The organism is Chryseobacillus diguaensis, from assembly GCF_049220665.1.
Classification (GTDB): Bacteria; Bacillota; Bacilli; order Bacillales; family Bacillaceae; genus Metabacillus_B.
In genome coordinates this window covers 230,687-346,029 of the sequence record NZ_JBMKNV010000001.1, presented here as the reverse complement: position 1 = coordinate 346,029, position 115,343 = coordinate 230,687, and the positions used below count along the sequence as shown (strand labels likewise).

General features: G+C 40.7%; 110 protein-coding genes, 1 pseudogene, 1 riboswitch and 1 other annotated feature (2 of these 113 running past the window's edge). Of the genes and pseudogenes, 12 read left to right on the top strand and 99 right to left on the bottom strand.

Features of this window, described 5'->3' with window-relative positions:
* The 13 genes from pknB to ACOT8F_RS01635 all read right to left on the bottom strand — a co-directional run.
* Nucleotides 1–1,960, bottom strand: the 5' portion of a protein-coding gene (gene pknB / locus ACOT8F_RS01695) for a Stk1 family PASTA domain-containing Ser/Thr kinase (protein WP_421649816.1). Its footprint begins 11 nt before the window's first position; only the first 1,960 of its 1,971 coding nucleotides appear in the window; its start codon is at nucleotides 1,958–1,960; the stop codon falls past the left edge of the window.
* Complete coding sequence (locus ACOT8F_RS01690) at nucleotides 1,954–2,715, bottom strand: Stp1/IreP family PP2C-type Ser/Thr phosphatase (RefSeq protein ID WP_421649815.1); 762 nt, start codon at nucleotides 2,713–2,715, stop codon at nucleotides 1,954–1,956. The genes pknB and ACOT8F_RS01690 overlap by 7 nt, the downstream gene beginning before the upstream one ends.
* 5 nt (nucleotides 2,716–2,720) lie before the next feature.
* Complete coding sequence (rlmN, locus tag ACOT8F_RS01685) at nucleotides 2,721–3,812, bottom strand: dual-specificity RNA methyltransferase RlmN (protein WP_421649814.1); 1,092 nt, start codon at nucleotides 3,810–3,812, stop codon at nucleotides 2,721–2,723.
* Between the two features lie 2 nt (nucleotides 3,813–3,814).
* Nucleotides 3,815–5,161: a 16S rRNA (cytosine(967)-C(5))-methyltransferase RsmB gene (gene rsmB / locus ACOT8F_RS01680; RefSeq protein ID WP_421649813.1), complete on the bottom strand. Its 1,347-nt coding sequence runs from the start codon at nucleotides 5,159–5,161 to the stop codon at nucleotides 3,815–3,817.
* On the bottom strand, nucleotides 5,162–6,100 hold the full coding sequence (fmt, locus tag ACOT8F_RS01675; RefSeq protein WP_421649812.1) for a methionyl-tRNA formyltransferase: 939 nt from the start codon (nucleotides 6,098–6,100) through the stop codon (nucleotides 5,162–5,164).
* Between the two features lie 5 nt (nucleotides 6,101–6,105).
* Nucleotides 6,106–6,588, bottom strand: coding sequence for a peptide deformylase (gene def, locus ACOT8F_RS01670; RefSeq protein ID WP_421649811.1), 483 nt, complete (start codon nucleotides 6,586–6,588; stop codon nucleotides 6,106–6,108).
* Nucleotides 6,589–6,622: 34 nt separating this feature from the next.
* Nucleotides 6,623–9,040: a primosomal protein N' gene (gene priA / locus ACOT8F_RS01665; RefSeq protein ID WP_421649810.1), complete on the bottom strand. Its 2,418-nt coding sequence runs from the start codon at nucleotides 9,038–9,040 to the stop codon at nucleotides 6,623–6,625.
* 6 nt (nucleotides 9,041–9,046) lie between these two features.
* On the bottom strand, nucleotides 9,047–10,249 hold the full coding sequence (gene coaBC / locus ACOT8F_RS01660) for a bifunctional phosphopantothenoylcysteine decarboxylase/phosphopantothenate--cysteine ligase CoaBC (RefSeq protein ID WP_421649809.1): 1,203 nt from the start codon (nucleotides 10,247–10,249) through the stop codon (nucleotides 9,047–9,049).
* Between the two features lie 246 nt (nucleotides 10,250–10,495).
* Nucleotides 10,496–10,699 (bottom strand): DNA-directed RNA polymerase subunit omega, encoded by a 204-nt coding sequence (gene rpoZ / locus ACOT8F_RS01655; RefSeq protein WP_421649808.1) that lies wholly within the window; start codon nucleotides 10,697–10,699, stop codon nucleotides 10,496–10,498.
* Nucleotides 10,700–10,703: 4 nt separating this feature from the next.
* Nucleotides 10,704–11,318, bottom strand: a complete 615-nt coding sequence (gene gmk / locus ACOT8F_RS01650; protein ID WP_421649807.1) for a guanylate kinase — start codon at nucleotides 11,316–11,318, stop codon at nucleotides 10,704–10,706.
* A 14-nt stretch (nucleotides 11,319–11,332) separates the two neighbouring features.
* A complete protein-coding gene (gene remA / locus ACOT8F_RS01645) occupies nucleotides 11,333–11,596 on the bottom strand; it encodes an extracellular matrix/biofilm regulator RemA (protein WP_231788421.1) in 264 nt (87 codons plus the stop codon).
* 73 nt (nucleotides 11,597–11,669) lie between these two features.
* Nucleotides 11,670–12,545 carry a YicC/YloC family endoribonuclease gene (locus ACOT8F_RS01640; RefSeq protein ID WP_421649806.1) on the bottom strand — a complete coding sequence of 292 codons (876 nt, stop codon included), beginning with the start codon at nucleotides 12,543–12,545 and terminating at the stop codon, nucleotides 11,670–11,672.
* 82 nt (nucleotides 12,546–12,627) lie between these two features.
* Nucleotides 12,628–15,303, bottom strand: a complete 2,676-nt coding sequence (locus ACOT8F_RS01635; RefSeq protein WP_421649805.1) for a cation-translocating P-type ATPase — start codon at nucleotides 15,301–15,303, stop codon at nucleotides 12,628–12,630.
* 159 nt (nucleotides 15,304–15,462) lie between these two features.
* Between ACOT8F_RS01635 and ACOT8F_RS01630 the strand changes: the two genes are divergently transcribed.
* A complete protein-coding gene (locus ACOT8F_RS01630; RefSeq protein WP_421650027.1) occupies nucleotides 15,463–17,175 on the top strand; it encodes an Rqc2 family fibronectin-binding protein in 1,713 nt (570 codons plus the stop codon).
* Nucleotides 17,176–17,447: 272 nt separating this feature from the next.
* Complete coding sequence (locus ACOT8F_RS01625; RefSeq protein WP_421649804.1) at nucleotides 17,448–18,938, top strand: peptide MFS transporter; 1,491 nt, start codon at nucleotides 17,448–17,450, stop codon at nucleotides 18,936–18,938.
* A 93-nt stretch (nucleotides 18,939–19,031) separates the two neighbouring features.
* Here the strand turns inward: ACOT8F_RS01625 and ACOT8F_RS01620 are convergent, their stop codons facing one another.
* Nucleotides 19,032–19,238, bottom strand: a complete 207-nt coding sequence (locus ACOT8F_RS01620; protein ID WP_421649803.1) for an L-histidine N(alpha)-methyltransferase — start codon at nucleotides 19,236–19,238, stop codon at nucleotides 19,032–19,034.
* Between the two features lie 97 nt (nucleotides 19,239–19,335).
* On the bottom strand, nucleotides 19,336–20,604 hold the full coding sequence (gene egtB / locus ACOT8F_RS01615) for an ergothioneine biosynthesis protein EgtB (protein WP_421649802.1): 1,269 nt from the start codon (nucleotides 20,602–20,604) through the stop codon (nucleotides 19,336–19,338).
* A gap of 165 nt (nucleotides 20,605–20,769) precedes the next feature.
* On the opposite strand from egtB, the gene ACOT8F_RS01610 reads away from it, so the two are divergent.
* Complete coding sequence (locus ACOT8F_RS01610) at nucleotides 20,770–21,513, top strand: sulfite exporter TauE/SafE family protein (RefSeq protein WP_421649801.1); 744 nt, start codon at nucleotides 20,770–20,772, stop codon at nucleotides 21,511–21,513.
* 121 nt (nucleotides 21,514–21,634) lie between these two features.
* Here ACOT8F_RS01610 and ACOT8F_RS01605 read toward each other — a convergent pair whose 3' ends face one another.
* Both ACOT8F_RS01605 and ACOT8F_RS01600 read right to left on the bottom strand, forming a co-directional pair.
* A complete protein-coding gene (locus ACOT8F_RS01605) occupies nucleotides 21,635–21,835 on the bottom strand; it encodes a rhomboid family intramembrane serine protease (protein WP_421649800.1) in 201 nt (66 codons plus the stop codon).
* Between the two features lie 20 nt (nucleotides 21,836–21,855).
* Nucleotides 21,856–22,023 (bottom strand): hypothetical protein, encoded by a 168-nt coding sequence (locus ACOT8F_RS01600; protein ID WP_421649799.1) that lies wholly within the window; start codon nucleotides 22,021–22,023, stop codon nucleotides 21,856–21,858.
* 213 nt (nucleotides 22,024–22,236) lie between these two features.
* On the opposite strand from ACOT8F_RS01600, the gene ggt reads away from it, so the two are divergent.
* Nucleotides 22,237–24,009, top strand: a complete 1,773-nt coding sequence (gene ggt / locus ACOT8F_RS01595) for a gamma-glutamyltransferase (protein ID WP_421650026.1) — start codon at nucleotides 22,237–22,239, stop codon at nucleotides 24,007–24,009.
* Between the two features lie 47 nt (nucleotides 24,010–24,056).
* Here the strand turns inward: ggt and ACOT8F_RS01590 are convergent, their stop codons facing one another.
* The 58 genes and pseudogenes from ACOT8F_RS01590 to ACOT8F_RS01305 form a co-directional block, all read right to left on the bottom strand.
* Nucleotides 24,057–25,022 carry a quinone oxidoreductase family protein gene (locus tag ACOT8F_RS01590; RefSeq protein WP_421649798.1) on the bottom strand — a complete coding sequence of 322 codons (966 nt, stop codon included), beginning with the start codon at nucleotides 25,020–25,022 and terminating at the stop codon, nucleotides 24,057–24,059.
* Between the two features lie 267 nt (nucleotides 25,023–25,289).
* Nucleotides 25,290–25,781, bottom strand: a complete 492-nt coding sequence (locus tag ACOT8F_RS01585) for a precorrin-2 dehydrogenase/sirohydrochlorin ferrochelatase family protein (protein ID WP_421649797.1) — start codon at nucleotides 25,779–25,781, stop codon at nucleotides 25,290–25,292.
* Nucleotides 25,778–26,545 (bottom strand): sirohydrochlorin chelatase, encoded by a 768-nt coding sequence (locus ACOT8F_RS01580; RefSeq protein WP_421649796.1) that lies wholly within the window; start codon nucleotides 26,543–26,545, stop codon nucleotides 25,778–25,780. Before ACOT8F_RS01580 ends, ACOT8F_RS01585 begins: the two co-directional genes overlap by 4 nt.
* A gap of 1 nt (nucleotide 26,546) precedes the next feature.
* Nucleotides 26,547–27,320 (bottom strand): uroporphyrinogen-III C-methyltransferase, encoded by a 774-nt coding sequence (cobA, locus tag ACOT8F_RS01575; protein ID WP_421649795.1) that lies wholly within the window; start codon nucleotides 27,318–27,320, stop codon nucleotides 26,547–26,549.
* 104 nt (nucleotides 27,321–27,424) lie between these two features.
* Complete coding sequence (gene cysC, locus ACOT8F_RS01570; protein ID WP_421649794.1) at nucleotides 27,425–28,036, bottom strand: adenylyl-sulfate kinase; 612 nt, start codon at nucleotides 28,034–28,036, stop codon at nucleotides 27,425–27,427.
* A 13-nt stretch (nucleotides 28,037–28,049) separates the two neighbouring features.
* Nucleotides 28,050–29,189: a sulfate adenylyltransferase gene (gene sat / locus ACOT8F_RS01565; RefSeq protein WP_421649793.1), complete on the bottom strand. Its 1,140-nt coding sequence runs from the start codon at nucleotides 29,187–29,189 to the stop codon at nucleotides 28,050–28,052.
* A 114-nt stretch (nucleotides 29,190–29,303) separates the two neighbouring features.
* Entirely contained in the window at nucleotides 29,304–30,365 is a 1,062-nt protein-coding gene (gene cysP, locus ACOT8F_RS01560; RefSeq protein ID WP_421650025.1) for a sulfate permease, read from the bottom strand.
* A gap of 12 nt (nucleotides 30,366–30,377) precedes the next feature.
* On the bottom strand, nucleotides 30,378–31,079 hold the full coding sequence (locus ACOT8F_RS01555) for a phosphoadenylyl-sulfate reductase (RefSeq protein WP_421649792.1): 702 nt from the start codon (nucleotides 31,077–31,079) through the stop codon (nucleotides 30,378–30,380).
* Between the two features lie 114 nt (nucleotides 31,080–31,193).
* A pseudogene (locus ACOT8F_RS01550) lies at nucleotides 31,194–31,238 on the bottom strand (DUF2292 domain-containing protein); the annotation flags it as partial.
* Between the two features lie 169 nt (nucleotides 31,239–31,407).
* Nucleotides 31,408–31,513: riboswitch (SAM riboswitch) on the bottom strand.
* 500 nt (nucleotides 31,514–32,013) lie between these two features.
* Nucleotides 32,014–33,195, bottom strand: a complete 1,182-nt coding sequence (locus ACOT8F_RS01545; RefSeq protein WP_421649791.1) for a two-component system sensor histidine kinase NtrB — start codon at nucleotides 33,193–33,195, stop codon at nucleotides 32,014–32,016.
* A 98-nt stretch (nucleotides 33,196–33,293) separates the two neighbouring features.
* A complete protein-coding gene (locus tag ACOT8F_RS01540; RefSeq protein WP_421649790.1) occupies nucleotides 33,294–33,446 on the bottom strand; it encodes a hypothetical protein in 153 nt (50 codons plus the stop codon).
* A 115-nt stretch (nucleotides 33,447–33,561) separates the two neighbouring features.
* Nucleotides 33,562–34,197, bottom strand: a complete 636-nt coding sequence (pyrE, locus tag ACOT8F_RS01535) for an orotate phosphoribosyltransferase (RefSeq protein WP_421649789.1) — start codon at nucleotides 34,195–34,197, stop codon at nucleotides 33,562–33,564.
* Nucleotides 34,194–34,913, bottom strand: coding sequence for an orotidine-5'-phosphate decarboxylase (pyrF, locus tag ACOT8F_RS01530; protein ID WP_421649788.1), 720 nt, complete (start codon nucleotides 34,911–34,913; stop codon nucleotides 34,194–34,196). The genes pyrE and pyrF overlap by 4 nt, the downstream gene beginning before the upstream one ends.
* Nucleotides 34,882–35,817, bottom strand: a complete 936-nt coding sequence (locus ACOT8F_RS01525; RefSeq protein WP_421649787.1) for a dihydroorotate dehydrogenase — start codon at nucleotides 35,815–35,817, stop codon at nucleotides 34,882–34,884. Before ACOT8F_RS01525 ends, pyrF begins: the two co-directional genes overlap by 32 nt.
* Nucleotides 35,817–36,590, bottom strand: a complete 774-nt coding sequence (locus ACOT8F_RS01520; protein ID WP_421649786.1) for a dihydroorotate dehydrogenase electron transfer subunit — start codon at nucleotides 36,588–36,590, stop codon at nucleotides 35,817–35,819. Before ACOT8F_RS01520 ends, ACOT8F_RS01525 begins: the two co-directional genes overlap by 1 nt.
* The gene (gene carB, locus ACOT8F_RS01515) at nucleotides 36,587–39,796 is read right to left on the bottom strand and encodes a carbamoyl-phosphate synthase large subunit (RefSeq protein WP_421649785.1); all 3,210 of its coding nucleotides are present in this window, start codon (nucleotides 39,794–39,796) and stop codon (nucleotides 36,587–36,589) included. The genes ACOT8F_RS01520 and carB overlap by 4 nt, the downstream gene beginning before the upstream one ends.
* On the bottom strand, nucleotides 39,793–40,878 hold the full coding sequence (locus ACOT8F_RS01510) for a carbamoyl phosphate synthase small subunit (RefSeq protein ID WP_421649784.1): 1,086 nt from the start codon (nucleotides 40,876–40,878) through the stop codon (nucleotides 39,793–39,795). Before ACOT8F_RS01510 ends, carB begins: the two co-directional genes overlap by 4 nt.
* Nucleotides 40,875–42,161: a dihydroorotase gene (gene pyrC / locus ACOT8F_RS01505; protein ID WP_421649783.1), complete on the bottom strand. Its 1,287-nt coding sequence runs from the start codon at nucleotides 42,159–42,161 to the stop codon at nucleotides 40,875–40,877. Before pyrC ends, ACOT8F_RS01510 begins: the two co-directional genes overlap by 4 nt.
* Nucleotides 42,145–43,065: an aspartate carbamoyltransferase catalytic subunit gene (locus tag ACOT8F_RS01500; RefSeq protein ID WP_421649782.1), complete on the bottom strand. Its 921-nt coding sequence runs from the start codon at nucleotides 43,063–43,065 to the stop codon at nucleotides 42,145–42,147. Before ACOT8F_RS01500 ends, pyrC begins: the two co-directional genes overlap by 17 nt.
* 190 nt (nucleotides 43,066–43,255) lie before the next feature.
* A complete protein-coding gene (locus ACOT8F_RS01495; protein ID WP_421649781.1) occupies nucleotides 43,256–44,572 on the bottom strand; it encodes a solute carrier family 23 protein in 1,317 nt (438 codons plus the stop codon).
* A 152-nt stretch (nucleotides 44,573–44,724) separates the two neighbouring features.
* Nucleotides 44,725–45,273, bottom strand: coding sequence for a bifunctional pyr operon transcriptional regulator/uracil phosphoribosyltransferase PyrR (gene pyrR / locus ACOT8F_RS01490; protein ID WP_421649780.1), 549 nt, complete (start codon nucleotides 45,271–45,273; stop codon nucleotides 44,725–44,727).
* A 199-nt stretch (nucleotides 45,274–45,472) separates the two neighbouring features.
* Nucleotides 45,473–46,387, bottom strand: coding sequence for an RluA family pseudouridine synthase (locus ACOT8F_RS01485; protein WP_421649779.1), 915 nt, complete (start codon nucleotides 46,385–46,387; stop codon nucleotides 45,473–45,475).
* Nucleotides 46,387–46,860 carry a signal peptidase II gene (lspA, locus tag ACOT8F_RS01480; RefSeq protein WP_421650024.1) on the bottom strand — a complete coding sequence of 158 codons (474 nt, stop codon included), beginning with the start codon at nucleotides 46,858–46,860 and terminating at the stop codon, nucleotides 46,387–46,389. The genes ACOT8F_RS01485 and lspA overlap by 1 nt, the downstream gene beginning before the upstream one ends.
* Nucleotides 46,861–47,057: 197 nt before the next feature.
* Nucleotides 47,058–47,429: a TraR/DksA family transcriptional regulator gene (locus ACOT8F_RS01475; RefSeq protein ID WP_421649778.1), complete on the bottom strand. Its 372-nt coding sequence runs from the start codon at nucleotides 47,427–47,429 to the stop codon at nucleotides 47,058–47,060.
* 163 nt (nucleotides 47,430–47,592) lie between these two features.
* Complete coding sequence (ileS, locus tag ACOT8F_RS01470; protein ID WP_421649777.1) at nucleotides 47,593–50,364, bottom strand: isoleucine--tRNA ligase; 2,772 nt, start codon at nucleotides 50,362–50,364, stop codon at nucleotides 47,593–47,595.
* 66 nt (nucleotides 50,365–50,430) lie between these two features.
* Nucleotides 50,431–50,656, bottom strand: a binding site (T-box leader).
* 304 nt (nucleotides 50,657–50,960) lie between these two features.
* Nucleotides 50,961–51,464, bottom strand: coding sequence for a DivIVA domain-containing protein (locus tag ACOT8F_RS01465; protein WP_421649776.1), 504 nt, complete (start codon nucleotides 51,462–51,464; stop codon nucleotides 50,961–50,963).
* 137 nt (nucleotides 51,465–51,601) lie between these two features.
* On the bottom strand, nucleotides 51,602–52,378 hold the full coding sequence (locus ACOT8F_RS01460; RefSeq protein ID WP_421649775.1) for a YlmH family RNA-binding protein: 777 nt from the start codon (nucleotides 52,376–52,378) through the stop codon (nucleotides 51,602–51,604).
* A gap of 309 nt (nucleotides 52,379–52,687) precedes the next feature.
* Complete coding sequence (locus tag ACOT8F_RS01455) at nucleotides 52,688–52,951, bottom strand: YggT family protein (RefSeq protein WP_421649774.1); 264 nt, start codon at nucleotides 52,949–52,951, stop codon at nucleotides 52,688–52,690.
* 6 nt (nucleotides 52,952–52,957) lie between these two features.
* On the bottom strand, nucleotides 52,958–53,398 hold the full coding sequence (locus ACOT8F_RS01450) for a cell division protein SepF (RefSeq protein WP_421649773.1): 441 nt from the start codon (nucleotides 53,396–53,398) through the stop codon (nucleotides 52,958–52,960).
* Nucleotide 53,399: 1 nt separating this feature from the next.
* Nucleotides 53,400–54,086: a YggS family pyridoxal phosphate-dependent enzyme gene (locus ACOT8F_RS01445; RefSeq protein WP_421649772.1), complete on the bottom strand. Its 687-nt coding sequence runs from the start codon at nucleotides 54,084–54,086 to the stop codon at nucleotides 53,400–53,402.
* Nucleotides 54,083–54,919, bottom strand: coding sequence for a peptidoglycan editing factor PgeF (gene pgeF, locus ACOT8F_RS01440; RefSeq protein ID WP_421649771.1), 837 nt, complete (start codon nucleotides 54,917–54,919; stop codon nucleotides 54,083–54,085). The genes ACOT8F_RS01445 and pgeF overlap by 4 nt, the downstream gene beginning before the upstream one ends.
* Nucleotides 54,920–55,007: 88 nt before the next feature.
* The gene (locus ACOT8F_RS01435) at nucleotides 55,008–55,265 is read right to left on the bottom strand and encodes a YlmC/YmxH family sporulation protein (RefSeq protein ID WP_421649770.1); all 258 of its coding nucleotides are present in this window, start codon (nucleotides 55,263–55,265) and stop codon (nucleotides 55,008–55,010) included.
* Between the two features lie 163 nt (nucleotides 55,266–55,428).
* Nucleotides 55,429–56,208, bottom strand: coding sequence for an RNA polymerase sporulation sigma factor SigG (gene sigG, locus ACOT8F_RS01430; RefSeq protein ID WP_421649769.1), 780 nt, complete (start codon nucleotides 56,206–56,208; stop codon nucleotides 55,429–55,431).
* Between the two features lie 397 nt (nucleotides 56,209–56,605).
* The gene (sigE, locus tag ACOT8F_RS01425) at nucleotides 56,606–57,325 is read right to left on the bottom strand and encodes an RNA polymerase sporulation sigma factor SigE (protein ID WP_421649768.1); all 720 of its coding nucleotides are present in this window, start codon (nucleotides 57,323–57,325) and stop codon (nucleotides 56,606–56,608) included.
* 81 nt (nucleotides 57,326–57,406) lie between these two features.
* Nucleotides 57,407–58,330 carry a sigma-E processing peptidase SpoIIGA gene (spoIIGA, locus tag ACOT8F_RS01420; RefSeq protein ID WP_421649767.1) on the bottom strand — a complete coding sequence of 308 codons (924 nt, stop codon included), beginning with the start codon at nucleotides 58,328–58,330 and terminating at the stop codon, nucleotides 57,407–57,409.
* A gap of 198 nt (nucleotides 58,331–58,528) precedes the next feature.
* Nucleotides 58,529–59,266: a YwaF family protein gene (locus ACOT8F_RS01415; protein ID WP_421649766.1), complete on the bottom strand. Its 738-nt coding sequence runs from the start codon at nucleotides 59,264–59,266 to the stop codon at nucleotides 58,529–58,531.
* Between the two features lie 126 nt (nucleotides 59,267–59,392).
* A complete protein-coding gene (gene ftsZ, locus ACOT8F_RS01410; RefSeq protein WP_421649765.1) occupies nucleotides 59,393–60,538 on the bottom strand; it encodes a cell division protein FtsZ in 1,146 nt (381 codons plus the stop codon).
* Between the two features lie 192 nt (nucleotides 60,539–60,730).
* Nucleotides 60,731–62,026: a cell division protein FtsA gene (ftsA, locus tag ACOT8F_RS01405; protein WP_421649764.1), complete on the bottom strand. Its 1,296-nt coding sequence runs from the start codon at nucleotides 62,024–62,026 to the stop codon at nucleotides 60,731–60,733.
* Nucleotides 62,027–62,232: 206 nt separating this feature from the next.
* Nucleotides 62,233–62,595, bottom strand: a complete 363-nt coding sequence (locus ACOT8F_RS01400) for a small basic family protein (protein WP_421649763.1) — start codon at nucleotides 62,593–62,595, stop codon at nucleotides 62,233–62,235.
* Nucleotides 62,595–63,326: a DUF881 domain-containing protein gene (locus ACOT8F_RS01395; protein WP_421649762.1), complete on the bottom strand. Its 732-nt coding sequence runs from the start codon at nucleotides 63,324–63,326 to the stop codon at nucleotides 62,595–62,597. The genes ACOT8F_RS01400 and ACOT8F_RS01395 overlap by 1 nt, the downstream gene beginning before the upstream one ends.
* Before the next feature lie 33 nt (nucleotides 63,327–63,359).
* On the bottom strand, nucleotides 63,360–64,064 hold the full coding sequence (locus ACOT8F_RS01390; RefSeq protein ID WP_421649761.1) for a DUF881 domain-containing protein: 705 nt from the start codon (nucleotides 64,062–64,064) through the stop codon (nucleotides 63,360–63,362).
* A 5-nt stretch (nucleotides 64,065–64,069) separates the two neighbouring features.
* Nucleotides 64,070–64,858: a cell division protein FtsQ/DivIB gene (locus tag ACOT8F_RS01385; RefSeq protein WP_421649760.1), complete on the bottom strand. Its 789-nt coding sequence runs from the start codon at nucleotides 64,856–64,858 to the stop codon at nucleotides 64,070–64,072.
* Nucleotides 64,859–65,115: 257 nt separating this feature from the next.
* Entirely contained in the window at nucleotides 65,116–66,027 is a 912-nt protein-coding gene (gene murB / locus ACOT8F_RS01380; RefSeq protein WP_421649759.1) for a UDP-N-acetylmuramate dehydrogenase, read from the bottom strand.
* 39 nt (nucleotides 66,028–66,066) lie between these two features.
* The gene (murG, locus tag ACOT8F_RS01375; RefSeq protein WP_421649758.1) at nucleotides 66,067–67,158 is read right to left on the bottom strand and encodes an undecaprenyldiphospho-muramoylpentapeptide beta-N-acetylglucosaminyltransferase; all 1,092 of its coding nucleotides are present in this window, start codon (nucleotides 67,156–67,158) and stop codon (nucleotides 66,067–66,069) included.
* Between the two features lie 319 nt (nucleotides 67,159–67,477).
* Nucleotides 67,478–68,578, bottom strand: coding sequence for a stage V sporulation protein E (gene spoVE / locus ACOT8F_RS01370; RefSeq protein WP_421649757.1), 1,101 nt, complete (start codon nucleotides 68,576–68,578; stop codon nucleotides 67,478–67,480).
* A 68-nt stretch (nucleotides 68,579–68,646) separates the two neighbouring features.
* The gene (gene murD, locus ACOT8F_RS01365; RefSeq protein ID WP_421649756.1) at nucleotides 68,647–70,002 is read right to left on the bottom strand and encodes a UDP-N-acetylmuramoyl-L-alanine--D-glutamate ligase; all 1,356 of its coding nucleotides are present in this window, start codon (nucleotides 70,000–70,002) and stop codon (nucleotides 68,647–68,649) included.
* Entirely contained in the window at nucleotides 70,003–70,977 is a 975-nt protein-coding gene (gene mraY / locus ACOT8F_RS01360) for a phospho-N-acetylmuramoyl-pentapeptide-transferase (RefSeq protein ID WP_421649755.1), read from the bottom strand.
* A gap of 344 nt (nucleotides 70,978–71,321) precedes the next feature.
* Complete coding sequence (locus ACOT8F_RS01355) at nucleotides 71,322–72,794, bottom strand: UDP-N-acetylmuramoyl-L-alanyl-D-glutamate--2,6-diaminopimelate ligase (RefSeq protein ID WP_421649754.1); 1,473 nt, start codon at nucleotides 72,792–72,794, stop codon at nucleotides 71,322–71,324.
* Nucleotides 72,795–73,047: 253 nt separating this feature from the next.
* On the bottom strand, nucleotides 73,048–74,997 hold the full coding sequence (locus ACOT8F_RS01350) for a stage V sporulation protein D (RefSeq protein ID WP_421649753.1): 1,950 nt from the start codon (nucleotides 74,995–74,997) through the stop codon (nucleotides 73,048–73,050).
* Between the two features lie 111 nt (nucleotides 74,998–75,108).
* On the bottom strand, nucleotides 75,109–77,283 hold the full coding sequence (locus tag ACOT8F_RS01345; RefSeq protein ID WP_421649752.1) for a penicillin-binding protein: 2,175 nt from the start codon (nucleotides 77,281–77,283) through the stop codon (nucleotides 75,109–75,111).
* A gap of 5 nt (nucleotides 77,284–77,288) precedes the next feature.
* The gene (gene ftsL, locus ACOT8F_RS01340) at nucleotides 77,289–77,669 is read right to left on the bottom strand and encodes a cell division protein FtsL (protein ID WP_421649751.1); all 381 of its coding nucleotides are present in this window, start codon (nucleotides 77,667–77,669) and stop codon (nucleotides 77,289–77,291) included.
* Between the two features lie 83 nt (nucleotides 77,670–77,752).
* Entirely contained in the window at nucleotides 77,753–78,685 is a 933-nt protein-coding gene (rsmH, locus tag ACOT8F_RS01335; RefSeq protein WP_421649750.1) for a 16S rRNA (cytosine(1402)-N(4))-methyltransferase RsmH, read from the bottom strand.
* 65 nt (nucleotides 78,686–78,750) lie between these two features.
* The gene (mraZ, locus tag ACOT8F_RS01330) at nucleotides 78,751–79,182 is read right to left on the bottom strand and encodes a division/cell wall cluster transcriptional repressor MraZ (protein ID WP_421649749.1); all 432 of its coding nucleotides are present in this window, start codon (nucleotides 79,180–79,182) and stop codon (nucleotides 78,751–78,753) included.
* A 122-nt stretch (nucleotides 79,183–79,304) separates the two neighbouring features.
* Nucleotides 79,305–80,924, bottom strand: a complete 1,620-nt coding sequence (gene bshC / locus ACOT8F_RS01325; RefSeq protein WP_421649748.1) for a bacillithiol biosynthesis cysteine-adding enzyme BshC — start codon at nucleotides 80,922–80,924, stop codon at nucleotides 79,305–79,307.
* A gap of 334 nt (nucleotides 80,925–81,258) precedes the next feature.
* Nucleotides 81,259–82,137, bottom strand: a complete 879-nt coding sequence (locus tag ACOT8F_RS01320) for a 2-dehydropantoate 2-reductase (protein ID WP_421649747.1) — start codon at nucleotides 82,135–82,137, stop codon at nucleotides 81,259–81,261.
* Nucleotides 82,138–82,462: 325 nt separating this feature from the next.
* On the bottom strand, nucleotides 82,463–84,004 hold the full coding sequence (locus ACOT8F_RS01315; RefSeq protein WP_421649746.1) for an acyl-CoA carboxylase subunit beta: 1,542 nt from the start codon (nucleotides 84,002–84,004) through the stop codon (nucleotides 82,463–82,465).
* Nucleotides 84,005–84,017: 13 nt separating this feature from the next.
* A complete protein-coding gene (locus tag ACOT8F_RS01310; RefSeq protein ID WP_421649745.1) occupies nucleotides 84,018–84,233 on the bottom strand; it encodes an acetyl-CoA carboxylase biotin carboxyl carrier protein subunit in 216 nt (71 codons plus the stop codon).
* 75 nt (nucleotides 84,234–84,308) lie between these two features.
* Nucleotides 84,309–85,649, bottom strand: a complete 1,341-nt coding sequence (locus ACOT8F_RS01305) for an acetyl-CoA carboxylase biotin carboxylase subunit (protein WP_421649744.1) — start codon at nucleotides 85,647–85,649, stop codon at nucleotides 84,309–84,311.
* A gap of 236 nt (nucleotides 85,650–85,885) precedes the next feature.
* Between ACOT8F_RS01305 and ACOT8F_RS01300 the strand changes: the two genes are divergently transcribed.
* Nucleotides 85,886–86,350: an N-acetyltransferase gene (locus tag ACOT8F_RS01300; RefSeq protein ID WP_421649743.1), complete on the top strand. Its 465-nt coding sequence runs from the start codon at nucleotides 85,886–85,888 to the stop codon at nucleotides 86,348–86,350.
* Nucleotides 86,351–86,420: 70 nt separating this feature from the next.
* Here the strand turns inward: ACOT8F_RS01300 and gerR are convergent, their stop codons facing one another.
* From gerR to ACOT8F_RS01280, 4 genes are all read right to left on the bottom strand, one after another.
* Entirely contained in the window at nucleotides 86,421–87,029 is a 609-nt protein-coding gene (gene gerR, locus ACOT8F_RS01295) for a sporulation-specific transcriptional regulator GerR (RefSeq protein ID WP_421649742.1), read from the bottom strand.
* Nucleotides 87,030–87,268: 239 nt separating this feature from the next.
* Entirely contained in the window at nucleotides 87,269–88,030 is a 762-nt protein-coding gene (locus tag ACOT8F_RS01290; RefSeq protein ID WP_421649741.1) for an enoyl-CoA hydratase/isomerase family protein, read from the bottom strand.
* A 69-nt stretch (nucleotides 88,031–88,099) separates the two neighbouring features.
* Nucleotides 88,100–88,273 (bottom strand): 50S ribosomal protein L32, encoded by a 174-nt coding sequence (gene rpmF, locus ACOT8F_RS01285; protein ID WP_421649740.1) that lies wholly within the window; start codon nucleotides 88,271–88,273, stop codon nucleotides 88,100–88,102.
* A 93-nt stretch (nucleotides 88,274–88,366) separates the two neighbouring features.
* Nucleotides 88,367–88,891 (bottom strand): YceD family protein, encoded by a 525-nt coding sequence (locus tag ACOT8F_RS01280; RefSeq protein ID WP_421649739.1) that lies wholly within the window; start codon nucleotides 88,889–88,891, stop codon nucleotides 88,367–88,369.
* 509 nt (nucleotides 88,892–89,400) lie between these two features.
* Here ACOT8F_RS01280 and ACOT8F_RS01275 point away from each other — a divergent pair.
* Complete coding sequence (locus tag ACOT8F_RS01275; protein ID WP_421649738.1) at nucleotides 89,401–90,642, top strand: nucleotidyltransferase; 1,242 nt, start codon at nucleotides 89,401–89,403, stop codon at nucleotides 90,640–90,642.
* Between the two features lie 97 nt (nucleotides 90,643–90,739).
* Here the strand turns inward: ACOT8F_RS01275 and ACOT8F_RS01270 are convergent, their stop codons facing one another.
* Entirely contained in the window at nucleotides 90,740–91,765 is a 1,026-nt protein-coding gene (locus ACOT8F_RS01270) for a SepM family pheromone-processing serine protease (RefSeq protein WP_421649737.1), read from the bottom strand.
* Nucleotides 91,762–92,553 carry a patatin-like phospholipase family protein gene (locus ACOT8F_RS01265; protein ID WP_421650023.1) on the bottom strand — a complete coding sequence of 264 codons (792 nt, stop codon included), beginning with the start codon at nucleotides 92,551–92,553 and terminating at the stop codon, nucleotides 91,762–91,764. The genes ACOT8F_RS01270 and ACOT8F_RS01265 overlap by 4 nt, the downstream gene beginning before the upstream one ends.
* 148 nt (nucleotides 92,554–92,701) lie before the next feature.
* Here ACOT8F_RS01265 and ylbJ point away from each other — a divergent pair, with 148 nt between their 5' ends.
* Complete coding sequence (gene ylbJ, locus ACOT8F_RS01260) at nucleotides 92,702–93,940, top strand: sporulation integral membrane protein YlbJ (protein WP_421649736.1); 1,239 nt, start codon at nucleotides 92,702–92,704, stop codon at nucleotides 93,938–93,940.
* Between the two features lie 232 nt (nucleotides 93,941–94,172).
* Here ylbJ and coaD read toward each other — a convergent pair whose 3' ends face one another.
* Together coaD and rsmD are read right to left on the bottom strand one after the other, a co-directional pair.
* A complete protein-coding gene (gene coaD / locus ACOT8F_RS01255; RefSeq protein WP_421649735.1) occupies nucleotides 94,173–94,658 on the bottom strand; it encodes a pantetheine-phosphate adenylyltransferase in 486 nt (161 codons plus the stop codon).
* Nucleotides 94,659–95,228, bottom strand: a complete 570-nt coding sequence (gene rsmD / locus ACOT8F_RS01250; protein ID WP_421649734.1) for a 16S rRNA (guanine(966)-N(2))-methyltransferase RsmD — start codon at nucleotides 95,226–95,228, stop codon at nucleotides 94,659–94,661. It abuts the gene before it with no gap.
* A gap of 636 nt (nucleotides 95,229–95,864) precedes the next feature.
* Here rsmD and ACOT8F_RS01245 point away from each other — a divergent pair.
* Nucleotides 95,865–96,254: a DUF7147 family protein gene (locus tag ACOT8F_RS01245; RefSeq protein ID WP_421649733.1), complete on the top strand. Its 390-nt coding sequence runs from the start codon at nucleotides 95,865–95,867 to the stop codon at nucleotides 96,252–96,254.
* Nucleotides 96,255–96,312: 58 nt separating this feature from the next.
* Here ACOT8F_RS01245 and ACOT8F_RS01240 read toward each other — a convergent pair whose 3' ends face one another.
* Nucleotides 96,313–96,585: a YlbG family protein gene (locus tag ACOT8F_RS01240; RefSeq protein ID WP_421649732.1), complete on the bottom strand. Its 273-nt coding sequence runs from the start codon at nucleotides 96,583–96,585 to the stop codon at nucleotides 96,313–96,315.
* Between the two features lie 158 nt (nucleotides 96,586–96,743).
* On the opposite strand from ACOT8F_RS01240, the gene ACOT8F_RS01235 reads away from it, so the two are divergent.
* Nucleotides 96,744–97,097, top strand: a complete 354-nt coding sequence (locus ACOT8F_RS01235) for a hypothetical protein (RefSeq protein ID WP_421649731.1) — start codon at nucleotides 96,744–96,746, stop codon at nucleotides 97,095–97,097.
* A 13-nt stretch (nucleotides 97,098–97,110) separates the two neighbouring features.
* Here the strand turns inward: ACOT8F_RS01235 and ACOT8F_RS01230 are convergent, their stop codons facing one another.
* The 4 genes from ACOT8F_RS01230 to ACOT8F_RS01215 all read right to left on the bottom strand — a co-directional run bounded on the left by ACOT8F_RS01230 (nucleotide 97,111) and on the right by ACOT8F_RS01215 (nucleotide 98,816).
* The gene (locus ACOT8F_RS01230) at nucleotides 97,111–97,548 is read right to left on the bottom strand and encodes a YlbF/YmcA family competence regulator (protein ID WP_421650022.1); all 438 of its coding nucleotides are present in this window, start codon (nucleotides 97,546–97,548) and stop codon (nucleotides 97,111–97,113) included.
* Between the two features lie 81 nt (nucleotides 97,549–97,629).
* On the bottom strand, nucleotides 97,630–98,052 hold the full coding sequence (locus ACOT8F_RS01225) for a hypothetical protein (RefSeq protein ID WP_421649730.1): 423 nt from the start codon (nucleotides 98,050–98,052) through the stop codon (nucleotides 97,630–97,632).
* Nucleotides 98,053–98,171: 119 nt separating this feature from the next.
* Nucleotides 98,172–98,411 (bottom strand): YlbE-like family protein, encoded by a 240-nt coding sequence (locus ACOT8F_RS01220; protein WP_421649729.1) that lies wholly within the window; start codon nucleotides 98,409–98,411, stop codon nucleotides 98,172–98,174.
* A gap of 9 nt (nucleotides 98,412–98,420) precedes the next feature.
* Nucleotides 98,421–98,816, bottom strand: coding sequence for a YlbD family protein (locus ACOT8F_RS01215; RefSeq protein ID WP_421650021.1), 396 nt, complete (start codon nucleotides 98,814–98,816; stop codon nucleotides 98,421–98,423).
* A 169-nt stretch (nucleotides 98,817–98,985) separates the two neighbouring features.
* On the opposite strand from ACOT8F_RS01215, the gene ACOT8F_RS01210 reads away from it, so the two are divergent.
* The gene (locus ACOT8F_RS01210; protein WP_421649728.1) at nucleotides 98,986–99,474 is read left to right on the top strand and encodes a PaaI family thioesterase; all 489 of its coding nucleotides are present in this window, start codon (nucleotides 98,986–98,988) and stop codon (nucleotides 99,472–99,474) included.
* A 62-nt stretch (nucleotides 99,475–99,536) separates the two neighbouring features.
* Here the strand turns inward: ACOT8F_RS01210 and ACOT8F_RS01205 are convergent, their stop codons facing one another.
* A complete protein-coding gene (locus tag ACOT8F_RS01205) occupies nucleotides 99,537–100,583 on the bottom strand; it encodes a CAP domain-containing protein (protein ID WP_421649727.1) in 1,047 nt (348 codons plus the stop codon).
* Nucleotides 100,584–101,044: 461 nt separating this feature from the next.
* On the opposite strand from ACOT8F_RS01205, the gene ACOT8F_RS01200 reads away from it, so the two are divergent.
* Nucleotides 101,045–101,410, top strand: coding sequence for a YugN family protein (locus ACOT8F_RS01200; protein WP_421649726.1), 366 nt, complete (start codon nucleotides 101,045–101,047; stop codon nucleotides 101,408–101,410).
* Between the two features lie 35 nt (nucleotides 101,411–101,445).
* Here the strand turns inward: ACOT8F_RS01200 and ACOT8F_RS01195 are convergent, their stop codons facing one another.
* From ACOT8F_RS01195 to cyoE, 7 genes are all read right to left on the bottom strand, one after another.
* Nucleotides 101,446–101,955, bottom strand: a complete 510-nt coding sequence (locus ACOT8F_RS01195; RefSeq protein WP_421649725.1) for a GNAT family N-acetyltransferase — start codon at nucleotides 101,953–101,955, stop codon at nucleotides 101,446–101,448.
* 97 nt (nucleotides 101,956–102,052) lie between these two features.
* The gene (gene ctaG / locus ACOT8F_RS01190) at nucleotides 102,053–102,949 is read right to left on the bottom strand and encodes a cytochrome c oxidase assembly factor CtaG (RefSeq protein WP_421649724.1); all 897 of its coding nucleotides are present in this window, start codon (nucleotides 102,947–102,949) and stop codon (nucleotides 102,053–102,055) included.
* 90 nt (nucleotides 102,950–103,039) lie between these two features.
* On the bottom strand, nucleotides 103,040–103,372 hold the full coding sequence (ctaF, locus tag ACOT8F_RS01185) for a cytochrome c oxidase subunit IVB (protein ID WP_421649723.1): 333 nt from the start codon (nucleotides 103,370–103,372) through the stop codon (nucleotides 103,040–103,042).
* A 3-nt stretch (nucleotides 103,373–103,375) separates the two neighbouring features.
* A complete protein-coding gene (gene ctaE, locus ACOT8F_RS01180; RefSeq protein WP_421649722.1) occupies nucleotides 103,376–103,999 on the bottom strand; it encodes a cytochrome c oxidase subunit III in 624 nt (207 codons plus the stop codon).
* Complete coding sequence (gene ctaD, locus ACOT8F_RS01175) at nucleotides 103,999–105,870, bottom strand: cytochrome c oxidase subunit I (protein ID WP_421650020.1); 1,872 nt, start codon at nucleotides 105,868–105,870, stop codon at nucleotides 103,999–104,001. The genes ctaE and ctaD overlap by 1 nt, the downstream gene beginning before the upstream one ends.
* Nucleotides 105,871–106,109: 239 nt before the next feature.
* Nucleotides 106,110–107,186: a cytochrome c oxidase subunit II gene (gene coxB / locus ACOT8F_RS01170; protein ID WP_421649721.1), complete on the bottom strand. Its 1,077-nt coding sequence runs from the start codon at nucleotides 107,184–107,186 to the stop codon at nucleotides 106,110–106,112.
* Nucleotides 107,187–107,341: 155 nt separating this feature from the next.
* A complete protein-coding gene (cyoE, locus tag ACOT8F_RS01165) occupies nucleotides 107,342–108,271 on the bottom strand; it encodes a heme o synthase (RefSeq protein ID WP_421649720.1) in 930 nt (309 codons plus the stop codon).
* A gap of 546 nt (nucleotides 108,272–108,817) precedes the next feature.
* Here cyoE and ACOT8F_RS01160 point away from each other — a divergent pair.
* Nucleotides 108,818–109,768: a COX15/CtaA family protein gene (locus tag ACOT8F_RS01160; protein ID WP_421649719.1), complete on the top strand. Its 951-nt coding sequence runs from the start codon at nucleotides 108,818–108,820 to the stop codon at nucleotides 109,766–109,768.
* Nucleotides 109,769–110,095: 327 nt separating this feature from the next.
* On the opposite strand, the gene pyc is transcribed toward ACOT8F_RS01160, so the two are convergent.
* From pyc to ACOT8F_RS01145, 3 genes are all read right to left on the bottom strand, one after another.
* Entirely contained in the window at nucleotides 110,096–113,536 is a 3,441-nt protein-coding gene (pyc, locus tag ACOT8F_RS01155; RefSeq protein ID WP_421649718.1) for a pyruvate carboxylase, read from the bottom strand.
* Nucleotides 113,537–113,611: 75 nt separating this feature from the next.
* A complete protein-coding gene (locus tag ACOT8F_RS01150; protein ID WP_421650019.1) occupies nucleotides 113,612–114,826 on the bottom strand; it encodes an FtsW/RodA/SpoVE family cell cycle protein in 1,215 nt (404 codons plus the stop codon).
* A gap of 276 nt (nucleotides 114,827–115,102) precedes the next feature.
* Nucleotides 115,103–115,343 carry the 3' portion of an Fpa/YlaN family protein gene (locus ACOT8F_RS01145; RefSeq protein WP_421649717.1) on the bottom strand. It continues 41 nt past the right edge of the window, so 241 of the gene's 282 nt are visible here — the last part of the coding sequence; the start codon falls outside the window, past its right edge — the gene reads right to left on this strand; it ends in the stop codon at nucleotides 115,103–115,105.

Sequence of the window (115,343 nt, the reverse complement as noted above, 5' to 3'; positions counted from 1 at the left end):
AAGGAATTGATTCGCTCTTCAGCACTTTGTTATTGCTGACAATCTGGTAGTAAGCACTGCTGCCTGGAGCAATTTTAAACTCAATTTTTTTTGTTTCAGGCTGATTGATCACATAAGTTGCATACGTTTGATCGATGGAATGTCCCTCATCATTAATGGCTATTTGCACCGTTACATCTTCGCCCCAATTAACAGGCTCGTAAGGAATTTCAACGTCTTTCTTGACCGTTTTGACAGGTTTTTCTTCAGGGCCAAGAGAAAATACAACTTCAACTTGATCTCCCTGTTCAAGCATGGCTCCCGCCTTTGGACTTTGGGAAATAATTTGATCTTTCGGAACAGTATCTGAATACTTTTCGCTTTCCTTTAGACTGAATTTTGCATCCTCACGGTAAGAGTAAACAGCCTCTCTTGAATAGCCAGCGAGATCCTTCAGTTTAATCTTTTCTGGCCCCTTGCTGACTGTAAATGTAATTTCATCATCTTCAGGTATTACAAGAGTTCCCGAAGAAGGATTTTGCTCGATAATTGTTCCCTCAACCTGATCGTCGTAAACTTCCGTAACTTTAATTTTTTTGAAATCTTTCTTTTCGAGAAGCGCTTGAACGGTATCAATATTCTGGCCGCTGTAATCTTCCATCGGTGTTTTTTGTTTTCCTGTGCTTTGATAGATTGTGATAGCGGCTCCGTCTTTTTCATATTCACCGGATTGCGGGTCGGTTTTTACAACTTTGCCTTCAGGTATATCATCGCTTGAAATGCTCTCGGGATCTTTCACTTTAAATCCAGATTCGAGCAGCAAATTTGCAGCTTCTGCATATTCTTTCCCTTTCACGTCAGGCACCTTTTTATCTCCAGGTGTCATAAGAGACGGAACAACCGTAAATGCTGCAACAGCTGCCAGAACTAGAATAATAAACATAACGACGATAAACGTTGCAAATTTGTTGCGCTTTTTCTTCTTTTTCTCCGGTTTTGCATCCTTTGCTTCCGCTGCTCCATTCTGCGGAAACGGCTGGAATTTATGGACAATGGTATCGCCTTTTTCATTTGTAATCAGCGGGTCGGTAATAATTGGGATAGCTTTTGTCGCTTCTTCGCCATCATTAGGAATACTGTATCTCGGTTCGTTTAATCTTCCGGGATTAAAAGCAGTACGTATATCCTCTTCCATTTCTTCTGCTGATTCAAAACGGTTAAAAGGATCCTTAGCCATTGCTTTGAGGATAATATTTTCCACACTTTGCGGAATATTATGATTCCATCTTCTTGCAGAAGGTGTTTCAGACTGGAGATGCTTTAAAGCGATCGAAACCGCAGATTCCCCATCAAAAGGAACCCTTCCTGTTAATAGCTCAAAAAGGACAATCCCCAGTGAATAAACATCTGATTTTTTTGTAGCAAGACCGCCTCTCGCCTGTTCAGGTGAAAGATAATGAACAGAGCCAAGAACAGAGTTGGTATGCGTAATGGTTGTGGAACTGAGAGCCATGGCTATGCCAAAGTCTGTTACTTTTACGTTTCCATGCGGGTCAATCAGGATATTGTGAGGCTTAATATCCCTGTGAACAATTTGGTTTTCATGGGCACAGGCAATGGCTGAGACCACCTGTTCCATAATGTTTAATGCTTCCCTCGGGTGCAATGGCCCATGCTGCTGTATGTATTGTTTTAATGTTGTACCTTCCACGTACTCCATCACTATGTAATAAATGCTGTCTTCTTCGCCAACATCATAAATGCTGACTATATTGGGATGTGCAAGGCTTGTAGCAGATTGAGCTTCTCTTCTGAAGCGTCTGATAAAATCCTCGTCATTGGCAAAATCAAATCTCAGCACCTTTAATGCAACTTCCCGTTCAAGAATCATATCTTTAGCAAGATAAACGTTGGCCATTCCGCCTCCGCCTACTACTTCAAGGACCCGGTAGCGGCCGTTGATTCTCTTACCGATTAACAAGCCTCATCACCCTCTTTTGGTTCTGGCGGCAATTGAACGAGGGCAACAGAGATATTGTCTTCTCCTCCGTTTTCATTAGCAAGCACAATTAGGTTCTCAGCCATATCTTCAAGTGAATGATTTTCCACTAAAATATTCTGAAGCTCAGGATCGCTTAATTTATTTGACAGTCCGTCTGAACAAAGAAGAATAACATCAGAATTTTCCACGCAAATTGATCTGGCATCCATTTGTACATCACTTTCTGTACCAAGCGCTCTTAGAAGAACATTTTTTCTTGGGTGATTCTCCGCATCCTCTTTTGAAATTTGTCCTGACCTAACGAGTTCATGTACAAGAGAATGATCATTTGTCAGCTGTTTAAAACCATCGCTATTATAGAGGTAGCATCTGCTGTCACCAATATGGCCGATTGTTGCAAAATTCCCCGTGCATATTGCTCCAACAAAAGTAGTTCCCATACCCTGGCATTCCGGGTGTGTGAGAGCGTGTTCAAAAATCATTTTATTCACAGTGCGGATCTGTTCTCTCAGCCAGTTTTCTGCTGTATCAGGTGTTGGGAAATCTCCCGTTTCACTCCAAAGCTTTTTAAAGGCTGAAACGGTCATCTCACTGGCAACATCGCCAGCAAGATGACCTCCCATACCATCTGCAATAATAGCTAAAACTGCACCGGCATTATTGATGAATACACCGACACAGTCTTCATTATGTGATCTAACTTTTCCCCTGTCTGTTAAAAAAGCTGTTTTCACAAGCGTCACCTCGTCTCTTCTTTACGCTCCTTGGCTCTAAGCTGGCCGCATGCAGCGTCAATATCATGGCCTTGTTCACGGCGGATTGTTACATTTATGCCGCGGTCTTTTAAGGTTTTTTCGAAGCGGAAAATTTGCTCTTTGGGTGTACGCACGTAGTCTCTTTCCGGCACATAGTTAACAGGTATTAGATTGACATGGCATTTTAGATCTTTGATTAAGTCAGCCAGCTCTTCAGCATGCTCAACCTGATCATTTACGCCGCCGAACAGACCATATTCAAAGCTGATTCTTCGTCCGGTTTTCTCAATATAGTAGCGGACAGCTTCCATTAAATCAGGCAGCTTGTAAGCTTTATTAATCGGCATTAGCCTGCTTCTGATTTCATTATTTGGCGCATGCAATGAGATAGCAAAATTAATTTGCATTTTTTCATCTGCAAACTGATAGATTTTAGGAATGATTCCGCTGGTTGAAACAGTAATATGGCGTGCTCCGATATTTAGCCCTTTATCATGGTTAATAATCTTAAGGAATGACAGCATTTCATCGAAGTTGTCGAACGGCTCCCCGATTCCCATGATTACGACTGAACTAACCCGCTCATCCGTTTTATCAAGCGCTTGCTGTACTTTTACGACTTGCGATACGATTTCTCCTGCTTCCAGATTCCTTTTTAATCCTCCTAAGGTTGAGGCACAGAAAGTACAGCCGATCCGGCACCCTACCTGAGTAGTGACACAGATAGAATTTCCGTACTCATGACGCATCAAAACGGTTTCGATGGAATAGCCGTCATGAAGCTCAAAGAGGAATTTGATTGTGCCATCACTTGATGTCTGCTGTATGAGCGTCTTCAGTGTTGTCATCACAAACTCTTTATCCAGCAGCTGGCGCAGTTCTTTTGATAGATTTGTCATCTCTTCAAAAGAGGCTGCACGTTTAATATAAAGCCAGTCAAAAATCTGTCCTGCCCTGAAGCCTTTCTCGCCTTTTTGTTCGACCCACTCTTTCAATTCGTGCAGTTCCAGTGAGTAGATGGATGGTTTTTCAGGGGCTATGGCTTTTTTGGTTCTTGTTTTTTCAGTTTGATTCAAGGTTACACCTTCCTTTTAAAGCTAGTAATATAAAATCCGTCCGTTCCAAAATAATGAGGAAGCAGTTGAAGCTGTCCATTTTCAGCATATTTCCTCGCCATTTCCGGCAGCCGTCCGGGCAATGTTTGATCTAATTCAAAATCAGAATGCTGTTCTAAGAATTTCTCAGTGATCTCGCTATTTTCTTCCCAGTCAATTGTACACGTACTATATACCAGTGTACCACCTTTTTTTAATAAAGGCGAAACGGACCGCAGAATTTCTAATTGAATTTCAGCCAGTTTTTGGATATCCTGGAGTGATTTCGCATATTTCAAATCAGGCTTTCTTCGGATGACTCCGAAACCCGAGCATGGAGCATCCACCAAGATCCGGTCAAATGATTCCTCTGAAAATTCATCACCAGCTTTTCTGGCATCAAGCGCCATGACATTCAAATTAGCAAATCGAAGTCTCTCTGCCTGTTCTTTGACAAGATTCACTTTATGTTTATGCAGATCTAGGGAAGTGACTTCTCCTGTATGATTGAGCAATTCCAGAATGTGCGATGTTTTGCCTCCAGGGGCAGAACAAGCATCCAGTACAATGTCACCTTTCTCTACACCTAATGCCCGTCCTACAAGCATGGAGCTTTCATCCTGCACTGTCAGTAATCCTTCTTTATATAGAGAACTTTTTGTAAGTGTCCCTTTTTCCATTCTGATGGCATCAATAGAAAGATCGCCTTTTCTGGCCTGAAAGCCTTCTTCCTCCAATTTGCCGAGCATTTCATCAACTGAAGTTTTGGAAGAGTTGACTCTGGCTGTCTGTTTTGGAGGCTGCAAATTCATTTCGCACATTTTTGCTGTGCTTTCCATGCCATATTGCTCTGTCCATTTCCTAACCATCCAGACAGGGTGGCTTGTTGATAAAGCGAGCTTTTCAATAGGATCAGCAATTTCTTCTATAGAAGGAACGCCTTCTCTTTGAATCGATCGCAGGATCCCGTTAACCAAGGACGAAATTCCCTGGTGGCCTTTCCTTTTTGCAATTTCTACTGCCTCATGCACCACTGCTCTGTCAGGCACTCTGTCAAGATAGACCATCTGGTAAACAGAAAGCCTTAATAAAATCCGCACCCACAGCTCTAACTTACTGGCCTTTTTGATAAATGGAGCAAGGTAGAAGTCCAATGTTTCTTTTCTTTGCAATGTCCCGTATACAAGTTCAGTTAGAAGCGGAATATCTTTTTCTTCGAGCTTGTATTTTTGAATCAATGAGTTTAAAAGCAGATTGCTGTACGCCTGGTTTTTTTCAACTGTCAGGAGGGCTTCTGCTGCGATCTCACGAACATTCGGTTTATTATTCATCTATACTCCCAACTTTGTTCCCGGAGAGAGCTGTGTTCCTCTTAAAAAAACCTCGCCGGTCATTTTTTTCTTCCCTGCAGGCTGAAGCTCTGTTACTTTAATAGCAATCCTTGAGCCTGTTGCTACCACAAATCCGTCACTGTCTGCGCCAATAATGGTTCCAGGTGCTGCAGGATGGGCACTTTCCATTTTTTCTCCGCGCCATATTTTAATATTCTGTCCGTTTAATACAGTGTAAGCGACAGGCCATGGCCTTAAACCCCTGATATGGTTATAGATTTCTTCGCCGGATTTTTTCCAGTCGATTTCCTCTTGCTCCCGCTTTATATTGTATGCAAACGATGCTTTCGACTCATCCTGTTTGACAGGCTTTAATTCCCCTTTAAGTAGCTTTGGCAGGGTTTCTGAAAGAAGATCGGCTCCTGCACTGCTCAATTTATCATGCAAGGAACCAACATCATCGTTTTCTTCAATTTGAACCTCTGTTTGAGTTAAAATATCTCCGGCATCAAGTTTTTCAGCCATGTACATAATCGTAATGCCTGTTTTTGATTTTCCTTGAATGATGGAATAGTGAATGGGAGCTCCCCCTCTTAATTCAGGAAGAAGGGAAGCATGAACATTAACACAGCCGTGTTTAGGCGCATCAAGCAGTGCTTTAGGAAGAATTTGCCCGAATGCAGCCGTCACAATTAAATCGGGTTTAAGAGCGAGCACTTGCTCCAAATCTTTTGGATCCTTCACTTTTTCAGGCTGAATAACAGGGATGCTGTGTTTTTCTGCTTCCACTTTTACAGGTGGAGGTGTCAGCTCTTTTTTTCTTCCTTTTGGTCTGTCAGGCTGTGTTACGACACCAGCTACATTGTATCCTTCATCAATAAGGCGTCTTAAAACAGGCACTGAGAAATCTGGTGTTCCCATAAAAACAATTCTAGTCATCTGATTCACCCTTCCACTTCTTCCAATTCATCATTTTCATAATATCTCAGCACTTTTGAGGTAAAAAGGATCCCATCCAAGTGATCAATTTCGTGCTGAAGCGCTCGCGCCAAGAATTCATCCGCTTCGATTGTAAAAGGCTTTCCTCTTCGATTGTAGGCATGTACCTTCACATAATCCGCTCTTTTGACTTCCCCGTAAAGGCCGGGGAAACTCAGACACCCTTCTGGCCCGGTTTGCTCTCCCCGCTTCTCTATAATTTTCGGATTAATCAGTTCAATTCTTCCAAACTCGTCTCCTATGTCAACAACCGCAACCCTTTTCGATATGCCGACCTGCGGCGCTGCAAGTCCGACTCCATCTGCTTCGAGCATTGTCTCGTGCATGTCTTTTAAAAGCTTAATGAGTTCCTTATCAAATGCTGATACCTTTTCACAAGGCTTTTCCAAAACATCTGCAGGATGCATGACAATTGGTAATTTTGCCATTTTTTATCCCTTCTCTCTACGTTGAATTTAAGCGCTACATCATATTTTGCGGGTTCAGATCGATGGAGATCAGCAGATCATCCTGCTGCATTTCCTGCTGAAACCGGTCAATTATTTGTTTTAATGTACTGTATAAATTTTTTTCCCGTTTGTATTTTATCATGCATTGATACCTGTATCTATTGTTGATCCTTGGAATCGGCGAGGAGACAGGTCCAAGGATCATCGTATCCTTTCCAAGAGACCCGTTCAGGTAATGGACAATTTTTTCGGTAACAGAAACCGTTTTAGTCAGCTCAGGATGAGAAACATTGATCACAGCAAGGTAATAAAACGGCGGGTAGGAATGCAGCTTGCGATTCATCATTTCCGTTTGATAAAAAGCTTGATAATCGTGCTGTTTTGTCAGCTCAATGCTGTAATGGCCTGGCGTATAGGTCTGGATCACAACTTCACCGGATAGCTCGTGCCTTCCCGCTCTCCCGCTTACCTGTGTTAATAGCTGAAAGGTTTTTTCAGCCGCTCTGAAATCAGGAAGATGCAGCATCGTATCTGCAGCCAGCACCCCAACAAGCGTTACATTTGGAAAATCAAGCCCTTTAGCGATCATCTGCGTTCCAAGCAGAATATCTGCTTCTCCATTTCCGAAACTAGTCAGAAGCTTTTCATGCGCTCCTTTTCTGGAAGTAGTGTCCACATCCATCCGAAGCACCCTTGCTTCAGGAAGGACATTTGTCAGTTCCTCTTCCACTCTCTGGGTCCCCGTTCCAAAAAAGCGGATATGTTCACTTTTGCACTCAGGACATGAATTTGGCGCTAATTGATCATATCCGCAATAATGACACTTCATGGCTTGGCCTTTTCTGTGATAGGTAAGGGAAATGTCACAATGCGGACATTGAATAACATATCCGCAATCTCTGCACATGACAAATGAAGAGTACCCCCGTTTGTTTAGGAAAAGAACCGTCTGATGCCCTTTCTCAAGCCTGTTTTTTAGCTTTTCCAGCAGACTTACAGAAAACATGCTTCTATTGCCGCTTCTCAGCTCTTCTCTCATATCAACCAATTCAACATTTGGAAGAGCCCGTTTATTCACGCGCTCTGCCAGTGGCAGAAGGGTATAAACTCCTTTTTGAGCCCTGGCGAATGATTCAAGAGATGGGGTAGCACTCCCTAAAACGACAGGGCATTGATGCTTTTCTGCCCTGTAAATAGCGGCATCTCTTGCATGGTAGCGGGGATTCTCCTCTTGCTTATAGCTCGTTTCATGTTCTTCATCAATAATAATCATACCCAGATTTTCAAATGGAGCAAAAACAGCTGAACGCGCACCAACAACAAGCTTTACTTCTTTTCGCTGAATCTTTCGCCATTCATCATATTTTTCTCCTATGGACAGCCCGCTGTGGAGGACTGCAACCAGTGATCCGAATCTGCCTTTGAAACGGTTTACCATCTGGGGGGTCAGAGAAATTTCCGGAACAAGGACAATAGCTTCCTTCCCTTTGTTAAGCACTTGTTCAATAGACTGGAGGTATACTTCCGTTTTACCGCTGCCAGTAACCCCATACATTAAGAAAACCTCATGCCTGTTCTCCTCAACACTGTTTAAAATCGGCCCGATAGCAGCAGTCTGCTCATCTGTTAATTCCAAAGGAGAAGTTTTCCTGAATTCCCTGTCTGCATATGGATCCCGGTAAATTTCTATGTAGGTTTCCTTGAGTAAACCTTTATTAACAAGAGTCCGTATTACAGCATCAGAGGATCCCGTAAGAAGGACCAGCTCTTTACTCGTATAACGTTTTTCTGTATTTTCTAAAAAACATTCCAGCACGGCTTTTTGCTTGCCCGCATTCGGAGGAATATTTTCGATCGCTTCCTGAAGTTCTGAAGCTGAACCATTCCAAGCAAGGTATCTCGCTTTTTTTTGTTTCCCTTTTTGTGAAACTTGATAGATCAGCTCAAGTGTCCCTTTTTCTATTTCCTTTTGAACAGCTTTAAAAATCCCCCTCTGTTCCGCCTCTTTCCAGTCGATTTGATCATTGCTGACAAAGGTGCTTTTAAGAATTTCAGGCAGATCTTCCTTTATGCAGGATTCTGTCAAACGGATGATTTTCTCGTATTTCGCTTTCAAAGCGGCAGGAAGCATCGCCTGAAAAGCTGATACCTTAAAACACAATGTTTTTTCCGTCAACCAATTTCCCAGGTGAAGAAGTTCAGGAGTCAATGAAGGAGTTAAATCGAATAATTCAGCTATGGATTTCAGGCGGTTATGCTCGGAATGTTCCTTAATTTCGAGAACGAATCCCTGAACCTTTCTAGGTCCAAAAGGCACAACAACTCTCATTCCCGGTTTGACAACCTCCTCCCATTTCTCCGGTATTTTATAATCAAAAGGACGATCCGTCTGCATAGCTGGGACATCAACAATAATACTGGCAATGCTCACGCACAATCACTCCTTTAGAAGATGCTCCGCTTTCAGTAAAATTTCTTTTGCTACTTCTTTTTTTGAAAGCATTGGCAGCTCCATAACAGAGCCATCTTTAAAGTGGAAGGCAACACGGTTTGTATCTGTCCCAAACCCAGAGCCTTCCATATTGACATTATTGGAAACGATCATATCGAGGTTTTTAGCCTGAAGCTTACTCTTTGCATATTCGGCAACATTTTCCGTTTCTGCCGCAAATCCCACTAGCACCTGGTTTGTCTTTCTCTTTCCAAGTTCCTTTAAAATGTCTTTCGTCCGCTCCATTTCAACAGATAATGGCCCGTCCTGTTTTTTTACTTTGTGCCCATATATTTCAGCAGGGCGATAATCTGCTACTGCAGCTGATTTGATTACCAGATCCTGCTCATCATATCGATCAGTTACTGCCTGAAACATCTCTTCAGCTGTCTCTACTTTTATAACCTCAACACCATAAGGAACAGGCAAATGGGAAGGACCTGAAACAAGTGTTACCTTTGCTCCCATATGCACAGCTTCTTCCGCTATTGCATAGCCCATTTTACCAGTAGATTTATTCGAAAAATACCTGACAGGGTCGAGTTTTTCAATCGTTGGACCAGCGGTAACTAAAACGTTTATTCCTTGTAAAGACGCATCTTTCTCCTTTTGAAAAAAAGAAGAAATAAGCTGAACAATCTTTTCAGGTTCTTCCAGTCTGCCTTTGCCCACATAGCCGCAGGCAAGAAAACCTTCACTTGGCTCTATAAATTGATAGCCGTATTCATGGAGAGTCTGAATATTTTTCTTCACTGCAGGATGATCATACATGTGCACATTCATCGCAGGAGCAATCCATACTGGCGCTGTTGCTGCAAGCAGCGTTGTCGTCAGCATGTTATCGGCAATGCCGTTCGCCATTTTGCCGATGATGTTCGCTGTTGCAGGCGCCACCAAAATGAGGTCAGCCCAGTCAGCTAAGTCGATATGGGCAATGACTTTTGAATTTTTTTCATCAAATGTATCAAAATAAACATCATTTCTGGAAAGTGTCTGAAAAGTCAAAGGAGCGACAAATTCCATTGCTGATCTGCTCATAATGACTTTCACTTCATGTCCAGCCTGTGAAAGTTTGCTGGTTAATGCGGCAGCTTTATATACAGCAATTCCGCCAGAAACACATAATAAGATTTTTTTTCCCTGAAGCATGTGAAGTTCCCCCCTGCTTGATTCATAAATTTCCTCAAAAAAACGGCTAATTGATTATATTGAATATGAAAATGCTTACTCTCTCTGAGAAATGGCCATTAATAGTGTTTGCTAAATGCTATTTTGATAGCAGCACGTGTAAAAATTCAAGTAATGAGCTCTTGTTATTTCATAAAAATCACTTTTTTCATCGTGATCGCGGTAAATAAAAAATAACAACCTCTTTTCAGGCTGTTATTTCATCACTTATTCTTCTTCCCCTGATTCAAAAGTAAGCAGACCAGCTTCAATTTCTTCCAGAGCTTTACCGACAAACTTATGTGACTTAGGTTTCACAATTTGTTGGTCATGTTTATTCTGCATCTCACGCGCTCTTTTAGAAGCAACAGATACAAGTGTGTATTTAGAATCTAATTTTTTCATTAATGAATCAATTGATGGATCCAGCATAAAGTTAGTCAACCTCCAGCATTTTTTTATATCTTAAAGCGATGCGCTCTCTTCGGCAATGCTCTGCAACCACAATAGCCTTAATCCGCTCGCAAGCTTTTTCAACATGATCATTTTCAACCACATAATCGTAGGCATCCATCAGAAAAATTTCCTCTTTTGCCGCCTTCATGCGATTTTCAATGATTTCAATGGTTTCCGTTCCCCGTGTTACAATGCGGTTTTTTAGTTCAGATAAACTTGGCGGCATGAGGAAAATGAACAGCCCTTCAGGAAAAGCATTTCTTACCTGCACCGCTCCCTGAACTTCAATTTCGAGAAAAACATCCTTGCCTTCGCTCAGCGTTTTTTCTACATAGTCAACAGGCGTTCCATAGTAGTTTCCTACGAATTCAGCCCATTCAAGGAGCTGATTATTCGCAATCATCTCTTCGAATTCTTCTCTTGTACGGAAAAAATAGTCTATTCCATCTACTTCGCCTGCACGGGGTTTTCTCGTTGTAACGGAAATAGAGTATTCAAAATTTGTATCTTCTTGAGAAAAAATTTCTTTCCTCACAGTTCCTTTGCCAACTCCGGAGGGACCAGAAAGGACAATCAGCAAGCCTCTTTCAATCATAATTGCGTTAAAACCTACCCTTCATCCGTTAACTCTTCTTTATTTGAAAGCCTGTGCGCTACAGTTTCAGGCTGCACAGCAGAAAGTATGATATGATCGCTGTCCATAATCACAACAGCTCTAGTTCTCCGTCCGTATGTAGCATCAATCAGCATTCCTCTATCCCTTGCATCCTGGATAATCCGTTTGATCGGAGCTGATTCAGGACTGACAATCGAGATAATCCGGTTAGCTGAAACAATATTCCCAAAGCCAATATTAATTAATTTAATACTCATGTATGAAGCTCCCCCTAAATAATGAACAACTCTATTTTAGCCTTAAAGAAATGAAGCTAAACAAACATGGCTCTTATTCGATATTTTGAACCTGCTCTTTCAATTTTTCGATAAGGCTTTTTGAATGAACAACGATTGAGGAAATCTTGCTGTCATTTGCTTTGGAGCCAATTGTATTAGCCTCCCTGTTCAATTCCTGAACAAGAAAATCAAGCTTCCTGCCTACTGGCTCTTCATCAAGCATTGCATCGCGGAATTGTGCAATATGGCTTTTTATACGGAGAACTTCTTCAGAAATATCTGCTTTATCAGCAAAAACCGCTGCTTCGGTCAGTATTCTTCCTTCATCATAATTTCCCTCTGTAAATTCTGCGACCCGCTGGCTAAGGCGCCTGCGATAGGCTTCAAGTACTTGAGGAGCATATTCTTCGATGGCCGTCAGCTGTTTTTCAAGCTCTGACAGCCGGTTTGTAAAATCTTCAGACAAATGGCTGCCCTCTTTTCTTCTCATTTCAAGAAGGTTTTCAGCTGCCTGCTTCACTGCCTGTAAGATCAAGCTTTCTTTTTCATCATTTCTGGAAGCTTCTTCTTTTAAGTCGAATGCCTGTTCCAGCCTAAGGAGCTCTGTCAGGCTAATGGAGTCATTAAGGCCGTATCTATCTTTCATCATTTGAATGGATTCAACATATTGATCCATCAGATTCCAATCAATTTTAATGAATTTCGAGCTTAGGGGCTCGCCATCCACAGATATGTATGCTTCTACCCGTCCTCTTTGGACATAGTCAGAAATCACTTTTTTGATTTTATCCTCAATCGGCATCAATTGTCTAGGAATTTTCATGCTGACTTCAAAAAATCGGTGGTTAACCGATTTTAATTCAACCGCTGCCTTATTATTTCCAAGGGTCAGAACAGCTCTTCCATACCCTGTCATGCTTTTAAGCATTCCTCATCACACCCGTTAATGTATGTCAAAAGAATAGAAAAGGTAATAGATGACTCTATTACCTTGTGAATTATATCATATCTTAAGATCTTTTTCTTGTTAAAAGTGAACCTGCCAGTAAAAATGTAGGCAGTGAAGCCATGCCAAGGATCAGCATCCAGTCACGGGGTTCAATCGCAATCGTTTTAAACACCGGCTGGAGCGGCGGGTAATAGATAACAATAAGCATTAAAAAGATTGATGAAAGGACGGCTCCGATCAAATAGATATTCCCAAACGGATTTCTATCAAAAATAGACCTCTCGCTTCTGCAGTCAAATACGTGAATCAGCTGTGCCATAACAAGGGTAGCAAAAGCAATGGTCTGGGCGTAGGCCAGATTTTCAGGATTTTTGTAATAGATGAACATAAACGCTGCAAGGGTAACGGATCCTATTAAAAATCCGCGTGATATAACCTTCCATCCAAGACTTCTTGCAAACACGCCTTCTTTTGGATGTCTTGGCTTTCTGCTCATCAAATCTCCTTCCGGCTGATCCAATCCAAGCGCCATAGCAGGCAATCCATCAGTTACTAGATTTACCCAAAGGATTTGGATAGGTATAAGCGGAAGCGGAAGACCAAGGAGCATAGCAAAAAGCATAACTAATATTTCCCCAACATTTGAAGCAAGCAGGTACCTGATAAACTTCCTTATATTTTCATAAATATTTCTTCCTTCTTTAATAGCCGATTTAATTGTGGCAAAATTATCATCAACAAGGACAAGTGCTGAAGCTTCTTTTGCTACATCTGTACCAGTAATCCCCATAGAAATACCTATGTCTGCAGCTTTTATAGCAGGAGCGTCATTGACTCCATCTCCTGTCATGGCAACGATATGACCTTTCTTTTGAAACGCTTTTACAATTTTCAGCTTGTGCTCAGGTGATACTCTGGCAAATACATAAATGTCATCCACCACTGTCTCAAGCTCTTCGACTGACATGGCAGAGAGTTTTTTGCCATCCATTACTTTTCCATTGGCAGGGAGCAAGTTCAGCTGTTTGGCAATGGCTTTGGCAGTTGCCACGTGATCTCCCGTAATCATGACCGTTTTGATTCCGGCATCCCGGCATTCCTTGATGGCCTGTTTGACTTCCGGCCGCGGCGGATCAATCATACCCTGCAGCCCGACGAAAACTAGATCTTTTTCAGCATCTTGCTGATTTTGAATTTTATGGTTCACGATTGGCTTAAAAGCTACGGCGATCGTTCTCAGAGCTTTAGATGCCATATTCTCAATCGCTTCGTAAATTCTTTTTTCATGAGACGAAGTCAGCTGTTCCTGGCGCTCCTCCCATAATACCTGTTTAGAGATGTTCATCAGAACATCAGGTGCTCCTTTTGTAACAACAAACCTTTTTCCTGCCTTGTCTTCTATAATGACACTCATCATTTTTCGTGTTGAATCAAATGGAAATTCTTCTACAACAGTAAAGCTGTTCCTTAAAGAATCTCTTGTCAGCCCCGCTTTCATAGCGGCAACAAGCAAAGCTCCTTCTGTAGGGTCTCCATCAAGCCTTGTTTCCCCGTCTTTTTCAGTAAATTCCGCTGTATTGCAAAACATTCCGAAAGTAAGGATTTGCTGCAGCGTTTTATCATTTCTGGGAGATACCGCTTTTTCCTTTAGGGAAAATTCCCCTCTAATATCAAATCCTGTTCCGCTTACTTTCCACGCCTTACCCCCAGCCCAAATATCTGTTACAGTCATTTTATTCTGTGTAAGGGTTCCTGTCTTATCGGAACAAATGACTGATGCACAACCGAGAGTTTCTACTGCAGGAAGCTTTCTGACTATAGAATGCTGCTTAATCATACGCTGTACTCCAAGGGATAAAGCCACGGTTACAATGGCCGGCAGACCTTCAGGAATAGCAGCTACAGCAAGGGAAACCCCAGCAAGAAACATGTTGTACAGCTCTTGTCCATGCCAGACTCCAACCGTTACAACAAGAACAGTCAATAGCAGCGCAACAATGATTAATATCTTCCCAAGCTGTTCAAGCCTTCTTTGGAGAGGTGTAATCATTGTCTCAGCCGATTGCAAAAGATCCGCTATTCTGCCCATTGCTGTTTTCATTCCTGTAGCTACGACAATACCAGTTCCTGAACCTCTCGTTACAAGAGTGCCCATAAAGGCCATATTCACAAGATCGCCAAGTCCAGCCCCATCTTTATTAATCTTGTCTGAAGTTTTCTGAACAGGAAGCGATTCTCCTGTTAATGCGGACTCTTCCATTTCAAGGCTTTTGGTTTCAACCAGCCTGAGATCTGCACCGATTCTATCACCGCTCGTAAATTTTATATAATCTCCAGGAACAAGTTCCTTTGAAGGAATGCGGACCCATTCTCCTTCTCTTAGACAAGTCACTTGCGGTGCTGATAATTCCTTTAACGCCTGAAGGGATTTCTCAGCTTTCCTTTCTTGAATAAATCCCATGATTCCGTTCAATAATATGATCGCTACAATAGCTACAGCATCAATATATTCTCCAAGAAATCCGGAGATGAGTGTCGCACCAAGCAGTACCAGAACCATAAAATCCTTAAATTGAGCTAAAAAAATGAGGATGGCCGGCGTTTTTTCCGCTTCTTTTAATTCATTAAAGCCAATTTGGGCTTGTCTGTTTTGTGCCTCCTTTTCAGTCAGCCCTGTCTCATGGCTAGTATTTAATGCGTTTATGACATCCTGGGATCCCATCTCATGCCATTTCATGAAATCATCTACACCCCTTGCCCCGATTTTTGGTTTCTCCCTCTTTCTAAAGTCAACTTATTCAGACTCGTCCAAAAAAATGCTATGATTATTAGTGATGCCTGCTTAATCGGTATCGTACCAATAACGCTCAAAAAGATAGAGAAGGTGTATAACGTCATGTCATTCGATGGTTTGTTCACATATACAATGTCAAAAGAATTAAAAGAAAAGCTTGAGAACGGTAAAATAACAAGGATACATCAGCCATATAAAAATGAATTAATACTATCGATCAGGGCGATGGGGAAAAATCATAAATTGCTCATTTCAGCGCATCCAAGTTATTCCCGTATTCACTTAACGGAGGAAAGCTATGAAAACCCAAGTGAACCGCCGATGTTTTGTATGCTGCTCAGAAAACACATTGAAGGCGGAGTCATTGACAAAATTGAACAATCAGGAATGGAACGGATTATTGTATTTCATATCAGAGGAAGAAACGAATTAGGAGACGTTACGTATAAACAATTAATCGTAGAAATAATGGGAAAACATTCAAATATTATTCTGATAGATAAAGAAAAAAACATCATATTGGACAGCGTCAAACATCTTCCTCCGTCGGTTAACAGCTACAGAACCGTTTTGCCTGGGCACGAATATATTTATCCGCCATCTCAGGAAAAGCTAAATCCTTTTATAAGCACTGAAGAGGATGTGAGCCGCAAGATTGATTTTATGGCAGGCAAGCTTGACCAGCAAATTGTTCAGAATTTCATGGGTTTTTCTCCGCTAGCTGCTAAAGAGGTGATCCATAGGGCTGGAATGGCCAATAGAATATCACTTCCAAAGGCATTTTCAGAATTTGTTTCATCCATTCAATCAGCGGATCTTCAACCGACCATTATTAAAGGTGAAAAAAAAGATTCATTTTACATGATGGACTTAACCCATTTAAAGGGAGAAAGGAAATTCTGCGAGTCCTTAAGTCAATTGCTAGACCGTTTTTATTTTGGAAAAGCTGACCGTGACAGGGTTAAACAGCAGGGAAATGATCTTGAAAGGTTTATCGGGAACGAGCTTAAGAAAAATAAATCAAAAATTAAAAAACTTGAATTATCCCTTAAAGATGCGGAAAACGCAGAAGTATTTAAGCTGTACGGGGAGCTTTTAACAGCAAATCTTTTTACTTTAAAAAAGGGAGATGAAAAAGCAATTGTTCTTAATTACTATGATGAGGAACAGCCAGAAATAGAGATTCCCCTTCATCCTCAAAAGACGCCATCTGAAAATGCCCAAAGTTACTTCAGCAAATATCAAAAAGCAAAAAAATCGGTTGCTTTTGTAGAGGAACAAATTCGCCTTGCCAGTCTCGAAATCGATTATTTTGATGGGCTGCTGCAGCAGCTTGAAACGGCCTCACCAAGAGATATTGAGGAAATAAGAGAAGAATTAACCGATGGAGGCTACCTGAAAAAACGTCAAAGCAAACAGCAAAAGAAGAAAAAGAACCAGCCCCCTCTTTTGGAAAAGTATGAAGCTCGGGACGGAACTGAAATATGGGTAGGGAAAAATAATAAGCAGAACGAATACCTGACAACAAAAGCTGCAGCAAGAGATGATGTTTGGCTTCATACAAAGGATATTCCTGGCTCTCATGTCGTAATCAGGAGCAAAACGCCAAGTGAAAAAACGATCCTTGAGGCTGCCAATCTATCTGCCTATTTTAGCAAAGCCAGAAATTCCGGATCTGTTCCGGTAGATTACACATTAGTACGGCATGTCAAAAAACCTAATGGGTCGAAACCAGGGTATGTGATTTATGACCAGCAGCAGACCGTTTATGTAACTCCTGACGAAGATCTCGTTAAAAGTTTAAAGAAAAATTAAGACAGTGAAAGATGCCGTGAGAAAACGGCATCTTTTTTTGGAGTTTCTAAAAAATAGCACCATAACTTATTTTAAAAAAATAAAAAAGCTGACTATATCGAAAAGAACTGTATTCGCTTGACTGTAAATGCCCTCTTCTATGCTACAGAACCACGAAATGAAATTAGGTTTATTATTTCAAAAAATATTTTTCGAGAAATTTCGCGAAATTTTTTGACAATATTAATATAATAATAGTATGATAAGACATGGAAAAAAGGAGGCGTATGCTAATGGCAAAAAGAGAACCATTGACAAATGAAAGCGTTAACAACAAAGGGTTTTTTGGACACCCTATGGGATTATTCACACTATTTTTCACAGAGTTTTGGGAACGTTTTTCTTACTATGGAATGAAAGCTATTTTAGTTTATTACATGTACACTCAAGTAACAAAAGGCGGACTGGGAATTGATGAAACCACCGCTACTGCAATTGTATCCATTTACGGATCGCTTGTTTATATGTCTGGAATTATCGGCGGGTGGATCGCAGACCGTTTAGCCGGAAGCACGAGAACGGTTTTTCTTGGCGGTGTCCTTATTATGCTCGGGCATATTGCACTTGCTTTGCCATTTGGGATTTCAGGCTTGTTTGCCTCAATGGTGCTGATCGTTTTAGGTACAGGTTTACTTAAACCAAACGTATCAAACGTTGTAGGAAGCCTCTATTCTAAAACAGATAACCGCCGGGATTCAGGGTTCAGTATTTTTTACATGGGTGTAAACCTTGGTGCCTTTGTTGCACCTCTAGTTGTCGGAACCATAGGCCAGAAATATAATTTCCACCTCGGCTTCGGATTGGCAGCTATCGGAATGTTCCTCGGTCTTGTCGTTTTTATGGCAACTAAGAAAAAGAATATTGGAAATGCCGGAGTGGAAGTTCCGAATCCTCTTCCGAATGATCAAAAAGGGAAAATATACCTTGGAATTGGTATAGCCGCAGTGCTGATCATTGTGGTGGGAGTCATCTTTGCAAATGTTGGTATTCTAACCATTGACAGCTTTATTAATTTGGTAACCATTTTATCTATTGCCATTCCTATCCTATACTTTATTGTGATGTATTTCAGCAATAAAACGTCAGAAGTAGAAAGATCGAGACTGCTTGCATATATTCCGTTATTTATTGCTTCGGTGATCTTTTGGTCCATTCAAGAGCAAGGATCGACTATTCTTGCGGTTTTCGCTGATAAACGAACTGACTTAAACTTTGGCGGATTAAAAATTGAATCCTCATGGTTCCAGTCTGTCAACCCGCTGTTTATTATCGTTCTTGCACCTGTTTTTGCGTGGATTTGGATGAAGCTTGGCAATCGCCAGCCATCAACTCCTAAAAAGTTTTCTTTCGGATTGATTTTTGCAGGACTTTCATTTCTAATCATGCTGTTCCCAGCTATTTTGAACGGCACAGAAAGTTTAGTAAATCCGATCTGGCTTGTACTTAGCTTCCTTCTTTGTGTACTTGGAGAGCTATGTTTGTCCCCTGTCGGACTTTCAGCTACGACAAAACTGGCACCTGCAGCATTTTCTGCTCAAACAATGAGCCTGTGGTTTTTATCCAATGCTGCAGCACAAGGGATCAATGCCCAGATAGTACAGCTTTACAATGAGAAAACCGAGATCGTTTATTTCGGAGTCATTGGGATCATTGCTGTAGGACTAGGATTAGTGCTTTTCGCCGTATCCCCTGCCATTAAAAAGCTTATGCAGGGCATTAATTAATCAACTGCTCTATCTAATAATCGAAAAAAGCTGCTATGAGGTGGGAAATCCTTTATAGCAGCTTTTTTATTGGTTCTATAATATTTGTTGGGGTTAAGAAACAATTTCGACATAAAAAAACACGCAGCCACCAATTCTCTTTATACTTGAATTGTCGAGAAACAAGTAAAAAGAATGGGGCCGCGTATGATACGTTTCGAGAAGAGAGATTTCTGTTCTTGTAGGATAATATTCTTCGGTATTTGTTATTTCTTCAAAAAGCTCAGAACCTTTTTTGTCATAAAAGTACTTAGATGGCAATGTTTTTTTGCCGCCTTCAGTCCATTTAAAACATCTTCCAGAAAATTAGCTGATTGGCTTGGAAACTCCGTATAAGATATCCTTCTTTCTGTTACTGTCATAAACTCTCCCCAGCTAATCTGAAACCGCTGAACTGCCAGCGCTTATCTGGCTGGAAGAAGTTTCTGTAACTCGGACGGATATGAGTAGAGGATGTTGCGCAAGAGCCTCCTCTTAAAACCATTTGATTGCACATAAATTTGGCGTTGTACTCTCCGAGCGCTCCCTCAAGAGGCTTGCTTTTTGGATATGGAACATATGGACTCATTGTCCATTCCCATACATCACCAAATGCTTTTTGGAAGTGCCCATCTGTTTTTTCTCCACAATCAGGATGAAAATTGGCCTGTTCAACAAAATTCCCTTCAAGCCTGCTTTTTTCCATTGCATGTTCCCATTCCGCTTCAGTCGGCAGCCTTTTGCCTGCCCATCGTGCATAGGCATCTGCTTCATAGTAGCTTACATGGCAAACTGGTTCAGAAAGGTTAATCTTGCGGACACCGCTTAAGGTGAAATACTTCCATTCTCCTTCTTCCTGGAACCAGTAAAGCGGACCGTTCCATTTTTCTTTTTTTGTTGTGGCCCATCCATCTGAAAGCCAATATTCGGGCTTTTCATATCCGCCATCTTTCATAAATTCCAAATATTCTCCGTTCGTAACCGGATTTTCTGCAAGGGAAAATGGCTCAAGCCAAACTTTGTGCCTTGGTCTTTCATTGTCAAATGAAAATCCACTTTCTTCATCTGTGCCAATTTCTACTAGTCCGCCGTTCAAACTAACAAAACCTGTATGTAAAATTTCTGATTCCTTTATTTCCACCCTGTTCTTATAGACAGGCAATAAAGGATTGCAGGAAAAATTATATTTAATATCTGTTATAAGAAGCTCCTGATGCTGCTGTTCATGCTGAAGTCCAATTTGCATCAGCTCCAGTACCTTTTCCTTTTCAGTAAAATCTTCATCCTCTATCAGCTGTTCAATATGCTGATTCACATGCTCTCTATAAGCAAAAACCTCTTCAATGGAAGGCCTAGTAAGCAGCCCTCTGCTGTTTCTCGGATGGAACGGCCCTATAGTTTCATAATAAGAGTTAAAAAGATAATCAAACTCACTATTCAGTTCTTCATAAGAGGCAAGATAAGGCTTTAAGATAAATCTTTCAAAAAACCATGTTGTATGAGCAAGATGCCACTTTGGAGGGCTTACATCATCAATTGCCTGAATAACAAAATCCTCTGTATGAAGCGGCTCGACGATTTTTTCTGAAATCGCCCGTATTCTTTTAAATTTCATTAGTGTTTCATTTGAGACTTGCTGTACCTGCATGGTTTGTTACCTCCTGATTCTAGCTCTTTTTTAAGAACACTTATTTTTTTACCCCCATATTGAAAAAGGAAAACGGGGAAATGTGAAACAAGGCACATTTCTTTGCTATTTTTTCTCTTTCGTCTAAAATTGTATACAGTATTCATTTTTAATGGAGGTCATTACTTGCTAGTCATCTTAGTTATGTTTATTCTTGGCATTTTACTTGGATTCGTCGGAGCCGGAGGGGCAGGATTTGTCATAGCCCTTTTGACGGTTCTTTTTCACACCCCCATTCACACTGCTCTTGGAACCTCCCTCGCTGCAATGGCTTTTACAAGTCTTTCAGGAGCCTACAGTCACTTCCGGGAAAAAAACATGCGGCTGAAAATAGGACTGATAGTGGGAATTTTTGCAGCTGCAGGATCTTTTGCTGGAGCTAAGCTCTCAGCGTTCATTCCCGGAAGTTATTTGCATTACCTGACATCTGGTATGCTGTTCTTATCAGCTATTCTCATGCTGATAAAACTCTTTATCTTGAAAGATCGGCCAGAAATAACCGGACAAGAAAAAAACGGGGAAATATGGGTAAGGTCTATAATACTTGGGCTTGTATCTGGAGTTCTATCTGGCACTTTTGGTATCGGCTCCGCCCCCTTCATTCAGCTTGGATTACTGATCTTGCTGAATTTAACGATCAGAGAATCTGTAGGGACGACGATGCTTGTTATTCTTCCAATTGCGATTGGCGGAGGCATTGGCTACTTTTCGGAAGGATTTGTCGATCCCCTTCTTCTCGTTTATGTATTAATTGGAACAACGGCGGGTGCCTATATTGGCGCAAAATTCACCAATGTCGCCCCTAAGCCAATACTGAAAAGCTCTTTGATTCTGACACCTGTGATTGCAGCGATCATTCTGCTGTTTTAGGTTTATGATGAAAAATCGGGAGCCATATAAAGGCTGCCGATTTTTTTACCTTTTATTGTTTTGTTTAATACAAACAGCAACCGTTTTGTTGAATTCAGTCTTTATATATGTTCCTTATTTGTTATTGAATAGCTTTGGCCATCAAACCAATACTCAGGAGAATGCCTGCTGCAAAACCCGCTGCATGGCCTAAAATAGAGACATTTGGCATGGTAAAAGTGGCAATCCAGCCCCCTATGATAAATACGATAATAGCCGTCTTCGAATCGCTGTCGATAAATGGCTTCTTTATTAGAATCCAGCCGAATAATATTCCAAACAACCGGAAGTATTCACCCTGCCTTATTTAACGGGATCTATTCCTCCTGCCCTATTCAGTACAGATGAATCTCTAAGGCCGCCAATGAAAGAAGTATAAATCATTGTAAGAAGAATGAAGAAAAGCAGGATACTAGTAACTGGATAGCTTTTCATGTATTCGCTGAAATTTTCCTTTCTGAGAAGAATCATAAAAATCCCTCCATACCATATTAACCCAAATATTACCACGTTATTTGCATTTATTAAATCTTTCAAGGAAAAAATACCCATAAAAAAATCATAATGATGTGTAAATATACACAAAATTCAGAATATGAGGACATATTGGTTGAAATTGCGCTTATTTCTTTCTAAGGTTAAAAGGAAAAGATACTGACTAAGGGAGGAAGGTTCATGGCTAGCATGGTTAAAAAGGCATTTTCACTTTTAATTTGTTTCTCTTTTCTTTTGGGCACTGCTCCTCTATTGGCTGATGCAGCTCCTAAAGAAAGCATTCATGAGAAAATCTCGCAGGTTGCTGTCGGAAATAAAGGTATGGTTGCCACAGCTACTCCTTATGCCTCAAAAATCGGAGCCGATGTATTAAGAAAAGGCGGTAATGCTGTCGATGCTGCAGTAGCCATTCAATTTGCTCTTAATACAACAGAGCCTATGATGTCAGGGATAGGCGGCGGAGGATTTATGATGGTGTATGATGCCAAAACAAAGAAAACCTCGATTGTTGACAGCAGAGAACGGGCTCCTAATGGCGCAAAACCAACGATGTTTTTGGATCAAGACGGAAAACCGATTCCTTTTGAGAAAAGGCACATTCAAGGTAATGCGGTAGGGGTTCCTGGTACATTGAAAGGGCTTGACGGGGCATTAAAAAGGTGGGGAACCGTCCCAATGAGCAAATTGATTTCTCCCTCAGTTAAACTTGCAGAACATGGCTTTCCAATCGATTCAGTTTTAGCAAAAGCGATCAGCGACAACAAAGATAAGCTTTCGCGTTCTGCTGCAGGGAAAGTATTTGTCCCGAATGGTGTTCCGCTAAAAGAAGGTGACCGGCTTGTCCAAAAGGATCTTGCCAAAACCTTTAAACTGATCCAGAAAAAAGGACCGGATGTTCTATACAGAGGAGTAGCAGGAGCAGCTCTTGCAGCAGAGGTACAAAGGTTTGGAGGAACATTAAATACAAATGACTTAAAAAAATATAACATCACATGGGATAAGCCAATCTGGGGAGATTACAAAGGCTATCAAATTGCCAGCATGCCTCCTCCAAGCTCTGGCGGGATCTTCCTTCTGCAAATGCTAAAGACGCTGGATGACTTCCATTTATCACAATATCCGGTTAAATCATGGCAAAAATATCATTTATTATCAGAAGCGATGCATCTGTCCTATGCAGATCGTGCCGTCTATGCAGGCGATCCTGAATTCGTTAAGGTTCCTGAAAAAGGGCTTCTTGATCCAAGCTATATTTCTGACAGACAAAAACTGATTTCATTAAATACGGTTAACCCTTCTCCAAAAGCTGGTGATCCTTGGAAATATGAAAATGGCCAAGCGAACTATGATCAGAAAGCAAAACAGGATAAAAAGGCCATCGGTCAGACAACCCATTTTACTGTAGCTGATAAATGGGGAAATGTTGTTTCCTATACGACCACAATTGAACAAGTATTCGGAACGGGCATTATGGTTCCCGGCTATGGATTTATGCTGAACAATGAACTGACAGACTTTGATGCTGTACCTGGCGGTGCAAATGAAGTGCAGCCGAACAAGCGTCCATTGAGCAGCATGAGCCCGACCATTGTTTTTAAAGACGGAAAGCCGGCCCTATCTGTTGGGTCTCCTGGAGGTCCAACCATCATCGCATCTGTGCTTCAAACTATTTTAAATAAACTTGAATATGGTATGAAATTAAAAGCTGCTGTTGAAGAGCCGAGAATTTATACCAACAGTCTTTCATCCTACACTCAGGAAGACGGGATTCCAAAGGACGTTATTGAAAAACTGAACAGCATGGGCCATCACTTTACAAAACCATCTGAAGAGATTGGCAATGTCCAGAGCATTGAGATAAACGGAAAGGAAGGAAGGTTTAAAGGAGTCGCTGATTCCAGCAGGAATGGAGCTGCGATTGGGATAGATGATGTAAAACGGCATCACAAAGACCACCGCTAAAAGAAATCAAAAATGCCTCTGAATAACTTTCAGAGGCATTTTTGCGCTTATGGTGTCAGCAAAATCTTTCCTGTGCTTTTGCGGCTTTCCAGCAATCGGTGGGCCTCTGCACCGTCCTTAAGCATAAAAACGGCTGGCTCAGCTATTTCTATTTTCCCTTGTTTAATCCATCCGAATAACTCACTTGAACGGGTAAGGCGTTCCTCGCGTGAAGTCAGAACATTCCAAAGGTCACCGCCAGTCAGTGTTTTCGAGGTATCCATCAGCATACGGGGATCAACTAAAGCAGGGTCGCCTCCGGCCATACCGTAAAAGACGACTGTTCCGCCTGTCCTTACTGCAGCAAAGCTATCCGGAAGCGTCACACCGACTGATTCATATGCAGCGTCAAGCCCGCGGCCTTCTGTGAGGCCGGCGATTTTTTCAAGCCATGGCTCGCTGTATAAATAAACTTCATCAGCACCTGCTTTGAGTGCAATTTCCCGTTTAGAGTCAGAGGAAGTTAATCCGATTGCTTTTCCCCCGAGCAGCTTGACGATTTGAAGGAGGATCTGCCCTACTCCCCCAGCTGCGGCGTGAATCAGTACACGGTCACCCTGTTTTACCTGATAACTGTCTTTCGTTAGATAATGGGCTGTTAACCCCTGTAAAAGAACAGAAGCTGCCATTTCATGAGAAATGCCTTCAGGAACAGGAATTGCTTTTTCGTAAGGTACAGCTACAAGTTCCGCATTGGCAAAAGGCACATCAGCAAACGCAATCCTGTCACAAGGCTTGATGTCTTTAATATTAGAGCCGACTTTTTCGGCAACGCCAGAACCTTCATAACCTAATATGTATGGCGGTTCTCCGGACAAATGGTAATTGCCCTTTCTTCTGTAGACATCGGCAAAATTCAAGCCGGCTGCTTTCATGTTAACAAGTATCTCATCAGGTCCAATTTCAGGACTTGGAATTTCTCTGTATTCCAGTACATCTGGTGATCCAAATTGATCAAATACTAGTGCTTTCATGTCACAACCCCATTTTCTTAATATTATTCCTAATAAGCGTAATGAATGGATGGTCAAAATGCAAGAAGATCAATGTGTGGATCTGTGGTTAGTTAGATCGTATTCGCAGTATTTATATTTCCCCTCAGAGGGCAAACTCATTGATTGGAGGACTCCCTTTCTTACGAACGAAAAGGGTATTCTTACTGCCGAGTACCTTTTACATGAGGGTAAATCAAGTTCAATAAAATAAAAATGCCTCCCTGAATCCAAGTTCAGAGAGGCATGTCATTTTCTATTATTTCTTTCGTCCCAAAGCAAATCCAGTTTTTCAGCTAGATCATCATCAAGCAGCTGCATTATTTTATTCCCGAGCTCTTTGGATACCTTAGGACTTGCCCCGCCTGTAGAGATAGAAATCGTGAGCCTGCCCTTTTTTAAAATTTTCGGGACTTGTACGTTTCCTTCAGATGCTTTGCTAACTACGTTCACAAGAGTATGTTTACCGGCTGTTTCGGAAATCCAGCGGTTTACCTCGCTGTCATTAGTCGCTGCGACAATGAGCCGGTAGCCGGAAAGATCTTTTTCCTCTATTTTTCTAGGGAGCCAGGTTAGCCTTTCTTGAGATATCCATTCCTTAATGTCAGAATCGATTTCAGGGCTTACGAGGGTAATAGATGCCTCTTCAGCAAGGAGCAGCTCAAGACGCCTTTTAGCCACGCCTCCACCTCCTGCAATTAAGACAGATTCATTTTTCAGATCAATCAAAAGGGGAATCACTGTCCCGCCTCCTCAAAGGTGAAGAATCCATATTCGCCGTTCAATGCTTCATGTACCCTTTTTGAAAAGGCCTGCCTTACATGATGAGAATAGCCGATATAAGAGCAAAGCATGATATTTTTATCTGTTTTCATTTGTTTGATCTCTTTTTCTATCCCTTTCATTAAAAGGCCAGTGAACAGTAAATAAGGCACCACAAGTATATTGGACTCAGAGACATGGTTCATTTCAGCAAGCTTAGTCTCAAAAGAAGGCTCTGCTGCTGTTAAAAAACACACATCTACAGCAGATAATTCATACCGCTCTTTTAGTAATTCAGCTAAAATCATCATGTCGCGCTTGACATCCGGATCTGAGCTGCCCCTGCCGATTAAAAGCACCCTTGTATCCTGCTTGTCTGTCATGGCATCATTCATTTGTTCATATACGGCATCTGCCATGCTTTCTTGGACACCGATCGGTTTTCCATAGGTAATCGAGATGTCTGGGTATTTCTTATGAAGCTTCGCAATTTCCCGAGGAATATCTTTTTTAGCATGAACAGCTGTAAGCAGAAGCAAAGGAACGACCGCAATTTGAGTCGCTCCTTTTTGGATGCATGTTTCAAAGCCCTCTGCTATGGAAGGTTCTGCAAGTTCTAAAAAACTGATTTCTTGAATCGGAACAGAAATCGTTTTTTGGCATTCTTGTATAAAATCCACTGCTTCGTCCCTTGCCTTTTTGACTCTGCTTCCGTGGCATATATATAAAATGGCTTGTGGCATGTTAAAGGGCCTCGCTTACTGCAGCTGCTGCAAGATCCTCACCAAACCATTTCAGCTGCTTCCGATAATGAACAACCTGCCCAATAATAATCATGCTGGGATTTTTGATTTGGTGCTTGTTTACTTCTTCATGAATCGTTTCAAGCGTCCCAGTTACCGTTTTTTGATCAGAAATTGTCCCCCAATGTATGACTGCAACGGGAGTGTCTGCCTTTTTTCCGTATTGGATCAGTTTCTTCTGAATGTAAGGAAGCTGGCTTACCCCCATATAAATGGCAAGTGTATCGATGCCTTTGGCTAAGCTTTTCCAGCGATCTTCTTCTTCTTGGCCTTCTTTACGGTGGCCTGTAACGAAAGCGACGCTTCCGCTTGCATCCCTGTGTGTGACAGGAATTCCCGCATAGGCTGCAGCTGCTATTCCCGAGGTTACACCAGGCACAATTTCAAAAGGAAGATTATTTTTGACCAGTTCTTCAGCTTCTTCCCCGCCTCTGCCAAAAACAAAAGGATCACCGCCCTTGAGACGGGTCACAACCTTCCCTTTTTTAGCATATCGGACTAGGAAATGGTTTATGGTTTCCTGCTTCATTGTATGATAATCAGGGAGCTTACCGCAGTAGATCAGGTCTGCTCCTTCTTTAGCATGCTCCAATAGCTCTTTGTTAACAAGCCGGTCATATAAGATGACGTCTGCCTCCTGGATACAGCGAAGGGCTTTTATTGTGATAAGTTCAGGGTCACCGGGACCCGCTCCGACAAGATAAACTTTCCCCATGCTTCTCCTCCTAGGTGCACTATTGCCTGATTTCAAATAGATATGATGTTCATTTACTATCTTACCATAGCGGGTCTTTTACTGGTAAACCTGCACTATATAGGTTAAGCATTTTTGCTGATATATTGGTTCTTTTCTAAATAATCCAGCAGATCATCGACACATTCAGAAACTGATTTTTCATCTGTTTCAATCGTGAATTCTGGATTGACAGGTTCTTCATAAGGTGAATCAAGCCCAGTAAAGTTTCGGATCTCTCCGTTGCGGGCCTTTTTATATAATCCCTTGGGATCCCGGTTTTCACACTCTTCAAGCGGACACTTTACATATACCTCTATAAATTCTTTGTCGGCAAGCAAATTTCTTACTTGCTCTCTGTCTTGTTTAAACGGGGAAATAAATGCAGTGACAACGACAGAACCGCTGTCTACAAAGAGCTTTGAAACTTCTCCGATTCTTCGGATGTTTTCCACCCGGTCCTGTTCAGAAAATCCGAGGTCCCCATTCAGTCCCTGCCTGACATTGTCCCCATCAAGAACATAGACTTGTGTATCTCTGTTAAACAGCTCACTTGCCAGCTGATTAGCAATAGTTGATTTTCCGGATCCTGATAATCCAGTGAGCCAGATGACAAAGCTATGATGTCCGTTTTTGCTTCTTCTTTGTTCTTTTGTTACTGCATGATCATGCCATACAGTATTGGATGATTGCGCCAAATATAACCCTCCCTCAGGTTGTTGTTTTTTCTCTCATGCCTTCAATTAAAATTTTGACCACTTCAGGTCTTGAAAACGTTACTGGCGGCACTTCGCCATTGCGAAGCATTTCCCTTACCTTAGTGCCTGACAGAATGACCCTGTGAGAAGCGTCATGCGGACAGGTTTTTGTTGTAGCCATACCTTCACATTTAGTGCAGTAGAAGCTGTGTTCAAATAATAACGGGTGAATGCCGATTTCTTCTTTTGTGAAGTTCTGAAAGATTTTCTGAGCGTCATATGTTCCATAATAGTCACCAACACCGGCATGGTCGCGCCCGACAATGAAATGAGTGCAGCCGTAATTTTTTCTGACAATTGCATGAAAGATTGCTTCACGCGGGCCTGCATAGCGCATTGCAGCAGGAAAAACACCAAGGAACACACGATTTTCAGGATAGTAGTCCTTCAATAGCACTTCATAGCTTTTCATGCGGATTTCAGCCGAAATATCATCCGATTTTGTTTCACCTACAAGCGGATTTAAAAATAACCCGTCTACTGTTTCCAAGGCTGCTTTTTGGATGTATTCATGTGCTCTGTGAACAGGATTTCTTGTTTGGAAACCAACAATTGTTTCCCATCCCTTTACTTTGAAGTGATCCCTTGTCTCAAGCGGAGTAAAGGTATACTTCTCATGTTCAGGTGCTTTCCTTTTCGTCAGGACGATTTCTCCTCCTATGTAAACGTCTCCCCGCGAGAACATCTTTTGGACGCCTGGATGAGCAGAATCATCTGTTAAATAAACTTTTCTTGCTTCTTTATTTTTATCAGGAGTAAACTTGTCAGCTACAGTTAACACCCCGTATGTATCACCTTGATACTCAAGACGGACTTTTTCTCCGATCTCAAGCTTCTCTGCCTCTTCTTTACTAACTGGAAGAGTAACAGGGATTGACCAAACCGTACCGTCTGCCAGTCTCATTTCTTCTACAACTCTTGAATAATCTTTTTTTGTAAGAAATCCTGTAAGCGGGCTGTACCCTCCAATTCCAATCAATTCAAGATCGCATAAAGCGGTCATATCAATTTCTATTTTTGAATGAACCTCGTGGACTGGATACTCTAAATCAACTTGGTTTACTAATTTGCCGCCATGCGGTTTTAAACTCATGAATAATCCCTCCTGATTAATTACAGGCTGTTTTCAGACCTTTTATGAAAACAGCCTGTTTTTAAAAGATAGAATTTAACCATATGAATCTGATCATTTGTGAATCTTAGAAGCTTAAATGCCTCCGCCTGATTCGTGAATAGCCCGTTTTTCTTTTTTAACGGTATTTGTCAAAGAAAGGATGCCTATTGTAGCCACCACAACCAAAACTGCAAAAAAACTGGAGTAAAAATCATTCTGGATAAACAGCTTCACCAGCATATAAGAAATTGTAAGCGAAACAAGCGGTGAAACGATCCATACCTTGACAATGCGTTTCACAATATTTTTTTGAAACACCATTTTTCCATTTTTTGCAGCCCCTGATGCCATAATAGCAGTGGAAGTTACTTGGGTCAGAGGGACTGGCAGTCCAAAAATAGAACTCACTATAACAAGAAGAGCTCCTGTTCCCGAAATAACAATTCCTTCTGAGTTAGACAGCTTCGTTATTTTCTTGCCATTTGTCTCAAGCACCCGTCCTCCAAGGAATATAGCTCCCAGCCCGACGAAAAGAGCTCCAATCCAAATGCCCTGGTCTGCAGATAGAATATTGGCAGCTACAAGAGGTCCAACTGCATTCGCTACGTTGTTCATACCAGCTGAGAATGCTTCAAAGAACCCAGCAATAATCAGAAGAATGCTCATTATACCGCCGAAGGCTGCTCCTCTCTTCCCTGCTATTTTGTGAAGCAGCTTGCACAGCCAGTAAGTGATCAAAAAGGCCACAAACGGAATGATAATCCAGAAGGATACAATCACAAAAATGGATTTGATGTAAAGGACATGAAAGGCAACCCCGACCCCTACAACGGCTCCAACCGTTACTTCGCTTGTAGAAAGCGGAATAGCCATAATGTTAGCTAAAAATAAAGAAAGAGCTGCTGAACTGATAATGATTATGACAATATTTACAGTGATCAGGTCCTTGGGAACGATTCCTGAACTGATCGTTTTAACTACTTCGCCTCCGCCTATCACAGCGCCAGTGATAACCCCCGCAGCACAGAGCAAAAGAGCTATGATTCTATTTTTGATAACACCTGCTCCATAGGCAACTCCCATTGAAGCAGCTGCCCCGCTCGCTCCGATATTCAGTGCAAAGAACAGGCTGATGATAATTGCGATGGACGCCATCATAATGTTCCCTTACCCATGAAGCCCGCATTCTGTTTTCTGAGATCCGGTCCATCTTCCTGCACGGAGGTCTTCTTCATTAAATGCTGGCTGTGTGCAAGGCTCGCATCCGATGCTTGGAAAGCCTCTGTCATGGAGGACATTGTATTTAAGATTGTTTTTATGGGCATAGCGCCATACATCCTTCCATGTCCAATGAATAAGCGGACAAATTTTTATATTTGCAAATTTTTCATCTTTGTTCAAAAACTGAACATTTTTGCGGGAAGTAGACTGTTCCTGCCGAAGACCAGAAATCCAAGCCTTTTTTGTTGTCAGTTCAGAATGCAGCGGAATGACCTTCCGTATTTTGCAGCAAAGGTTAGGATTGGTCTCCCAAAGCTTTTCTCCATGCTTTTCTGCCTGTTCTTCTAAAGTTAAATCAGGTTTTTTCATTTTGATATTTAAAGATGGATAGTCTTTTTTCACATCCTCTATCAGTTTATAAGTCTCTTTAAAATGGACATCGGTATCCAGAAAAATGATTTCAGCATCTGGCTTCACCTGTGCAATCAGATCAATCAATACAATTCCTTCGATTCCGAAACTGCATGCATACACAAGGTCCTCTCCGTATGTCTCATAAGCCCAGCGTAAAACATTTAATGCTTCCGTTTTGACATCCTGATCCTCGAATTGAGCATCCGGTTCTATCCAATTTTGGTAAGTGAGCATGATTATTCCTCCATACAAAATAGATGGTCTTTGCTTCCCAGTTGAAAGGCCGGGACCGCCTTAAGTTTGTCTAGTCAGCAATCTGTATCCGCAATTTGTTTCGTTTAAGCACCGTCATTTCAGGCGGACTTTTTCATTTTTTTCAAGCTGAATCACTTTTCAAATCCTGGATCACCAAGGTAATGGATATTTCATCGCATTGAGCATATCCCTTATTTTGCCAATCAATCCATGGATTTGGTCTTGTTCCCCCACTCTAAGATGTCCCTCCTTTATAAATGTAAAAAAATCCTTCCACTTCGGAAAGACTAGTGAGGTAATACCTATTACCTTATCTTCCAAAATGGTTTCCATTTTGCTGGAGTTAGCACCTTACATTTCTGCAGGTTGCCGGGCTTCACAGGGCCAGTTCCCTTCGCCGCTCTTGATAAGTAGTTCATCAACTATCATGTTTTTAAATTTTAGCATAATTCAGGTAATAGTCAACCCGAGTTAACTGATTGGATTAATATTTTTTAAATAATCATTCAAAATACCTATATTTTCACCAAATGAATTATCAATAAAATGGGTTTTGCATAAAAATATAGATAACAAATTACGAAGGAAGGGAATCATTTGAAGGAAACCTTTTACTCTTCAGTTAAAGACACTTTGTTATCTAAAAACTCTGATTATACTAAGAAGATCACGGAAAGGGATAAAAAAAAGATAAAAGCTAAAAGCCACTTTGAAAAAATAAAAGAAACACTGCATGCCAAGAATGAATCAAGCGCTAAAATGTACTGTCATTTAAAGGACCAAAAACAGGCTTCCCATTTAATGAAAAAAGAGCTTCACGCACTTAAACATAACCTGAAATTGAACAATAAAAATAGCTTTTTCTGAATACAAAAAAGCCCGTCCTGAATTGGACAAGGCAGAAGGATAACTTTTATTCACTGTAAATGGGAAATACAAGAGTGAAGACAGTTCCATTGGTACTGCTTTTAACTTTCATACTTCCCTTATGGTTTTCAATAATTTTTCTTGATAAAGATAACCCAAGGCCTGTACCTTCATCTTTCGTTGTAAAAAACGGATCAAAAATGTGAGGCAGCATTTCGTTGGGGATGCCTCTTCCATTGTCAGAAAAAGAAAAACTGATCTTATGGTTTTCCCTCTTAACAGAAAGATTGATTTCTAAAGGGATGTCTTTTCTTGCCTGAATGGAATTTCTCATCAGATTTATGAATACTTGAAGAAGCTCTTCCTTGTTTCCCTTGATGATGCAGTCTTCAGCTTCTTTTTCAATATGGTAATGGATCAAAGCGTTATGGAGGTGTGCTTCGCTGTTTAAAAAGTTTCCGATAAAATTGATAAGAAACCCGCTTACAGGCAAAAGTTCAGTTGCTGTCTCAGCTGGTTTAGCAACAGCGAGAAAATCGCTGATAATTTTATTAGCCCGGTCTATTTCCGGCAGTAAAAGAGTTTCTAATATAGCAGCATATTCAGGTTGAATCTGATCTTTTAAAATTTGAAGAAAGCCTTTGACGGTTGTAAGAGGATTTCTGATTTCATGAGCAATACCTGCAGCTATTCTTCCTGATAAGGCATCCTTTTCAGCATCCCGAAAGCTATTTAAAAATTGAAAATAGCCGAGCACTCTAAAAATATCTCCTTTTTCATTCCGAAAAATACTGGTTGAATTAATGCCATAATTTCTGTCCAGAACTTCCTTTCTTTTAATGGGCCGGCCAGTATGTAACGTTTTTAGCAGCATAATCTGATCATCAGGTATTTTCAGCAATTCTCTTATATGCCTTCCGATCATATCCTTCGGATCAACATGAAAATCTTTTGCAGTCTGGGCATTCATGAACGTTATAATGCCTTCAGAGTTGATCATTACAAGATGATTTGGCGAAAGATCCATGAATGGCGAGAAAAATGGTTCCGCTAAAAGGAATTGCCATTCTGAAATATGATAAATGCTGTCTTTTTCATTTTCAGCAATCCTTAGTTTATCAATAGGTAAATGACTTGTTCCATTATGATATAAAGATAATAAGTGCTCCCGCAGCATAAGATTTTCTTTTTTCAGAGATTCAAGTTTCTGTTCAAAATTGTCTTTCATGGAATTACCTCATTTGGATATTTCTAAAAATTTTTGCTATTAAACTATATTACAATTTCTTTCTTTTTACAATGCAAACATTCATTAAATTCCTTGTTTTACAATAGGATTACTTCATTACCAATAAAATCCGGTTCTTCCTTTTGATAAACAAATATACTGGTCAGGCAATTGGCTTTCATCTGTTCTAGGTTCTCACTGCCGTTTGCACCAGCAATTTTTGGCGTTTTCCGAATAAACTGCTTCATCATCCTTCAGCACCGTTTAAAACTATTTTATTATATATATACAAAATACATCTAATATTTTTTTAATCCATTAAAAAGAGCCGGTGATGCACCGGTTCTTTCATTTTAATCTCAATAATCATCCGTTTTCCTGCCAGGCAAGTGTTTCTGGATTTTCGCGCCACTTTTTTAGCTTTTCGAGTTCTTCCGCATTAATGTAACCTTGTTCTTTAGCCGTTTCAATAAGGGTAGTGTAGTCTGTTAAAACAGCTTCCTCAAGCTTTGCCTCCCTGAACATTTGAATCGATTTTTCCAGTTCATAACTGAAAATAGCGATTACTCCAAGAACCTCTGCTCCTGCATTCATTAGGGCCTCTGCCGCTTTTATAGAGCTTCCGCCGGTTGAGATAAGATCCTCAATAACGACTGTTTTTTGTCCGGTGGCGACTTTCCCTTCAATTTGGTTTCCTTTCCCATGTTCCTTCGCCTTTCCTCTTACATAGCACATCGGGAGATTCAGCAGATCGCTCACCCATGCAGCATGGGGGATGCCGGCTGTTGCCGTCCCTGCAATCAGTTCTGCTTCAGGATATTTCTCCATAATTTTGTTTGCCATTTCCTCGGCAATCATTTTTCGTATTTCCGGATAGGAAAGGGTCAGCCTGTTGTCGCAATATATAGGAGAGGCGATTCCGCTTGACCAAATAAATGGTTCATCTGGTCTCAAGAAGACTGCCTCTATTCTCAATAATTCCTCGGCTAGCTTTTTTTTCATACCGTAATGCCCTCCCATTGATTTTTCATCTGTTTATAGGCTTCAAGCGGATCCGCTGATTTGGTGATACTTCTGCCTACCACTATTGCTGAAACATTTTTCCTCCTGGCTGTTTCTGGATCAGCCACCCGAATTTGGTCATTTAAGGTATCATCTTTCTGCCTGATCCCAGGTGTTACAGTTAGAAAAGAGGAGCTTGACCTGCGATAAATACCATCAGCTTCATGCACGGAACAAACGACTCCATTCATTCCGCTTTCTTCCGCTAATCGGGCATATTGCAGCACAGTCTGTTCCATCGTCTTTTCAATGAGAAGCTCATTTTTCAGCTGTGAAGGTGAGGTACTTGTTAGTTGAGTCACAGCTATACAAAGCGGACGGTCTGAACCTGAACAGGTTCCAGCGTCCAGTCCTTCAATAGCTGCTTCCATCATTCTTTTTCCTCCTGCAGCATGAACATTTACCATGTCCGGCGAAAAGCCGGCGAGGCGCCTCATTGCCTGCATGACAGTATTCGGGATGTCATGCAGTTTTAGATCAAGGAACAAACGATGCCCTTTTTCTTTTAATTCATAAAGGATAGAAGGACCTTCCTGATAAAACAGTTCCAAACCGACTTTTATGTAAAGGGATTCAGGTCCCATTTTATTAAGAAATTCCATCGTTTCTTTTTTATTTGGAAAATCAAGAGCGATAATAAACGGCTTCTCGATCATTTCTGTGGCTCCTTCCTATGCATTCTGAAATATGGCTGAATCCATGTCTTTCAAGCAGCTCAGGAAGCGCCTTAATGATTTCCGGGCATACAAACGGATTAGCGAAATTGGCTGTACCCACTGCCACTGCGCTTGCTCCAGCATAAAAGTATTCAAGAACATCCTCTGCTGTCTGAATTCCTCCCATCCCGATAATCGGGATATTGACTGCTTTTTTCACCTCATAGATCATTCGGATCGCCACGGGTTTAATAGCTGGACCGGAAAGACCCCCTGTTTTATTGGCAAGAACCGGTTTTCCGGTTTTAAGATCTAATCTCATGCCAAGAAGTGTGTTAATCATAGTCAGGCCATCTGCACCTGCCATTTCAATCGCCTTCGCTATGGGAACGATACTTGATACGTTTGGCGAAAGCTTAACGTAAACGGGGACTTCTGAAACCTCTTTTACCGTCTTCGTCAGTTTTGCCGCAATAACTGGATCTGTTCCAAAAGCAATTCCTCCTGTTTTGACATTGGGGCATGAGATATTCAGCTCAATGGCATAGACATTCGGTACTTTCGAAATGGCCTTTGCTACTTCTGCATATTCCTCAATCGTTGATCCTGCAACATTGGCTATAATCGGAACATTGTATTCGGCAAGGCGCGGCAATTCTGTTTCAATCACTGCCTCAAGTCCAGGATTTTGCAGGCCAATGGCATTAAGCATTCCTGCAGGTGTTTCCGCTACTCTCGGCGTTTCGTTGCCAAATCTGGGGCTTTCTGTAGTTGCTTTAATCATAATAGCGCCAAGCTCTTCGAGAGAATAGAGATTCGCGAATTCTTTTCCGAATCCAAAGCAGCCTGAGGCTGGCATTACCGGATTTTTTAAATTAAGGCCTGGAAGCATTATATCGAGCATCAGATGACCACCTCTTTTGCATGAAATACTGGTCCGTCCGAGCAAACCTTTACATACCCTTCAGGACTATCGGGAATGTGGCAAACACAGGCGAAACATGCTCCAATTCCGCAGCCCATCCTCTCTTCAAGCGACAAGTAAACCTCTTTATGATTGAACTTTTCTTTCAGTGCCCTGAGCATCGAAGAAGGACCGCAAGCGAAAAGAACATCAAATTCAAGCTGTCTAGCCTCAATGACATCTGTTACGAATCCTTTTATGCCAGTTGATCCATCAGCGGTGGCCAGATAAGTCTCGCCTGCTGCCTTGAAGTTTTCCTCGTAAAAACTGGCGGATTCCGTTTGAAAACCAAGTACATGGATCGGGTTTGCACCGTATTTCTTTAGCTGCAGTGACAGCTCATAAAGAGGAGGTACACCGATGCCCCCTCCAGTAAGCAGCACCTGTTTGCCATTATATTCAGAACCAACCTTAAACCCATTGCCAAGAGGTCCCAGCACATCGATAAGCTGGCCTTTTGTTTTTTGGGATAACAAAGCCGTTCCTTCCCCTTCTTTCCTGTAGATCAGCACCATTTCATTTTCCAGTTTATCTGCTTTTGCAATGCTAATTGGTCTTCTTAAAAGCGGTGCATAGCCATCAGAAACCTTCACATGTACAAACTGGCCAGGATTGGTAATGTTTGATACCAGTTCACCCCTGAGACGCAGCTCATAAATATTCAGTGCAATTTCGGAATGAGAAACAACGAGCATTTTTTCATTTATAATCATGCGAGGCTCACCTCTTGGAGCTCTTCCTCTTTTGGCATCGGTTCGCTTGAAAAATTCATAGATTCAAGGACTCTGACGATGGCTTTAGCTGTATCTAGTGAAGTCAGACATGGTACACCGTTCTCAACTGATTCCCTCCTGATTCTGAATCCATCCCGTTCAGGCTGCTTCCCTTTTGTTAATGTATTAATAACAAATTGAGCTTCCCCATTTCGAATAACATCTAACAAATCGGGCTCTTCCCCTATTTTATTTACAAGCCTCGATGGAACACCATTTGCATGCAAGTAGTCTGCCGTTCCGCTTGTAGCAATGATTTGATAGCCGATCTGGTGAAAACGCCTTGCCAGTTCAGCACCTTCTTCTTTGTCTTTATCAGCGACCGTCAATAAAACAGCACCATGATTTTGAATGTGTATTCCGGAAGCGACAAGACCCTTATACAGTGCTTTTTCAAGAGTCCAATCTTTCCCCATTACTTCACCTGTCGATTTCATCTCAGGCCCGAGTGTAATATCGACATTTCTAAGCTTGGCGAAAGAGAATACCGGTACTTTAACAAAAACTCCTGGTTTTTCTGACAGTAATCCGCTGCTGTATCCGAGGCTTTGAAGGGAATTGCCCAAGATCGCTTTCGTTGCAATATTGGCCATTGGCACTCCAGTAATTTTGCTCAGGAAAGGAACTGTTCTGCTTGAACGCGGATTCACTTCCAGTACGTGAACGTCATCACCTGAAACAACAAATTGTATATTCAAAAGCCCGATGATGTTTAGTCCCTTCGCCAGTTTCATTGTGTAGTCTATGATTTTCTGCTTCACAGCTTGAGAAAGAGATTGAGGAGGATAAACAGCAATTGAGTCGCCTGAATGCACACCAGCCCGTTCAATATGCTCCATAATTCCTGGAATCAGAACCGTTTCTCCATCTGAAACGGCATCTACTTCTACTTCTTTTCCAGTCAGATATTTATCGATCAGAACTGGGTGGTCAGGATTGATTCGGACAGCATTTTCCATGTAGTGGAGCAGCTCTCTTTCCTGATAAACAATCTCCATCGCTCTTCCCCCGAGCACATAAGAAGGGCGAACTAATACAGGATACCCGATTTCAGCTGCAATAACGGTTGCCTCAGCAGCAGAAAAGGCAGTCTTGCCGAGCGGCTGAGGAATGGAAAGCCCCCGCAATGTTTGCTCAAATTTATCCCGATTTTCAGCCATGTCCATATTTTCCAAGCTTGTGCCAAGAATCTTCACACCTCGGGCTTTTAGCTCTGCTGCAAGATTGATAGCTGTTTGTCCTCCGAACTGGACAATGACCCCAGCAGGATTCTCAAGATCGATCACATGCATCACATCTTCAATCGTCAATGGCTCAAAGTATAGTTTATCTGAGATGCTGAAGTCCGTCGAAACCGTCTCAGGATTGTTATTCATAATGATCGCTTCGCAGCCTGCTTCTTTTATCGCCCATACGGAATGGACAGTCGCATAATCGAATTCTATCCCCTGACCGATCCTGATAGGTCCTGATCCAAGAACAAGCACACTTGTCCTATTTGAAACTTTTGATTCGTTTTCTTCTTCATATGTGCCGTAAAAATACGGTGTTTCTGATTCAAATTCTGCTGCACATGTATCAACCATTTTATATACGGGCATAAGTCCTGAATTTTTTCGGAATTCATATACTTCCCTTTCATTACAATTCCAAAGGACTGACACAGCTGCATCCGAAAACCCGAGCTTTTTAGCTTTTTTCAGGCAATCCAGATCGAAGGAATTGTTCTTTAATTCTTTTTCAAACTGAACGATTTTTTCTATTCCCTGAAGATAATAAGGATCAATTTGGCTCCAGCTGTGCAGTTCGATTACAGATACACCTCTTCTTATCGCTTCTGCAATATACAAAAGCCTTTCATCACCCGCTTTGCAGATTCTTTTTTTGATATGTTCAAAACTCATTTGATCCGCATTTTTGAGTTCAAGGTGCATAACATCTGATTCAAGTGAACGGACAGCCTTCAGCAGGGCTTCTTCAAACGTTCTTCCGATTGCCATTACTTCACCTGTTGCCTTCATCTGAGTTCCTAGTCTTCGGTTGGCAGATTCAAATTTATCAAATGGAAAGCGCGGAATCTTCGTGATTACATAATCAAGTGCCGGTTCAAAGCAGGCATAGGTTTTTCCTGTTACTGGATTTTTCATTTCATCAAGAGTCAGTCCGACAGCAATTTTAGCCGCAAGCTTTGCAATAGGATATCCAGTTGCTTTTGATGCAAGGGCAGAAGAACGGCTTACCCTGGGATTTACTTCAATGATGTAATACTGAAAGCTTTCTGGATCAAGTGCGAGCTGGACATTACATCCTCCTTCAATCTCAAGAGCCCGGATAATTTTTAATGAAACATTTCTTAAAAGCTGGTATTCTCTGTCGCTAAGTGTTTGGGAAGGGGCTGTTACAATCGAGTCCCCGGTGTGTATGCCCACAGGATCTATATTTTCCATATTGCAGACCACTATGGCATTATCGTTTTTGTCGCGCATCACTTCATATTCGATTTCTTTAAAGCCTGCTATGCTTCTTTCAAGCAGACATTGATGAACTGGACTATTTTTTAACCCGTTTTCCACAATTTCCAGGAGCTCACTTTCATCATTGCAGATTCCGCCGCCAGTTCCGCCTAAAGTATAGGCTGGCCGAACAATAACCGGGTAGCCGATTTTTTCTGCAAAGAGAAGAGCTTCACTGACAGAACGGACAATTTCACTATCCGGAACTGGCTCGTTCAGTTCATACATCAAATTTCTGAATAAATCACGATCTTCTGCTTTTTGAATGGCAGAAAGCTTTGTTCCTAAAATCTCCACTCCGCATTCTTCCAGTACACCTGATTCAGAAAGCTCAACAGCCAGGTTCAAGCCAGTCTGGCCTCCTAGCGTAGCAAGCATAGCGTCAGGCCGTTCCTTGCGGATAATCGTTGATAGAAATTCAACTGTCAGCGGTTCGAGATAAACTTTATCTGCAATTTTTGTATCTGTCATGATTGTTGCCGGGTTTGAATTAACAAGTATTACTTCAAAGCCTTCTTCTTTAAGAGCCAAACAAGCTTGGGTTCCCGCATAATCAAATTCAGCTGCCTGTCCAATAATAATCGGGCCGGAACCTATTACAAGAATTTTCTTGATATCTGTTCGTTTTGTCATAAGACAACTCCCTCTCTGGTGTTGTTTTCAATCATTTCAAGAAATTGATCAAATAAAGAATTGGCATCTTCTGGTCCTGGAGATGCTTCAGGATGATACTGCACAGTAAATGCAGGATAATCGAGGTGTTTTAATCCTTCGATTGTGCCATCGTTTAGTGCCAAATGTGTCACTTTAAGCCTTGTCCCTTTCAGGGAATCCTCTTTAACCGTATAACCATGATTTTGTGAAGTAATGGCTACCTTTTGGGAAGCAAGATCCTTAACAGGATGGTTTGCTCCTCTGTGGCCGAATTTCATTTTTTTTGTGTCAGCACCTGATGCAAGGGCAAACAGCTGATGCCCGAGACAAATGCCGAACAGCGGAACCTTGCCTAAAAGATCTTGGATCATTGCGAGGGCATGCGGCACATCTTTTGGATCCCCAGGTCCGTTAGAAAGCATAATTCCATCAGGGCTGAGAGAAAGAATCTCTTTCGCAGAGGTATTGTGAGGGACTACTACAACATCGCACTGCCTTTTATTTAACTCCCTGAGAATTCCGTGCTTCATACCATAATCGACCAGAACAACCCTATGGCCTCTTCCCGGACTTGCATAAGCTGTTTTAGTTGAAACCGTTTCTACCTGATTAACAATATGCTTTGTACTTCTTACAGCTGCAAGAGCGTCTTCTCTCTTCTCAATGGAACAAATCATTCCTTTAAGGGTTCCATGGCTGCGGATGATCCTTGTCAGTTTCCTTGTATCAATTCCTGAAATTCCAGGGATCTTTTTTTCTTTGAAATACTCGTTTAGAGATTTTTCATTTCTCCAGTTTGAAGGTTGTTGACATAATTCTTTTACAATCAACCCGTTAATAAATGGGCGGATTGTTTCAAAATCGTCTCGGTTAATTCCGTAATTGCCAATTAAAGGGTAGGTAAGCATGACAATCTGGCCGCAGTAAGACGGGTCTGACAATATTTCCTGATAACCTGTCATCCCAGTGTGAAAAACTACCTCACCGGTGATATCCTGTGTACTTCCAAAGCCTTCACCTTCAAAAATAGTTCCATCTTCTAATACAAGCAGTCTTTTCATGCCAGAACATTCCCTTCTTCAAAAACAATTTTGCCGTTATGTATGGTTAAAACTGGCCAGCCTTTACAGCTCCATTGATCGAAAGGTGTATTATGACCTTTAGATACAAAGGCTGATTTATCAATTTTTCTTTCCATATGCAAATCGATCAGGACGATGTCAGCTAAAGCTCCCTCCTCCAATTTTCCATAAGGAAGCTGAAAGCTTTTGGATGGGGCTTCCGTTAATAAATAAAGAAGCTGATTCAATGTCATAATTTCTTTTTCAACCAAATGAGTATAAAGGAGCGGGAAGGCTGTTTCTAATCCAACAATACCAAATGGTGAAAGCTCCATTCCCTGGCCTTTTTCATCCTCTGTGTGAGGCGCATGATCCGTTGCGATAAAGTCAATGGTTCCATCTAAGAGTCCTTCTATCAAAGCATCACGGTCTTCCCCGCTTCTGAGTGGCGGGTTCATTTTATAGTTTGGATCCAGCCCAGGGATGTCTTCATCACTCAATAAAAGGTGGTGCGGCGTTACTTCTGCCGTAACTTTTATTCCAGCTTTTTTTGCATCTCTTACAACCCGCACAGACTCTTTTGTGCTGATATGACAAACATGATAATGGCATCCTGCTGCTTCAGCCAGCAGTACATCTCTTGCAATTTGAACTGATTCACAAATGGAAGGTATGCCTCTTAGCTGATGCTTTTCTGAAAACTCGCCTTTATGAACTGCTCCTTTATAAATAAGCGTGTTGTCTTCGCAATGGGCTACAATCGCCATGTCTAACTTAGCTGCAGACTGCATGGCTTCATACATCATGGCAGCTGATTGAACGCCAACACCATCATCTGTAAAAGCAAAAGCGCCTGCCGCTTTTAATTCTTGAAAGTTTGTCAGTTCTTTACCCGTTTGTCTGACTGTTATAGACGCATAGGGAAGAACGTTAATACTGGCTTTTTCTTTGATTCTCTCCTGAAGCCACTCAAGCTGTTCTTTCGTGTCCGGAACTGGCCTTGTATTCGGCATGGCCGCTATTGTTGTAAAACCGCCTTTTGCAGCAGCCAGTGAACCAGTTTCAATTGTCTCTTTGTGCTCGCCTCCAGGTTCCCTTAAATGCACATGGAGATCAACAAACCCAGGTGCAGCCAGACAACCATTCATATCAATCGTTTCTGCACCGATTTCGCCTATTTCTTCCGCGATTTTTGCAATTCTGTTATTTTCGATAAATATATCTGCTTTTTGCTGCTTACCCTCTTCATTTAAAATAAATATATTTTTAAGAACATAAGACATGATTTTTTTCTCCTTCCCATTTCTCAGCTTCAAGAGAATGCTTTAGCACAGCCATTCTTACAAATACACCATTTTCCATTTGCTTAAAAATTCTGGATCGTTCACACTCTACAAGCCCGCTTGCAATCTCAACATTCCGGTTGAAAGGAGCAGGATGCATAATGATCGCGGAATCCTTCATTCTTTTCTCCCTTGCAGCCGTTAAGCCGAATCTCTCAAGATAGGCACTGTTTACTTCTTTTTTCTCAAGATGACGCTCGTGCTGGATTCGAAGAAGCATAACAATGTCAGAGTTTTCAATGGCGTCATCTACCTCTGTATACGTTCCATAGCTGTTTCCTGGGTCTGCCCATTCTTCTGGACCGCTGAAAAGAACCGTTGCTCCAAGCCTGCTAAGAATCTCGGCGTTCGAGCGTGCTACCCGGCTGTGACGGATGTCTCCATGAATTGAAATGGTTAAACCCTCAAAGCACCCGAATTCTTCCTTAATGGTCATTAGATCAAGCAGTGATTGAGTTGGATGATGGCCGCATCCGTCTCCGGCATTTATGATGGAAAGATTGACTTTTCCTACAAGTTCCTGAAAATAGCTATCATCCGGATGCCGGATCACACATGCACGCGCTCCAATGGCTTCAAGGGTTTTTACTGTATCGTAAAGAGATTCTCCTTTTTGAATGCTTGACCCCTCATGCTCAAAGTTCAGAACTTCTAGTCCGAGCCTTTTTTCTGCTACTTCAAAGCTAAGCCTAGTTCTGGTGCTTGGTTCAAAGAACAGATTGGCTACAAAAATCGGCTCTTGCTTTTTAAAGAATTTCATACCGCTTTTAAAATTTTCGGCATCCTCCAAAATTCCATGGATTTCTTCCGCAGTTAGTTCATTCATTGCGAGCAGATGTTTCATTTCCAATCCCTTCCTTTCGTAAACGTTTTTATCATGTACTTTTTGTTTGTCACCCCAGAAATGAGCCTAAAAAAATGCACCCAAGCTTTTATAAGCTACAGGGTGCAGGCAAGAAAAGAGGGAAGTAACTCTATCCTCTTTTTTAGGCAAACACCCTTGAAAGCCTCTCAGGACTTACATTAAAAGGTGGTTATGCTACTGTATGTTTTTTAGCTGAATCTTCTTCAAGTACAATAATTTCTTCCTTGCTCCTCCCAGGGAGCACCAAGTTAAGGATGACACCGATAATGGCAGCAAGCGCCATGCCTTGAAGCTCAAATTTATCACTGAATTTCAGGGCGGCTCCTCCTATTCCGATAACCAGGATGACGGAAGAAATGATCAGATTCCGTTTATCTCCAATATCGATTTTGCTGTCGATCATCATTCTAAGACCAGATGAAGCGATGATTCCAAACAACAAGATAGAGACACCACCCATTACAGGCTGAGGAATGGAACTGATGAAAGCAGATATGGTGCCCACAAAACCAAACAGGATCGCAAATATGGCTGCTCCCGCTATGACAAACACACTGTAAACTCTTGTTATGGCGAGTACTCCGATATTTTCACCATAAGTTGTGCTTGGAGGGCCGCCAAGGCAAGCTGCAATCATTGTAGCGACTCCATCTCCAAAAAGAGATGAGTGCAGCCCTGGATCTTTAATATAATTTCTTCCCACTACTTTGCTCAGCACAAGCTGATGTCCGATGTGTTCAGAGATTGTCACAACTGCGATCGGTACAATTAAGAAAATGATATCCGGTGTCAGAGCAGGTGTGTAATCAGCAAATGGGATGATAAAATCAGGAAGCTTCAATAAAGGGGCACTTGTTACTTTCGCGAAATCTACAAGTCCTACAGAGAGTGAATAAATATAGCCTGCTGCGATTCCAATCAGTACCGGAATCAGATTAAAAAATCCTTTAAAGTAGATGGAGCATATGATCGTGACGGCAAGGGTCAAGAGAGCTGCTGAAAATGAAAGCAGGCTATAATGTCCTTTTGCATCGTTCATAGCCATATTAACGGCAGTTCCAGCAAGGCTTAGTCCAATAACCATGATAACCGGCCCAACTACAATGGGCGGGAGCACTCTTAAAATCCATTTGTAACCCGAGAATTTTATGAGCAACGCCACAATCGCGTATACAACACCAGCAAGAAAGCTTCCAACCATTGCAGCTCCCGGCCCGGCTGCAGCTTTTGCCGCTATTAAAGGAGCAATGAAAGCAAATGAGGAGCCAAGATAAGCCGGAACCTTCCCGCGTGTGATGAGCAAAAAGGTAATGGTGCCAATTCCGCTTGAAATCAGTGCTACGGACGGATCGAGCTTAACAAGAAAGGGAACGAGCACTGTTGCTCCAAACATGGCAAACAAATGCTGAAAGCTAAGTGCCAGCCATTTAAGGGCTTTTGGTTTTTCTTCTACATCTAAAATAACTTGATTGTTAGTATGGTTCATTTTTTTTCCTCCTTATTTAGGTTCCTGCCAAACAAAAAAACCTCTCTGCATTGCTGCAAAGAGGTTTTTTAAAACAGAGCATAGGCATACTGCTTATTCCTGCGCTGTTTTTTAACCCCTTTGCAGACTCTCTGGAATGCGTTTAAAGGGAACTATTCTGTTCTTTCAAATATGGCTACCTGATCGATTTCATCTATTTCATTCAACTCTACAACAATCTTTTCAGAACTTGATGTTGGGATATTTTTACCTACATAATCAGCTCTGATCGGAAGCTCTCTATGCCCTCTGTCCACAAGGACAGCCAGCTGAATCTGAGATGGCCTCCCGATATCGATCAAGGCATCCATTGCAGCCCGGACCGTTCTTCCTGTATAGAGCACATCATCAATTAAAATGACTTTTTGATTTGTAATGTCGAGCGGTATGTCTGACCCTTTGACAAGAGGTTCTTTATTCTCTGTTTTCAATGACAAATCGTCCCTATAAAGAGTAATATCCAGGTCACCGATCATAACCGATTTCCCCTCTATTTGCTTAATTCTTTCAGCAAGCCGTTTTGCCAAGTAAATGCCTCTCGTTTTTATGCCAACGAGAACGGTATTTTCAATCCCTTTGTTTCTTTCGATTATTTCGTGGGCAATCCTTGTTAGTGCCCTCCTGATTGCCTGTTCGTCCAGGACAATTGCTTTTTGTGACATTTGAAACCCTCATTTCAATAGCAATTTTCGACAAATAAAAAGCCCTCTCATCCTTTTTGAGGAGAGAGGGCATAATCATTTATGCTAACAGAAATCAGCGGCCAAATCAGCCGTTGATGACTTCCTTCTCAGCCTCACGGGACCGTATTAAAGGATCGCTATATAACTGTAAATATTATTTCAAAATTAGAACGTGGTGTCAACGATTATTTTTCAGCTGTTCTAACAATGTGGTGAATTCCTCAGGAAGTGGGGCCTCAAACTCCAGATATTCACCAGTACGGGGGTGTACGAAGCCTAAAATACCGGCATGAAGAGCCTGCCCGCCAATTTCCAATGTTTTTCTTGGTCCGTATTTCGGGTCCCCTGCAAGCGGAAAGCCGATATATTTCATATGAACTCTTATTTGGTGAGTTCTTCCAGTCTCAAGCTGGCATTCAATATAAGAGAAATCCTTGAAGCGTTCCAGCACCTTAAAGTGAGTCACAGCATCCTTTCCGCCAGCTTTTGTAACCGTCATGCTTTGCCTGTCCTGTTTATCCCGTCCGATTGGGGCATCAATTGTGCCCTGATCATGCTGAATCACTCCGTGGACAATCGCTTTATATCTTCTTGTTACTGTTTTTTCAACCAGCTGATTCACTAAGGACTCGTGAGCCATGTCGTTTTTAGCAACCATTAACAGGCCAGAAGTATCCTTGTCGATTCGATGGACGATTCCAGGACGGAGTACCCCATTAATACCTGATAAATCCGTGCAATGAGCCATCAGGCCGTTCACTAGTGTGCCTGTTAAATGTCCTGGAGCCGGATGCACGACCATTCCCCGGGGTTTATTCACGACAAGAACATCGCTGTCTTCATAATAAATTTCAAGATTCATTTCCTCCGGAACAACATCCAGTTCTTCCGGTTCAGGCAGCGTAATTTCAATTTTATCGTTTGCCTGGCATTTATAATTGGTTTTAACTGGGGCATCATTTACAGTCAGAAGCCCCTCTTTAATCCACTGCTGCACCTGTGTTCTCGACCAGTCCTCTCCAAAAGAGGCTGCCGCCTTATCAATACGCTCATTTTGCTGTTCAGGTGCAATGACAAATTCCAATATATCCATTAACTATTTTTCTCTCCTTCATTCGCCTTTTTTCCATCCAGCAGCATTTGGACAAACAGCAAAGCTACTCCGACGCAAAGCGATGAATCCGCGATATTAAATACCGGGAAATTGTATGAAAAAACATACGCATGGATAAAATCCACTACTTCTCCCGTTCTGGCACGGTCAACAAAGTTGCCTATTGCGCCTCCAAGCATCAAGCCAAGGGAGACTGCAAACAGTTTTGAACTTCTGCCGAACTTTTGTATGTAATAAACGATTCCCACTATTACAGCGATTGTCACTAAATAAAAGAACCACATTTTCCCTTGGAGTATCCCCCAGGCCGCTCCTCTATTCCTGTGAGAAGTAATATATAAGACGTTGTCTATAACGGGAAATTCATCCCCTATATTCATCTTTGCTACAATAGCCCACTTTGTCAGTTGATCCATTAATATGATAAAAATCGCCAGCAAATAACTAAACAAACGCACTCGTGTTCCCCCAGCATTCAAAATAGGTACGAGTAGAATTTTATCATTGAAAAAGACTGGAGTAAAGCTGTTTTGCAGTTGAATAGCACAGTCATTTAACTAGCAGGGGATAATTTTTTATGCAAAAGCTTCCTAGGGAAAGAAAACCGCCCTTTTGAAATTCCGGGCAGTTTTCAAATTTGCTTTTCGTGCTACGGAAGATTAATTTCTGGTGAGGATGAAACAGGGCTGTACATGTAAGGAAGTGATTTTTTCTCATATTGTTCCTTATAGGAAAAGTCTTGAAGTGTTCGAGCGGTCGGCAAAATCCTTAGTTTTTCAAATGATATAGGTGTTCCTGTCAGTTCACAGAATCCATAGGTGCCTGCTTCAATTCTGGACAAGGAATATTCCACATCATACAATTCTTCTTTAATGTGAAATAGGAGATCGCTTTTTCTGCAAAAATGTTTGCCAGGATCAAGAGAGGGAGATTCAAAACAGCATAGCTCAAACAACCTGGTTTTCAATTCTTCCCGCATCAATTCCAGCTCATAACGGATTGCTTCATAATGATCGTCCAATGCTGTCATCTCCTATGTCGGCTTGATTGTAAAAATAGTTTGTCCCTAATCCGTCTCTTCACCCTGTTCATTTTTTTCCTTTCCTGCCACTGGAATATGATTGAAGCAGAAGAGCGTTTTTTGCAATAAAAAAACCGCTGCAGCTTGACAGCGGTTATATTTATTACTTTTCTGTATAGTATTTTTCGACAATGGAAGCACAGCGATGGCAAAGCGTCGGGTGCTCAGGATTTTCTCCTACTTCCTTCGTCACAATCCAGCAGCGCTCACACGTTTCACCTTCAGCTTTTTCGATTATAATCTTAGCCTGATCAAATGTTTGGGCAGATTCAGGTGCTTCTTCATAGGACCCTGCAATGCTGAAGCTTGAAACGATAAACAGCTGCTTCAGATCTTCTTGAACAGATTCGAGAAGCTCTTTTGCTTTTTGAGACGGATAAAGCTTTACATCAGCTGTAAGTGATTTACCGATCACCTTTTCATTTCTTGCTACCTCAAGCGCCTTTAAGACGTCATCGCGGAGTGCCATAAATGCATCCCATTTTTTCTCGATTTGGTCCGCATTCTCAAGTGTCGTGCTTTCAGGCATATCAACAAGCTGAACACTTTCTTCTTGAACAGAATCGATTTTTTCCCATACTTCATCAGCCGTATGCGGAAGAATCGGAGCAGTCAATTTTACTGCTGTAAGAAGTGTTTCATAAAGAACAGTCTGAATGGCTCTTCTTTCTTTGTTGTCTGCAGCTTCAATATACAGAACATCTTTTGCAAAATCTAAGTAGAAGGAGCTGAGTTCAATCGTAAAAAAGTTGTGGATGTTATGGTAAATCACAGCGAATTCATAATTTTCGTAAGCATCCCTCACTTTATCAATCAGCTTGTTCAGCTTCACGAGCATGTAACGGTCCACTTCTCTTAATTCAGCAGTCCCGATTGCATCCTTCTCAGGATTGAAATCTGAAAGATTTCCAAGCAAGAAACGGAACGTATTGCGGATTTTACGGTAAACCTCTGCCACTTGCTTTAAGATGGCATCAGAAACGCGAACGTCAGCCTGATAGTCGACAGAAGCAACCCAGAGACGAAGGATATCTGCTCCAAGCTGATTCATTACTTTTGAAGGCAAGACGACATTCCCTAGAGATTTACTCATTTTCCGTCCTTCTCCATCCAGTGCAAAACCATGGCTCAAAACGCCTTTATAAGGTGCTTTTCCTGTAACGGCAACAGCTGTGGACAAGGATGAGTTAAACCAGCCGCGGTATTGGTCAGAGCCTTCAAGATAAAGATCAGCAGGACGCTGCAAATCTTCCCTTGCATGAAGTACAGCCTGGTGAGATGATCCAGAGTCAAACCAAACATCCATAATATCGTTCTCTTTTGTAAATTGGCCATTCGGGCTGTCTTTGTGAGTAAACCCTTCAGGCAGCAATTCTTTCGCAGTCTTTTCAAACCAAATGTTAGACCCGTGCTCTCTGAATAAGGCAGATACGTGGTCAATTGTTTCATTCGTAATAATCGGTTCACCGTTTTCAGCATAAAAAACAGGAATTGGAACACCCCATGCTCTTTGACGGGAAATACACCAGTCTCCCCGGTCGCGAACCATATTGTACAAACGGGTTTCACCCCACGCAGGCACCCATTTCGTTTCTTTTACAGCAGTCAAAAGCTCACTGCGGAAATCCTTGATGGAAGCAAACCACTGTGCAGTGGCACGGAAAATGGTTGGTTTTTTCGTTCTCCAATCATGCGGATAAGAGTGAGTGATAAAACTGAGTTTAAGCAAAGCGCCATTTTCCTGGAGTTTTTCCGTAATCGGCTTGTTCGCTTTGTCATAGAAAATCCCTTCAAAGCCAGGAGCTTCATTTGTCATATACCCTTTTTCATCTACAGGGCAAAGAACATCAAGACCATAGGATTGGCCTACAATGAAGTCATCTTCCCCATGTCCAGGAGCCGTGTGAACACAGCCTGTACCTGCATCTGTTGTTACATGCTCACCAAGCATTACTAATGATTCACGGTTATAGATAGGATGTTTGGCAATCACACGGTCAAGACTCTGTCCTTTAACCGTCCGGACTACTTCAAAGTCCTCCCACTCAAGTGTTTTAGCAACAGACTCCAATAATTCAGCAGCAACAACATACCGGTTTCCGTCCACATTTACAACTGAATAATCAAGTGCAGGATGCACGGAAATGCCGAGGTTTGCCGGAATTGTCCATGGTGTTGTTGTCCAGATAATGATTTTATCACCGTTATCCAAGGCTTCTTTTCCGTCTGTTACTTCAAATGCTACATAGATGGATGGTGATCGCTTATCCTGATATTCGATTTCAGCCTCTGCAAGAGCTGATTCACTTGATGGAGACCAATAAACAGGTTTTTTCCCTTTATAGATGTAGCCTTTTTTCGCCATCTCTCCGAAGACCTTAATTTGTTCAGCTTCATATTCAGGCTTCAAGGTTACATAAGGATTTTCCCAGTCTCCGCGAACGCCTAGACTTTTGAATTGTGTACGCTGATTCTCGATTTGTGTCCATGCGTATTCTTCACAAAGCTTGCGGAATTCAGCTACGGACATTTCTTTTCTGTTCACTTTTTTGTTTTTCGTCAAGGCTGTTTCAATTGGCAGTCCATGAGTGTCCCAGCCTGGAACATATGGTGCTTGATATCCGCTCATTGACTTGTAGCGGACGATAAAATCCTTTAATACCTTATTAAGCGCATGGCCCATGTGAAGATCGCCGTTTGCATAAGGAGGACCGTCATGAAGAACAAAAAGCGGGCGTCCTTCTGTGCGTTCTTGAACTCTTTTATAAATATTTGCTTCTTCCCACTTTTTCTGCATTTCAGGTTCTCGTTTAGGAAGATTTCCTCTCATGGGAAACTCAGTATTCGGCATTAATAAAGTGTCTTTGTACTCCATGTAATTCCCTCCAATAATTCTTGGTCAGCCTTGGCAAGAAAAACAAAAAACCTCCTCATCCCTATAGAAAGGGACGAGAAGGTTTTCCCGCGTTACCACCCTTATAGACAAAATACTTGCATTTTTGTCCACTCGATTCATTCGTAACGTGAATAAACCGTCTTTCCTACTTCTGTTTTCAGAAAGAAACTCAAGGGTGATTTTCGTTTTCCTGTTTATTCCGGTCTTGCACCATCACCGGATCGCTTAAAATAAACCGCTGGAAACTTACTGTCCCTGTCACAGTCCTATTAACCAATATTCTTAAATAATGTACGTATTATATGCGACTCAGTACCGTTCAGTCAAGTTTTAAATTTTATTTTTTTCATTCATGTGAATTTAAAGCATAAATACACCTTAGAATTTTAAGAAAAGATGCCACAGAGACTAGTCTTTATGCGCATTCTTATCCCATACGATTAGCAACAATCTTTGCGAAAACAGATAATAATAAGTAACTCAGTTTGCGCATTGCATCTAGCTCCAGCGCCATCGGCTCTAGTTCACAAGCCAAGCTTCACTTGTGCTTGCCGCGATAGACTACCGCCGCTCTTTTAATATTTTGATTCCTCATTATCGTAAATGGATTCTACTTCATATTCAAGAAGGTGATCCCAATCATCATTTTTAAGCAAATCCAGCTGTGCTTCAATCAGCATCTGGAATCTTGTTCTGAAAACTTTTGACTGCTTTTTCAATTCTTCAATTTCCATAGCAATTTTTCTGGATTTCGAAAGTGATTCATTAATGATTCTGTCAGCATTTTTCTCAGCTTCTTTAATAATCAGCTTTGCCTCTTTTTGGGCATTACGTTTCACTTCTTCTGCAGCTTCCTGTGCAATAAGAATTGATTTATTGAGTGTATCTTCGATGTTTATGAAGTGACTGAGCTTATCATCCATTTCAAGCACTTTGGATTCAAGTTCTTTCTTTTCGCGGATAGTTATTTCATAATCCTTGATCACCTGATCAAGAAAACCATTGACTTCGTCTTCATCATAACCGCGAAATCCTTTATTAAATTCCTTGTTATGAATATCTAACGGTGTTAAAGGCACTGAGGCCACCTCCATATGTATAAAATAAACCTTTTAAAAATGGTATTTGCCATAATGTTTAGAGAAAAAATCCGATCTATAGACCATTATAAAGCATATTTCTACAGATTTGGTCATTATCCTGCTATTTCGGCAAATTATTTTTGCCTGCCAGCAATAATACGGATTTTCTCCTTTTTTGTTTTCCCTTCTATGGACACCAGTTTGCTTCTTCCATAGCCCCTTATTGATAAAGTATCTCCTTCTCTGCAGAGAAAAGAAGTTTGCTCCACTACCCGAAAGTTTACTTTTACTGCTCCTCCGGAAATAAGTGATTGCACTTTTTGCCTTGACAGATTGTAGATAGCTGCGGCTACTGCATCCAGCCTTAAAGAAGATACTGTAGATGACATTTCCTGTATTTCTTCCTTCGGTTCAATGATTTCAGAAAACGCAATTGGAATCAAAGAGATTTTTGATTTTCCGATTTCATGAAAGTTCATTAATAAAAATGGTTCGTATTCTTTTGCGGCTGCGAGCTGAACCTGATTTTCATGAAACAGAATATCACCAAATTTGGCCCTATCTAGCCCAAGTGACAAAAGTGACCCTAAAACCTGCCTGTGTTCAATAGAAATGAATTTGTCCGGGTACTGAATTTTGAACAAGGATACCTGAAAATCATCTTCTTCCGGATTGAAATAATCAGGATAGAGAATCGCTCTCTTTCTTTCCACATTTGGATGTCCTCCAAAAAACATTACCTTCACTTCTTGGCTGCTGCCAATAACAGCTTCTGTCATATCCTGTTCTCTCGGGTCCAAAAAATCAGTTAATTTGTGGCTGTAGGTTTCTTCAACCTGCTGTTTCCAGCCTAAAACCTTTTCCAAAAATATTCTTTCTTCCTCGCGGAAATGCTGAAAAAGCTGATCCATCTTGCATCACCAAATTCCTTTTTATAAATTTACATTGAATTAAAAAGGCTCTTTTCTTAAACTTTGTTGCTTTCTCATCTATCTTAGATGAATGCGAACCAATATACCGTTGTGAATTTTAAGAAAAGATGCCACGCAGTAAGTCTTAATACGTGTTCAAGGATAGTACGAGTAGCAACAATCTCTGAGAAAACAGCCTTAAGAAAAGATGCCCCGAAGCAAGTCAAAATGCGTGATAAAAGCATTTACGAACAGAAAGAATCTTTGCGAAAACAGCCATTAAAAAAAAGGAACCTTTAGAAGTTCCTTTTACCCAATCATCCTAAATATTGCAAGCAAACCGGACTTTGCTAAATTCAAAGCAAAAAGAGCTACGATCGGGGAAATATCAATCATTCCGATAGGTGGAATTATTCTGCGAAATGGTTCAAGAAAAGGCTCGCATATTCTTGCTAAAAATAAGCCAATGGCTGATTCTCTTGCATTTGGAATCCACGACATCAGCAAATAAATAATAATCGCAATTGAATAAAATTCAAGCAAATAGCTTAAAACAGTGTAAAGCACTCCCATTCAACATTACCACCTTTGAGGTTCATCTTCTGTTGTGAACTCGGATATAGCTCCCGATACATCTACGTTATCAGGTGTACATAAAAAGATATTCATCCCGACCCGCTGGATGTCGCCTCCAATGGCATAAACAGTACCGCTCAGAAAATCTACAATCCGCTTTGCCTGGTCGTGAGTGATCCGCTGCAGATTTACTACAACAGCACGGCGATTTTTAAGCTGATCCGCAATATCCTGGGCTTCTGCGTATACTCTTGGCTCACATAGCACAACTTTAGAGGATTTTTGAACACTTTGCAAACTAACAACATTTTGCTTTCCTTCACGTTTTACAGATGCAGGATCATGCTGAACATTTTCTTCCGGATAAGTATCCGTTTCAACATACTCGTATTCATCCTCTTCGTCTAGTGCGAAAAAGTTTTTAAACCGGTTTTTAATACTCATTCTAAACACCTCCTGTTTCATTTCCTACCAACGAAGAACCGATGCGTATAAATGTAGCACCTTCCTCAATGGCGATTTCATAGTCATTGGACATGCCCATTGACAGCTCACTGCAAGGGATCCTTGCGAGATTTAAATCCTTAATTTCTTTTTGCAGGCTTTTCAAGCGTTTGAAACAGCTCCTGATAACAGATGCATCATCCGTATTTGGAGCCATCGTCATAAGCCCGATAACTTGAATATTTGTAAAGCCTGTCAATTCCTTTACGAACGGAATGACTTTTTCCGGCTCTATTCCATGCTTAGATTCCTCTCCTGAGACATTCACTTGAACAAAGCATTTTACTGGCTTTACTGAACGTTTGTCTATTTCGCTTGCCAATGACAGCCTGTCCAGAGAATGAATATATGTAATTTTATCAATTACATTTTTGACTTTTCGGGATTGCAGAGAACCAATAAAATGCCATACTGCCTTGTTCCCTATGCAATCAAATTTATGTGTAAGGCCTTCATCTCGGTTTTCACCAAGATGAAAAGCCCCTGCTTCAAGCGCCTCAACTGCTTTGTCTACTGATACATATTTCGTAACAGCAATAATGGTTACTTCTTTTGAATTTCTATTTGCTCTTTTACATGCTTCATTTATACGGTTTTTAATTATTTCAAGATTTTCAGCTACATTCAACCGGATGCTTCCTCCTCTTTCATGCCAATAAAGCCAATCATTCTTCCTGTTTTCCCAGTATCCCTGCGGTGTGAGAAAAACAGGTCTTTTTCGCAGCTTGTACAATAAGAGGATACATAAATATTTTCTTCCTTTAATCCAGCTTTAATAAGAAGCTGCCTGTTTAATTCCTTTAGATTCAAGGAATACTGGCCTTCAGCAGATTTATCGTATGTTTTTTTGCCATCCAGATGTAACAATTCAATTTGCTGAATGACTCTGTCATCTACTGTATAGCAGCATGGACCTATTGATGGTCCAATTGCAGCAGCAATGTTAGCAGGATTTGATTTCTCCGCGTTTACCCAGCACTTAACCATTTCTCCTGCAATATTTTTGACAGTTCCCTTCCACCCTGCGTGTGCTGTTCCAATCATAGACTGTTCTTTATCAAAAAAATAGAGAGGAACACAGTCCGCATAACAAAGGGCAAGCATAAGGTTCTTATCTTTCGTATAAAGACCGTCAGTAGCAGGAATTGCACTGCTGTAATCAATGGTACCCTTGCTTTTATCAGGTGAAGCTGCTTTATAAATTTTGTTATCATGCACTTGGTCTGCATAGACCCAATTTTGAAGCGGCAGGTCCAGCTTTTCCGCCATTATGCGACGATTTTCTCTGACACCTTCCGGATCATCGCCAACATGGAGACCCATATTTAAACTGGAGTAGCAATCAGTGCTTGTGCCTCCGCCAGAGGCTGTAAAACCTATAATTAATGAAGGATGAAGCTTATCCATTAAAGGAATGGTTAAGTATGCTATTTCCTGCTGCTGAAAAATTTCATTGCTCATTTTACCAGTCCTTACTTGAATGATTGCAAGACTTCATAGTACACATTTTACCACATCTTTTCCATAACGTTTAGAAGAATCAGCATTTTTATTCCGTAATTTGCTCCTGATTGCGGTTGATTCTTACTAAGATAACATCTTCGCCAATTTTCACGATATTCCTCCAAGGGATGACAAATTCCTCATCTTTTCCGAAAAATCCTAAAACTCTCCCATGACCGCTAATGATAATCGCCTGTATTTTACCTGATGTCACATTAATATCAAAGTCACCAATGTTACCGAGTTTTTTGCCGTCCGAAACATTTACAACGTCTTTCGTTTGAAATTCAGAAATATTCATCATTCAAACAACCCTCCAGACATAAGTTTTCTTCTATCAACTTATGAACCACAAACGGTTTGTATTCGAAGATATAACAATTTGCCATTATTGATAGGGCAAGTGAATTTCTTGTTAAAGCAGAAAAAACAGCCTTATCTAGCAGGCTGTCTTTTCATGGAGTATATCATTGCTGAATGTTTTTGTTCATTTGCCTGATGGCCGCTTTTTCAAGCCTTGAGACTTGAGCCTGTGAGATGCCAATTTCATCTGCTACTTCCATTTGAGTTTTTCCCTGGAAGAATCGTTTCCGCAAAATCATTTTCTCCCTGTCATTTAATCTGCGCATTCCCTCTTTTAAAGCAATCTCTTCAATCCAATGAGTATCCCTGTTACGTTCATCACTCAACTGGTCCATTACATAGATCGGATCACCGCCATCATTGTAGATGGGCTCAAAAAGAGAAACTGGATCCTGTATAGCATCTAAAGCAAATACAATTTCTTCATGGGGCACTTCCAGAACACGGGCAATTTCCTCTGCTGTAGGTTCTTTTGATGTTTCGCTTATAAGCCTTTCCCTTACCTGAAGAGCTTTGTATGCTATGTCCCTGAGTGATCTGGATACTCTTATCGGATTGTTATCCCTCAGATAGCGCCGGATCTCTCCTATAATCATTGGAACAGCATATGTAGAGAATTTAACATTTTGACCGAGATCGAAATTGTCGATAGACTTCATCAAACCAATACAGCCGACTTGAAAAAGATCATCTACAAATTCGCCTCTATTGTTAAATCGTTGAATAACACTTAAAACCAGCCTGAGATTGCCATTGACCAGTTTTTCTCTTGCAGAAGTATCTCCGCTTTGCATTTCTGTGAATAATTTCCGCATCACATCGTTCTTTAGTACTGGAAGCTTAGATGTATCTACTCCGCAAATCTCAACTTTATTTCGTGTCAATTCTTTCCCTCCCTGCAGGAGTTGCTGTACAGAGTTCAGTATCTCCCCGGGATGGAAAAATATGCACATTTAAAAAGAGGGAACTCTTCCTCTTTTTGTCAAAACCAGGTGTTTCAAGCACTCCTTTAACAAAAATATTTTTATGAAGTTTTTTAGACCTGTTTTTAGTGTCATTAAAAATATGGAATGAAAAAAGAGGCCGCGAATTAGACCGCAGCACCCCTTTAAGAAACCTCTATTTTTTAGACTGGTTTTGGAAAAATTGTCGCTATTCGTATGGGCTTAGAACATGCATAAAGATTAGTTTCGCAGCATCTAATCTTAAAATCCGCAGATTTATTTTAGCTCTGAATTTACTTATATGGATTAAAAACAAAGTTTAAGAAAAGTGCCTTTTTTAAACCATTTTGTTAAATTCCTTTCTAAGCCGCTTAATAATTCTCTTTTCCAGTCTCGAAATATAAGACTGGGATATGCCGAGCATATCTGCGACATCTTTTTGGGTTTTTTCTTCTCCCCCTTGCAGTCCGAAACGCAGCTCCATAATTTGCTTTTCTCTGTCATTCAGCTGCTGAAGTGCTTTAAGCAGGAGTTTGCGGTCCACATTGGCTTCAAGATCTTTTGTAATGATGTCGTCCTCTGTTCCAAGTACGTCAGATAGAAGGAGTTCATTTCCATCCCAGTCAATATTCAGAGGCTCATCAAATGAAACCTCGGAACGGATTTTATTGTTTCTTCTTAAATACATGAGGATTTCATTTTCAATGCAGCGGGAAGCATATGTAGCCAGCTTGATTTTCTTTTCCGGATTAAACGTATTAACCGCTTTGATGAGACCAATTGTGCCAATACTGATTAAATCCTCGATATTAATTCCTGTGTTCTCAAATTTTCGTGCAATGTAGACAACAAGCCTTAGATTCCTTTCAATCAATATAGAACGTGCTGCTTGATCTCCATTCGGCAGTTTTTTGAGCAGGACTTCTTCCTCTTCTTTTGAAAGCGGGGGCGGCAATGCTTCACTTCCGCCAATATAATAGATCTCATCTGTCTTGATTCCCAATTTCATTAATAATTTGTACCAAAGTAAGGTAAGACGCAATTTCCACTTTTTCATGATTCTCCCCCTTCTAATATCTTTTTCCTCTGAGTATCATAAAAATAATTGGCTGTATTTCTGATCCCTGAAGCTAATTGGTCAAGAAACGTTTTCAGCTTCACCGTTTTTCAGCATATGCGGGTGAACGATACAATCAAAATCTCCATCAGTTGAGAGAGTAGACGAGCTTAGTCCAATAATCACTTTTTTCACAGATATTCGGTCATTTTCGGTAAGAATTGTTACTTCATCAGGTTTGATTCCAATGAGAAACTGATGGCTTTGTCCAACTCCTCTGTATGGAATAATTCTCATCCTGGAAAGCCAAGGAAAATCTCCATTTGAGAAGTCCTCCAGTATATCCCCTTTCAATACCTTTTCTGCCAGCTCTTTAGGCAAACGGTCAGCAGCTTTTTTTGTATCTAAAATCATAACTGGTATTTTTGTTAAAGGATCAGTAAGCTGATTTCCGCTATCCACCAATCCCTTGAGTTCAAAAAATTGCTGCTCAATGGCAATGTGCACCGTAACAATTTCTTCATATTGAATTTTCTTAGTCTCTGCTTCCTCCATCCGTTTCTTAGAGAATAACCATATAGCCGGAAAGCCAATAACCACAAACATCCAGCTTACAGGGTCGCCCATTCCTTTCGAATGGGTCATGACAATTCCATTTGCATAAGTTGCTTCAGATTGGAGGAAGTAATGAACTCCGATAATGCCTCCACCTAGCATAAATGTGACAAAATACAGCATGAGAAGGTTTTGAAAAAAATACCGAAACCGTTTAAATCCAAATGATAGAAGAACCATTAAGATGGAAATGACAGCTTTACCGGCTGGTTCTGAAACAACTGGTCCGAGAGGGGTGAACATGAGAAGAATAATGGAAGATCCAATCAGCGCTCCAGCTGCCAAGCGCCATATTTTAAGGGAACGCTTTAAAATTATAGCAGTAAGCAGCAGCAGCAAAAGATCAAAACTTAGATTGAGGATCCAAATAACATCTAAGTAAACGGTCAAACGAAATCCCCGCCCCTGTTTTAACTTCTTATTATTCTCCAAGTTTTTCCTTTGTATAGCATCAAGTATAAAGCAGGCAGTCCGGTGAAGTCTGTCATTTGGCGTATAATAAAAGAGAGTTTTTTAGAGGAATTTTGTCGGAAAGAGAATCAAAAAAAGAGGTTTCTTTCAAAGGAGAAAGGAACCTCTTTCTTGTTTTTATACTGGAGTTTGACCAGGATAATTCTTTGATTTCCCCTGGTTATGCTTTCTTTCTCTGAAAAGAAGCCATAAAACAAAGAACATAATGAAAGCAACTGCTTCCAGTGATACGATATACCATGGATAGGGACCAAGAAAATCTAAAATGCTTCCGGTAGCGGGTTTTCTTGATAAAAACATATAATTTCCGTTTACCATCTTATTCACTAGGAGGATAAAAGGCAGGAGAATATTTAGAAAAAGCATTGCTTTTAAAAGAGAAAAAAAGGTAGGCTTATAGCCTTTCATCCAGGTGAAATACAGTGAAGTCCATATAATTCCTATGTGCGTGAGGAAAAAATGAAAGTATCTGAAATGAGGGAAATTGACAAAGAGGACTGGAGTACTGATCGCCTGCAGAGCACCTGCTATTCCTGTAAAGAAAACAATATCATACAATCTTCTGCTCCCGGTAAACAACAGAATAATGGTTAACAGCAAACTGATACTGCATTGTTCAAGCGGCAGAGAATGAGAAACCTTCCATTTCCCATATTGCAGCTGCCAAATATGGTACAGACATTCAAGCAGGAGGAGCAATACAGCAACACCTATTTCAATTGATCTTGAGAGACCGTCTTTCTTTTTATTTTTTAAACTATATAAAAGCAGAACATTTATTGCTAAGAAACCAATCGCCATCAAGTGTCCAAATGAGAATACCTCAAATACGTGGTCCCCTGCATCCCAAAACATGTTTTCCTCCCATCTCTTTTCCTTCACCTCTCCATTAAAACACGGGTATGCAAGAACTGTATAGGCGGAATGTCATATTAGGGGATGAAATAAAAAACACGGCCGATGGCCGTGTTTTTCATTTCATTACCGTCTTTTATTTCTATTTCTAAGGAAAGTCGGAATGTCGAGCGTATCTTCCCCTTGCTGAGTATTGCGGTGAGGTTCTTGAACTGGCTCGTCCCTTTTTATTTCTCTTCTTTGCGGCTGAGACTGAGATGGAATTGGATTCTGTTTAGAGCTTCCGAAAGGACGGGAAGGTTTTGTCGGGTTAACTTCCTGTTCGTTAAAACCAGTAGCAATAACAGTTACTATAATTTCATCTTTCAGATTTTCGTTAATAACAGAACCGAAAATCATATTAACTTCCTGGTCAGAAGCTGAAGCTACAATATCAGCTGCCTCCTGAACCTCATAAAGGCTAAGGTTTGTGCCGCCGGTAATATTCATAAGTACACCTTGAGCTCCATCGATGGATGTTTCAAGAAGCGGGCTGGAAATCGCTTTTTTAGCCGCTTCAGCTGCACGGTTTTCCCCAGTAGCCACACCAATACCCATTAGAGAAGAGCCTCTGTTGGACATAATAGTTTTTACATCTGCAAAGTCCAGATTGATTAAACCAGGAACAGCGATTAGATCTGAAATACCTTGTACACCTTGTCTCAGAACATTATCAGCTTCACGGAATGCTTCTAGCATTGGTGTGTTTTTATCAACAATCTCAAGCAAACGGTCATTTGGAATGACGATAAGGGTATCTACTGCTTCCTTCATCGAAGAAATTCCGCCTGATGCTTGCATTGCACGTTTTCTGCCTTCAAAAGTGAACGGTCTTGTTACAACGCCGACTGTCAAAGCACCGAGGTCTTTTGCGATTTGGGCAATGACAGGGGCTGCTCCAGTACCTGTTCCGCCACCCATACCTGCGGTTACAAATACCATGTCAGCTCCTCTAAGCGCTTCTTCAATTTGTTCTTTGCTTTCTTCTGCAGCTTTTTTTCCTACTTCAGGATTAGCTCCAGCGCCAAGCCCTCTAGTAAGCTTTGAGCCAATCTGCATTTTAATTTCTGCTTTTGATAGATTCAAAGCTTGTGCATCTGTATTGACTGCAATGAATTCTACCCCTTGAACTCCATGCTCGATCATGCGGTTAACAGCATTGTTTCCGCCGCCGCCAACACCTATTACCTTTATGGTTGCTAAACCATCGATATTTGTATCAAACTCCAACATGCAAAATCCTCCTAATCCATTAAATCACTTCTGGTTGAACCCACTTACTCAGGCGCTTTTCTTTGAAAAAACTGTTTGTATGGCGGCCCTTCGCTTATCGTCTGGATAAACGCGGCACTGCTTAGCTCTCCACTGAAAACCCGGAAATAAAACCGGGACGCATACCAAATAGCAAAGTTTTAGACAATCGTCTCACTCGAAGAAGTACCCAAAAAACTTTTTCATTTTGCTGGTTTTCTTCTCATCTTCATTTGGTTTAACTTTTGGCTTTACACGCTGCGGCGGTGCTTCTTCTCTTGCTGCAGCAGTTTCAGGATAAAATTCAGCCGAAACATTGGAACCAATTTTTCTGCCTTGAATTTTTGCATTTTTAAAGGCAAATTGGATAAGTCCAACTCCTGTCATGTATTTCGGCTCCCTGACTCCAATATAGTCAGGGCTTGCTATACGGACATTGCTTTCCAAAATGGCGTGAGAGAGTTCAAGGACTCCCGGCAGACTGACAGTACCGCCAGTCAGCACAAATCCTCCTGGAAGCTCGCGTATGCCAAGCCTGTTTAACTCATGCTGAAGCATTTCAAATAATTCTTCAAGTCTTGCTTCTATAATATCTGAAATTTCCAGCTGTGAAAATGCCTGCTTTTGATCTGTTCCAATTATGGAAACCTCAAAAACTTCTTCGCTGGAAGCATGATCGTAGTAGGCATGCCCATATTTTAATTTAATGCGTTCTGCTTCTTCCGTAGTGGCCCGCAAACCAATAGACAAATCTTTTGTAATATGTTCCCCGCCAATTGGAAGAACACTTGTTGATACTAGATGTCCTTGTTCAAATACAGCTACTGTTGTTGAGCCTCCCCCAATATCAACAAGGGCTACTCCAAGGTTCTTTTCATCTTTAGAAAGGGCAACAGAGCCGGCTGCAAGGGGCTGAAGACATATGTCAGTAATTTCAAGACCTGCCCGCTCTACACAGCGGAGCAAATTATGTAAGATGGTTTTAGAGCCTGTAATAAGTGTGCCTTCCATTTCAAGCCTTACTCCAAGCATGCCTCTTGGATCATTGATCTCATCAAGACCGTCCACAATAAATTGCCTTGGAATGACATCAATAATTTCTCTTTCCGGTGGAACAGAAACCACTTGAGCTGCTTCTATAACACGGTGGATGTCTTCATTGGAAATTTCCCTGTTTTCACTGGAAACTGCCACTACACCATGGCATTCCTGCAGGTGTACATGATTGCCTGTTACACCTACTACCACACGTTTAAGAGGAATTCCCACCATTCTTTCAGCCTGTTCTACCGCTTTGCGGATAGAATGAACTGTTTCGTCTATATCAACTATAGAACCTTTTTTCAATCCTTCAGATTTCACATTTCCGACACCGATAATATTAAGGCTCTCATCGGCCATCTCACCAATAATCACTTTAACACTGGATGTACCGATGTCAAGACTAACGAAGATTTCACTGCTGTTCATTCTATGGCACCTCCTATCTCTCTATCATTTCTATTCTATTATTAGATGAACAACAATACAATATTACTTGTATTACAGTCACATTACAGCTAAAGTCCCCAATTATTAACAGGACTTTTATAGGATATACGCTTATCTTTTATTTGCAGGTTAGATAGCAATAAAAAGATTATTCGTCATATACCTTTTTATTCCCTTTAAGAAATTCAATTTTTTTTGAGTTTTTCTCTGGAAGAACTCCATTTGGAAATTAAGATTCTCCTAATAACCGCAATGTTCTGGAACAATCTTACTCCAAAGGCAAAAATAGCAACTAAATATAAGTCTACACCAAGATACACTCCGAGAAAAGCCAAACCTGTTGCCAAAAGAATATTAAAAAAGAAACCTGAAACAAAAACAAGTTCGTCATAAATATTCTGAAGCTGGGCTCTGATTCCTCCAAAAAGGGTGTCAAGAGCAGCCAATATGGCAATCGATAAATAATTTGAGTATTCGGCCGGTATTCTGAATTCAGTAAAAAGACCAAGTACTACACCAAGTATTAAGCCAAGGACAGGAAGCCACATTACTTCATTCCTCCTTTATCCATATTAAGCGGGTGTAAATAGTTTGTCCTGATCTCCTCATCATAGGCAGGAATCGTAATGTTTTTTTGAGTATCGGAAATTTTAAGACTTAGATTGTCAATGGCAAAATTCTCGTCTGTGCTGGATGCTTTCATTCGGTTATGAAGCTTTGCAGCATTTTTCGAAATAACTTTAATTTCAATCGGATACTCCCTTAGGCTGTACCCGTCCATTTTTGTAATCCCGTTAATATCCCTTATCACAGTGGTATTGACCACTCTTCTCCCGGCAACTGAAATATAGTCTGCATCATAAGAGTTCAGCTCATTAATAAGCCTTCTCAGCAGTTCAGGGGAAATTGGCTTGATTTCCTGTCCAGGAAGTTCATCCTTAAAGAGCGTGTCAATGGTGATTGTTATGCCCTCACCTTTAACATCGGTCTGTCCTGCTTCCTTTTTTAGGTCTCCAAGGGTGCGTTCAAGAGCAGTTTCAGGATTTTTATTTTGCTGGGTTTTATAAGTTTCAAGGATCTGATCATATTTACGGATTTCGGTAAGAAGATTCGATTGTGTTTCCTGTTCTTTTTTAAGATCATCGCGGAGCTGCCACATATCACGCGTATCTCTTTCAACAGGTTCTTTAATTGACTGGAACTGGATAGCAAGCATAAATCCAAATACAGCAGACAAAATGATAAAGCCCAAATTTTTACGAGGTTTCTTAAAAAACACCTGCATCACCTTTCTTGCAATGATCAAAAGGCATTATGAAGAACGGTCCTCCTGAAGGACTGGTTCCATATTAATGTCTTTATGCTGAACGGTGACAACGACATTATCATAAGCCAGCTGTTCAACTACTCCGCCTGAAATATTGAGAGCCTTTGTCAGGGTATCCGGATCCCCGATAGCGGAAATGACGAATGGAGCCGGGTATTGGCTGCCGTCTACCGTTATAACCGGTCCGTTGCAAAAGATATAAGAATCACTGAAAATTCTTTGCCCGTTAATTGATACTGCAGATGCACCCGATATCAGCAATTCGTTAATTACCTTAAAAACATGACCTTCATGCACAATATAATTGTTAACATTCTCACCTTCAGGTACATAAGAGGCATCATCAAGGGTAACTTGTACACCTTGTCCTTTAACACCGGTTTCCCCGGTATACATCCGGTATTTGTTTACGTTTTCTACTAATGATGAATAGCTCTTCTTTTCATTCTTTAAGTTATCTTCAATCTCGCGGGCTTTTTCTTGCTTTTCAAATAGTTCTCTTTGAAATTTCTTGTTTTGGTCTTCCTGTCCAATTAGCTGTTCCCGTGCTTTATATTCTTCTTTCCATTGATCAGAAGAAAGATTGTGCCCTTGCTTTCTTTCATTCGTAAGCTGATATGAGAATGAAATAAGGAATCCCAAAACAAGCATTACTAAAGAGAGGATGATGTACTTAACTCTTGGTTTCATCCTTCTTACCTGCCTTTTTTATCTTTGTTTTCATCTTTCTTGTCAAAGGATTCAAAATATGTGCCGACTTCCATATGGATAACTCCTTTGGCACCAGGGTTCAGCTGTTTAATGATTGCTGGATATGATTCCATTTTTTCTGCAAAATTCCTCATACTCGCACTTACTTCATAGCCTTCCGTCATATATAATGTCAAGTGGCCCGGATCTGTTTTTTCGGGCTGAAGATATATTTCAGAGATAGAATTGACAATCCCTAAGGGAAGCTTTGACAGTTCAGCCCCCATCTCCTGAATCTGGTCAGCATCCTTCCAATTCATCAGCAATGGAGCGTCTGAAGGCAAATGCGCAGTCAGTGAGTCCAGAACTTGGCCATTTTCAAGGATCGGATAGTATTTTCCGTTTTTCTCGGCATAAGCAATACGATCATATTCTTCGATAGAGATCGTCACTTTATTAGGGAATGATTTAGAAATATGAACATTTTTAACTTCTTTCAGCTTTGAAATGGAGGCAATCACCTTGTCATTCTGTATATTCCAAAAACCAGTAGAAGTAGAAATTCCGCTAAGTTTCATGACATCTTTCGAAGAAACGATCCGGTTTCCCTTTACCTCAATTGAAGCCACTTTGCTTAAGGGTGACTGAAAATAAATCACCATCAGCAGAAGTATAAAAAAAACGGATAAAAAGAAAACCAGCCTTCTATTCGCCTTTTGCTTTCGCTGTTCCTTGAGTTTGGGAATCCTCTCATCAATAGGAACAATATTTTCATGTCCGTCTCTATTATTCAATCTGATTTCACCTCATCTAGATATAATTGATATCTAGAATTCATATATGTACCCATACGAAACTTTTTTAAGGCTTATGTGATGTTAGAAATGACTTTGATAGCCGATTTATTGTGATAACGTAATCTTTTATAAGCATTTCAATCAGCACTTTCCCGAGGAAGAAAATTCCATAAAGAGAAACGGCATACTAGATGCCGTTAATCCTTTCTTTATTGGTCATTATATCACAGGTACTGAAAAAATAGAGATGGTTTCTAATGGTTTCGTCCAATAATTTCTACTTCTGTTTCCATCGTTACGCCGTATTTTTCCAATATCGTCTTTTTAACAAATTCAATTAGATCAAGTACATCCTTAGCCGTTGCATTCCCGGCGTTCACGATAAAATTGCCGTGCATTTCAGAAATTTGCGCTCCGCCAATTTGATGCCCTTTTAAGCCTGCTTTTTCAACAAGCTGGCCTGCATATTCAGGCAGCGGATTGCGGAAAATACTTCCAGCACACGGGAAATTCCATGGCTGGGTTTCCCTGCGGTAATCTTTGTTTTTCAGCATTTCAGCAGTTATATCTTCTCTCTTGCCAGCCTTTAGCTTTAATACTGCTTCTAGGCAGATTCCAGGTCTCTTTTTCTGAAGGACAGAGGTTCGGTACGAATATTCCATCTCATCGGCAGTAAGCCATTCCATTGTTCCATCTTCAAAGAGCACATGTGATTTTACAAGTATTTTAGACATATCAGAACCATGTGCTCCTGCATTCATATAAACCGCTCCGCCAATTGATCCAGGTATCCCGCTTGCAAACTCAAGTCCTGACAGTCCTTGTTTGCTAAGCATCGTTGAAAGCTTCACGATGGAAAAACCTCCGCCGACTCTTACTGTCTCCCCTTCAACTTCAAGCTGATCTAAACCATCTCCCAGTTTAATGACGACACCTTCAATACCATTATCCGAAACTAGCAGGTTGGACCCCCGTCCGATCGCTCTCCAGCTTGAACCTTGCTTTTTTATAATCTCAAATGTTTTCTCTATTGCTTTTATATCTTTAGGCTGGACAAGGATATCCGCAGGTCCTCCAATTTTAATGGTTGTGTATTTTGCAAGCGGCTCATTCTCAAGAACTTTGCCGATTTCTGCTTGTTTTAATTCATTCAATAGATTTTCCATAATACCCTCCTCAAAGCTGCTGCAAGCAATTTAGATCTTTTATTTGGATAGTTTTTTCATTTCGTCATACAGACGGGCAGCTGCATCTGGCATGCCCAGTTTTTTAGAAGCTGCTCTCATTTCAAATAAGCGCCCTTTTTCCTCCATGATACTATCTATCTCTTTCTGCAGCACCGCGCCATTCAATTCACTTTCAAGCAATAATACAGCAGCGCCATGGTCACTGAGGGATCTGGCATTTACTTCTTGATGATTCGCGGTCACATAAGGGCTTGGAATCAGTATGCTCGGCAATCCGAGCGCTGTTATTTCTGCCAGGGAGGTTGCCCCTGCCCTGCCGACAATTAAATCAATGCCGCCCAGTACTTCGGGCATATTCGAAATAAATGGCTTAATAATCACATTGAAAGGATTTCCGATTTTCGCCACTTCTTTTAATACTGACTCGTGATGCACTTCACCCGTGACATAAAGTATCTGGTAATCTTTTTCCTTAAGGACTGGAAGCATGTCGATCACAGCCTGGTTAATAGGCTTAGCTCCTCTGCTTCCGCCTACAATCAGTACCGTTCTTTTCCCAGGCTTCAGTCCCAATTCATCTTTCGCTTTATCACTATTGATCCCAATAACTTCTGAAGCTCTTGGATTGCCAGTCAGGACAACTTTTGTGTCAGGGAAATAGGACCGTGCTTCTTCAAAACAAATGGCAACCTTATCAACATATCTCGCAAGAAATTTATTCGTTAACCCCGGCAGGCTGTTTTGTTCATGGATAACAGTAGGTATTCCAAGCTTTGCTGCCGCATAAACGACAGGCCCGCAAACATAGCCGCCTGTACCTATCACAACATCCGGTTTAAACTCTTTCAAATATTTTTTACTGTCCTGTACCCCTTTAAGGAATCTCATCACTGTCCGCACATTTTCCATCGACAGCTTTCGTTTGAAGCCAGTTATTTCGATTGATTTAAATGGAATATTGCTGCCTGTCACAATTTTTTGTTCAAGTCCTGCTTCAGTACCTATGTATAAAAATTCTGCTTGTGCATCCTGTTTTTTGATTTCATTGATCAGGGCAAGTGCTGGATAGATATGGCCCCCAGTACCTCCGCCGCTTACAGCTATTTTCATATGATATCCTCCATTTAACAATATGGCTTGACGCTCAGTAACTAAATTTTAAGCTCTGTTAAATTTGTCTGTTGATTGCAGCTAGCAGGCGTACGCTTTCCGCGGGCGGTTCGGAAGCCTCCTCGCAGCAATGCTCCTGCTCTTAGGTCTCCCTTCACTCGCACTCCCGCAGGAGTCTACCGTATCCGTTCCAATCAACTGTTAAAATGGGACAAACCCTGTTTCATCAACAGGGTCATCCGGGTTTTATTATAACGGATATCCACGCCTTACTGAAAGGATTGTTTATCCTGTATTCAATTTAATAACGAAATATATTTTAATATTTGGCATACCGGCTGATATTAAGAAGAACTCCGATCGCCATCAGCATTAACGTAAGGGACGAACCGCCATAGCTTAAAAAAGGCAGCGTGATGCCTGTAACCGGCATTAAGCCTGTTACAACCCCTACATTAATCATTACCTGAATCGCAACCATTGAGATGATGCCAAGGGCAAGAAAGCTTCCATATAAGTCAGGCGCCCCAAGAGCAATTCTGATTCCCCGCCATAAAAGCAAACTGAAAAGCAAAAGAATAAGAGAACCTCCGATAAAACCCAGCTCCTCCGATAGAATTGCAAAAATAAAATCCGTTTGCGGCTCCGGCAAATAAAAGAATTTCTGCCTGCTTTGACCAAGTCCAAGTCCAAACAAACCGCCAGGTCCGATAGCATATAAGGATTGGATAATCTGAAATCCGCTGCCAAGCGGATCCTGCCATGGATCTAAAAAGGAGGTGATCCTCTTTATCCGGTATGGAGCAGACAATACAAGACCAATGAATCCTGTCAGGCCCAGGAGCCCAAGTCCTGCAAAATGACTTATCCTGGCACCGGCTACAAAAATCATCACAATACACGTTCCGACCATTACTGTCCCAGTTCCAAGATCCGGCTGAAGCATGATCATGCCAAAAGCCAAAAAAACAAGACCGAGTGAAGGAACCAATCCCTTTCGAAAGGACGTAATTTTTTTCTGGTGCTCAGATAAAAACTTTGCCAAAAAAGCGATCATCGCAAATTTCATAAATTCGGATGGCTGAATGGAAAAGGCCCCCACGCCAATCCAGCTGCGGGAACCATTCCTGACCATTCCTACTCCAGGAACTAATACGCCGATTAACAGCACAAAGCAGATGATAATCAAAAGCTTTGCCCAGGTTCTCCACGTCCAATAATCCACGTTCATGATAAAAAACATGCCTGCTACTCCAATTCCGGCAAACAGCAGCTGCCGTTTAGCAAAGAAAAAGGAGTCTTCAAATTTATAATCAGCCCATACTGCACTGGCACTGTAGACCATAATTAATCCGATGGTCAGCAAAAGCAGCGTTACAATAACTAATATTAAGTCTGGAGAAGACTTTTTTGCGGTCAATGCCAAACACCCCAATATTCAGATATTAGGGCTGAAGGATCGCTTGGCATCCTTTTTCGTACAAGCCCTTATTTTAGCTTATGCACGGCGTTTGCAAAAATGTCTCCTCTTTGTTCAAATGTTTTGTATTGATCCCAGCTTGCACAAGCTGGTGATAGAAGAATAACATCTCCCTGTTCAGACTCATCAAACGCCACAGATGCCGCTGTATCCACATTATCGACGCGTTTTATGACTTCTATTCCAGCTTCCCTTGCGATTCGCTCTAATTTAGGCGCTGTTTCTCCAAATGTTATGAGAGCTTTTACATTGGAAAGGAAGGGCTTCAGTTCATCAAATTCATTTCCCCTGTCAAGACCTCCGGCCAGAAGGACTGTAGGCTGCTCAAAGGCTTGCAGAGCCTTGCTTGTTGCCAGTAGATTAGTTGCCTTTGAGTCGTTGTAAAACTTTCTTCCTTCAATTGATGCAACAAACTGAAGGCGGTGTTTTACTCCGCTGAAAGCAGTGAGGACCTTGCGAATAGCCTCATTGGAGCAATTTTGTGTTTTTACCGCTAATAAAGCTGCAAGGATATTTTCAAGGTTATGTTTTCCTGGAAGAACGATATCTTTTATCTCAATAATTTTTTCATCATCGTACCAAATAGCCTCAGAAAATATGTATGCCCCTTTTTCCAATTTCCTGTGAACAGAGAAATAAACTTTTGAAGCATGTGATAGCTCAGCCAGTTCACATACTTCCTTGTCATCCAAATTGACAATTCCGATTTCATCTGCTGTCTGGTTAGCATATATTTTCCCTTTAGCAGCAGCATATTCTTTTCTCGTGCCATGATAGTCCAGGTGAGCATCAAAGATGTTCAATATCACAGCAACCTTTGGTTTAAACGTTTCTGTTCCTTGCAGCTGAAAGGAAGAAAGCTCCATCACAATTACATTTTCAGGTTTTGCATTCTGGGCAACCTCACAGGCTACTGTACCAATGTTTCCGGCAATTAACGGACGCTGTCCATCCTCTTTAAGCATTTCATAAACAAGAGTCGTTGTGGTTGTCTTTCCGTTCGAGCCTGTTATTCCGATGATTTCAGCTTCGGAAATTTGATAGGCAAGTTCCACCTCTGTGATAATCGGCAGTTTTTTTTCTAAAGCAAGCTGCAGCAGAGGATTTTTATACGGTATACCCGGATTTTTCACTACTGCGTCAACGTGCTCGTCCTTAATAAGTTCAAGGGGATGACTGCCGCAGATCACCCTGATGCCGATGGAAGCGAGCTCCTGTGCGGCCTCATTCTCTTCGTAGGGCTTCATGTCATTCACTGTCACCTTTGCTCCAAGTGAATGGAGCAGTTTGGCTGCTGCCAGGCCGCTTTTTGCAAGTCCTATAACTAATATATTTTTTCCTTTGTACGTATCGATCTGTTTCACTTACATCCACACCTCAATATAGATTCCAAGTACGGCAAAAAGTAAACCAACCGCCCAGAACGTCACGACAACGCGCCATTCCGACCAGCCGATCAATTCATAATGGTGATGAAGAGGGCTCATTTTGAAAACCCGCTTCCCTGTCGTTTTAAAAGAAATAACCTGAATGATAACGGAAAGAGTTTCTATGACAAAAACCCCTCCGACAAGCACTAACAGAATCTCAAGCTTTGTCAGAATAGCGACTGTTACGATCGCTCCTCCGAGAGCAAGTGATCCAGTGTCTCCCATGAAAACTTTTGCTGGATGGGCATTAAACACAAGGAATCCAAGTACTGACCCCACTACAGCAACGCAAAAGATGGCAACATCATATTGAGACTGGTTCCAGGCAAGAACCGCAAAAGCACCAAACGCAATTGCTGCTGTACCTGACAAAAGTCCGTCAAGTCCATCCGTAAGGTTAACAGCATTGGATCCGCCCACAAGCATGAAAACAATTAAAATCACATAAATATAGCCAAGATCAAAGGAAAAATCAGTTCCAGGTATGTGAATAGCTGTTGAAAAACCATATTGTCTGAACACAAGGTAGAAAATCACAGCAATAATAATTTGGCCGATCAGCTTTTGCTTAGACGTTAAACCAAGGTTCCTTTTCATCACTACTTTGATAAAATCATCTAAAAAACCAAGAAGTCCATAACCGAACATAACAAAAATCAGCAGCCAGGTTTCTACCCCCGGCTTTGAGAATTTTCCTGTCATGACCAGGGTTGTGATAATGATGGAGAGAATGATCATAACGCCGCCCATTGTGGGAGTCCCTGATTTTTTCTGATGAGATTTGGGCCCTTCATCTCTTATGCTTTGCCCGAATTTCAGCCTTCTCAAAAACGGAATTAGAATAGGAGAGAGTAATACGCTAATCAAAAATCCCATTATGATTGTAAATAAAATGACCTGCTGCAGCATATTATCTGCCTCCTTCCTTCCAATAAGCCGTTTTAACATGCTCATCATATGTATGATTCCAGTGAATATGTTTACTCAAACTTAACAATTCCATTACTTTCCACAACTCTTTCCTGCGTTTTCTATAATCCTGGATTCCATTAAATAAGGGTTCCGCCTTTTCTATATAAGACGGAAAGTTATTTTGTTAGGCTCTTTTCTTAAACTTTGTTGTTTTCCTATCTCTTTTTCATGAATATCCCTGCAAGTTAGACGGAAATTTTAAGAAAAGATGCCACGAGGCTATCTACATGCGTTTTCACATCCATACGAATAGCAACAATCTTTGCGAAAACAGCCTTTTGTTATTTCGCTGCACCATACTCTTTAATCGCTCTTAAGGCAGCTTCCCGATCATCAAAATCAAAAACTTCTTTTCCAATAATCTGATAGGTTTCATGGCCTTTGCCTGCAATCAGGACAACATCATTTTCCTTAGCATTCGCAATGGCAAAAAAGATGGCCTGCTCTCTATTAGAAATGGAATGATAATATTCGCCTTGAACACCTTTTTCCATATCGGCCAGAATCTCTTTAGGGGATTCGCTTCTAGGATTATCGGATGTAAATATGGGCTCATCAGCATATTCAACTGCAACTCCTGCCATAATCGGGCGTTTCGTTTTGTCCCTGTCTCCTCCGCAGCCTACAACAACAAACGTTTTTCCGCCTGCGAATTGCTTGACTGTTTTCAGAACATTTTCAAGACTGTCAGGAGTGTGGGCGTAGTCAACGATCACTGTAAAAGGCTGTCCGCCGTCAACGACTTCAAAACGGCCTCTTACGCCTTCCATCTCTTCCAGAGCATCTTTTATGACAGCAAGAGGAATACCGGATGCAAGACATGCACCAGTACATGCAAGAATATTGTACACACTGAATTTTCCTATGAGCTTCACATTAAGAGAAACCGTTTCTCCAGCTGTGACCAAATCAAAAGACGTTCCAGAAGAGGTCATTTTAATGTTTTTCGCCATAATATCAGCTGGCTCATCTATTCCGTATGTCAATACATGAGCAGAAGTCATGTGCTTATATGTCTCAGAAGCTGAATCATCCTGATTTAATACGGCATATTTAGGCTTTTCCAAATCAAATTTATTACCAAGCTGGGCAAATAATAGCCCTTTTGCCTGTTTATAAGCATCCATTGTTTTATGATAATCCAAATGATCCTGTGAAAGATTTGTAAAAACGGCAACATCAAAATCACAGCCGTGGACACGTCCCATATGAAGGGCATGACTCGAAACTTCCATAATGGCGTTTTCTACATTGTGATCGATCATTTTTCTGAAAGTTTGCTGAAGCGTCAGGCTATCAGGGGTGGTGTTTTTAACCTCTTCCGTTTTTTCGCCGATTTTAATATACATGGTCCCGATCAGGCCAGTTTGTTTTTCAGCGGCATCAAGTACTTTTTCAATCAAATGTGTCGTTGTGGTTTTTCCATTTGTGCCTGTCACACCAATAAGATGGAGATGGTGTGTGGGCTGGCCGTAAAAAGCATCTGATAATACTGCCAAGGCTCTCTTTGTATCAGAAACGACATAGACTGGTACAGGCAAATCCAGCTCTCTTTCAGCTAATACGGCAGCAGCGCCACTCTCAGCTGCCTTTGCGGCATAATCATGGCCATCTACAGTGTAGCCGCTGATACAAACAAACAAGCTTCCTTCTGAGGCTTTTCTGGAGTCCATTTCAACAGAAGAAATATCTAGATCCTCATGAACCTCTATTGCGGAATTGTGCAAATAGGATAGCAGCTTTTTCAGTTTCATTATTATCAAACCTCTCAATTTACGCTCATATGTACGATTCTAAGGAGCAATGATTTTTGCATACAGTACATATTTTATAACAATTATAGAAAAAGAGCCATCCTATTCATTGAAAATGTGAGGTTTTATCGGGTTTTGAAGCATTTTTAATGCGCTATTTTTTCATTGATGCAAGGATCAGCTCCCTTTTTTTCCATCTCTTTCAATCAGAGGAAAAAGGAGGGCTGATGACAAGGTTGAATGTTTCCGAATTCTAATTATCTTTCTTTGCATTTCCTTCCGGATCCTTGCCCATAAATATCCTAACTGTGGATCCTTCCTTCACCTTCACTCCTGCCTTTGGAGCTTGCTGAAGGACAATATCTCCCTGTCCGGCAACATCAAGCTTCAGATTTTCGAGCTGTTCTGATAGCTCCTCCTTTGAGAGCCCTAAAAGATTCGGGATTTTCACTGTTTTTATGTCTGGATATTTGTATTCTTTTTCAATCTGATTTTTACTAGGTTTTACACCTATTTCCGGAAGACTGTCCCTCATAATGTGACCTACAATAGGAGCTGCGACAGTTCCCCCAAATTGAACAGTACCCTTTGGATTGTCAACAGCCACATACACAACGAGCTGAGGATTATCCGCTGGAGCAAAACCAATAAAGGAAACAATAAAATTATTTTTCATATAAGCACCATTTTGCACCTTTTGCGCAGTACCTGTTTTACCTCCTACCCTGTAGCCTTCCACAAATGCCTTACCCCCTGTCCCTTGAGCAACGACACTTTCAAGGGCATAGCGTATCTGTTTTGAGGTGGACTCTGAAATGACCCTTCTTTTAGCTTCAGGATTCTTTTTGGAAACAACTGCCCCTGTAGCAGGATTGATCCATTCCTTTGCAACATAAGGGGTATAGAGAATTCCGCCGTTTACTGCTGCAGATACTGCTGCTACCTGCTGAATCGGCGTTACTGATACACCCTGGCCAAAAGCAGTTGTAGCCTGTTCCACAGGACCGACACGATTCAAATTAAATAGGATACCCTTGCCTTCTCCCTGCAAATCAATCCCTGTTTTTTGTCCAAAACCAAAATCACGGATGTATTTAAATAACTTATCTTTCCCAAGCCGGTCTCCAAGCGCAACAAATCCAGGGTTACAGGAATTTTGCACAACTTCAAGAAAGGTTTCGGATCCATGCCCTCCCCTTTTCCAGCACCTCAACCTTGCCCCTGCCACTTCCACTGCTCCTGAATCATAAAAATGATCATGCTCAAGGTCGACCTTCTTTTCTTCTAAAGCAGCAGCAAGCGTTATAATCTTAAAAGTTGATCCTGGCTCGTAGTTGCTCCAAACAGGCAGATTCCTGTTATAAACCTTCGGATCCACTTCTCTGTAGTTGGCCGGATCAAAATTTGGCCTTGAAGACATTGCCAAAATTTCTCCTGTATTAGGATTCATTGCAATGGCAATCATTCCATCAGGGTTGTATTCAGCCTGGGCAAGATTCAGTTCACGTTCCACGATCGTCTGTACCTTTGAATCAATCGTCAGCTCAAGCGAGTTCCCGTCAACAGGTGCTTTATAGTCATCTGCTTCCCCTGGCATCCGCTTCCCCTTTGCATCTGAATAAAATTTCACATACCCTTTTTGACCGCTCAGTTCTTTATCATAATATGCCTCTAAGCCAAGCAGCCCCTGATTATCAATCCCTGCAAATCCAAGAACATGAGATAAATAGCTTCCAAAAGGATAATACCGTTTGCTGTCTTCTGCTATATAAACTCCTTTTATACCGAGTGTTCTGATTTCTTTCGCTTTTTCATGAGAAATTTTTCTTCCTTCAGGATTAATTTTTACCATAGATGCTTTTTTTGTTAAAAATGAATAAGCCTTCTCCCTCGGCATATTCAAAACGGAGGCAAGCTTATCGGCTGCTTCAGCCGGATTCTCTATTTGCCTTGGTACAACATATACGGTTGGTGCGCTTTTATTGGTGGCAAGCTTTACCCCATTCCGGTCCAAAATTTCTCCTCTTTCAGGTTCAAACGGAATATTCCTGCTCCACAGATCCTTAGCGCCGGCTGTCAGCTTGCCGCCAAGGATAAATTGAACAAAACCGAGTCTTGCATCAATGACCAAAAAAGTTAAAAAACCGATCAACAGGACAAGGGCCAGGCGTTTTCTGACCGTTACATGAGATACACGACGCATGTTTATAATCACTCCTTGTCTTTCATCGTTCAACTATATGCTTGTACTACGCTTAATAGAACAAGCTTACAATGCAGACAAAAAAGAGACTGCCTGGGGCAGCCTCTAGTTCTAATTATTATTTTTCGCCATTTCTGATTGGCTCATAAATGTAACATTCAGAAGGAAATCTCTTTTAATAATGCTTCCTTTTGGAATGCTTTGTGATGTGACAAACCCATTTCCCTCAGCAGAAAGCCGAAGATTTAAGTGATCAGCAAGCTTTAGTACATCCCTCTTTGACCAGCCAGTCAGATCTGGCATCCTCAATTCTCCATTTGTTTGAAGTATGACCCGTTCATTAGGTGTCACAACCGTTCCTTCAACAGGATACTGTGCTGTGATTTTTGAACCTGTGCCGAGAACGATTGGGTTGAGGCCTTTTGGCTGTATTTCTTCCTTAGCAGCTTTCAAATCTTCTCCGATATAGGATTTAAACGGTTCTCCCAGGTCTTTTTTGGTTACCTCCCGTTTTTCCTTTGGTTCTTGATCTGGTCGGATCTGCAAATACTGCAGACTGTTTTTCATTACTGTTTTAAAGACATCTGAAACCGGCATGCTGCCAGCTTCCGTTGGTTTCAGCTTCGGCTGCTGCACTCCCACATAAACAAGCAGCTTAGGATCATTTGCAGGCGCCATGCCCATGAACGAAAATAGATAATTTTCTTTGCCGTGCAAGTATTTCCCGTTTGGACCTGCTACCTGAGCAGTCCCAGTCTTACCGGCAATATCGTATCCCGGTATTTGATATGGCCGCCCCGTACCGATTTTTGAATTAACGACTTTGTATAAAAGTTCCCTTACCTTTTTGGACGTTTCAGCTGATACAGGCTTTCCAGCAACAACTGGTTTGTTTTCTTTGATCACTTTACCAGAGTCCGGCTGCACAATACGGTCAATCATATAAGGCTTCATCATTGTTCCATTGTTGGCAATAGCTGATGCTGCCTGGATCTGCTGGATTGCTGTAAAGGCTGATCCCTGTCCAAAAGCTGCACTTATTTGTGATAATTGAGATTTGAAATTGATTTTGCTTCCTGCTTCTCCAGGAAGATCAATACCTGTTTTCTGATCAAATCCAAATTTTGACAAGTAGCTTCTGAATCGCTCAGGACCCAATATTTTATCTTCCAAATAGGCCATGGCTACGTTTGAAGAATGCTGAACCCCTTCATCAAATGTAATGGTGCCCCATCCAGAATCATTATGATCATGAATGGTATTGCTCCCAACTTTATACGTACCTGATTTGTACTTTTCATTGCCGTTATAGACGCCTTCTTCCATCGCCGCGGCAACTGTATAAATCTTCATTGTAGAACCAGGCTCAAAAGCGTATCCTATCGCATCATTGTTATAGTTGGTGATGTCCCGCTTGTTCGGATCAAAGCTCGGCCTTTGGGTCATTGCAAGGATTTTACCTGTTTTCGGATCTGCCACTATCGCTATCATTTTCTGAGGCTCATATTTTTTGGCAGCCTGATTCATAGCATCTTCCAGAAAGGTTTGGATTTTCTGGTCAATTGTCAGATAGACATTGCTGCCATTTTTCGGAGGCTTTATTTGATCCTTGCTATTCGGCAGCTTCCAGCCGTAATGATCGCTTTCATATTGAATGTAGCCATCCTTTTCCTGAAGCAATGAATTCAGGCTTTTCTCTAGACCCATGACTCCAGAGATCTTCTGAATTCCATTAACATCCTTCACTCCAGCATAACCTGTTATATAGGATGCAAACATGCCATTGGGGTAGAATCTCTTTTTCTCTCTAGAAAAGGCAATTCCAGGAAGGTGCAGCTTTTCGATCTTTAATTTATTTGCCTGGCTGATATTTTTTCCCTTAGGTCCAAATTCCACTTGTTTTGCCTTTTTATTAAGATACCTTTCTACCTCTGATGGTCCCATATTTAAAAATGGTGCAAGCTTCTCTGCTGTCATCTGCTTATCAACAACGTGCTGAGGTTTTTCAGGATTAATTGTTAAACTCGGGTCAAGAATAGCTGCCATTGTAAAAGAAGAAGTATCCTGTGCGATGGCCTCTCCTCGCTGGTCCAAAATGGAGCCCCGTTCTGCTTCAATGGGACGAATATGCTTGTACTTCTCTTCAGCTCTGACAGCAAGGGCTTCCCCGTCTGCAGAACCCGTAATTTGTATGTATAAGAATCTGGCTGCAACGATAAAGAAGAGCAGCGCAAAGATAACGCTTAATAGGGCTGCTCCTCTGTTCATTCCTTTATTTTTTTTCATAAAAATCAATCCTGCACTGATTTTACGTTGTTTTTGTCCAAAGTGAGTCCCATTTCTTTTGCCTTGCTCCAGATTCTTTCATAGTTGCTGAGCTCTTTAACTTGAACTTGGAGGTCGCTGTTTGCTTTTGTTTGGGAATCAACGCTTGCTTGAAGCTTTTGAATGTCAATGTTTGATTGATAAACTTGAAAACTGTTTGTTACGATTTTAATTGCACTGATCAATATTGCTGCAGTAAATAGAATTAAAAGCAATTTTTCCCCTGCAGTAATGGTGGATCTTCTTTTCGTAACGACTGTTTTCTGCTCATTAGAATGCTGTCTTTCATGAGTTTGATGCTGCTGTTGCTGGCGCCGCTGCTGAACTTTATATGCCAGGTTGCTCATGTACGAACCCTCCTCGTCCTCTCTGGATTTTCTATTTTTTTCTTTCTTGATGTTTCAATTAAAATACCTTCATGCAAACCGCACTAAATTTTTTCTGCAATGCGCAATTTTGCTGATCTTGCACGGTTATTGGCATTCAATTCTTCCACAGATGGAAGAATTGGTTTTCTTGTAACCAGTTTGATTATCGGCTCGAATTCTTTAGGTATAACTGGCAAATTAGGCGGCAGCTGCGGAAGCTCTGCAGCTTTTTTGAAGGCAGATTTGCAAATGCGGTCTTCCAGAGAATGGAATGTAATGACGCTGATTCTGCCACCAGGATTTAATAGCTCAATTGCCTGTTCAATCGCTTTTTCAAAAACCTTTAATTCGTTGTTAACAGCAATACGGATAGCCTGAAAAATACGCTTTGCAGGATGTCCCCCTGTTCGCCTTGCAGCCGCAGGTATGCCTTCTTTAATAATTTCAACGAGTTCACCTGTAGTTTTAATAGGTGATTGGGCACGTTTTGCCTCAATTTTTCTTGCAACTTGCTTGGAAAACTTTTCTTCACCATAACGGAAAAAGATTTTTACCAGTTCTTCATAAGGCCAATGGTTAACAACTTCATATGCAGATAGATCAGATTCAAGATCCATCCTCATATCAAGAGGGGCATCATGATGATAGCTGAAGCCTCTTTCAGGAGTGTCAAGCTGCGGAGAGGAAACCCCAAGATCAAATAGGATACCGTCCACTTTTTCAACGCCTCTTTCATTCAGCTCTTCTTTTAAATACTGAAAGTTTGACTTAATCAATGTTACTTGAGCCTGAAACGGCGCCAGGATTTCTTTCGCATTTTTAAGCGCGGTGTCATCCTGATCAAATGCATATAGCTTGCCTTCTGATGAAAGCTTAGACAAGAGATATGAACTATGCCCCGCTCCGCCCAGGGTGCAATCTACATATGTACCATTTTCTTTTATTTCTAATCCATCTACCGTTTCTTTCAGCAACACAGTTGTATGTTGAAACATTTGCAGTAACCACCTTTGTCAATAAATCGAATTTATGGGAGTAACAGTTTTTGCACAATAGTTTATTATATATCAAAATCGATCATATTTTCAGCAATTTCCTCAAAGGAATCTTCCTGCTGTGCAACATACTGTTCCCACACTGGCTTGCTCCAAAGTTCAATTCGATTTGAAACGCCGATGACTACACATTCTTTCTCCAGCTTTGCATAGTTCAGGAGCGGAGCAGCAATATTAACACGGCCTTGCTTGTCCAATTCACATTCTGTGGCACCCGAAAAGAAAAAACGGGTAAAGGCGCGTGCATCTTTTTTTGTAAGCGGAAGGGTTTTGAGTTTTTCTTCAAGGATTGTCCATTCGCTCATAGGATATCCAAACAAACATTGATCAAGGCCTCTTGTTAGAACAAAGACTTCCCCAAGCCCTTCCCGGAATTTGGAAGGGACAATCATGCGGCCTTTTATGTCAATCGTATGATAGTATTCTCCCATGAACATAAGGTTGCCCCACTTTCTTTCCCTAACTCACCACTTTCCCCCACTTATCTCCACTTCCTATATTACATGTTTTGTTCATAAAAAAAAACCCTGTTTTGCACAGGATTTTTAAAAAAATTCATTTAAATTTTGACAACCTTATGTTGATAATTAAAGGAATATGGCAGTTCTGTAAGATCTTGCAGAATATTGCTCCCATATTTATTCAAATAGTAATAAATGTTCCATATCCGTTCTTGAGGCTGTCTGTTCGGTTTGATTGAGTTCGCTATTCTTTCAAATTTGCTTATTCCATTGTAGTTCTGAAGTCTTATGCTTTTTTCGACAGTTTTCTCCAGAAGCGCTATCTGACTCTGAATAAAGCCTGCATTCTTTTGCACGTAACCTTCAAGACTTCCGTCCACCGCAATAGCTGCTTCTCTTAACCTCGCGTGAAGGTTGTCAATCTCTTTTTTGATTTCTTCAGCAAGCGGCTGAAATGCTACCGTCCTTCTCTTATCTACCCACGCTTCTTTCATTTCCTCAAGATCTTCCGTCATAACCGTTAATAAATCAAGATTCATCTCATTAATTTCTGATTCAATTGCTCGCTCAAGCAATGTAATATTTAAGCGGGGAACAACAGGTGACATTTTTAGGTTTAAAACTTCAAATGCTTTTTTTAATTCACCCCAATAAGTAAGCTCACCTGGTCCTGCTATAAAGGCAAGCGTCGGAAAAAGGCATTCCTGCATAATCGGGCGTGTAACAACATTATTTGAGAATCTTTCAGGATGAATGGAGAGCAAGTCGAAAATCTCGCTCTCCTCAATACACAGACCCGTGTCTTTATGGACAAAACTGCCATTTTCTTTTTGTAAAAGAAGTCTTTCCCCCTCGTGCTCATAAAAAAGATTGGCGCTGTTTTCCGTCATTTCTATAATTGGAGAAAAACCATTTTTCTTCATAACATCCTGCTGTTCACGGACAGCCTTTTCAATTGATTCATTATGCTGAATGAGCTGCTGGAAATAGTCGATTTCGAGCTTTCTAAGTTCTGGATGAGCAGAATTTACAAGAATAAGGCCTTGGTTTTTAAAAAGGTCCATTATAAGCCACTCAAAAAAATCAACAAATGTTTCAGATTTTTCGAGCGAAAGAAGAACCTGCGCTTTTATTTCATTCGTAAAATTTGTTTCTCCGAAAGACTCAAAAATGTCATCAATCCATTGGCGGCATTTAGCTGAATCAATAGCTAAGTTTGAAACAGAGCTTTTTTGAAAGGGCATTTGAGAAATACTCTTCTTTTTAACCCTGTACTTATCCTGAATGAATAAATGGTTGATCTCTGCAAAATCATGGTCTTCTCCAGCAATCCAGAAAACTGGAACAACCGGTTTGTTTAATGCCTTCTCCTGCTGTTTGGCCAGGGATAGAACAGACAGAATTTTATGAATTGTGTAAAGAGGCCCTGTCAATAGACCAGCCTGCTGTCCGCCTATAACAGCCGTACTTTCTGGGTCTCTCAATTTTTCAATGTTATTGTTAACGGTTTGGGATTGAAAACGCTCATTGTACTGAAGTAGGCAGTTAACGAGTTCCTCCCGTTTAAAAGAGCGGCTTTTCAATTCCTCCACCCTGTGAGAATACGCTTTTTGATTATGTATGTCATAGTGAAAATAAAAATCTGTATGTAATTGCTTGTTCAAAAGAGTTTGTACAAACAAATTAGAGGATGGCAGGGAGAGTTCTAAAATCTCCATATATGTACTTCCTTTCTCCGTCTAAGATAAGTCCCGAGAAGAGTATAGCATTTCTCGCAAGCTTTGTTAAAGAAAGTGTTCCCGCTTCCTCTTTATTATGATGGCTCAGTTAAAGCTTTGATTTTTACACCTTGTTGATTGGAGAGGGTGCTAAAGACTACTGCTTAGAAGAGCGTGTCAAGGGAGACCCCTGGAGGCTCTAAGGTAAGCCCGCTAAAGCTTGAGTGCCTGCTAGCTGCAATCAACAGTCAAGTTTGAAAGAGCCATTATGATAAAAAAAGGTGCTTCTATTAGAAGAACCGAAATGGTGCGGTAGTTCTTCCGTAATTTTTTCTTATGCCGAAATTCCTTTTATTGCCTTAAGTAAAAAATGAAGCACCGGAACGTGGATCTTTTTTTTCTCTGCTTCACCAAGGAGATAACCGATAATAGCATCTACTTCCGTATTTCTTCCCTGTTCTAGTTCTATATCTTGAAGCATGGAAGAATGATTGGAAGAGGTGCTCATGCAAACCTGCTCCACTACTTTAAAGCTCATATCACTTTTATTGCTGTTAAGCACTTGAATGGCTTCATCATAAATACTTTTCATCAGCTGATAATAATATGTATTTTCAATCAGCATTCCATTAGGCACTCTAAGCAGGGCTGTCAATGGGTTAATACAGGCATTGACTAGAAGTTTTCTTTCCAATAGAGACTGCCAGTCATCCTTCAGCACAATTGGAAAAGCTTCATTTTCCGGAAGCATGGTGTGAATGTTTTTTTGACCCTGCCCGAGAAAAAGACTGATTCTTGTTTCCCCTGAGCCATTATGTTTCACAACACCCTCCGCTTCTTTTTTGGCTCCATGTTCCACTGTCCCAACATAAACTTCATTTCCCTCGAGAGCATGCAGCATTTCTAAATGACCCATTCCGTTCTGAAGAAATAGTATCTGTTTTCCTTTTTCGCTTGCAAGCGCCATTACGACTGGTTCAAGCTGATATTGCTTCACTGTTACGATGATCATCTGTTCCTTATACTGATTGCTATTTGAAGCATGTATCCTGTGAAGGCTTCTTTCTGTACCATTAAGCAGCAGAATTCCCTCTTTATTGAGCAGATCTGCCTGCTCTTTTCGGTTTGTATATACTGTTATATTCGCTTGCTTCGATAAATAACTGGCAAACAGAAGGCCAATTGCTCCTCCTCCAATAATTCCTATGTCCATTTTATGCACCCCTATGCCATGATTCCATTTTTACTATATCAAAAATGAATGTTTTTCACTCATTAAACCCTTTGATTCAAGTTCAGTACATCCTAAAAAAAGGCTGTTTTCGCAGAAATTGTTGTTTTTTGTACATGCTTTTATCACGCATTTAGACTAGCATCGGGGCATCTTTTCTTAAAGTTTTTGCCATCCCAATGGTATCAAGGGCTAAATATAGGGTCATGAACAACAAAGTTTAAGAAAAGAGCCTAAAAAAAGAATGACCTATTCGAAAACAGGTCATTCTTAATGATTGGCTATAAAGCAGGGAACTGCCTATTTCTTAAACAGGATAAACGGGATGCTTTCTCTGGCCGTATAAAACGTCTTTCGTTTCAAATTGCTCCAGACGAAGAACCAGTTCATTCCTTAGCTCATCAGCAGCTACAATGTGATCAACGATTAATTCTGAAGCCAGCTTATAAATATCAATATGCTCTTTATATTCCTGCTGTTTTTGCATGACATATTGGACTTTTTCCTTAGGATCTTCCATTTCGTTAATTTTATTGGAATACACTGCGTTAACAGCTGCCTCCGGACCCATAACCGCAATTTGGGCAGTCGGCAGTGCAATGCAGACATCCGGTTCAAAAGCAGGGCCTGCCATTGCATAAAGACCCGCACCATATGCTTTACGTACAATAACAGATATTTTCGGAACAGTTGCAGAGCTCATGGCAGCAATCATCTTTGCCCCATGCCGGATAATACCTGCCCTCTCAACTTTCGTGCCGATCATGAAACCTGGCACATCCGCAAGGAAAAGGAGCGGAATGTGGTAAGCGTCACAAAGGGTAATAAATTTGGCTGCTTTGTCAGCTGAATCAATAAAAAGCACACCGCCCTTAACCTTAGGCTGATTGGCAATAATTCCGACTGCCTTTCCGTCAATGCGGCCAAATCCAGTAATCAGCTCCTGGGCAAAAAGCTTCTTGATTTCAAAAAAGCTTCCTTTATCAATTAATGCATCAATGCAATCATACATATTAAACGGAGCATTCTGATTTTCAGGGATAATTTCCGAAAGCCTTTTGGTATTAACAGGAGAGAAAGCTTCCGTTTGCTTTGTCTTATGTTTAAAATTCTGAGGGAAGTAAGTCAGATAATCTCTCGCCTGAACGATTGCTTCTTCCTCATTCTGAACAAGAATATCACCGCATCCGCTAATGGTACAGTGCATTCTGGCTCCTCCCATTTCTTCAAGTGAAACTTTTTCGCCAATCACTTTTTCCGCCATCCTTGGGGACCCAAGGTACATAGAAGCATTCCCCTCAACCATAATCACGATATCGCAAAATGCCGGTATGTAGGCACCTCCTGCAGCGGAGGGCCCAAATAAAAGGCAGACCTGAGGAATCATTCCCGAAAGTCTAACCTGGTTATGGAATATACGCCCTGCTCCTCTGCGGTTAGGAAACATATCAATTTGATCCGTTATCCTAGCTCCTGCTGAGTCCACAAGGTAAAGAAGCGGAACCATTAATTTTTCAGCAGTCTCCTGAATCCTTATGATCTTTTCTACGGTTCTTGCACCCCATGAGCCCGCCTTGATCGTGGAGTCATTCGCCATCACACAAACCGTCTGGCCATTGACCTTTCCAATAGCTGTTACGACTCCGTCTGCCGGCAGATCTCCTGCCTGGTTGTTCGCGAATTTTCCATCCTCAGTGTATTGGCCATTATCGAACAGACGGTTCAGTCTGTCTCTGACAAATAACTTATTTTGCTGCTTCATTTTTTCGTGGTATTTTGGCTGGCCCCCAGCTTCGATCTCAGCATTCTTCTCTTTCAGCTGCTGTTCCAGTTCATGAATTTTCAGCATAATTGTCCCTCCTTTAGTCTTCCAAAGTTAGCAAAAGATCGCCTTCATTTACAAAATCTCCGGGCTGAACAGAAATTTCTTTCACTTTTCCTCCAGCAAGCGTTTCAATCGGAATTTCCATTTTCATTGATTCAAGCATAACAACTTCCTGCCCGGCTGATACATCAGCACCCGCCTCCACTAATACGTTTAAAACAGTACCTGCCATGTTTGCTGTAATTTGTTTCATCTGATATTATCCCCCTAATGTATATGACTGTTTTTATGCGTTAAGCGGGTATTTTGGTACCCATAACGCCTGTGTTTAACTGATAAATGTATGATCTTTCAAATAAGATGTCGTATAATTTCCTCTGACAAAAGACTGATCCTTTAAAATATTGATAAATAGAGGGAGATTGGTTTTGATCCCCTCAATAGATGTCTCCTCTAAAAAATACAGAGCCTTACTTAAAGCGAGTTCTCTTGTTTCTGCATGTACAATAATTTTTGCTACAAGAGGATCGTAAAATGGACTTACCGTATTACCCGGCTCATAAGCCAGATCAATTAAAACGCCGGGCATATCAGGATATGTAAATGCATTTAATTTTCCTGGAGAAGGCAGAAATTTAACGGGATCTTCTGCATACAATCGGAATTCAACGGAATGCCCATTTTGCTGGATGTCATTTTGCAGCAAAGGAAGCTGTTTTCCGTCAGCTGCGATTATTTGCCACTTTACAAAATCTAGACCCGTGATAAATTCTGATACCCTGTGTTCAACCTGAAGTCTCGTATTCATTTCTAAAAAATAAAATTTTTCATTTTCATCTACAATAAATTCGAGTGTTCCAGCATTTTCATATTTAACATGCTTTGCTGCTTGAACGGCTGCCTCGCACATAAGCTGTCTTGTTCTTTCTGAAATAAACGGGGATGGCGACTCTTCAATCACCTTTTGGTTTCTTCGCTGCACGGAACAATCCCGTTCAAAAAGATGAACGGCGTTCCCATGAGAATCTCCAAAAATTTGAATTTCTACATGCCGTGCGTTAGCTACATACTTTTCAATAAATACTTCTTCATTTCCGAAGTAGGTTTTCGCTCTCGTTTTAGTCGATTGAAATACTTTCGCGAGTTCAGCCTCACTCTCGCACAAATGCATGCCGATTCCCCCGCCGCCTCCGCTTGCTTTAAGCATGACGGGATAACCGATTTCATTTGCTAAAGTGAAGGCTTCCTCCAGGGAATCAATGCCAGCTTCACTTCCTGGGATAGTAGAAACCCCCGCCTCTTTCATTGTCTGTCTCGCTTTCACTTTATCTCCCATAATAGAAAGAACTTCTGCAGAAGGACCAATAAATGAAATACCTTTTTCTCTTACTGCAGCTGCAAATGCTGCATTTTCTGATAAAAAACCATAGCCTGGATGAATCGCATCCGCTTTTTCTTTTACGGCCAATTCGAGGATAGCATCTGTTTTTAAATATGATTTTAAAACAGGCGCTTCTCCAATGCGGAAAGAAAAAGTTGCTTCTTTAACATAAGGAAGCTCTTGATCAGCATCAGAATAAATGGCAATAGTTTCAATCCCCATTTGTTTGCATGTTTTTATAATCCGAAGTGCAATTTCACCCCGGTTTGCAATTAAAATTTTTTTCAAGCTCTTACCCCCTTTGAAATTTGATCAATCCACATCCCTCATACCATTTCATTGTTTCCTAGATTATTTTCTACAATAATTTCAATATTCCTTCAAAATACATGTAAGCGTTTGCTATTTTTGTTCTTCTTCCAATATTCGTGATATAATGAAGTAAGACTTATTGTTTAAATTTTAATAAGATTTTGTTTATTACTAAATCTAAAGAGAGTGAACTGCTTCGAGGGGGAGATAAGATGCACAAGGTGGAACGTTTGGTCATTAACTACAAAACACTGGAGGAATTTAAAAAGTTCAAGGAATACGGCCTCCAGGAATTATCAATGCTTGAAGACCTTGAGGAAAATATCATTGAAAATGACAGCGAATCACCTTTTTACGGGATATACTTTGGTGATAAATTGGTGGCTCGAATGAGTTTATACAAGGTTGATAAAAAGCTTGATCAATATTTCGAACCAAAAAGGGATTACTTGGAGCTTTGGAAGCTTGAGGTATTGCCCGACTACCAAAAAGAAGGATACGGAAGATCTCTCGTGGAATTTGCCAAATCCTTTGAACTTCCCATTAAAACCAATCCGAGAGTTAAATCAGCCGAATTCTGGTCCAAAATGAACTTTGAACCGGTTAAATATGATATGGAAAGAGATAAAGGGGAAAATCCGCTTATTTGGTATCCTCCAGTTTCAAGCGATCACTAAATCAGCACTTATACAAGAAAAGGGTCTGGCCCAAAAGGTTATGTTTAAACACCTTTTAGGAACAGACCCTTTACTTTTCGATTCTTTCCAGATTTCCATTGCGATCCATCTGAAATTTCACTTTCCGGTTTCTTTCATCATCCTGGAGGACAACCATCTTGCGAGCCCGTTCCATAATTTCAATTAAAGCCGAGTAATCTTCTTCTACTAGCTGCAGGCTATTTTGCAATGTCTTCTTTTCCTGTTCCAATTTATTCACAAGAAGTTCAAGTTTGGATACTTTCTCAAGAAGTTCACTGTTCACTTTCTTGTAATCCTCAATGGAAGAATTCCCTTCAATTTGCTGCAAAAATTGAATGACATTTTTTAAGGATAAATTCTCTTTTTCAGCCTGAATATTGGCTGCAGCTTCAATAGCCTCTTCAGGGGAAGCCGCAGACGGTACTGTTTTCCGCAATTCTTTCCGCTGTCTTTTGGCAAGCTCTATGCCTGTTTTATATTGCTTTCTGACATAGGAGTTCCATCTGAATCCGCATGCAGCTGCAGTTCTGGAGAGCTTTCTCCCTACTTCTTCAAAAGCTGCAAGCTGTGTTCCGCCTTCCCGTATATGCCTGAGGACTACTTCAGCAAGCAGCAAATCTTCATCTTGGTTCCACGCATCCTGACGAGTTGTAGTCATATCTATCCCTCCACTAGCTGTTTTTAAAGGCTCATATCGAAGGTTTTGTTTGCTTTCGGCTCTATAGGGATCTCAAATAAAAGTATGATTTGAAGAGGGATAAAGAGCCCCAAACCTTGTTCGCTGCGCGGATTAAACAAAATTAGCCTCCAACAAGACCTATGCGAAAACAGCCTTTTCTAAAACATATGCCGCTGGTAGAAAAGATAGACTATGCAGTTCTCTATTATATATTCAATTTATTTGTCCAAAAATCTCTGTACAGCGTCCAAATGAGCATCTTTCTCCCATAATTCTGAACAAAGCCTGATTTCTTCCTCCATTCGGCCCCATAGGCCGCTCATCTCAAGCTGACTTTTCTTTATCTTTTTATATCCTGCAAGGACCTCATGATGATCCAGGAGAAAGCCATTTACAGCAGAAAGACCGTTGTCGTAAAGATCATTTTCATCAAGGAGATGGGTGATAAAACCTAGCTCGCGGGCTTCTTCAGCCTTGTATATTTTTGAGGATGCAAGCATCATCATCGCTTGATCATGAGCAAGCTTTTCAAAAAGAAGCGTGCCTCCGCCCCAGCCGGTTGTAATCGCAAGATTTCCTTGAATGAAGCCCAATTTCACACCGCGTTTTGCTGTACGAATATCCGCAGCACAAGCGATTTCACATCCTCCCCCAACAGCTGTACCATTGAGGAGGGCAACTGTCGGCACTGGGAACAGGGCTATTTTGTAAAGGATTTCTCCCATTTTTCTGAGCATGGAATAAGCATCTTCCTTATGATGTAAATGACGAAAGGCTGATAAATCTCCCCCTGAACAAAATGTTTTTTCTCCGCTCCCTGTAATCACCATTCCCCTGATGTCTTTTCTTTTTTCCGCTTCTGACAAAATGTCATCCAGCAGATCCATTACTTCAAAATCTACTGCATTGTGACATTCCGGCCTGTTGATTGACACTTCCAATAGGCCGTTGAACGTTTCCTTCACAAGCACTTTCCCCATCCCTTTGCACCCCTTTTGTATGCAAAAAAATCGCAAAGCTTTAATAGCCTTGCGATTTCTCTGACGAACTTATTTTTCAACTACTTCTTTTCCTTTGTATTGTCCGCATGCTTTGCAAACGCGATGAGACATTTTCATTTCACCGCAGTTTGGGCATTCTACCATACCAGGCACTTGCAATTTGAAGTGTGTACGACGTAGTCTTTTTCTAGTTTTGGAAGTTCTTCTAAAAGGTACAGCCATTCTTCCCACCTCCTTAACGATCATAAAGCATTCAATTTAAATAATGAAGCCGGTTAATATCCGATCTTCTTCATTCTGTTAATAAGCTGATGATCAGCTTTTTTTATTGTTATCGAAGAATTTGGCCAAATCGGCAAGCCTAGGATCGACCTTCGCTTTGCTTTCCTCTTCGGAAATAACTTGCCAGTCTTTTCCTTCTTGAGGAGCCGCACCTTCTTCGTTAACGTTGTCACTAAAAACCTGTATAGGTATTTCAAGAAGAATCAGCTCTTTTATGACCGGAATCAAATCAACGCTGTCTCCTTCAAGCTGATGAATCTCAGGCTCTTCTTCATCAACATAATCAGTAGGCTTCAACAGATAAATTTCTGTTGTGTCAATTTTAAATGGATATCTTACATCAACTAGCGTTCTTGCACAAGGAAGAATCATGACGCCTTCTATGATCAAATGGAAAGCAGCTTTAGATGAAGTGATATCCGCTCTGCCTGAAACATGAACAGGCTCTACTCCGCGCAATTCATCATGTTCATTTTTCAGCTCATCCAAATTGATCGTTTCGTCAATTTCCAAACCTTTGCTTTGATACTGATATAACTCATTTATTGACCATTTCATATGTGATCACCTCAAGGCAACAAAGGTAATTATAGCTTTCGCCATATTATTTGTCAATATTTTTTCTTTACACCTAAAACTGTTTACTTTGTCCATTATATTCATTTTTTTTCAATTTGTAAAATTTCCAGGAATGCTTAGAAAATAACTGAACCGTCAATAGTATAGCTAAAGCTCTTTCTGAAAGAAAACCCTGTTTAAGTATTTTCTTGCACACAGGATAAGAAAAGAGACTTATAATAAGTTCAATGAAATTTCAGCTGATTCTATTAAGAGATTTTTAATGAATGCTGTATTCGCAAAGATTGTTGCTATTAGGATAGTCATAGTACACGCATAAAGATTAGCTTCGAGGCTTCTTTTCTTAAAATTCGCAAGTGTATCCTTGATCTATATTCACTTAAATGGATGAAAAAACAACAAAGTTTAAGAAAAGAGCCTTATTGAATGACAAAGTAAAAAAAGTTTAAATACAGAGCCTAAAAGAAAAATAGAAAGGAAGAAAAAGGATGAATGTATTAGGAATTGTTGTTGAATATAACCCTTTTCATAATGGGCATTTACTCCACCTTCAAAAGTCGAAGGAAGAGACTGGGGCAGATATTGTTGCTGCAGTTATGAGCGGTCCTTTTCTTCAGCGCGGTGAGCCTGCATTGGTCTCAAAATGGTACAGGACCAAAATGGCTCTTTATGGAGGAGTTGATCTTGTCATTGAACTGCCCTATGTATTTGCCTCACAAAAAGCCGAATCATTCGCGAGCGGGGCCGTCTCAATCCTTGATGCTTTAGAATGCACTCACCTTTCCTTTGGTAGCGAGCAAGGATCGATTGAGCCTTTTTTATCCTCTTACGAAATGATTTCTTCGAACAAAATACAGTACGAATCTGAAATAAAGGAGCAAATGAAGCAGGGCATCAGCTATCCTCAGGCTCTCTCCAATGCCTTCAAGAACATTTCCAGCCAGAGAGAAAACCTTGCAGACCTTACTAAGCCAAACAACATTCTTGGTTTTCACTACATACGCGCGATAAATGAACAGCGTTCTTCCATTGTGCCAGCGACAATCATGAGGGAAGCAGCAGGATATCATGAAGAAAAGCTTCCTTACGGCTCAATAGCCAGCGCTACAGGCATACGTAAGGCTTTATTCAGCAATGAAGGACAAAAATCTATTACAGACTATGTTCCTGAATCTACATGGGACCTTCTTAACCAGGATTCTATAAAAACAGACCCTTTCCGATCATGGGAAGATTTTTTCTCACTGTTGAAATATACAATCCTCACCATGACAAAAGGAGAATTAGCCGATATTTACGAGGTAGAAGAAGGCTTGGAGAACAGAATCCTGTCTTTCATTAAAGAATCACTAACTTTCAAGCAGTTTATGGAAAAGTTAAAAACAAAACGATATACATGGACAAGACTTCAAAGAATGTGTGTCCATATTCTGACCCGAACATCTAAAAAAGATATGGCTTACGTACTTCAGCAAGAAACTTCGAGATATTTAAGAGTTCTTGGCATGTCAAAAAAAGGACAGCAATATTTAAATCAAAAGAAAAAAAAGCTGAAGCTTCCTCTTATCACGAAAGTCTCCTCTTTTCATGATCCAATGCTTGAGCTTGACTTGAAAGCATCCAATATTTACAATATGGTCCTGCCTGAGCCGATGCGGTCAGCAAGATTGCGAGAAGAGTATGCAACACCGCCGATCCGGTTTGATGAAGAAGTAAACAGGCTGATTTGAAATATAGTTAATCCTTCTTCTGCGCAAAGCCATCTATAGAATGGATTAAAAAGATAAAAAGGTCCTATGCTTCTAGAGCAGGACCTTTTCCTATTCATTATGATGCATTTTTCAATTTTTCCAAATAGAAAACAGCATCATCAAACTTATCCACTGGAACTAGCTTTATAGAGGAATGGATTTTTTCAGCGGTCAATTTGGCTTGTTTATAATTGGATTCTTTTTTGCCGTGTTCGTTTGGAGCAAAAAAGATTTTAACACCTGCCTTATCCGCAGCCACAATCTTTTGGGCAATACCTCCTATTGGACCAATTTCACCCGTTTCAGATATCGTGCCTGTTCCTGCTATTTTATAACCTTTAGTGAGATCTTCCGGCTTCAGCTGATCATATATTTCCAGACTCATCATCAGTCCTGCTGAAGGGCCCCCTATATTTTCTGTGTTTAAAGAAACATTAGGACTGACCGTTACTTTTCGTTTATTCATTAGACTGATGCCAATACCTGCTCTTTCTGGTTCCTCTTTAAACGGTGAAAGCTTCATGATGCTGTTCAATTTTTCCCCTTCCCGTTCATATGTTATATTCACCCTGTCTCCGGCTTTCTTTGAGCTGATATAATTTTGGAATTGCTCTGCACTGGTGAGTTTTATTTCATTTACCTTCACTAGCTTGTCATCTTTTTTAAAGACTTTGCTTCCAGGCATATTTTTCTCTGTAAAAGTGACATAAACGCCATCGAATGTCTCAGTAACTTTTTTTTCTGCTTTTTTATAAGCAATAACGACAGCAGAATCCTGAGAGCTTTTCATCATTTGTACCTGTCTTTCTAAGTAGTCATTATCTGATTCATCCGGCTGCTTCACTCGGTCCACCGGTATCATTTCATCATAGGAATTAAATTTAGCAAGCAAATAAGAGACAATGCTTGCTCGTCCAAAACTGACTGTTGTTAAAGAAAAACTCCCTTTGGAAGCGGAGCCTTTATCAACTTTAATGATTGGCTCAAGAGGAGTGGCGCTGCCAGGCTTTAAAATGTAAAAAGGCAGTTTTATATAGGATAGAATCATGGCCAGTATAATCCCGATTAAAAAAGCTTGTAAGGTTTTTTTCTTTTTATTCATCCAGGCTGCTCCTTCCAATTTGCGATCAGCAGCTCAATTTTCTTTATGTTCTTGAGAGCTTCCTGCTCTCCATTTTCAATGATTTCCTGAATATTTGTAAAAGCTCTTGAACTGAACTGTTCTACATGCGGCCTGATCATAACATCAGATTCTGTTTCCCTGTGCAGCAGCAGCTCTTCCTGCATAATATCAAGACTTTGCATGATCACATCGAAAATGGAATTGATTTCTTCATGCTGCTTGACCCTTGATACGTCGACTCCAATCACAATGTCTGCGCCCATTTCTTTGACGACGGAAACAGGAACCCTGTCTATAACTCCTCCGTCCACGAGGAGCTTGCCGTCGAGCTTCACAGGAACAAATATTCCTGGAATGGCTATACTTGCCCGAACAGCGTCTGAAACAGGACCTTTCTTAAAAACAACCTTTTTTCCTTCATATAGATCTGTTGCGACAATAGCGACCGGCATATCCAATTCTTCAATATTTTTGCCCTTTGTAAAAACTTTAACCAATTCCCAAACCCGATTTCCTGAAACGAACCCCATTTTTGGTATGGTAAAGTCGAGATAATATTTCCGTTTAAAGGCTGCAGCAAGCTGATACAAACGGCTGATGTCATGCCCTGAGGCAAAAATGCCTCCTACGAGCGCCCCCATGCTGCTTCCTGCAATCATATCAATTTTAATGCCATGCTCCTCCAATGTTTTTATAACACCCAGATGCGCAAAACCCCTTGCCCCTCCTGAGCCAAGTGCCAGCCCTATTTTCGGTTTCTTTTCCAGGAGAACAGCCTCCTTCTTCCATACATCTTACTCAAATCATATGGTCTAAAAAGGACCCCTATTCTCGTATATTAAAACTATGGAAAAAGTACAGGCTTTTTACCTTTTCCATTCTTATATGTAGCGATTTTCAATGGGAGGCATGCCTTTGAACCGATCCAAATGGAATACATTGCTTGCTGCACTGTTCATTGCAAGTTTAACGCTGTTAGTCATACTCCACCCAGAGGCTGCTCTGGATGCTTCGAAACAAGGGCTTAAAATGTGGTGGGAAATTGTTTTTCCTTCCCTGCTGCCTTTTTTTATCCTCTCTGAACTTTTGATTGCCTTTGGAATTGTCCAATTCATCGGAATTATTCTTGAGCCTTTTATGCGGCCGATTTTTCGAGTTCCAGGGGTAGGCGGTTTTGTCTTTGCAATGGGCATGGCATCTGGTTTCCCTTCAGGCGCAAAGCTGACTGCAAGACTCCGGCAGGAAAATCAGCTTTCAGCAATAGAAGCTGAACGGCTCGTTTCCTTTACAAACTGCTCAAACCCGCTTTTTATTTTCGGAGCTGTTGCTGTCGGATTCTTCCATAATCAAGCTCTCGGTTTATTGCTCGCAGCAGCTCATTATCTTGGTAATGTAATGGTAGGGCTTGTCATGAGATTTCATGGAAGAAGCAAAGAAAAAAACATCAGGAAAGATAAAAAAACAAGTTTCCCTTCCATCTTATCAGCCTTTAACGCCCTTCACAAAACGAGGCTTGAGAACAAACAGCCGCTTGGAAAAATGCTGGGTAATGCGGTACTGTCTTCCGTCCAGTCACTTCTGATGATTGGAGGTTTTATTATAGCCTTCTCTGTCTTTAATCGAATTCTGTCTGTTGTCCAGCTGACAGATTTTCTTTCAGGGGCTATCAATGTATTTTTAACGATGGCAGGCTTTCCTGAATCTTACGGAAAGCCTTTGATATCAGGATTATTTGAAATAACACTTGGAAGCCAGCTTATCAGCAAAGAAACAGGACCAGCCCTTTTGTTTCAGGCTGCCGTTCTGACAAGCTTCATTCTAGCTTTCAGCGGGTTTTCTGTTCAAGCACAAGTTGCAAGTATTCTTGCTGAAACGGATATACGGTTTAAACCTTTTTTTATCGCCCGTATCATGCAGGGATTTTTTGCGGCTATAGCAGCCGCTTTGCTCTTCAAGCCTCTCTATCTGCATTTTCAATCAAGTAAAGAAACATCCGTTCAGCCTGCCTTTCTCTTTCAGAATTCCGGCCGATGGTTCACTGAAATTTGGCAGCATTTAAGCAGCGCCGGCCCTCTTATTACGATTGGCTCTCTGCTTGTTTATATTATTCTCTACAGCTTAAAAAGCAGAACTATATCAAAGAAACCCTATTAATATATGAACGAAAAGGATGACCAATATTGTGCCGGGTCATCCTCTTTTTTAGGCTCTTTTCTTAAACTTTGTTAATTTTTCCAATTTTCCAATTTCTTTTTATTGACTATACATGCCATTTAGACGGAAATTTTAAGAAAAGATGCCACTAAGCCAATCAAACAACATTCATTTGCCTTATACGAATAACAACAATCTTTGCGAAAACCATTTTTATTGCCTAAAAGGTCTGCTATTTCAAAACAAATTTTTGCTTGAGTGCCTTCTCAACAGGAGGCGGAACAAGATCTTTAATATCCCCTTTGTACTTCGCAACCTCTTTAACGATACTGGAGCTGAGGAAAGAGTATTGGTTGTTCGTCATCATGAAAAACGTTTCAATTCCTTCATCAAGAAAGCGGTTCATAGAAGTGATCTGCATTTCATACTCGAAATCCGAAACAGCCCGCAGTCCTCTTAAGATGGAGTTGGCATTTTTTTGCCTGGCATAATCCACCAAAAGCCCTTTGAAGGACTCTACTTCAACGTTCGGTATGTCCTTTGTTACTTCTCTTAACAATTCGCATCTTTCTACAACATCAAATAAAGGCTGCTTGGAAGAATTATTCAATACACAAACATAAACCTTTTCAAAAACATTTGCGCCTCTCTTAATAATATCCACATGACCAAGCGTCACTGGATCAAAGCTCCCTGGGCAAACTGCAATACTTGCCATTTACTCTCCCGTCCTTCCCGTTTCATATCCAAATATGGTAACAGCCGTGACTCCGTATACTTCTTCCTTTAATTTGGAAAGGTGGCCAATTGCATCCGGCAGTTTTTCTTCTGTACCATGCTCAGCTACAAGATATCCTTCTTCTGTTAAAAGGACTGCCTCATCAACTGAATTTATAAACGCTTTCAATTTTTGTTGTTTGTAGGGCGGATCCAAAAAAATTAAATTAAATGATAAGTTCCTTTTTATAATAGCCTTTAACGCTCTTTCTGCATCATTCCTATATACTTCAGTCTGCGCTTCAAACCCGCAGGCTTCAATATTTTTATGTATGGTTTGGATCGCTTTTGAATCCTTGTCAACGAATAGGCAAAAATCAATTCCCCTGCTTAAAGATTCAATGCCCAATCCTCCGCTGCCGCCAAACAAATCCAGGGCTGATCCGCCTTCAAAAAAGGGACCGATCATATTAAAAATAGCTTCTTTCACTTTATCAGTGGTAGGCCTTGTGGATGTTCCGGGTACAGCCTTTAAAGGCCTTCCTTTACATGAACCTGACACAACTCTCATACTATTCACCACATCTTTTTAAGATTCCTGCTTTTAAGCATGTTTTATCGTACCATAGAAAAAAAAGAAAAAACAATAGCTTGGGATAAATTTGACTGCCCTATAAAAGATCAGTTGACTTACTAAAAAAGAAACTGTTTTAGCAGCAGGCTTAAGGTAAAGCTAAATGTTGATTTTGGCACAATGTTAATTGGAGCGGAAGTCACGAAACTACTGCTTAGAAAAGCGGGTCAAGGGAGATACCGCAGGCGCCAAAACGCCGAGGAAGGCTCTAAGGACCGCCCGCTTAAGATGAGTGTCTGAAGCGGAACCCAAGAGTCAAGTTTAAAGAGCCTGGCAAAAAAAAAACCTTGCAGGCAATTGTCTGCAAGGTCCTTCTATCCCTCGTTCAAGGTTAGAAGGCAAAGGGAGAGGAGAAACCGGAGGAAGAACTTATGGGGAAAAATAAGTCTTCTCCGCGGTTGGCAACAACATCGGTTGACGAGTGTTGTCCTTTCTTATTATGGCCAATTATACTTTATGCTATACAAATCATATTCAAACTGGAAGGAACGGTCCTGACAGATGACTCACGGGAAGATTTTTATGTGAAAAAATGCTACATTAGTTTGTAGGTAAAATGGAAGGAGATCTAAAATGATACAAAGATTTATTGAACTTGGAGAAGGGTATTCTGATATATATGAACTTCTAGAAACAGCAAAAGCCAATAAAACAAGAGTTCATGGGCTTCTTTCCCTGCAATCCGAAGTAGACGGAAGACTTGTAACTTCTATTGGGGTGATCATGAAACCGACTGATCCGGGAGAATTTCAAGCCATTTATGTTTGCAGGGAAGGAATTCCTAACCCCGCAGAAAAACCAAACAAACGGTCACAGCTTTTTCAGGAACTTTCAATCGAGTTAGAAAAAAAGATCATTAAAGTTAAGGTAAAACCGTCAAATGCTTTTAATGAAAAAATTCTATATTATCAATACTTAATAGGGATCCTTAGATTGAATCATATCATCCCTCCGATGAAATGAAAAAACGGGTCTGGCCAAAAAGTAAAGGTACTCATGGCAAGACCCGTCAATAAATGATTTATAAACCCATTTTATAATCATATTCTTTCGCTTTATCAATTTTGCTTTCAAATTCGAGCTTAAGATATGGTTTATATGATGGCTCTACATGCTTAACAAATGAATAGGAAGATATTTTTCCAGTCAATTGTTCAGATGCTTCCTGATCACAATAAAGCACAACATATTTCAGTTTTTTTGAAACATAATGAACATTACCGAATTTCCGCAGCATTTTCACATGCTTTAGGGAATGCATCCATACAATTAAGCCTTGTCTTTTATCAGCCATTAATCTTCACCCTTTTTCGCGTGTCCAAAGAAATTTTAACAGAGTTTTTTCTGTTTCACAATATGTTCCGATAGCTCTTTTTGAACATGTCTGCTTTGTTTTTTTATCAGCGGTATCCTGGCAAAGGTATTTGTACGCATCCGAAAGGAGTTATGCTCGTGGATGAACTTGAAGCTATATGGATTCAGTTTTTATCAGAGCTTCAATCTAAAGAGGCTATAGAAAATACCGAGAGAAAAATGATTGCCGGTACCCCATTTTTGTATGTAGTTCTTAAAACAAGCTTAAATCAGCACGAGCTTGAAAAACTCATTCGAAATGCAGCCAAAAAGGCGATGGCCGGCAAAAGAGTCACTGTTCAAACCATTTATGTTAGAGAACAGGCTAATACAATTGTATTTCGTCACCGTTTTTTTGTTCCGCAGGAAAAAATGTTTTGCTGCGGAAATTTATGCGAAGATTGTATTTTGTTAAGGCACTTAAAAAACCGTTCTAAAAAAGACAGGGGCTAGCCCTGCCTTCAAATTAGGATACCTTACAGCCGCAGCCCCCTCCAGAACCACATCCGCCTCCGCATGAAGACCCTGAGTCAAAGAAAGGATTGCCTGTAGGCACTTTTATATGTTCAGACACAGCTCTGCCAAGCTCAACACTTATTTCATCAAGTAAAGTTTGAAGATTTGTTTCAGCTCTCCGGAAAGCAGCCACAGAATCGTTCATATCGAGGTTTCTCTTAACCTGCCGCATTTCCGATGAAATTGTTTTGTAGTCCGGATGATATCTTCCAAAACGCTGAACGTCTTCGTATTTTTCCTTTACCTTGGTGAATTCTGCAATGAGCGACTGTGCTGTCTGGTCATTTTGCAAAGCTTTCTGAAGACGGCGGTAATCCACAGCTAGTTGGGATTTCTCGATCATTTCCCCAATTCTCTCCGCCTGCTCCAAGATGGTTACACTTTCCATTGTAGCTAGTACCAATCTTCAGCACCTCCACCCTTATTCTATCATGGTTGAAGGGAAATGAGAAATCCGAATGGAAGTTCTTCACATAATCACAACATTCCATTCTGCTGCTTCAGGACTTTCTTTGCTTCCAAAAGTATGAAACTCCGCGCGAATGTGGTGTCTCCCTTTGGATAAATCCCGAATGGTAAAGGCAGCTGTTACGATATCAGATGTATGCATTTTTCCATCGACATACAGGTTGATGGAAATATCACCTTTTTTTCTGGCTTTTTTCGACAAGGCAAATGATTGATCAGAAGATAAACATTCTACATAAACCACATTGTTTTTCACGAAATGGTTTACTTCCATTTTGCTGTTCTTTTTTTCCGCGGCATGAATTTTAGCTTCCTGGAAAAATGGGCTTGTCCCCTTTATCCAAGATCCTTCGGGTTTTGGCTTGTCATTTGTGCATCCTGTTAAAAGTACAATAAAAAAAACAAGCATCCACACATTTTTCATCTCATCCACCATCCTTTCTCCATATTTTTACCATTCTTTTGGAAATTATGTTTCGTATGGATAAAGCAATGAAGGAAACGAGTAAAGATGCAAAAATAAAAACGGCCTTAAGGCCGCATCTAATCCTGCTGCTTCATAGATTGGAACATGCCAAGCATCATAGAAGCCATTTGTATGGAATTGGAGAACTGGGCCACTTTGTGAGGGATCGTTTTTTGATAGTGATTCATCATGGCAACATTTAAAGCTTTCGTATCATTAGGATTTCGGGCAAGCTTTCTGTACCATTGAGGCTGTTCTCTCATAAACTTGATTAAATCCGGACTGGATTGAATATATTCCTGAATTTCTTTTCTCACAAAGCACCTCTAATCTTTTCTGAAAGAAAATGGCTGGTTTCCTGTGCTGCCGCCAGATGTTTGAGTAGGTTTGGCAAATCCAAATTGCTCAAGAATTCCTTGAATAGTTGAAACGGTATTGCTCATATTATAGAGATGCTGATTCATTTCATTGGCATCCATTTTTTTGACTGAAGAAAGCATTTTTGACATAAAATCGGATTTCTTTTCTTCCGTTACTCCTTCAGCAGCCTCTTCGTCTTTGTATTGTTTCCATGATGGATCTGTGTCTCCAAGCAAATACCAATCTTCATAGATTCCCTGCCAGCTCTTAGTACCTTTTCTGACTTCCTGTATCAATTTCGGATGAAGCTTTACAAATCCCTTGAATTCTTCAACTGACGGATGCAGCTTCTTTTCACTCATCATCTTCACTCCTTGTTGCGTCTGCCTATTTCATTTTATCCGGTTAACCGTCTTATGGTTCGCCCAATTATGGTGTGAGCATCATAAATATTTGCTAAGATAGTAGGGTACAAAATACAGTTTAATACCGGCAGGAAAATGACTGCCTTGACAGAAGGGTTGGAACAAAATGAATAAAGAAGAACTTCTTGCTCAATTCCAGCAGATTATTGAAACCTCAAATGAAGAAGAACTGCATGTTGCCAAGTTACTGGCAGATGGAATGGAAAAGAAGCAAAAGAAGCAAAATGGTACATACATAGGTGCTTTAATGCACGTCCAAAATGAGTGGAATGCTAATGGAGATCTTACGATGAAAATCCCAAATACTCCTATCATTCAAAATAACCTTAATATTGTTCATGGCGGCATCACAGCCACTCTTCTCGATTCTGCAATGGGAACATTTGCAGGAAGCTTGCTTTCAGAAGGAAAAAGCGCAGTTACTTCCGAAATGAAAATTAATTATGTTGCTCCGGGGACAGGCTCCTTCCTTACTTGCAATGCGGCACTCATTCATAAGGGCAAAAGAACGATTGTTTTGCAGGGACAGGTTTTCAGAGACGACGGTGAACTGATTGCCCACTCAACTGCAACCTTTTATATAATTGATAAATAAAACCTTCACATTACCTGATGTTCTGCAAAAAATAAGAAGGCTGCCTTCGCAAGCCTTCTTTTCTATTGGTTCCAGTATTTCACATAATCCTGTGTATAATAATCACCGTATACACCCACTCCCAGATGGGTGAAATCAGCATTCAGCATTGCCTCGCGATGTCCCTTGCTATTCAGCCATCCTTCAACAGACGCAATGGCATCTGTATAATGAGCTGCAATATTCTCGCCTGCAGAAGCATATTGGATACTCCCCTTACTCAGGCGGTCTGCAAGTCCGCCCTCCGTTGGTGAATCGTGTGCAAAATATTGATTATTCTTCATATCCTTACTATGCAGATAAGCAATACCCGAAACATTCTTATCATTTGAGAGACTTTCAAGTCCATGCTGATTTCGAATTACATTGGTAATATCAAATATTTGGTTTTCTGCTGCTTTCTCGATTTTGAGCTCTTTATCCTTTTTTAATTCAGCAGGGGTCAAAAGGCTGCCTCTATATACGACTTCATATGGACGCTGTTTAATAAATGTTTCTTTATCCATTGCTCTTACACTTGAGAGCGTTCCATCAAATTTATCGAAGTAAAGCTGAAGAATCATATCCTTCATTTTCACTGAAGGTCTTGTATTCATATCCTCCTCAGTTAATTCGAATTTATAGGCACTTCCTTTATAGTCCAGAGACAGGGAAGAAGAAATGGGAGCCTCTTTAAATACTTCTCCAACTGGCTGTCCAATATTGAAGGGTTTTAAATTGATGTTTTTTCCAATGGCATAGACAGTCACAACTATTCCGTTTTGAATTCCCACTTGGAGATATTTTTCAGGGTCCTGATTATAAATCCACCAATCATAATCATATTTGGAAGGTTCTTTTCTTGCTGGAGAACCAAGCGATTTTTTGACACCTTCAGATGATTTACCTATAAAGGAGAAGAGACCGCTTTTTGGCATTTTCATTGCATTGCCTGCCTCTTTTTGACTGGAGATTTCAGGGGATTCGCCTGGCTGTCTTTTTTCCGGGGGCTCTTCATTGAACCTTATAAAAAAAGTATACGTTAAAAAAATTAGTATTAATATAAATAGCGCTCTGACCAAGGTTCTCATGCACTTCCCCTCCATTCGATTCTTCTTTCACCAATACCATTCACTATCATTTTATCATTGCAATAATCAGTTCATCCTCATTCATCTTCCCTATTATTATATGAGAAGTCTTCATCATAAAGCATATGGGAAATCTTTATTATTCTTTCCCTTGCTGGATTGGTTTAAACAGAAGTAAGAAGAGCCTTTAACGGTAAAGACCTTCGTTTTATAAGGCTCTTTTCTTGAACTTTGCTGTTTTCCCGTTTCTGTTTCTTGAATATACCTGCCAGTTGGACGGAAATTTTAAGAAAAGATGCCCCGAAGCTAATCCTTATGTGTTTTCAAACCAATACGAATAACAAAAATCTCTGCGAAAACAGCCATTTTTAAAAAAGCACGCAAGCATTGATTGAAAGTTCGCTCTATTCATACTATTATTAAAGAAGCACGGTATTTCACTGGGTTTGGGAGGAATCGGGATGAAATTTGAAGGAACGGGTCTTGAAGGAATGACGGCTGAGCTGATCAGGCTGGATGACCTCATGGAAAACCACGGGTTAATCAGAGCTGGACAATGGGACTATGAAAGGGTTACATATGACCGGAAATTTGAACTTAGAGAAGACATCTTTTATCTAAGAATTCAAGGATTTGCAATTGAAGGTGATGTAGGCAGCAGAAATGCTGTTATGAAGCTTTTGACACCTCTGCTCGGAAAGTATTACTATCCCCATGGAGTGGAATATGGTGAGGATGAAGAGCTTCCTGGTCATATTATTCAAGCAAGCGAAAAAATCATAAAACAGCTGAAAGAGGAAATCGCTCAGCTGGCTATCGGGGGGTAAGGGCTCTTAGGAGCTTTTCCCTTTTACAATTGAATTTAGCAAGATTCATTTTTGGCAATACGCCATTGCAGAAATAAATCATCTTTGCTTGAGCAGATAAATCCAAGTTTATTAAATAAAGCGATGGTTTTTTCCTGATCTGATCTGCATTCCGTATAAATACATTTCACTTCTTTTTGTTCAAAAAGCCAATTAAAAAACATATTAGCTGCCTCAAACGCTATCATTTCAGGGTAAGCTTTATCCATTTGAAAATGAAATTCTACCCTGCCGTTTTGATCAGGCTTTGCTTCGATATAAAAATCTCCGATAATTTTCTTTTCCAGCGTATGAATGATAAGCCAAAGCCCCCATCCATATTCCTTTTTATTCTCTTCCAAACGTTCAATATATAGTGGCAATACTCCTGTAGTAAGAGGTGACGGCCATGTGTCCGGTATATTAATAGGGGAACGTTCCTCCAGCTCTTTTCTATGAATGATAAGAGATTTAGCGATATCAAGAGAACAAGGAATGACCAGAAGGCGTTCAGTCAGGATTTCCAACGTTTTTCCCCCTTCAATGTTTCGGATGATTTTTTCAGGCAAAATAAAAAGTGTTACAAAATTATATTCTGCAACACCTTGAAAATATGTTTGAAAACTATTTAAGAGCTTTTTGAACTCCCTCTTCATATTCATCTTTTTCTCTTTCCTGCCTTGCCCATTTAAAAAAGACATAGGCGAGCATCGTACCGTATATAATTTCCTGAATAATTTTCATCGCAACTCCTCCAAGCTGCTGATCCTCCATTATGGGCAAGGAATTAAACATCTCTGGACCTGTTAAATTAAGCCCTGACAATGTGCCAGCTGGAACACAAAGCTGCATGGCCTGCATCCATGAACGCGGATCATAGTAGGTGGCATATAACGGAACCTTTGCAAAAATAATCAGCGCACAAGCCGGTGTCAAAAGCATGCCATTTGCAAATATGTATCCGATTTTTAAAATGCCGCTCAGTTGATTCTTCTCCTCAAATTTGTTTAGCAGCGGCCACCACATAAAAAGAGATGCAAAAAACAAGATCAGTGTTGAAGCTGTATGATAAAGCGGAGCGCTTTTCACAAAATCAAAAATGGCAGGGAAATGATAGAGAGAAAATAGACCATTAAATAAAATTAATGCAAAAAGTGGTTTCGTCATAAAACGAAAGGCTTGTCTTATGACAGGCAAGTCAGTAACCGTACGCCACATCCATGCGGGAATACTGATGATCAAAAGCGGCGTAATTAACAAATACAAAATGGCCATTTGAATCATATGGGCACTGAACATTAAATGGCCCAGAAGATCAACCGGACTTCCTTTTACGATATATAACAGTACCATTGCAGTGGTAAAAATCCATTGCTGATTGACTGTCACTTTCTCTCTTCCCCGAAACTTATCGCCCTCGCGATTAATCAGAAAAAAATACAGGAGTACGCAAATCACAATAGAGACAAAGAAATAAGGGCTCCACAGTGCATTAAAACCAAATATTTCGATATTCTCCATTTGTTCTTCTCCTCCTTTAAAGGTGTGCCTGAATCGAATGATAAAACCGGCCTTGCAAAAGGCCGATTCCTTAAAAACATCCTTTTATGCTTACCACCAAATAATGGTTGAAAAAGCTAATACAGTCAGCAATCCAAATCCAATGCCTGAAAAAAGGAACAATGCCGGCGTTTGGTGCCCTTTATGATTCATATGCATGAAATAAAACAGCTGGAAAATAACCTGTATGACAGCAAGTGTGATAATAAATGGGGCTTTAAACCATTTATCCACACCATCGTACCCTACAGCAATGAATGCTAATACCGTTAAAAACAGCATCATGCCAAAAGAAACAAATTGATACTTCATTTCCTCCGCATTTTTCTTTTTCCTATATACCAAATCCACACGCGGGTTGCCTGATTTTTGATTGGATTCCATAACCTATCCCACCATTCCCATCAAGTATACAACCGTAAAGATAAAAACCCACACAACATCGATAAAGTGCCAATACAGACTGGCTACATAAAACTTTGGAGCATTGTAAAGATTTAATCCCCTTTTGCTGTTTCGAATGACAAGCGTCGTAATCCAAAGAAGTCCAAATGCAACGTGGGCACCGTGTGTTCCTACAAGCGTATAAAAGGCCGAACCTAGTGCACTGCTCATCATTGTAAATTTAAGTTCATGGACATAATGATTAAATTCATAGATTTCAAGCCCTAAGAATCCTGCGCCAAGCAGGACTGTGATAACAAGCCAAACCTGCATTTTGCGAAAACTGAAATTTTTCATATGATAAATAGCGTAAACACTTGTCAAACTGCTGACCAATAAAAGCATGGTTGCAAAGAATACAAGCGGCAGCTCAAACAGTTCCTTTGTAACTGGACCATTGTTGTTGGAATTTCTTAAAGCAAGAAATGTGGCAAAAAGAGTGGCGAACAGTACTGTTTCTCCGCCTAGAAACAACCAAAATCCTAAAAACTTATTTTTAGCTTCAAGAGTGGCCTTTTCGGGAGATTCCGGAAACGTTTCCGCTGTAAATCTTTCCTCAGCATGCATTATGCCTTCACTCTCCTGTCTGTATCGTCCTCAAGATCTTCTTTATGAATATGGTAGCCATGATCATCAACGACAGAACGAAGGAACATGCTTCCGAAAGTAATAAGAAGCCCTATTAAGATCAGAATAATTCCCCACGAATGTTTCTCATGGTACATTAAGCCAAGTGCTGCAACGAATAAACCAAATGCAATAAAGATTGGCAGAATGGAAGAGTTCGGCATATGAATATCTCCGACAGGCTCTGAAGCTGTAAGGCCTTTTTTGCCTGCCATTTTTTCAATCCATAAAGCATCCAGTCCACGCACTAACGGAATCTGTTTAAAGTTGTATTCAGGAGTTGGCGCTTCGACAGCCCACTCAAGTGTACGCCCGTCAATCCATGGATCCTGTCCAGCTGGCTCTCCTTTTACAGCAGTCTGGATAATATTGATAACCATTATAAGCACTCCCGCTGCCATGAAGAAAGCGCCTATTGAACTGACCATATTGTATGTTTCAAATCCTTGACCTGGAAGGTACGTAAAAACCCTGCGGGGCATCCCAAATAATCCAAGAAAATGCTGAAAGAAGAAAGTTAAGTGAAAGCCGATAATAAATAAAACAAATGTAATTTTGCCTAATTTTTCATTTAAGACTCTGTTAAAGATTAATGGCCACCAATAATGAACCCCTGCAAGCAGGCCAAGAATCACTCCCCCTACAATGACGTAATGAAAATGAGCTACGACAAAATAAGTATCATGATATTGGTAGTCAGCCGTAACGGCAGCGAGCATAATTCCTGTGACCCCGCCCATGACAAAGGAAGGCAAGAACGCCATTGCATACAGCATCGGAGTTGTATAACTGATGCTGCCTCCCCACATTGTAAATAGCCAGTTAAATATTTTAATGCCCGTCGGTACGGCAATGGCCATGGTCGCCACTGCAAATATGGCATTTGCAATAGGCCCAAGACCAGTTGTAAACATGTGATGAGCCCATACCATGAATCCTAAAAATCCGATTAATACGGTTGCAAAAACCATGGCAGAATATCCAAAAAGCCTTTTTTTCGAAAACACTGGTATAACTTCCGAAAATATTCCAAAGGCAGGAAGGATCAAGATATAAACCTCAGGATGGCCGAATATCCAAAAGATATGTTCCCAAATGATTGTATTTCCTCCGGCTCCGGCAACAAAGAAATTGGTATGAAACAGTCTGTCAAGCATCATGAGCGCCAATCCTACCGTTAATGGAGGAAAAGCAAATAGAATAAGTGCTGAAGCTACGAATGTGGTCCAAGTAAAAAGCGGCATTCTCATGTATGTCATTCCAGGTGCTCTCATGTTAATAATGGTTGCCAGAAAGTTGATGCCTGCCACTAGAGTTCCAATCCCGGAGATCTGAAGACCAAGCACATAAAAATCAACTCCATGGCCAGGGGAATTCAGGGAAAGCGATGCATATGAAGTCCAGCCTGCGTCAGGAGCCCCACCTAAAAACCAGCCAAGATTTAAGAAAACGCCTCCGAAAAAGAACAGCCAAAATCCAAGTGCATTAACAAAAGGAAACGCTACATCCCTCGCTCCAATTTGAAGCGGTACTACAGCATTCATAAAAGCAAACAGCAGCGGCATAGCTGCAAGGAAAATCATTGTGGTTCCGTGCATTGTCATTACTTGGTTGTACAAATCCCCCGTCAAAAAGTGATTGTTTGGAATGGCAAGCTGAATTCTGATAAACATGGCTTCAATACCGCCCACCACGAAGAAAAATCCGCCTGCGACTAAATACAGAATGGCAATTTTCTTATGATCAACAGTTCTAAGATAATCCCACAGAACAGCGCCGAAGCCTTTTTTCTGAGTTAACGTGCTCACAATGCTACCTCCCTTTCTGTGTAACTCTTTTTCTCGGTTTCTAACTATTTCTTGTTTGTTTTAAAATGGCTGTTTTCGCAAAGATTGTTGCTATTCTTAAGTATTAAAGAAAACGCATTAAGATTAGCTTCGGGGCATCTTTTCTTAAAGTTCAAATCAAGGATCCTGCAGCTGAAATTTAGATTGAGAAGCAACAAAGTTTAAGAAAAGAGCCTTTAAAAAAAGCGATCTTGCTAAGTTTTCTACTTATCTGCCTTTAATCCCATTACATACTGGGTTAACGCGTTAACTTCCTCATCTGATAGCTTCGGATATTTCCCGGTCATCTTGTTGCCAGGCTTATATTTTTCTGGATTTTTAAGCCATTTTTTAACATTTTCTTCATTATGGTCCATAACGCCGGCTACTCTTGAGCGATTTCCGAAGTTCCCCAGATTCGGAGCAATACGGGCTGCCTCAGGCCTGCTGTCGGATGGTGCTACTGCATGGCAGGCAATGCATCCTTTTTGCTGGAAAAGCGCTTCGCCCTGTTTAGCCACATCGCCTTCTGCGACAGGCTTTGCATCTTTCATTTTCTTAACCCATTGATCAAACTCGGTTCGAGATACCGCTTTCACTTTAAAGTCCATTAAAGCATGCGAAGGACCGCAAAGCTCTGCACACTTACCATAAAGATATTCACCGGCATTCTTTGTCCGTTTAGAATCAAACTCAAGCCAGAATTTATTTTCATTCTCAGGATTCGTATCCATTTTTCCTCCTGCTGCTGGGATCCAGAAAGAGTGCTTAACATCAGAAGATTTTACTTTAAAGTACACTTTTTCGTCAGTAGGAACAACAAGCTCCTGGCTGGTAATCACTTTATAGTCAGGGTATTCGAATTCCCACCAGTAAAGATTTGCACGTACATTAACAACAAGTGCATTTTCAGGTTTCCTCTTTTCACTATCCATCGGCTTTACATTCGCCAGATCAAACGTAGAAGCAACTACAGGGACAGCAAGGATCAATAAGAGCAAAATAGGAATGACTGTCCAGAGAATTTCAAGCTTGTGATTTCCCTCAACCTGCTCTGGAATTTTGTCTTTTTGATTCTTCTTTTGTTTAAAACGAATAATGACGTAAATAAAAATTACCGTTACAACTGCGACAACAACGACCATAATAATGGTGCTAAGTATCATGATCGAATACTCATTATCCGCCACTTCCCCAGCTGGCTGCAGGGTGGAAAGATATGGTTCGCCGCAGCCGGCCATAAAGAGCGCCATTAAAACAAACAAAGGAACAAGACGCCATTTTGTCAGCCACTTTTCCATAGACGAATCAAACCCCTCTTTCATTAAATTGGATTTTTAACTACTTAGAATATTACAATAATTTAGTTTATGGTAAATTCTTTTAAATAAAAGAATATTTAACAGTTATATGTATTAATAATGCGCGGCGGATAAACCGCCACGCGATATTTCACTTAAAAAAGCGTGAAGATAACCATAGAAACAAAAAGTATTGTTAAATAATTAAGAGAGTAGATAAACATCCATTTCGCCCATTTTAAATCGTCTTTCATTTTAACTCCAGACAATGCAAGGATAATCCATCCTGCGTTAAGAACTGTCGCAAGAATCACAAAGCCAGTTCCTAAATTAAACAAGTAAAACGGAAGCGGCAGCAGACATGCACACCAAACCATCATTTGGCGTTTTGTCATTTGAAAACCATGAACTACCGGAAGCATAGGGATTTTAGCTGCACGATATTCTTCAACCCTTCTCATAGCAAGCGCAAAAAAGTGAGGCGGCTGCCAAATGAACATAATCAGGAAAAGCACCCATGCAGTTGTGCTAAGGCTTCCGCTTACTGCTGCCCATCCGATTAGCGGAGGAACAGCTCCTGGAATGCTGCCGACTACTGTATTAATCGTATATCTGCGTTTTGTCCACATAGTATAGATGAAAACATAAGTAATGACACCTACAAGTCCAATAACAGCAGCCGTTACAGTTGTTAAGAGTAAGCAGGCCGTCCCAACTATAATTAAAAAGATCCCTGTCCAAAGCGCCTGCTGGCCGTTCACTTTGCCAGTAACCGTCGGACGGTTGCGGGTTCTTTCCATTATGATATCAATGTCACGATCGTAAAAGTTATTAATGGCACATGATCCGCCCATGATAAATGCTGATCCTATTAAAGTGAAAAGAACGACGTCCAATGAATCCAGAAAACGAAGACCGTTGAAGTGGAGTGCTAGCCATAAACCAGCGAATGTAGTAATTAAGTTTGAATTGACAATACCTACTTTAATCAAATCAAGAAAATCTTTTACAGCAGTGGTTTTGGCTATTTCATGAGGACGTTGTTCACTTAGCGATGCATCTGTCATCGCCCTCGAATTAGACATAATATACCTCCTTTACCTATTACCGCTTCAATAAATTATAAAAGCGTTCCAAACCTATTGCCTGCCCATTATGAGCAGACATTCCTCTGTTTGCAGGTGATTTCCTGCAACTATAAATGGATGCTACATGTATTATCATACTAAAAAATCCGCTTATTAAAAAAGGTTTTATATCCGGTTTTTCTAATTAAACGTACTTTTGTGACAAGAAGGTGAACATATTAAAAGATGAAATAAACCGGAATATATTTCCAAATAATACATAAGCCTTTATCATTCTATCACAAAAACGAAAGAAATAATCTCCTGCGAAAAAGAAAAGATCCTGTCTCCTTTTTCTATTTCTATTATAAGATAGTAAATTCCTCCAGAAAACCTGTCTAAATTTATTTTATACTTTTAAAACCTTTGTGAACAATGAGTCCATATCATTGTTTTTTAACGTTTTATTCTCTAAAATCAGTATCGTGGAATGAATAATTAGTTAAAATTGAAAATATCATCAAATCATATTAAATTGTTTTTAGAATGAGAAGGTGAACGTATTTGAAATTTAAATTACAACTTAAGCCACTTGGTGTAGCAACCTCCATTGTGCTCTTGCTTGTACTGCTGGGCGGGGCATTAGTGACAACGACTGGCTCAGCCCGCGGCTGCGGTGCTTCATGGCCGCTATGCAACGGATCCATTTGGCAAACGGTCATTACAAAAGAATTGATAATTGAAGCAGCCCACCGTTTTGTCTCAAGTCTTGCGGGCATCTTAGTATTGATTCTGGCTGTTCTTTCCTGGAGAAGAATTGGACATGTCAGGGAAACAAAGCTTCTTTCCATCCTTTCAGTCGTGTTTTTAATTGCCCAGGCTCTCTTAGGTGCAGCAGCGGTCGTCTGGGGCCAGTCACCAGCTATTAAGGCCCTTCACTTCGGCATATCACTCATTTCTTTTGCTTCAGTGCTTCTGTTGACTCTACTGATCTTTGAAGTGGACAAAAAATATGATGCAAAAGCACTTATTGTTGACAAGGTAATGAGTTTTCATGCTGTCGGTCTTACCATATACACCTATCTCGTAGTATATACAGGAGCGTTTGTAAGGCATAAAGGGGCAGGTCTTGCCTGTTCTGACGTACCTTTTTGCACGAATTCATCTATAGGCCTGCCTGCTACTGTTCAGCAGTGGGCGCAAATGGGACATAGGACGGCAGCTGGAATTTTATTTATTTGGATTGCACTTGCTGCCTGGCATGCTATAAAACATCATAAGCATGAAAAAGTTCTTTACTATGGATGGATGATCACATTTGTGCTTGTCTGCCTTCAGGCAGTGACAGGAGCTCTTTCTGTTCTCACTAAGTTAAATATGTTTTTTACTATGGCACATGGTTTTATCATCGCTTGTCTCTTTGGCGTTTTAACCTACTTCCTGCTCCTTGTTACTCGGAATAAGGTTAACCGCAGAGAGCAGATGCAAAATAATGATGTCAATGCTATCTTGTAAAATTTATCCTTTTTTGAAGACAAATCCGCTGGTTATAAGAACCAGCGGATTTTTTTATCCTTCTTTAAATGCTATAGCTTTTTTTCTTGGTACGGGTATGATCAATATTTGGTTTTGGATTGCCGGTTCCAAGTTTTCAATTCCATTCTCCTCTAAGCTTTTCGTCACTTCTTCGTCTCGCTTTCATATAACTCTTTAAAGGCATGTTCAGGTTCTCCGTAAATGACAAAAAACAACAATCTCTGCGAAAACAGCCTTGCGATAAGAGCCTATAATAAAAATTCTATGAAAAAAGAAGGCCTATTAAAGGACCTTCTTTAAGACAGCTTATTCTTTTTCGAGCTCTATTAACAAATCACCTGTTTGGATGCCTTCACCATTAGAGACATGTATCTCTTTTACAACTCCATTAAACGGTGCCTGGACAGTCGTTTCCATTTTCATTGCTTCTGTGATCATCAAATGGCTGCCCTTTTGTACTTTTTCACCTTTTTTTACAGTAACTTTAATAACAGTCCCCGGCATTGATGCACCAATATGTCCAGGAATGGCTTTGTCTGCTTTTGCTTTCACAGCTACTGAAGAAGTAATGCTTTCATCTCTGATCACAATCTCCCTGGACTGGCCATTAAGTTCAAAATAGATGACTCTTGTGCCGTCTGACTGCGGTTCACCAATGGAAACCAATTTAACTATAAGGGTTTTCCCTTTTTCGATTTCAACTTCAATCTCTTGGCCAAGTGTCATTCCGTATAAAAAGGTTGGGGTATCAAGAACTGAAATATCTCCAAATTCCTCAACTGTCTTGGAATATTCCATAAATACTTTCGGATAAAGCGCGTATGTGATTAACTCAAAGTCAGTAATCTGCCTGTTTAATGCTGAAAAAAGCTCTTTTTCCATTGCTTCAAAGTCAGCAGGCTTTAATAGTTCGCCGGGTCTGACAGTGATGGCTTGCTTGCCTTTTAGGATGACGTTTTGCAGCTTTTCAGGGAATCCTCCATGAGGCTGCCCTAAATACCCTTCAAACAATTCGATAACTGAATCAGGAAAATCCATTTCTTCTCCTCTTTCCAGTATATCAGTCTCAGATAAATCATTTTGAACCATATAAAGAGCCATGTCTCCGACAACTTTTGAAGAAGGTGTAACTTTTACAATATCGCCAAAAAGGTCGTTTACTCTGCGATACATTTTCTTTACTTCATTCCAGCGGCCATCCAGTCCAACTGCTTTTGCCTGCTGCTGAAGATTGCTGTATTGCCCACCCGGCATTTCATGTTCATACACTTCTGTATGAGGGGAATTCATGCCGCTCTCAAAGTCAGCATAATATTTTCGGACAGCATCCCAATACATAGAGAGCTGTTCAAGAACCTCAGCCTTTATCTTTGGCTGACGCTCCATTCCCGTAAGTGCATAATAAAGACTGCTTGCTCCAGGCTGTGAAGTAAGTCCTGCCATTGAACTGACAGCTGTATCAACAATGTCTACCCCTGCTTCAACTGCCTTGGCATACATATAAATGCCATTTCCGCTTGTATCATGCGTATGAAGGTGAATCGGAATATCAACTGTTTCTTTTAAAGCTGAAATTAAATCATAGGCTGCCTGTGGTTTAAGAAGCCCTGCCATATCCTTAATTCCTAGAATATGAGCTCCTGTATTTTCAAGTTCTTTCGCCATTTTTTTATAATAGTTCAGGTCGTATTTACGCCGTTCGGGGTCTAAGATATCTCCTGTATAACAAATCGCTGCCTCTGCAAGCTTCCCGCTTGTGCGGACTGCATCAATCGCAAGGGTCATTCCCTGCACCCAATTAAGGCTGTCAAAAATCCGGAATACATCTATGCCAGCTTGAGAGGACTTTTCAACAAATTCCTTTATCACGTTATCAGGATAATTTTTGTATCCAACAGCATTTGAAGACCTAAGAAGCATTTGCAAAAGGACGTTCGGAATCTGTTTTCTAAGGGTCACTAAACGGTCCCAGGGATCTTCTTTCAAAAACCGATAGGCTACATCAAACGTGGCGCCGCCCCACATTTCAAATGAAAATAGATTAGGCATAAGCCTTGAGGAGGCTTCTGCAATCTGTTTTAAATCTTTCGTTCTTACCCTTGTTGCCAATAAGGATTGATGGGCATCCCTGAATGTAGTATCTGTAATTAGCACTTCTTTTTGTTCATTCACCCAATTTATAAGGGCTTCCGCTCCGTCTTCTTCCAGAATTTGCTTCGTCCCCTTCTGAACTGGGTCTGAAAGCTTAATTTTAGGAACAGGAGGTTTTTCAAAAGAAGGTTTCTGTTTTTTCCCGATGCCCGGAAAACCATTGATTGTCACATTCCCTATATAGGTCAGCATTTTCGTTCCCCGGTCTTTGCCAATTGGAAAAATGAAGAGTTCAGGCGTTGTATCGATGAAGGAAGTATCATATTCGCCTGATAAAAACTTTTCATGCTTTACGACATTTTCCAGAAACGGTATGTTTGTTTTTAATCCCCTTATGCGGAATTCCTTTAAGTTTCTGACCATTTTGGCTGCTGACTGTTCAAAGGTTATCGCCCATGTTGAAACCTTCACAAGCAAAGAGTCATAAAAGGGTGTAATAACAGCTCCCTGAAACCCATTTCCTGCGTCAAGTCTTACTCCAAATCCTCCTCCCGATCTATAGGCCATAATTCTTCCGGTGTCTGGCATAAATTGATTGAGAGGATCCTCTGTCGTTACCCTCGATTGAATGGCAAAACCGTTTGTACGGATATCTTCCTGAAACGGTATGCCAACTTCCTTGCTATGTATGGAAGAACCTTCTGCTATCCTGAGCTGAGATTGTACAATATCTATGCCCGTAATCATTTCGGTAATGGTATGTTCAACTTGAACTCTTGGATTTACTTCTATGAAATAAAATTGTTCGCGTGATACTAGAAATTCAACTGTGCCTGCGTTCAAGTATTCAACATTTTTGGCAAGCTTGACTGCAGCCTCGCAAATTTCAAGACGAAGTGATTCAGAAAGCGAAACACTAGGGGCTACTTCGACTACTTTTTGGTGGCGCCGCTGAACGGAACAATCCCTTTCAAACAAGTGGACAATATTGCCGTGCTTATCGCCAAGAATTTGGACCTCAATATGCTTTGGATTTTCAATAAGCTTTTCAACGTAAACCAGATCGCTTCCAAATGCTGCCTTGGCTTCTGATTTTGCTCTTTCATAAGCTTCATTTAATTCTCTTTCTTCTTTTACAATCCGCATGCCGCGTCCGCCGCCGCCAAGTGCCGCTTTTATAATAAAAGGATAGCCATGTTCCTTTGCAAACAAAAGAACGTCATCTACACTATTTACAGGTCCATCACTTCCAGGAATGACAGGGATTTCTGCAAGCTCTGCCTGTTTTCTTGCCTTTACTTTATCTCCAAACATATCCAAATGCTTCGATTCTGGTCCTATAAAAATAATTCCTTCTTCTTCACACCTTTTAGCGAATTGAAGATTTTCAGATAGAAAGCCGTATCCAGGGTGAATCGCATCAACATGGTTGTTCTTGGCAATCTCTATAATTCCTTCAATATCCAAATAAGCATCTATTGGTTTTTTGCCTTCGCCTACTAAATAGGCCTCATCAGCTTTATACCTGTGATAAGATCCTGTATCTTCCTTAGAATAAACAGCAACTGTACGGATATTCAATTCCGTACATGCGCGGAAAACCCTGATGGCAATTTCTCCTCTGTTGGCAACTAATACTTTTTGGATATTTTTCAACGTTATGTTCCTCCCCTAGGTCAAAATAATTAGATTAGTATGTCACATTTATTATTAGTATAACATAATGTTTCTCTAATTGGACAGCGGCTTTTGTTTAGGAATTGGCATATTTTTTACGTTGTCAGGAGTCGTTTCATTAGACGCATATTTCTTTTTGTAATTAGCAAACATTGAAATATTAACAAGAACACCCATCGCAATCATTAAGAGGATCATGGATGAACCCCCATAACTGATGAATGGCAGAGTTACCCCTGTGATTGGAATAAGTCCTGTCATTCCGCCCAGGTTCACTAAGGCCTGAATGCCAAGCATGCTCGATATCCCTGCTGCGAGCAGGGTCCCAAAAGGATCCTGGCATTTCCGGGCTATTAAAAAGCCCTTAAGGATAATAAATGCAAGCAGCGCTAATATTCCAATTACCCCTGGAGCACCAAGTTCTTCAGAAACAACCGCCATAATAAAGTCAGTATGGGATTCAGGCAAATAACCGTATTTCTGTACGCTGTTGCCAAGACCAAGCCCAGTAACCCCGCCTGAGCCAATCGCATAAAGAGAGTTTACGAGCTGATACCCGTCACCCTTTTCATTCTTAAAAGGATCCGCGAAACCAGTAAAACGCGAAACTCTCTCTTTTGTAAAGATGTGACTTGAGTTCATTAAGATAAATGGTAAGGTAATGGCAATACATAAACCAATAAGGATCAGAATTCTCATTATGTTTTTAGTTCCAATCCCTGAGCATGCGACCATCGCAATCACAATTAAAGCTATGATAATCGCCGTCCCCAAATCAGGCTGTATGACAACACATAAACATATGCCAATTGCATAAGCCAGCGGAGGCAGGACAGCCTTTCCAAAATTATGTATGTAAGGCTGCTTTTTTTCAAAGATCGCTGCGAGGTAGAAAATGACGCAAAGCTTAGCAAATTCCCCCGGCTGAATGGACATTCCAAAAAGCTTAAACCAGCTTCTTGCTCCGCCTGCAACTGAACCAAAAACAAAAAGAGCAAACAATACAGCAAAGGAACCAAAGAATACAATTTTTAAAAAAGTGTTATTCAGATAGGCTCTGTAAGGAAAAGCCATCATGCATAAAAACAAAACTGTGCCTCCTAAAAGTGCGAGCAGCTGTTTCTTAAAGAAAAAATCGCTTGGAGCATCATACCTTGCTACTGCTGTAATCATACTGGAGCTGTATACCATAACAAGCCCTATACTGCAGAGGAGAAAAATAGCCAGTATGAGAGAATAATCATACGATTTAAGGATTTTTTTGATCATCATATCTTCCCTACTTTTTTCATTTAATTTTCTTTATAAATAGAGGGCTTTACACTAACAAGTTGCTTTTATCTTCACTGTTATAATGAAGAGCACATTTTTACCATCGTATCCTTGCCTTTATCTCTACCCTTAAGCTTGTCCGGCTATTCATTTTAAATGTTATCAAGGATACTCTCGTTTCACAATGCAGGATTTTGAAAAAAAGCTGGATTATTGCCATTTAAAATAAAAAAACCCAAACCATTTTAACTTAAACAGTTTGAGTTACTTTGCTTATTTCCTGGTGAAAGCCTCATGGAGAGCGGACAATTCCTGTTCCAGACTGTCCAGAAGAATTTTCCCTTCTCTCTCTTGAATCAAACCAAGCCGCACGGCAAAATCAATTTCTCTTGATAATCCGAACATTTGTGTATCTAAAACCTCTTCATAAAGAGGACATTGAGGCATTGTCAAGTTGTCCATTTGAACTTTAATTAATTTCATGATCTTTTCAGCATCAGCTTTTAATAAGGCA

Excerpts from the sequence above, each read along its gene's own strand:
- rsmB (WP_421649813.1), bottom strand. The coding sequence starts at position 5,161 with ATGAATAATAAACCGAATGTTCGTGAGATCGCAGCAGAAGCCCTCCTG.
- cobA (WP_421649795.1), bottom strand. The coding sequence starts at position 27,320 with ATGGGGAAAGTTTATCTTGTCGGAGCGGGTCCCGGTGACCCTGAACTT.
- coaD (WP_421649735.1), bottom strand. The coding sequence starts at position 94,658 with ATGGCAAGTATTGCAGTTTGCCCAGGGAGCTTTGATCCAGTGACGCTT.
- rpmF (WP_421649740.1), bottom strand. The coding sequence starts at position 88,273 with ATGGCTGTACCTTTTAGAAGAACTTCCAAAACTAGAAAAAGACTACGT.
- ctaG (WP_421649724.1), bottom strand. The coding sequence starts at position 102,949 with ATGGAGAATATCGAAATATTTGGTTTTAATGCACTGTGGAGCCCTTAT.
- ACOT8F_RS01450 (WP_421649773.1), bottom strand. The coding sequence starts at position 53,398 with ATGAGTATTAAAAACCGGTTTAAAAACTTTTTCGCACTAGACGAAGAG.
- ACOT8F_RS01600 (WP_421649799.1), bottom strand. The coding sequence starts at position 22,023 with ATGATTCTTCTCAGAAAGGAAAATTTCAGCGAATACATGAAAAGCTAT.
- ACOT8F_RS01150 (WP_421650019.1), bottom strand. The coding sequence starts at position 114,826 with ATGATCAAAAAAATCCTTAAATCGTATGATTATTCTCTCATACTGGCT.
- remA (WP_231788421.1), bottom strand. The coding sequence starts at position 11,596 with ATGAGTATTAAATTAATTAATATTGGCTTTGGGAATATTGTTTCAGCT.
- ACOT8F_RS01435 (WP_421649770.1), bottom strand. The coding sequence starts at position 55,265 with ATGATGAATATTTCTGAATTTCAAACGAAAGACGTTGTAAATGTTTCG.
- mraZ (WP_421649749.1), bottom strand. The coding sequence starts at position 79,182 with ATGTTCATGGGAGAATACTATCATACGATTGACATAAAAGGCCGCATG.
- ACOT8F_RS01580 (WP_421649796.1), bottom strand. The coding sequence starts at position 26,545 with ATGCCACAAGCCATTTTATATATATGCCACGGAAGCAGAGTCAAAAAG.
- ACOT8F_RS01545 (WP_421649791.1), bottom strand. The coding sequence starts at position 33,195 with ATGAAAGACAATTTTGAACAGAAACTTGAATCTCTGAAAAAAGAAAAT.
- ACOT8F_RS01500 (WP_421649782.1), bottom strand. The coding sequence starts at position 43,065 with ATGAAACATCTGCTCGCAATGAATGAACTAACTGCGGAAGAAATCCAT.
- ACOT8F_RS01485 (WP_421649779.1), bottom strand. The coding sequence starts at position 46,387 with ATGGATATATTGGAATTTGTCATTGCACCTGAACAGCAAAATGAGCGT.
- pyrE (WP_421649789.1), bottom strand. The coding sequence starts at position 34,197 with ATGAAAAAAAAGCTAGCCGAGGAATTATTGAGAATAGAGGCAGTCTTC.
- rsmH (WP_421649750.1), bottom strand. The coding sequence starts at position 78,685 with ATGTTTCAACATACAACTGTGTTGCTGAAAGAAACGGTAGATGGATTA.
- murG (WP_421649758.1), bottom strand. The coding sequence starts at position 67,158 with ATGAAAATAGCTGTAAGCGGCGGAGGTACTGGGGGCCATATCTATCCA.
- rsmD (WP_421649734.1), bottom strand. The coding sequence starts at position 95,228 with ATGAGAGTTGTGTCAGGTTCATGTAAAGGAAGGCCTTTAAAGGCTGTA.
- carB (WP_421649785.1), bottom strand. The coding sequence starts at position 39,796 with ATGACAAAACGAACAGATATCAAGAAAATTCTTGTAATAGGTTCCGGC.
- ACOT8F_RS01320 (WP_421649747.1), bottom strand. The coding sequence starts at position 82,137 with ATGGACATAGGAATTATTGGAGGAGGAGCAATTGGCCTTCTGTTTGCC.
- pyrF (WP_421649788.1), bottom strand. The coding sequence starts at position 34,913 with ATGATCGAGAAGCCGTTTATTATCGCTCTTGATTTTCCAAATAAAAAA.
- ACOT8F_RS01590 (WP_421649798.1), bottom strand. The coding sequence starts at position 25,022 with ATGAAAGCACTAGTATTTGATCAATTTGGATCACCAGATGTACTGGAA.
- ileS (WP_421649777.1), bottom strand. The coding sequence starts at position 50,364 with ATGGAGTACAAAGACACTTTATTAATGCCGAATACTGAGTTTCCCATG.
- ACOT8F_RS01240 (WP_421649732.1), bottom strand. The coding sequence starts at position 96,585 with ATGGCTGATAAAAGACAAGGCTTAATTGTATGGATGCATTCCCTAAAG.
- ftsA (WP_421649764.1), bottom strand. The coding sequence starts at position 62,026 with ATGAACAGCAGTGAAATCTTCGTTAGTCTTGACATCGGTACATCCAGT.
- gerR (WP_421649742.1), bottom strand. The coding sequence starts at position 87,029 with ATGACTACAACTCGTCAGGATGCGTGGAACCAAGATGAAGATTTGCTG.
- ACOT8F_RS01290 (WP_421649741.1), bottom strand. The coding sequence starts at position 88,030 with ATGGGGAAAGTGCTTGTGAAGGAAACGTTCAACGGCCTATTGGAAGTG.
- ACOT8F_RS01525 (WP_421649787.1), bottom strand. The coding sequence starts at position 35,817 with ATGCTCGATATAATGCTTCCAGGCCTTAATTTAAAAAATCCGGTAATG.
- ACOT8F_RS01315 (WP_421649746.1), bottom strand. The coding sequence starts at position 84,004 with ATGCTGAAAATTCATGAACTGGAACAGCAGCTGAAAGAGAAGAATGCT.
- def (WP_421649811.1), bottom strand. The coding sequence starts at position 6,588 with ATGGCAAAATTACCAATTGTCATGCATCCTGCAGATGTTTTGGAAAAG.
- ACOT8F_RS01270 (WP_421649737.1), bottom strand. The coding sequence starts at position 91,765 with ATGAATAAAAAGAAAAAAACCTTACAAGCTTTTTTAATCGGGATTATA.
- ACOT8F_RS01230 (WP_421650022.1), bottom strand. The coding sequence starts at position 97,548 with ATGGAAAGTGTAACCATCTTGGAGCAGGCGGAGAGAATTGGGGAAATG.
- ACOT8F_RS01400 (WP_421649763.1), bottom strand. The coding sequence starts at position 62,595 with ATGTGGCTTCCTGTCCTTGGCTTAATACTTGGTGTAGTACTTGGTCTT.
- ACOT8F_RS01355 (WP_421649754.1), bottom strand. The coding sequence starts at position 72,794 with ATGAAACTGAAAAAGCTGCTATCCTATTTGCACAATTCCGCAATAGAG.
- ACOT8F_RS01350 (WP_421649753.1), bottom strand. The coding sequence starts at position 74,997 with ATGCGTCGTGTATCTCATGTAACGGTCAGAAAACGCCTGGCCCTTGTC.
- ACOT8F_RS01520 (WP_421649786.1), bottom strand. The coding sequence starts at position 36,590 with ATGATTATAAATGAAAAAATGCTCGTTGTTTCTCATTCCGAAATTGCA.
- pyrR (WP_421649780.1), bottom strand. The coding sequence starts at position 45,273 with ATGTCACAAAAAGCAATTGTCCTGGACGAACAGGCAATCAGGAGGGCA.
- ACOT8F_RS01245 (WP_421649733.1), top strand. The coding sequence starts at position 95,865 with ATGATACAAAGATTTATTGAACTTGGAGAAGGGTATTCTGATATATAT.
- gmk (WP_421649807.1), bottom strand. The coding sequence starts at position 11,318 with ATGATTGAAAGAGGCTTGCTGATTGTCCTTTCTGGTCCCTCCGGAGTT.
- bshC (WP_421649748.1), bottom strand. The coding sequence starts at position 80,924 with ATGGAGATTTTAGAACTCTCCCTGCCATCCTCTAATTTGTTTGTACAA.
- ACOT8F_RS01555 (WP_421649792.1), bottom strand. The coding sequence starts at position 31,079 with ATGCTCACTTACCAAAATTGGATAGAACCGGATGCTCAATTCGAGGAT.
- ACOT8F_RS01455 (WP_421649774.1), bottom strand. The coding sequence starts at position 52,951 with ATGGGAGTGCTTTACACTGTTTTAAGCTATTTGCTTGAATTTTATTCA.
- ACOT8F_RS01460 (WP_421649775.1), bottom strand. The coding sequence starts at position 52,378 with ATGGATCAGCTTTTTCAGCATTTCCGCGAGGAAGAAAGAATATTTTTG.
- ACOT8F_RS01280 (WP_421649739.1), bottom strand. The coding sequence starts at position 88,891 with ATGAAATGGTCAATAAATGAGTTATATCAGTATCAAAGCAAAGGTTTG.
- cyoE (WP_421649720.1), bottom strand. The coding sequence starts at position 108,271 with ATGTCTAATTCGAGGGCGATGACAGATGCATCGCTAAGTGAACAACGT.
- ACOT8F_RS01300 (WP_421649743.1), top strand. The coding sequence starts at position 85,886 with ATGCACAAGGTGGAACGTTTGGTCATTAACTACAAAACACTGGAGGAA.
- ACOT8F_RS01310 (WP_421649745.1), bottom strand. The coding sequence starts at position 84,233 with ATGAAACAAATTACAGCAAACATGGCAGGTACTGTTTTAAACGTATTA.
- murB (WP_421649759.1), bottom strand. The coding sequence starts at position 66,027 with ATGGAAAATCTATTGAATGAATTAAAACAAGCAGAAATCGGCAAAGTT.
- ftsZ (WP_421649765.1), bottom strand. The coding sequence starts at position 60,538 with ATGTTGGAGTTTGATACAAATATCGATGGTTTAGCAACCATAAAGGTA.
- ACOT8F_RS01495 (WP_421649781.1), bottom strand. The coding sequence starts at position 44,572 with ATGAACCATACTAACAATCAAGTTATTTTAGATGTAGAAGAAAAACCA.
- ftsL (WP_421649751.1), bottom strand. The coding sequence starts at position 77,669 with ATGAGCAACCTGGCATATAAAGTTCAGCAGCGGCGCCAGCAACAGCAG.
- ACOT8F_RS01625 (WP_421649804.1), top strand. The coding sequence starts at position 17,448 with ATGGCAAAAAGAGAACCATTGACAAATGAAAGCGTTAACAACAAAGGG.
- coaBC (WP_421649809.1), bottom strand. The coding sequence starts at position 10,249 with ATGCTTCAGGGAAAAAAAATCTTATTATGTGTTTCTGGCGGAATTGCT.
- ctaE (WP_421649722.1), bottom strand. The coding sequence starts at position 103,999 with ATGCATGCTGAGGAAAGATTTACAGCGGAAACGTTTCCGGAATCTCCC.
- ACOT8F_RS01635 (WP_421649805.1), bottom strand. The coding sequence starts at position 15,303 with ATGAAATGGCATGAGATGGGATCCCAGGATGTCATAAACGCATTAAAT.
- fmt (WP_421649812.1), bottom strand. The coding sequence starts at position 6,100 with ATGACTAGAATTGTTTTTATGGGAACACCAGATTTCTCAGTGCCTGTT.
- egtB (WP_421649802.1), bottom strand. The coding sequence starts at position 20,604 with ATGCAGGTACAGCAAGTCTCAAATGAAACACTAATGAAATTTAAAAGA.
- ACOT8F_RS01215 (WP_421650021.1), bottom strand. The coding sequence starts at position 98,816 with ATGAGTGAAAAGAAGCTGCATCCGTCAGTTGAAGAATTCAAGGGATTT.
- ggt (WP_421650026.1), top strand. The coding sequence starts at position 22,237 with ATGGTTAAAAAGGCATTTTCACTTTTAATTTGTTTCTCTTTTCTTTTG.
- ACOT8F_RS01205 (WP_421649727.1), bottom strand. The coding sequence starts at position 100,583 with ATGAGAACCTTGGTCAGAGCGCTATTTATATTAATACTAATTTTTTTA.
- ACOT8F_RS01200 (WP_421649726.1), top strand. The coding sequence starts at position 101,045 with ATGAAATTTGAAGGAACGGGTCTTGAAGGAATGACGGCTGAGCTGATC.
- ctaF (WP_421649723.1), bottom strand. The coding sequence starts at position 103,372 with ATGGAATCCAATCAAAAATCAGGCAACCCGCGTGTGGATTTGGTATAT.
- sigE (WP_421649768.1), bottom strand. The coding sequence starts at position 57,325 with ATGAAAAAGTGGAAATTGCGTCTTACCTTACTTTGGTACAAATTATTA.
- rpoZ (WP_421649808.1), bottom strand. The coding sequence starts at position 10,699 with ATGCTGGATCCATCAATTGATTCATTAATGAAAAAATTAGATTCTAAA.
- pgeF (WP_421649771.1), bottom strand. The coding sequence starts at position 54,919 with ATGAGCAATGAAATTTTTCAGCAGCAGGAAATAGCATACTTAACCATT.
- ACOT8F_RS01415 (WP_421649766.1), bottom strand. The coding sequence starts at position 59,266 with ATGTTTTGGGATGCAGGGGACCACGTATTTGAGGTATTCTCATTTGGA.
- ACOT8F_RS01210 (WP_421649728.1), top strand. The coding sequence starts at position 98,986 with ATGAATAAAGAAGAACTTCTTGCTCAATTCCAGCAGATTATTGAAACC.
- coxB (WP_421649721.1), bottom strand. The coding sequence starts at position 107,186 with ATGGAAAAGTGGCTGACAAAATGGCGTCTTGTTCCTTTGTTTGTTTTA.
- mraY (WP_421649755.1), bottom strand. The coding sequence starts at position 70,977 with ATGCTGCAGCAGGTCATTTTATTTACAATCATAATGGGATTTTTGATT.
- ACOT8F_RS01275 (WP_421649738.1), top strand. The coding sequence starts at position 89,401 with ATGAATGTATTAGGAATTGTTGTTGAATATAACCCTTTTCATAATGGG.
- ACOT8F_RS01630 (WP_421650027.1), top strand. The coding sequence starts at position 15,463 with ATGTCATTCGATGGTTTGTTCACATATACAATGTCAAAAGAATTAAAA.
- pyrC (WP_421649783.1), bottom strand. The coding sequence starts at position 42,161 with ATGTCTTATGTTCTTAAAAATATATTTATTTTAAATGAAGAGGGTAAG.
- ACOT8F_RS01225 (WP_421649730.1), bottom strand. The coding sequence starts at position 98,052 with ATGAAAAATGTGTGGATGCTTGTTTTTTTTATTGTACTTTTAACAGGA.
- ACOT8F_RS01510 (WP_421649784.1), bottom strand. The coding sequence starts at position 40,878 with ATGAAAAGACTGCTTGTATTAGAAGATGGAACTATTTTTGAAGGTGAA.
- ACOT8F_RS01540 (WP_421649790.1), bottom strand. The coding sequence starts at position 33,446 with ATGATGAAGCAGTTTATTCGGAAAACGCCAAAAATTGCTGGTGCAAAC.
- sat (WP_421649793.1), bottom strand. The coding sequence starts at position 29,189 with ATGAGTTTAAAACCGCATGGCGGCAAATTAGTAAACCAAGTTGATTTA.
- cysP (WP_421650025.1), bottom strand. The coding sequence starts at position 30,365 with ATGGCGTCCATCGCAATTATCATCAGCCTGTTCTTTGCACTGAATATC.
- ACOT8F_RS01345 (WP_421649752.1), bottom strand. The coding sequence starts at position 77,283 with ATGAAAAAAAATAAAGGAATGAACAGAGGAGCAGCCCTATTAAGCGTT.
- ACOT8F_RS01640 (WP_421649806.1), bottom strand. The coding sequence starts at position 12,545 with ATGCTTAAAAGCATGACAGGGTATGGAAGAGCTGTTCTGACCCTTGGA.
- ACOT8F_RS01390 (WP_421649761.1), bottom strand. The coding sequence starts at position 64,064 with ATGAAACCAAGAGTTAAGTACATCATCCTCTCTTTAGTAATGCTTGTT.